The 107,975-nt window shown below is 62.0% G+C and carries 118 protein-coding genes, 6 tRNA genes and 1 pseudogene (2 of these 125 only partly in view); 64 read left to right on the top strand and 61 right to left on the bottom strand.

Features of this window, described 5'->3' with window-relative positions:
* Together serS and cysG are read left to right on the top strand one after the other, a co-directional pair.
* A protein-coding gene (gene serS, locus ACLEJP_RS10570) for a serine--tRNA ligase (RefSeq protein WP_440806227.1) crosses the window boundary here: on the top strand, positions 1-121 show its 3' portion. The gene continues 1,160 nt to the left of window position 1, outside the view; only the last 121 of its 1,281 coding nucleotides appear in the window; its start codon lies off the left edge, out of view; its stop codon occupies positions 119-121.
* Positions 122-1,513, top strand: coding sequence for a siroheme synthase CysG (gene cysG / locus ACLEJP_RS10565; protein WP_440806224.1), 1,392 nt, complete (start codon positions 122-124; stop codon positions 1,511-1,513).
* A 33-nt stretch (positions 1,514-1,546) separates the two neighbouring features.
* Here cysG and ACLEJP_RS10560 read toward each other — a convergent pair whose 3' ends face one another.
* From ACLEJP_RS10560 to ACLEJP_RS10525, 8 genes are all read right to left on the bottom strand, one after another.
* Positions 1,547-2,506 carry a glutathione S-transferase family protein gene (locus ACLEJP_RS10560; RefSeq protein WP_440806221.1) on the bottom strand — a complete coding sequence of 320 codons (960 nt, stop codon included), beginning with the start codon at positions 2,504-2,506 and terminating at the stop codon, positions 1,547-1,549.
* Between the two features lie 94 nt (positions 2,507-2,600).
* Positions 2,601-3,602 (bottom strand): glycosyl transferase family protein, encoded by a 1,002-nt coding sequence (locus ACLEJP_RS10555; protein WP_440806219.1) that lies wholly within the window; start codon positions 3,600-3,602, stop codon positions 2,601-2,603.
* The gene (locus tag ACLEJP_RS10550; RefSeq protein ID WP_186687011.1) at positions 3,599-3,934 is read right to left on the bottom strand and encodes a TusE/DsrC/DsvC family sulfur relay protein; all 336 of its coding nucleotides are present in this window, start codon (positions 3,932-3,934) and stop codon (positions 3,599-3,601) included. Before ACLEJP_RS10550 ends, ACLEJP_RS10555 begins: the two co-directional genes overlap by 4 nt.
* Positions 3,931-4,227, bottom strand: coding sequence for a sulfurtransferase complex subunit TusB (gene tusB / locus ACLEJP_RS10545; RefSeq protein ID WP_440806216.1), 297 nt, complete (start codon positions 4,225-4,227; stop codon positions 3,931-3,933). The genes ACLEJP_RS10550 and tusB overlap by 4 nt, the downstream gene beginning before the upstream one ends.
* A complete protein-coding gene (gene tusC / locus ACLEJP_RS10540; RefSeq protein WP_440806214.1) occupies positions 4,227-4,586 on the bottom strand; it encodes a sulfurtransferase complex subunit TusC in 360 nt (119 codons plus the stop codon). The genes tusB and tusC overlap by 1 nt, the downstream gene beginning before the upstream one ends.
* A 1-nt stretch (position 4,587) precedes the next feature.
* Positions 4,588-4,980: a sulfurtransferase complex subunit TusD gene (gene tusD / locus ACLEJP_RS10535; protein ID WP_440806212.1), complete on the bottom strand. Its 393-nt coding sequence runs from the start codon at positions 4,978-4,980 to the stop codon at positions 4,588-4,590.
* 145 nt (positions 4,981-5,125) lie between these two features.
* Positions 5,126-6,505, bottom strand: coding sequence for a nucleobase:cation symporter-2 family protein (locus ACLEJP_RS10530; RefSeq protein ID WP_440806209.1), 1,380 nt, complete (start codon positions 6,503-6,505; stop codon positions 5,126-5,128).
* Positions 6,506-6,661: 156 nt separating this feature from the next.
* Positions 6,662-7,333, bottom strand: a complete 672-nt coding sequence (locus ACLEJP_RS10525) for a Bax inhibitor-1/YccA family protein (protein ID WP_003251184.1) — start codon at positions 7,331-7,333, stop codon at positions 6,662-6,664.
* 133 nt (positions 7,334-7,466) lie between these two features.
* Here ACLEJP_RS10525 and ACLEJP_RS10520 point away from each other — a divergent pair.
* Positions 7,467-7,554: transfer RNA gene (locus tag ACLEJP_RS10520), tRNA-Ser, on the top strand.
* 89 nt (positions 7,555-7,643) lie between these two features.
* On the opposite strand, the gene ACLEJP_RS10515 is transcribed toward ACLEJP_RS10520, so the two are convergent.
* The 4 genes from ACLEJP_RS10515 to ACLEJP_RS10500 all read right to left on the bottom strand — a co-directional run bounded on the left by ACLEJP_RS10515 (position 7,644) and on the right by ACLEJP_RS10500 (position 11,337).
* A complete protein-coding gene (locus tag ACLEJP_RS10515; protein ID WP_440806206.1) occupies positions 7,644-7,829 on the bottom strand; it encodes a hypothetical protein in 186 nt (61 codons plus the stop codon).
* Between the two features lie 293 nt (positions 7,830-8,122).
* The gene (locus tag ACLEJP_RS10510) at positions 8,123-9,166 is read right to left on the bottom strand and encodes an alpha/beta fold hydrolase (RefSeq protein ID WP_440806204.1); all 1,044 of its coding nucleotides are present in this window, start codon (positions 9,164-9,166) and stop codon (positions 8,123-8,125) included.
* 146 nt (positions 9,167-9,312) lie between these two features.
* The gene (locus tag ACLEJP_RS10505) at positions 9,313-9,891 is read right to left on the bottom strand and encodes a cysteine hydrolase family protein (RefSeq protein ID WP_440806201.1); all 579 of its coding nucleotides are present in this window, start codon (positions 9,889-9,891) and stop codon (positions 9,313-9,315) included.
* A gap of 540 nt (positions 9,892-10,431) precedes the next feature.
* Positions 10,432-11,337, bottom strand: a complete 906-nt coding sequence (locus ACLEJP_RS10500; protein ID WP_440806199.1) for a LysR substrate-binding domain-containing protein — start codon at positions 11,335-11,337, stop codon at positions 10,432-10,434.
* Between the two features lie 98 nt (positions 11,338-11,435).
* Between ACLEJP_RS10500 and ACLEJP_RS10495 the strand changes: the two genes are divergently transcribed.
* On the top strand, positions 11,436-12,197 hold the full coding sequence (locus tag ACLEJP_RS10495; protein WP_440806197.1) for a sulfite exporter TauE/SafE family protein: 762 nt from the start codon (positions 11,436-11,438) through the stop codon (positions 12,195-12,197).
* Between the two features lies 1 nt (position 12,198).
* Here ACLEJP_RS10495 and ACLEJP_RS10490 read toward each other — a convergent pair whose 3' ends face one another.
* The 5 genes from ACLEJP_RS10490 to ACLEJP_RS10470 form a co-directional block, all read right to left on the bottom strand.
* On the bottom strand, positions 12,199-13,623 hold the full coding sequence (locus ACLEJP_RS10490) for a diguanylate cyclase (protein ID WP_440806257.1): 1,425 nt from the start codon (positions 13,621-13,623) through the stop codon (positions 12,199-12,201).
* A gap of 139 nt (positions 13,624-13,762) precedes the next feature.
* On the bottom strand, positions 13,763-15,592 hold the full coding sequence (locus ACLEJP_RS10485) for an SLC13 family permease (protein WP_440806195.1): 1,830 nt from the start codon (positions 15,590-15,592) through the stop codon (positions 13,763-13,765).
* Positions 15,593-15,729: 137 nt separating this feature from the next.
* The gene (locus ACLEJP_RS10480; RefSeq protein WP_440806194.1) at positions 15,730-16,116 is read right to left on the bottom strand and encodes a glycine zipper domain-containing protein; all 387 of its coding nucleotides are present in this window, start codon (positions 16,114-16,116) and stop codon (positions 15,730-15,732) included.
* A 72-nt stretch (positions 16,117-16,188) separates the two neighbouring features.
* A complete protein-coding gene (locus ACLEJP_RS10475) occupies positions 16,189-16,380 on the bottom strand; it encodes a hypothetical protein (RefSeq protein ID WP_186687162.1) in 192 nt (63 codons plus the stop codon).
* 133 nt (positions 16,381-16,513) lie between these two features.
* The gene (locus ACLEJP_RS10470; protein ID WP_440806191.1) at positions 16,514-16,804 is read right to left on the bottom strand and encodes an RcnB family protein; all 291 of its coding nucleotides are present in this window, start codon (positions 16,802-16,804) and stop codon (positions 16,514-16,516) included.
* Positions 16,805-16,918: 114 nt separating this feature from the next.
* Between ACLEJP_RS10470 and ACLEJP_RS10465 the strand changes: the two genes are divergently transcribed.
* Together ACLEJP_RS10465 and ACLEJP_RS10460 are read left to right on the top strand one after the other, a co-directional pair.
* A complete protein-coding gene (locus ACLEJP_RS10465) occupies positions 16,919-17,269 on the top strand; it encodes a hypothetical protein (protein ID WP_225778372.1) in 351 nt (116 codons plus the stop codon).
* Positions 17,270-17,426: 157 nt separating this feature from the next.
* Positions 17,427-18,248, top strand: a complete 822-nt coding sequence (locus tag ACLEJP_RS10460; RefSeq protein ID WP_440806188.1) for a class I SAM-dependent methyltransferase — start codon at positions 17,427-17,429, stop codon at positions 18,246-18,248.
* On the opposite strand, the gene ACLEJP_RS10455 is transcribed toward ACLEJP_RS10460, so the two are convergent.
* From ACLEJP_RS10455 to ACLEJP_RS10440, 4 genes are all read right to left on the bottom strand, one after another.
* The gene (locus ACLEJP_RS10455; protein ID WP_440806187.1) at positions 18,249-19,016 is read right to left on the bottom strand and encodes an SDR family oxidoreductase; all 768 of its coding nucleotides are present in this window, start codon (positions 19,014-19,016) and stop codon (positions 18,249-18,251) included. It lies immediately after the preceding gene.
* A 35-nt stretch (positions 19,017-19,051) separates the two neighbouring features.
* Positions 19,052-20,119, bottom strand: coding sequence for a phosphotransferase family protein (locus ACLEJP_RS10450; protein WP_440806185.1), 1,068 nt, complete (start codon positions 20,117-20,119; stop codon positions 19,052-19,054).
* Between the two features lie 245 nt (positions 20,120-20,364).
* On the bottom strand, positions 20,365-20,682 hold the full coding sequence (locus ACLEJP_RS10445; RefSeq protein WP_225778368.1) for an SCP2 sterol-binding domain-containing protein: 318 nt from the start codon (positions 20,680-20,682) through the stop codon (positions 20,365-20,367).
* Between the two features lie 56 nt (positions 20,683-20,738).
* Positions 20,739-21,449: a histidine phosphatase family protein gene (locus tag ACLEJP_RS10440; RefSeq protein ID WP_440806182.1), complete on the bottom strand. Its 711-nt coding sequence runs from the start codon at positions 21,447-21,449 to the stop codon at positions 20,739-20,741.
* A gap of 197 nt (positions 21,450-21,646) precedes the next feature.
* Here ACLEJP_RS10440 and sohB point away from each other — a divergent pair, with 197 nt between their 5' ends.
* The 3 genes from sohB to ACLEJP_RS10425 all read left to right on the top strand — a co-directional run bounded on the left by sohB (position 21,647) and on the right by ACLEJP_RS10425 (position 23,454).
* Positions 21,647-22,672, top strand: a complete 1,026-nt coding sequence (sohB, locus tag ACLEJP_RS10435) for a protease SohB (protein WP_170030454.1) — start codon at positions 21,647-21,649, stop codon at positions 22,670-22,672.
* Between the two features lie 154 nt (positions 22,673-22,826).
* Positions 22,827-22,900, top strand: a tRNA-Cys gene (locus ACLEJP_RS10430).
* A 383-nt stretch (positions 22,901-23,283) separates the two neighbouring features.
* On the top strand, positions 23,284-23,454 hold the full coding sequence (locus tag ACLEJP_RS10425; RefSeq protein ID WP_440806179.1) for a hypothetical protein: 171 nt from the start codon (positions 23,284-23,286) through the stop codon (positions 23,452-23,454).
* A gap of 608 nt (positions 23,455-24,062) precedes the next feature.
* Here ACLEJP_RS10425 and trbK read toward each other — a convergent pair.
* Together trbK and ACLEJP_RS10415 are read right to left on the bottom strand one after the other, a co-directional pair.
* Complete coding sequence (trbK, locus tag ACLEJP_RS10420) at positions 24,063-24,308, bottom strand: entry exclusion lipoprotein TrbK (protein WP_440806177.1); 246 nt, start codon at positions 24,306-24,308, stop codon at positions 24,063-24,065.
* Positions 24,309-24,690: 382 nt separating this feature from the next.
* Positions 24,691-24,927, bottom strand: coding sequence for a hypothetical protein (locus tag ACLEJP_RS10415; protein WP_440806175.1), 237 nt, complete (start codon positions 24,925-24,927; stop codon positions 24,691-24,693).
* Between the two features lie 1,009 nt (positions 24,928-25,936).
* Here ACLEJP_RS10415 and ACLEJP_RS10410 point away from each other — a divergent pair.
* Positions 25,937-29,935 carry a response regulator gene (locus ACLEJP_RS10410; protein WP_440806173.1) on the top strand — a complete coding sequence of 1,333 codons (3,999 nt, stop codon included), beginning with the start codon at positions 25,937-25,939 and terminating at the stop codon, positions 29,933-29,935.
* Positions 29,932-31,047, top strand: a complete 1,116-nt coding sequence (locus ACLEJP_RS10405) for an HD-GYP domain-containing protein (protein ID WP_440806171.1) — start codon at positions 29,932-29,934, stop codon at positions 31,045-31,047. Before ACLEJP_RS10410 ends, ACLEJP_RS10405 begins: the two co-directional genes overlap by 4 nt.
* Before the next feature lie 147 nt (positions 31,048-31,194).
* Here the strand turns inward: ACLEJP_RS10405 and ACLEJP_RS10400 are convergent, their stop codons facing one another.
* Positions 31,195-32,103 (bottom strand): LysR substrate-binding domain-containing protein, encoded by a 909-nt coding sequence (locus tag ACLEJP_RS10400; RefSeq protein ID WP_440806168.1) that lies wholly within the window; start codon positions 32,101-32,103, stop codon positions 31,195-31,197.
* Between the two features lie 124 nt (positions 32,104-32,227).
* Here ACLEJP_RS10400 and ACLEJP_RS10395 point away from each other — a divergent pair, with 124 nt between their 5' ends.
* The 4 genes from ACLEJP_RS10395 to ACLEJP_RS10380 all read left to right on the top strand — a co-directional run bounded on the left by ACLEJP_RS10395 (position 32,228) and on the right by ACLEJP_RS10380 (position 34,404).
* Complete coding sequence (locus tag ACLEJP_RS10395; RefSeq protein ID WP_440806165.1) at positions 32,228-32,689, top strand: DUF6196 family protein; 462 nt, start codon at positions 32,228-32,230, stop codon at positions 32,687-32,689.
* Positions 32,690-32,929: 240 nt separating this feature from the next.
* Positions 32,930-33,172 (top strand): hypothetical protein, encoded by a 243-nt coding sequence (locus tag ACLEJP_RS10390; RefSeq protein WP_440806162.1) that lies wholly within the window; start codon positions 32,930-32,932, stop codon positions 33,170-33,172.
* A gap of 126 nt (positions 33,173-33,298) precedes the next feature.
* Positions 33,299-33,598 carry a hypothetical protein gene (locus ACLEJP_RS10385; protein WP_440806255.1) on the top strand — a complete coding sequence of 100 codons (300 nt, stop codon included), beginning with the start codon at positions 33,299-33,301 and terminating at the stop codon, positions 33,596-33,598.
* A 341-nt stretch (positions 33,599-33,939) separates the two neighbouring features.
* Positions 33,940-34,404 carry a GNAT family N-acetyltransferase gene (locus ACLEJP_RS10380; RefSeq protein WP_440806159.1) on the top strand — a complete coding sequence of 155 codons (465 nt, stop codon included), beginning with the start codon at positions 33,940-33,942 and terminating at the stop codon, positions 34,402-34,404.
* Positions 34,405-34,454: 50 nt separating this feature from the next.
* Here ACLEJP_RS10380 and ACLEJP_RS10375 read toward each other — a convergent pair whose 3' ends face one another.
* The 4 genes from ACLEJP_RS10375 to ACLEJP_RS10360 form a co-directional block, all read right to left on the bottom strand.
* On the bottom strand, positions 34,455-34,691 hold the full coding sequence (locus ACLEJP_RS10375) for a hypothetical protein (protein WP_440806157.1): 237 nt from the start codon (positions 34,689-34,691) through the stop codon (positions 34,455-34,457).
* 51 nt (positions 34,692-34,742) lie between these two features.
* Positions 34,743-34,961: a hypothetical protein gene (locus ACLEJP_RS10370; RefSeq protein ID WP_440806155.1), complete on the bottom strand. Its 219-nt coding sequence runs from the start codon at positions 34,959-34,961 to the stop codon at positions 34,743-34,745.
* 156 nt (positions 34,962-35,117) lie between these two features.
* Positions 35,118-36,128, bottom strand: coding sequence for an alcohol dehydrogenase AdhP (gene adhP / locus ACLEJP_RS10365; RefSeq protein ID WP_440806153.1), 1,011 nt, complete (start codon positions 36,126-36,128; stop codon positions 35,118-35,120).
* Positions 36,129-36,350: 222 nt separating this feature from the next.
* Positions 36,351-37,025 (bottom strand): polysaccharide lyase family 7 protein, encoded by a 675-nt coding sequence (locus ACLEJP_RS10360; RefSeq protein WP_440806150.1) that lies wholly within the window; start codon positions 37,023-37,025, stop codon positions 36,351-36,353.
* Between the two features lie 257 nt (positions 37,026-37,282).
* Here ACLEJP_RS10360 and ACLEJP_RS10355 point away from each other — a divergent pair, with 257 nt between their 5' ends.
* Positions 37,283-37,480, top strand: coding sequence for a hypothetical protein (locus tag ACLEJP_RS10355; protein WP_440806148.1), 198 nt, complete (start codon positions 37,283-37,285; stop codon positions 37,478-37,480).
* 1 nt (position 37,481) lies between these two features.
* On the opposite strand, the gene ACLEJP_RS10350 is transcribed toward ACLEJP_RS10355, so the two are convergent.
* The gene (locus tag ACLEJP_RS10350) at positions 37,482-37,895 is read right to left on the bottom strand and encodes a DoxX family protein (protein WP_440806145.1); all 414 of its coding nucleotides are present in this window, start codon (positions 37,893-37,895) and stop codon (positions 37,482-37,484) included.
* Between the two features lie 103 nt (positions 37,896-37,998).
* Positions 37,999-38,083: transfer RNA gene (locus ACLEJP_RS10345), tRNA-Leu, on the bottom strand.
* Between the two features lie 200 nt (positions 38,084-38,283).
* On the opposite strand from ACLEJP_RS10345, the gene ACLEJP_RS10340 reads away from it, so the two are divergent.
* From ACLEJP_RS10340 to ACLEJP_RS10325, 4 genes are all read left to right on the top strand, one after another.
* A complete protein-coding gene (locus ACLEJP_RS10340) occupies positions 38,284-38,559 on the top strand; it encodes a hypothetical protein (protein ID WP_440806143.1) in 276 nt (91 codons plus the stop codon).
* 97 nt (positions 38,560-38,656) lie between these two features.
* Positions 38,657-39,814 carry a two-component system sensor histidine kinase NtrB gene (locus ACLEJP_RS10335; RefSeq protein WP_440806141.1) on the top strand — a complete coding sequence of 386 codons (1,158 nt, stop codon included), beginning with the start codon at positions 38,657-38,659 and terminating at the stop codon, positions 39,812-39,814.
* Positions 39,815-39,819: 5 nt separating this feature from the next.
* Positions 39,820-41,265: an ATPase domain-containing protein gene (locus tag ACLEJP_RS10330; protein ID WP_440806139.1), complete on the top strand. Its 1,446-nt coding sequence runs from the start codon at positions 39,820-39,822 to the stop codon at positions 41,263-41,265.
* Positions 41,266-41,277: 12 nt separating this feature from the next.
* Entirely contained in the window at positions 41,278-41,631 is a 354-nt protein-coding gene (locus ACLEJP_RS10325) for a response regulator (RefSeq protein WP_225778354.1), read from the top strand.
* Between the two features lie 45 nt (positions 41,632-41,676).
* Here ACLEJP_RS10325 and csrA read toward each other — a convergent pair whose 3' ends face one another.
* The 8 genes from csrA to ACLEJP_RS10285 all read right to left on the bottom strand — a co-directional run bounded on the left by csrA (position 41,677) and on the right by ACLEJP_RS10285 (position 47,442).
* Entirely contained in the window at positions 41,677-41,874 is a 198-nt protein-coding gene (csrA, locus tag ACLEJP_RS10320; protein ID WP_004375914.1) for a carbon storage regulator CsrA, read from the bottom strand.
* A 252-nt stretch (positions 41,875-42,126) separates the two neighbouring features.
* Positions 42,127-43,149, bottom strand: a complete 1,023-nt coding sequence (locus ACLEJP_RS10315) for a DNA topoisomerase IB (RefSeq protein ID WP_440806135.1) — start codon at positions 43,147-43,149, stop codon at positions 42,127-42,129.
* Between the two features lie 57 nt (positions 43,150-43,206).
* On the bottom strand, positions 43,207-44,298 hold the full coding sequence (gene modC / locus ACLEJP_RS10310) for a molybdenum ABC transporter ATP-binding protein (RefSeq protein ID WP_440806133.1): 1,092 nt from the start codon (positions 44,296-44,298) through the stop codon (positions 43,207-43,209).
* 1 nt (position 44,299) lies between these two features.
* On the bottom strand, positions 44,300-44,980 hold the full coding sequence (modB, locus tag ACLEJP_RS10305) for a molybdate ABC transporter permease subunit (protein ID WP_440806130.1): 681 nt from the start codon (positions 44,978-44,980) through the stop codon (positions 44,300-44,302).
* Entirely contained in the window at positions 44,980-45,738 is a 759-nt protein-coding gene (gene modA / locus ACLEJP_RS10300) for a molybdate ABC transporter substrate-binding protein (protein WP_440806128.1), read from the bottom strand. The genes modB and modA overlap by 1 nt, the downstream gene beginning before the upstream one ends.
* Positions 45,739-45,829: 91 nt before the next feature.
* The gene (locus ACLEJP_RS10295; protein ID WP_440806125.1) at positions 45,830-46,918 is read right to left on the bottom strand and encodes an NAD(P)H-dependent flavin oxidoreductase; all 1,089 of its coding nucleotides are present in this window, start codon (positions 46,916-46,918) and stop codon (positions 45,830-45,832) included.
* Between the two features lie 43 nt (positions 46,919-46,961).
* Positions 46,962-47,132 (bottom strand): hypothetical protein, encoded by a 171-nt coding sequence (locus ACLEJP_RS10290; protein ID WP_170030435.1) that lies wholly within the window; start codon positions 47,130-47,132, stop codon positions 46,962-46,964.
* Between the two features lie 7 nt (positions 47,133-47,139).
* The gene (locus ACLEJP_RS10285) at positions 47,140-47,442 is read right to left on the bottom strand and encodes a DUF1883 domain-containing protein (RefSeq protein ID WP_004375922.1); all 303 of its coding nucleotides are present in this window, start codon (positions 47,440-47,442) and stop codon (positions 47,140-47,142) included.
* Between the two features lie 160 nt (positions 47,443-47,602).
* Between ACLEJP_RS10285 and ACLEJP_RS10280 the strand changes: the two genes are divergently transcribed.
* The 11 genes from ACLEJP_RS10280 (at position 47,603) to ACLEJP_RS10230 (ending at position 58,917) form a co-directional block, all read left to right on the top strand.
* Positions 47,603-47,962, top strand: coding sequence for a hypothetical protein (locus ACLEJP_RS10280; RefSeq protein WP_225778349.1), 360 nt, complete (start codon positions 47,603-47,605; stop codon positions 47,960-47,962).
* A gap of 77 nt (positions 47,963-48,039) precedes the next feature.
* Entirely contained in the window at positions 48,040-48,690 is a 651-nt protein-coding gene (locus ACLEJP_RS10275) for a c-type cytochrome (protein ID WP_440806122.1), read from the top strand.
* Complete coding sequence (locus ACLEJP_RS10270) at positions 48,687-49,601, top strand: c-type cytochrome (RefSeq protein WP_440806119.1); 915 nt, start codon at positions 48,687-48,689, stop codon at positions 49,599-49,601. Before ACLEJP_RS10275 ends, ACLEJP_RS10270 begins: the two co-directional genes overlap by 4 nt.
* A gap of 254 nt (positions 49,602-49,855) precedes the next feature.
* On the top strand, positions 49,856-50,695 hold the full coding sequence (galU, locus tag ACLEJP_RS10265; RefSeq protein ID WP_225778346.1) for a UTP--glucose-1-phosphate uridylyltransferase GalU: 840 nt from the start codon (positions 49,856-49,858) through the stop codon (positions 50,693-50,695).
* Positions 50,696-50,791: 96 nt separating this feature from the next.
* Positions 50,792-52,147 (top strand): glutathione-disulfide reductase, encoded by a 1,356-nt coding sequence (gorA, locus tag ACLEJP_RS10260; RefSeq protein ID WP_440806115.1) that lies wholly within the window; start codon positions 50,792-50,794, stop codon positions 52,145-52,147.
* A 197-nt stretch (positions 52,148-52,344) separates the two neighbouring features.
* The gene (locus tag ACLEJP_RS10255) at positions 52,345-52,869 is read left to right on the top strand and encodes a fimbrial protein (protein ID WP_440806113.1); all 525 of its coding nucleotides are present in this window, start codon (positions 52,345-52,347) and stop codon (positions 52,867-52,869) included.
* A gap of 61 nt (positions 52,870-52,930) precedes the next feature.
* Complete coding sequence (locus tag ACLEJP_RS10250; RefSeq protein ID WP_440806111.1) at positions 52,931-53,668, top strand: fimbrial biogenesis chaperone; 738 nt, start codon at positions 52,931-52,933, stop codon at positions 53,666-53,668.
* A 67-nt stretch (positions 53,669-53,735) separates the two neighbouring features.
* The gene (locus tag ACLEJP_RS10245) at positions 53,736-56,165 is read left to right on the top strand and encodes a fimbria/pilus outer membrane usher protein (protein ID WP_440806109.1); all 2,430 of its coding nucleotides are present in this window, start codon (positions 53,736-53,738) and stop codon (positions 56,163-56,165) included.
* 140 nt (positions 56,166-56,305) lie between these two features.
* The gene (ahpC, locus tag ACLEJP_RS10240; RefSeq protein ID WP_054884952.1) at positions 56,306-56,869 is read left to right on the top strand and encodes an alkyl hydroperoxide reductase subunit C; all 564 of its coding nucleotides are present in this window, start codon (positions 56,306-56,308) and stop codon (positions 56,867-56,869) included.
* Positions 56,870-56,995: 126 nt separating this feature from the next.
* The gene (gene ahpF / locus ACLEJP_RS10235; RefSeq protein WP_440806106.1) at positions 56,996-58,558 is read left to right on the top strand and encodes an alkyl hydroperoxide reductase subunit F; all 1,563 of its coding nucleotides are present in this window, start codon (positions 56,996-56,998) and stop codon (positions 58,556-58,558) included.
* 170 nt (positions 58,559-58,728) lie between these two features.
* Complete coding sequence (locus tag ACLEJP_RS10230; protein WP_225778340.1) at positions 58,729-58,917, top strand: hypothetical protein; 189 nt, start codon at positions 58,729-58,731, stop codon at positions 58,915-58,917.
* A gap of 4 nt (positions 58,918-58,921) precedes the next feature.
* Here the strand turns inward: ACLEJP_RS10230 and ACLEJP_RS10225 are convergent, their stop codons facing one another.
* From ACLEJP_RS10225 to nhaR, 3 genes are all read right to left on the bottom strand, one after another.
* Positions 58,922-59,569 carry a YceH family protein gene (locus ACLEJP_RS10225; RefSeq protein ID WP_440806103.1) on the bottom strand — a complete coding sequence of 216 codons (648 nt, stop codon included), beginning with the start codon at positions 59,567-59,569 and terminating at the stop codon, positions 58,922-58,924.
* Between the two features lie 88 nt (positions 59,570-59,657).
* On the bottom strand, positions 59,658-60,869 hold the full coding sequence (sstT, locus tag ACLEJP_RS10220) for a serine/threonine transporter SstT (protein ID WP_440806101.1): 1,212 nt from the start codon (positions 60,867-60,869) through the stop codon (positions 59,658-59,660).
* A gap of 105 nt (positions 60,870-60,974) precedes the next feature.
* A complete protein-coding gene (nhaR, locus tag ACLEJP_RS10215) occupies positions 60,975-61,868 on the bottom strand; it encodes a transcriptional activator NhaR (RefSeq protein WP_440806099.1) in 894 nt (297 codons plus the stop codon).
* A 131-nt stretch (positions 61,869-61,999) separates the two neighbouring features.
* On the opposite strand from nhaR, the gene ACLEJP_RS10210 reads away from it, so the two are divergent.
* Complete coding sequence (locus ACLEJP_RS10210; RefSeq protein WP_440806096.1) at positions 62,000-62,239, top strand: hypothetical protein; 240 nt, start codon at positions 62,000-62,002, stop codon at positions 62,237-62,239.
* 27 nt (positions 62,240-62,266) lie between these two features.
* Positions 62,267-63,019 carry a TerC family protein gene (locus ACLEJP_RS10205; protein WP_440806093.1) on the top strand — a complete coding sequence of 251 codons (753 nt, stop codon included), beginning with the start codon at positions 62,267-62,269 and terminating at the stop codon, positions 63,017-63,019.
* A 130-nt stretch (positions 63,020-63,149) separates the two neighbouring features.
* Here ACLEJP_RS10205 and ACLEJP_RS10200 read toward each other — a convergent pair whose 3' ends face one another.
* Positions 63,150-63,326, bottom strand: a complete 177-nt coding sequence (locus tag ACLEJP_RS10200; RefSeq protein WP_170030420.1) for a hypothetical protein — start codon at positions 63,324-63,326, stop codon at positions 63,150-63,152.
* Between the two features lie 221 nt (positions 63,327-63,547).
* Between ACLEJP_RS10200 and ACLEJP_RS10195 the strand changes: the two genes are divergently transcribed.
* Entirely contained in the window at positions 63,548-64,234 is a 687-nt protein-coding gene (locus tag ACLEJP_RS10195) for a peptidase C39 family protein (protein WP_440806090.1), read from the top strand.
* A 121-nt stretch (positions 64,235-64,355) separates the two neighbouring features.
* Here the strand turns inward: ACLEJP_RS10195 and ACLEJP_RS10190 are convergent, their stop codons facing one another.
* Positions 64,356-65,639 (bottom strand): NAD(P)/FAD-dependent oxidoreductase, encoded by a 1,284-nt coding sequence (locus tag ACLEJP_RS10190; RefSeq protein ID WP_186674499.1) that lies wholly within the window; start codon positions 65,637-65,639, stop codon positions 64,356-64,358.
* 203 nt (positions 65,640-65,842) lie between these two features.
* On the opposite strand from ACLEJP_RS10190, the gene ACLEJP_RS10185 reads away from it, so the two are divergent.
* The 4 genes from ACLEJP_RS10185 to ACLEJP_RS10170 all read left to right on the top strand — a co-directional run bounded on the left by ACLEJP_RS10185 (position 65,843) and on the right by ACLEJP_RS10170 (position 67,507).
* Positions 65,843-65,919 (top strand) — tRNA-Val (locus ACLEJP_RS10185).
* Positions 65,920-66,109: 190 nt separating this feature from the next.
* Positions 66,110-66,186 (top strand) — tRNA-Val (locus ACLEJP_RS10180).
* A 131-nt stretch (positions 66,187-66,317) separates the two neighbouring features.
* The gene (locus tag ACLEJP_RS10175) at positions 66,318-66,887 is read left to right on the top strand and encodes an SPOR domain-containing protein (protein WP_440806087.1); all 570 of its coding nucleotides are present in this window, start codon (positions 66,318-66,320) and stop codon (positions 66,885-66,887) included.
* Between the two features lie 194 nt (positions 66,888-67,081).
* Positions 67,082-67,507 (top strand): GTP pyrophosphokinase, encoded by a 426-nt coding sequence (locus ACLEJP_RS10170; protein ID WP_440806084.1) that lies wholly within the window; start codon positions 67,082-67,084, stop codon positions 67,505-67,507.
* Positions 67,508-67,528: 21 nt separating this feature from the next.
* Here ACLEJP_RS10170 and ACLEJP_RS10165 read toward each other — a convergent pair whose 3' ends face one another.
* Complete coding sequence (locus ACLEJP_RS10165; protein ID WP_440806081.1) at positions 67,529-67,771, bottom strand: DUF1654 domain-containing protein; 243 nt, start codon at positions 67,769-67,771, stop codon at positions 67,529-67,531.
* Between the two features lie 131 nt (positions 67,772-67,902).
* Entirely contained in the window at positions 67,903-68,991 is a 1,089-nt protein-coding gene (locus ACLEJP_RS10160; RefSeq protein ID WP_440806078.1) for an asparaginase, read from the bottom strand.
* A 252-nt stretch (positions 68,992-69,243) separates the two neighbouring features.
* On the opposite strand from ACLEJP_RS10160, the gene ACLEJP_RS10155 reads away from it, so the two are divergent.
* The 7 genes from ACLEJP_RS10155 (at position 69,244) to ACLEJP_RS10125 (ending at position 76,278) form a co-directional block, all read left to right on the top strand.
* Positions 69,244-70,200 carry a sugar ABC transporter substrate-binding protein gene (locus ACLEJP_RS10155; RefSeq protein ID WP_440806076.1) on the top strand — a complete coding sequence of 319 codons (957 nt, stop codon included), beginning with the start codon at positions 69,244-69,246 and terminating at the stop codon, positions 70,198-70,200.
* 21 nt (positions 70,201-70,221) lie between these two features.
* Entirely contained in the window at positions 70,222-71,775 is a 1,554-nt protein-coding gene (locus ACLEJP_RS10150) for a sugar ABC transporter ATP-binding protein (protein WP_440806074.1), read from the top strand.
* Positions 71,772-72,767, top strand: coding sequence for an ABC transporter permease (locus tag ACLEJP_RS10145; protein ID WP_170030412.1), 996 nt, complete (start codon positions 71,772-71,774; stop codon positions 72,765-72,767). Before ACLEJP_RS10150 ends, ACLEJP_RS10145 begins: the two co-directional genes overlap by 4 nt.
* Positions 72,768-72,771: 4 nt before the next feature.
* The gene (locus ACLEJP_RS10140) at positions 72,772-73,794 is read left to right on the top strand and encodes a LacI family DNA-binding transcriptional regulator (RefSeq protein ID WP_440806073.1); all 1,023 of its coding nucleotides are present in this window, start codon (positions 72,772-72,774) and stop codon (positions 73,792-73,794) included.
* 15 nt (positions 73,795-73,809) lie between these two features.
* The gene (rbsK, locus tag ACLEJP_RS10135; RefSeq protein ID WP_440806070.1) at positions 73,810-74,718 is read left to right on the top strand and encodes a ribokinase; all 909 of its coding nucleotides are present in this window, start codon (positions 73,810-73,812) and stop codon (positions 74,716-74,718) included.
* Positions 74,715-75,113 carry a D-ribose pyranase gene (gene rbsD / locus ACLEJP_RS10130; RefSeq protein ID WP_440806067.1) on the top strand — a complete coding sequence of 133 codons (399 nt, stop codon included), beginning with the start codon at positions 74,715-74,717 and terminating at the stop codon, positions 75,111-75,113. Before rbsK ends, rbsD begins: the two co-directional genes overlap by 4 nt.
* Before the next feature lie 163 nt (positions 75,114-75,276).
* Positions 75,277-76,278: a nucleoside hydrolase gene (locus ACLEJP_RS10125; protein WP_440806065.1), complete on the top strand. Its 1,002-nt coding sequence runs from the start codon at positions 75,277-75,279 to the stop codon at positions 76,276-76,278.
* Here the strand turns inward: ACLEJP_RS10125 and ACLEJP_RS10120 are convergent.
* Positions 76,250-76,462: a hypothetical protein gene (locus ACLEJP_RS10120; protein ID WP_406819165.1), complete on the bottom strand. Its 213-nt coding sequence runs from the start codon at positions 76,460-76,462 to the stop codon at positions 76,250-76,252. The two genes, ACLEJP_RS10125 and ACLEJP_RS10120, sit on opposite strands and share 29 nt — an antisense overlap.
* A 272-nt stretch (positions 76,463-76,734) precedes the next feature.
* Between ACLEJP_RS10120 and ACLEJP_RS10115 the strand changes: the two genes are divergently transcribed.
* Positions 76,735-77,046: an I78 family peptidase inhibitor gene (locus tag ACLEJP_RS10115; protein ID WP_440806063.1), complete on the top strand. Its 312-nt coding sequence runs from the start codon at positions 76,735-76,737 to the stop codon at positions 77,044-77,046.
* 201 nt (positions 77,047-77,247) lie between these two features.
* Here the strand turns inward: ACLEJP_RS10115 and ACLEJP_RS10110 are convergent, their stop codons facing one another.
* Both ACLEJP_RS10110 and ACLEJP_RS10105 read right to left on the bottom strand, forming a co-directional pair.
* Complete coding sequence (locus ACLEJP_RS10110; RefSeq protein WP_003250656.1) at positions 77,248-77,460, bottom strand: cold-shock protein; 213 nt, start codon at positions 77,458-77,460, stop codon at positions 77,248-77,250.
* Between the two features lie 162 nt (positions 77,461-77,622).
* Positions 77,623-77,928, bottom strand: coding sequence for a hypothetical protein (locus ACLEJP_RS10105; protein ID WP_186690584.1), 306 nt, complete (start codon positions 77,926-77,928; stop codon positions 77,623-77,625).
* A gap of 338 nt (positions 77,929-78,266) precedes the next feature.
* On the opposite strand from ACLEJP_RS10105, the gene thrS reads away from it, so the two are divergent.
* From thrS to ACLEJP_RS10060, 9 genes are all read left to right on the top strand, one after another.
* Positions 78,267-80,189 (top strand): threonine--tRNA ligase, encoded by a 1,923-nt coding sequence (gene thrS, locus ACLEJP_RS10100; protein WP_440806061.1) that lies wholly within the window; start codon positions 78,267-78,269, stop codon positions 80,187-80,189.
* Positions 80,189-80,740, top strand: coding sequence for a translation initiation factor IF-3 (gene infC, locus ACLEJP_RS10095; protein WP_440806058.1), 552 nt, complete (start codon positions 80,189-80,191; stop codon positions 80,738-80,740). Before thrS ends, infC begins: the two co-directional genes overlap by 1 nt.
* Positions 80,741-80,801: 61 nt before the next feature.
* Positions 80,802-80,996, top strand: coding sequence for a 50S ribosomal protein L35 (gene rpmI / locus ACLEJP_RS10090; protein ID WP_003250667.1), 195 nt, complete (start codon positions 80,802-80,804; stop codon positions 80,994-80,996).
* 27 nt (positions 80,997-81,023) lie between these two features.
* Complete coding sequence (rplT, locus tag ACLEJP_RS10085) at positions 81,024-81,380, top strand: 50S ribosomal protein L20 (protein WP_003250671.1); 357 nt, start codon at positions 81,024-81,026, stop codon at positions 81,378-81,380.
* A 109-nt stretch (positions 81,381-81,489) separates the two neighbouring features.
* Entirely contained in the window at positions 81,490-82,506 is a 1,017-nt protein-coding gene (gene pheS, locus ACLEJP_RS10080) for a phenylalanine--tRNA ligase subunit alpha (protein WP_110743936.1), read from the top strand.
* A gap of 33 nt (positions 82,507-82,539) precedes the next feature.
* Positions 82,540-84,921 (top strand): phenylalanine--tRNA ligase subunit beta, encoded by a 2,382-nt coding sequence (gene pheT / locus ACLEJP_RS10075; protein WP_440806055.1) that lies wholly within the window; start codon positions 82,540-82,542, stop codon positions 84,919-84,921.
* Positions 84,922-84,925: 4 nt separating this feature from the next.
* Positions 84,926-85,228 (top strand): integration host factor subunit alpha, encoded by a 303-nt coding sequence (gene ihfA / locus ACLEJP_RS10070; protein ID WP_003250679.1) that lies wholly within the window; start codon positions 84,926-84,928, stop codon positions 85,226-85,228.
* Positions 85,209-85,565 carry a MerR family transcriptional regulator gene (locus ACLEJP_RS10065; protein WP_170030400.1) on the top strand — a complete coding sequence of 119 codons (357 nt, stop codon included), beginning with the start codon at positions 85,209-85,211 and terminating at the stop codon, positions 85,563-85,565. Before ihfA ends, ACLEJP_RS10065 begins: the two co-directional genes overlap by 20 nt.
* Positions 85,566-85,677: 112 nt before the next feature.
* A tRNA-Pro gene (locus tag ACLEJP_RS10060) sits at positions 85,678-85,754 on the top strand.
* A 402-nt stretch (positions 85,755-86,156) separates the two neighbouring features.
* Here ACLEJP_RS10060 and ACLEJP_RS10055 read toward each other — a convergent pair.
* Positions 86,157-87,050 carry a NotI family restriction endonuclease gene (locus ACLEJP_RS10055; RefSeq protein WP_440806054.1) on the bottom strand — a complete coding sequence of 298 codons (894 nt, stop codon included), beginning with the start codon at positions 87,048-87,050 and terminating at the stop codon, positions 86,157-86,159.
* A complete protein-coding gene (locus tag ACLEJP_RS10050; RefSeq protein ID WP_440806052.1) occupies positions 87,043-88,380 on the bottom strand; it encodes a DNA cytosine methyltransferase in 1,338 nt (445 codons plus the stop codon). Before ACLEJP_RS10050 ends, ACLEJP_RS10055 begins: the two co-directional genes overlap by 8 nt.
* A gap of 1,044 nt (positions 88,381-89,424) precedes the next feature.
* On the opposite strand from ACLEJP_RS10050, the gene glsB reads away from it, so the two are divergent.
* On the top strand, positions 89,425-90,333 hold the full coding sequence (gene glsB, locus ACLEJP_RS10045; protein ID WP_186677418.1) for a glutaminase B: 909 nt from the start codon (positions 89,425-89,427) through the stop codon (positions 90,331-90,333).
* A gap of 97 nt (positions 90,334-90,430) precedes the next feature.
* Here the strand turns inward: glsB and ACLEJP_RS10040 are convergent, their stop codons facing one another.
* Positions 90,431-90,694 (bottom strand): DUF3077 domain-containing protein, encoded by a 264-nt coding sequence (locus tag ACLEJP_RS10040; RefSeq protein WP_440806050.1) that lies wholly within the window; start codon positions 90,692-90,694, stop codon positions 90,431-90,433.
* A gap of 85 nt (positions 90,695-90,779) precedes the next feature.
* A complete protein-coding gene (locus ACLEJP_RS10035) occupies positions 90,780-91,022 on the bottom strand; it encodes a hypothetical protein (protein WP_440806048.1) in 243 nt (80 codons plus the stop codon).
* Positions 91,023-91,383: 361 nt separating this feature from the next.
* On the opposite strand from ACLEJP_RS10035, the gene ACLEJP_RS10030 reads away from it, so the two are divergent.
* The gene (locus ACLEJP_RS10030) at positions 91,384-92,046 is read left to right on the top strand and encodes an HD domain-containing protein (RefSeq protein WP_440806046.1); all 663 of its coding nucleotides are present in this window, start codon (positions 91,384-91,386) and stop codon (positions 92,044-92,046) included.
* 48 nt (positions 92,047-92,094) lie between these two features.
* On the opposite strand, the gene ACLEJP_RS10025 is transcribed toward ACLEJP_RS10030, so the two are convergent.
* Both ACLEJP_RS10025 and ACLEJP_RS10020 read right to left on the bottom strand, forming a co-directional pair.
* Positions 92,095-92,817 carry a FadR/GntR family transcriptional regulator gene (locus tag ACLEJP_RS10025; protein ID WP_170030392.1) on the bottom strand — a complete coding sequence of 241 codons (723 nt, stop codon included), beginning with the start codon at positions 92,815-92,817 and terminating at the stop codon, positions 92,095-92,097.
* A gap of 461 nt (positions 92,818-93,278) precedes the next feature.
* Positions 93,279-95,012 carry an IlvD/Edd family dehydratase gene (locus ACLEJP_RS10020; RefSeq protein ID WP_440806043.1) on the bottom strand — a complete coding sequence of 578 codons (1,734 nt, stop codon included), beginning with the start codon at positions 95,010-95,012 and terminating at the stop codon, positions 93,279-93,281.
* A gap of 181 nt (positions 95,013-95,193) precedes the next feature.
* Here ACLEJP_RS10020 and ACLEJP_RS10015 point away from each other — a divergent pair, with 181 nt between their 5' ends.
* The 7 genes from ACLEJP_RS10015 (at position 95,194) to ACLEJP_RS09985 (ending at position 102,601) form a co-directional block, all read left to right on the top strand.
* Positions 95,194-96,501: an MFS transporter gene (locus tag ACLEJP_RS10015; RefSeq protein ID WP_440806041.1), complete on the top strand. Its 1,308-nt coding sequence runs from the start codon at positions 95,194-95,196 to the stop codon at positions 96,499-96,501.
* A gap of 28 nt (positions 96,502-96,529) precedes the next feature.
* Positions 96,530-97,519 carry an AraD1 family protein gene (gene araD1, locus ACLEJP_RS10010; protein ID WP_440806038.1) on the top strand — a complete coding sequence of 330 codons (990 nt, stop codon included), beginning with the start codon at positions 96,530-96,532 and terminating at the stop codon, positions 97,517-97,519.
* A gap of 203 nt (positions 97,520-97,722) precedes the next feature.
* Positions 97,723-99,297: an aldehyde dehydrogenase (NADP(+)) gene (locus tag ACLEJP_RS10005; protein WP_440806035.1), complete on the top strand. Its 1,575-nt coding sequence runs from the start codon at positions 97,723-97,725 to the stop codon at positions 99,295-99,297.
* A gap of 98 nt (positions 99,298-99,395) precedes the next feature.
* Positions 99,396-100,727 (top strand): MFS transporter, encoded by a 1,332-nt coding sequence (locus ACLEJP_RS10000; protein WP_440806032.1) that lies wholly within the window; start codon positions 99,396-99,398, stop codon positions 100,725-100,727.
* Positions 100,728-100,736: 9 nt separating this feature from the next.
* Positions 100,737-101,693, top strand: coding sequence for a 2-hydroxyacid dehydrogenase (locus ACLEJP_RS09995; RefSeq protein ID WP_440806029.1), 957 nt, complete (start codon positions 100,737-100,739; stop codon positions 101,691-101,693).
* A gap of 336 nt (positions 101,694-102,029) precedes the next feature.
* Positions 102,030-102,332 (top strand): hypothetical protein, encoded by a 303-nt coding sequence (locus ACLEJP_RS09990; protein ID WP_440806028.1) that lies wholly within the window; start codon positions 102,030-102,032, stop codon positions 102,330-102,332.
* Between the two features lie 47 nt (positions 102,333-102,379).
* Positions 102,380-102,601, top strand: a complete 222-nt coding sequence (locus ACLEJP_RS09985; RefSeq protein WP_440806026.1) for a hypothetical protein — start codon at positions 102,380-102,382, stop codon at positions 102,599-102,601.
* 44 nt (positions 102,602-102,645) lie between these two features.
* Here ACLEJP_RS09985 and ACLEJP_RS09980 read toward each other — a convergent pair whose 3' ends face one another.
* The 7 genes and pseudogenes from ACLEJP_RS09980 to ACLEJP_RS09950 all read right to left on the bottom strand — a co-directional run.
* Entirely contained in the window at positions 102,646-103,230 is a 585-nt protein-coding gene (locus ACLEJP_RS09980; protein ID WP_440806254.1) for a DUF6708 domain-containing protein, read from the bottom strand.
* A 227-nt stretch (positions 103,231-103,457) separates the two neighbouring features.
* Entirely contained in the window at positions 103,458-104,261 is an 804-nt protein-coding gene (locus ACLEJP_RS09975; RefSeq protein ID WP_440806025.1) for a hypothetical protein, read from the bottom strand.
* Complete coding sequence (locus ACLEJP_RS09970; protein WP_440806022.1) at positions 104,258-105,073, bottom strand: DUF6708 domain-containing protein; 816 nt, start codon at positions 105,071-105,073, stop codon at positions 104,258-104,260. The genes ACLEJP_RS09975 and ACLEJP_RS09970 overlap by 4 nt, the downstream gene beginning before the upstream one ends.
* Before the next feature lie 130 nt (positions 105,074-105,203).
* Complete coding sequence (locus ACLEJP_RS09965; protein WP_440806020.1) at positions 105,204-106,040, bottom strand: DUF6708 domain-containing protein; 837 nt, start codon at positions 106,038-106,040, stop codon at positions 105,204-105,206.
* A 234-nt stretch (positions 106,041-106,274) separates the two neighbouring features.
* Positions 106,275-106,424: pseudogene (locus ACLEJP_RS09960) on the bottom strand (PAAR domain-containing protein); the annotation flags it as partial.
* Positions 106,421-107,233: a DUF6708 domain-containing protein gene (locus ACLEJP_RS09955; RefSeq protein ID WP_440806018.1), complete on the bottom strand. Its 813-nt coding sequence runs from the start codon at positions 107,231-107,233 to the stop codon at positions 106,421-106,423. The pseudogene ACLEJP_RS09960 and the gene ACLEJP_RS09955, both read right to left, overlap by 4 nt.
* Positions 107,230-107,975: the end of a T6SS effector BTH_I2691 family protein gene (locus ACLEJP_RS09950; RefSeq protein ID WP_440806015.1), read on the bottom strand. Its footprint extends 2,473 nt past the window's final position; 746 of the gene's 3,219 nt are visible here — the last part of the coding sequence; the start codon falls outside the window, past its right edge; it ends in the stop codon at positions 107,230-107,232. Before ACLEJP_RS09950 ends, ACLEJP_RS09955 begins: the two co-directional genes overlap by 4 nt.

Below are 107,975 nucleotides of genomic sequence, written 5' to 3'. Positions count from 1 at the left end.
CGGCCTGGCGGTGGGGCGTACCCTGGTCGCGGTGCTGGAAAACTACCAGCAGGCGGACGGTTCGATCCGCGTACCGGAAGTGCTCAAGCCGTACATGGGCGGCGTCGAGGTTATCCGCTAAATGGATTACCTGCCGCTGTTCCACAAGCTGCAGGGCGGCCGCGTGCTGGTCGTCGGCGGCGGTGAGATCGCCTTGCGCAAGGCGCGCCTGCTGGCCGATGCCGGGGCCGCGCTGCGCGTGGTGGCACCAGAGGTCGACGGCCAACTGGCCGCGCTGGCCCGGGAAGGTGGCGGTGAGGTGCTGGTGCGTGGTTATCAGGCAGCCGACCTGGTCGGTTGCCGGCTGGTGATCGCGGCCACCGACGACACCGGGCTCAATGCCCAGGTGTCGGCTGATGCGCAGGCCCTCAGCCTGCCGGTCAATGTGGTTGATGCGCCGGCCCTGTGCACGGTGATCTTCCCGGCCATCGTCGATCGCTCGCCGTTGGTGATTGCCGTTTCCAGCGGCGGTGACGCGCCGGTGCTGGCGCGCTTGATTCGCGCCAAGCTCGAGGCCTGGATTCCATCGGCCTATGGCGAGCTGGCCGGCCTGGCAGCGCGCTTCCGGCACAAGGTCAAATCCTTGTACCCGGACGTCAATCAGCGCCGTGGCTTCTGGGAAACCGTGTTCCAGGGCCCGATTGCCGAACGCCAGCTGGCCGGGCAGGGCGCCGAGGCCGAGCGCCTGCTGCAGGCGATGGTAGACGGTGCGCCGGTGCAGCAGGGCGGTGAGGTGTATCTGGTGGGGGCGGGCCCGGGCGATCCGGACTTGCTGACCTTCCGTGCCTTGCGCCTGATGCAACAGGCCGACGTGGTGCTGTACGACCGCCTGGTGGCACCGGCGATCATCGAGATGTGCCGGCGCGACGCCGAGCGTATCTATGTGGGCAAGCGCCGTGCCGACCATGCCGTGCCGCAGGACCAGATCAACCGCCTGCTGGTCGACCTGGCCCAACAGGGCAAGCGGGTATTGCGCCTGAAGGGCGGCGACCCGTTCATTTTCGGGCGCGGTGGCGAAGAGATCGAAGAGCTGGCCGGGCAGGGTATACCGTTCCAGGTGGTGCCGGGCATTACCGCGGCCAGTGGCTGTTCCGCCTATGGCGGGATTCCGCTGACCCACCGCGACTATGCCCAGTCGGTGCGTTTCGTGACCGGGCACCTGAAGGATGGTACCAGTAACCTGCCTTGGGATGACCTGGTGGCACCGGCGCAGACCCTGGTGTTCTACATGGGCCTGGTCGGCTTGCCGACCATCTGTGCCGAGCTGATTCGTCATGGCCGCGCGGCCAGTACCCCGGCAGCGCTGGTACAGCAGGGGACCACGCGTAACCAGCGGGTGTTCACCGGCACCCTGGCAGACCTACCGGACTTGGTGGCGCGGCATGAAGTGCATGCGCCGACCCTGGTGATTGTCGGGGAAGTGGTGCAGTTGCGTGACAAGCTGGCCTGGTTCGAAGGTTCGCAGAACAGCTGAAATCGCCGGGGCCGCGTTGCGGCCCCGGATGCCTTAAGCCTGCCAGATCCCTTCGCCCGGCAACCGCTCGCGATCATGCGGCAAGTTGAAGTCCTGCAGCGGCCCCTTGGGCACGATCCCGTTCGGGTTGATGGTCTTGTGGCTCAGGTAATAGTGCTTCTGGATATGCTCCATGTTCACCGTCCCCGCCACGCCTGGCCATTGGTACAGCTCGCGCAACCAGTTTGACAGGTTGTGGTAATCGCTCAGGCGCCGCAGGTTGCACTTGAAGTGGCCGTGGTACACCGCATCGAAGCGCACCAGGGTGGTGAACAGGCGCACATCGGCCTCGGTCAGGTATTCGCCTGCCAGGTAGCGGTTGCGGCTGAGCAGGTCTTCCAGATAGTCCAGTTCGTTGAACACATCGTCGAACGCCGCTTCGTAGGCCTCCTGCGTGGTGGCGAAGCCTGCGCGGTATACGCCATTGTTCACCGCCGGGTAGATGCGCTCGTTCAGTGCCTCGATGGCCGGGCGCAGCGGCGCGGGGTAGAGGTCCAGCGTATTGCCGTTCAGCTCGTTGAACGCGCTGTTGAAGATGCGGATGATCTCTGACGACTCGTTGTTGACGATGCGCTTGGCTTGCTTGTCCCACAGCACCGGTACTGTCACGCGGCCGGTGTAGTGCGGGTCATCCTGGGTATAGCGCTGGTGCAGGTACTGCAGGGCGTCGAGGTGGTCACCAGAAGAGCCTTGCTGCTGGTCGAAGGTCCAGCCATGGTCCTGCATCAGCCAGCTGACCACCGACACATCGATCAACGGTTCCAGGCCCTTGAGGGCACGTACGATCAGGGTGCGGTGTGCCCATGGGCAGGCCAGCGAGACGTACAGGTGGTAACGGCCGGCTTCGGGGGCAGGCAGCGGGTTGCGGCGTTGGGCATTCTCGCGCTTGAACGTACCGTCCTTGCCGTTTTCATACCACTGGTCATGCCAGCGGCCATCGATCAAAAGGCCCATGATGAGCTCCTGGAACAAAGTGGTTTGTCGTTGGAGCCCAGTCTAGGCCAAATCGTTCGAACAAATAGCGCAAAGATCCGGGGCTTATAATCGATTAGATCGATTGGTTTCGCGCTTGCCAATAGCCTTGGGCTGTTGCAAACGCCTCTTCGCGGCCTTTGCCCAAGCCGCGCAGGGCCAGGGCCATGGTGGCGAGGACGGCTTTCTCGCCATAGCTGTCTGCAACCTCGCCACGCCAGAAGGCCAGCAGATGCTCGGCTTGCAGGCTGGGCGGCTTGACGTGACGGCGCTCGCTCAGCGCTGGCCATTCTTCATCCCAGGCCTCACCTGCCGTGGTGCCGTAAAGGTGGCTGATGACATCGGGGTTGACCTCGATCTCGCCACCATCGCCCTTGATCACCAGCGTATGGTCACCCAGCAGGCGGCTTGCCTCGCGGTGGACCGCCTGGTAACCGGGGTGGAAGATGCTCTGCAGGCCACAGCGCGCGCCCAGCGGGTTGAGGACCCGGGCCAGCGAGTGGATCGGTGAGCGCAGGCCCAGGGTATTGCGCAGGTCGATCATGCGCTGCAACTGCGGCGCCCAATCCTGCAGCGGGAAGAACGCCAGCTGATGCTGGTCGAGTGCCTCGGCAACGGCTGCCCAGTTGCGGCACAGGGGGATCTGCAACAGGTCGAGCAGTTGCTCGGTATACATGCGCCCGGCGGTATGTGCGCCGCCGCCATGCATCAGGATGCGCACACCCTTGCTGGCCAGGCACTTGGCGGCCAGCAGGTACCACGGCAGATGGCGCTTCTTGCCGGCATACGTGGGCCAGTCCAGGTCCACGGCGATGCGCGGGGCCTGCAGGTGCGCGCGCAGTGCCTCGGTGAAGCCGGCCAGTTCCTCTGCGCTTTCTTCCTTGTGCCGCAGCAGCATGAGGAAGGCACCGAGCTGGGCATCTTCGACCTTGTCTTCCAACAGCAGGGTCATGGCCGCGCGAGCCTCTTCGCGGGTCAGGCCACGCGCCCCGCGCTTGCCTTTGCCAAGAATACGCACGAATTCGGCGAACGGGTGTTCAGCCGGTGTTTCCAGGGTGAGTGGGCGTGGCTGGGTCATATGCAGTTGGTCGGTTTGGGCAGGCCCGCCAGCTTGGCGGCGAGTTTGGCGGGAGTGCCATTGAACAGGCGGTTCAGGTGCGGGCTGTTGCCCTTGTCCGGGCCCAGCTTGAGCGCCGTGTACTTGATCAGCGGGCGGGTCGCCGGGGACAGCTGGTATTCCTGGTAGAACTGGCGCAGCAGTTCGAGGATCTCCCAGTGGTCTGCAGTCAATGGGATGCCCTCGCGCGCGGCCAACGCCTCGGCAGCCGCAGGTGACCAGTCCTGCAGGTCGACCAGGAAGCCGTCCTTGTCCAGGGCGATCGCCTGATCGCCAACGGTGAGCGTATTCATAGCCAGCTGTTGACCTTGTGGTAATGCAGCGACAGTTCGACGAAGCCGGTGTAGTCCACGGCCTTGGCCAGTTGGTTGCCGACTGCGCGGGCCTGCACATCTTCCTCAAGCGCGAACAGACGCTCGGCCAGGCCGGCGGCTTGCAATTGGCGGTACGGCTCGCTGCCGCTGCGCAGGGCGTATACCGCGTCACCGCACAGCAGCAGGGCATCGTCGGCGCCGAGCAGGCGCAGGCAGCTGGCCAGGCGCTCGTCGCCAAACGGGGAGTGGGCAATTACATGCAGGGTTGTCATCACAGTGTTACCACCTGGTCAAAACGGGCGATCAGCGCGGCCAGCGCCGCATCGTCGAGCACTCGCACCGGCAGTGCGAGGCTTTCGGCAGCCAGGCCACGGCGGGCGAGGCTGTGGCTGCAGGCGAACAGCTCCTCCACGCCGAACATGGGCAGCGCTTGCAGGTTGGCAGCCAGGTTCTTCTGCTGCACGGCAGCGGGCTGCTGGTCCGGCGCAAGCTGGAAGACGCCATCATCGAGAAACAGCATGCCCAGCGGCAGGTCGAACGCACCGCCGGCCAGGGCGATGTCCAGCGCCTCACGGGCCGAGGGGCCGTTCCAGGGTGCCTGGCGGCTGATGATCAACAAGGATTTGGCCATTTCAGTCGCCTCCGAAGCAGACAAGGCGGTCGGCAACCTGGGCGGCCTCGTGCAGTTGGCCGAGCCCTGACAGCTCCCACGGCTTGGGCAGGTTCACGGCCGGGCGCTGGTAGCGGTTGGCCTCGGCCTCGTCCAGTACGCCACGGCGCAGGGCGGCTGCGATGCACACCACGGAGTCCAACTGCTTGGTCTCGATAAAGGCCCGCCACTGGCCGGCCACATCCAGCTCGTCCTGGGGCGCGACCACGTTGGCCGAGGCGCTGTGCACCCCGTCCTGGTAGAAGAACAGCCGGGCAATCTCATGTCCGCCAGCCAGCACCGCCTCGGCGAAGCGCAGGGCGCGTCGCGAGGAGGGCGCATGGGCCGGGGAGAACACCGCGATAGCGAATTTCATGGGTCACTCATGCAAAAGGAATGGGGCCATGATAAAGCAAAAAAGCCCGCGCCCGCTTGTGCATGCGGGGCGGGCTTTCTGTTGCGCATCAAGCTAGAGGCCCCTGCGGGCCGCTCCTACAAAAAACCGCATGGCCTGGGTTGACTCAAGCCTGCTCCTTGCCCTCCGGCAAGAACCAGTTCAACACCAGCGCGCAAATCCCCCCGGTCGCGACACCCGACTCCAGCACATTGCGAATCGCCGCCGGCATGTGTGCCAGGAACTCCGGCACCTGCGCCACACCCAGGCCCAGTGCCAGCGACACCGCGATGATCAGCAAGGCGCGACGATCCAGCCGGGTACTGGCCAGGATATTGATGCCCGAAGCGGCAACTGCGCCGAACATGACCATGGCCGCGCCACCCAGCACCGGCTCCGGTACCGCCTGGATCACCCCGGCAACGCTCGGGAACAGGCCCAGCAGCACCAGCATTGCAGCGATCCAGATGCCGATATGGCGGCTGGCGATACCGGTCAACTGGATCACCCCATTGTTCTGCGCAAAGATCGAGCTCGGGAAGGTATTGAAGAACCCGGCCAGCAGCGAGTTGGCGCCATTGACCAGCACGCCGCCCTTGATCCGTTGCATCCATACCGGCCCTTCGACCGGCTGGCGCGACACCTTGCTGGTGGCAGTGACGTCGCCGATGGCTTCCAGCGAAGTCACCAGGTAGATCACCAGCATTGGAATGAACAGCGCCCAGGAGAAGCCCAGGCCAAAGTGCAGCGGCGTTGGTACCTGGAACAGCGCGGCCTGATGCATGCCGGTGAAGTCGAGGCGGCCCAGGTAGCCGGCCAGCGCATAACCGACCGCAAGGGCGATAACGATCGCGCAACTGCGCATCCATACTACCGGGATGCGGTTGAGGACGACGATGATCGCCAGCACCACGCCCGACAGCAGCAGGTTCTCACCATTGGCGAAGGTACCGTTGGCCATGGCGCCGAAGCCGCCCCCCATGCTGATCAGGCCGACCTTGATCAGGGTCAGGCCGATCATCAGCACGACGATGCCGGTCACCAGCGGCGTGATCAGGCGTTTGACGAAGGGCAGGATGCGCGACACGCCCATCTCGACGAACGAGCCGGCGATGACCACACCAAAGATCGCCGCCATCACACTTTCCACCGGCGTGCCTTGCTTGACCATCAGCGCGCCACCGGCAATCAGCGGCCCGACGAAGTTGAAGCTGGTGCCCTGGACGATCAGCAGCCCGGCACCGAACGGCCCGAAGCGCTTGCACTGGACGAAGGTGGCGATGCCGGAGATCACCAGCGACATCGATACGATCAGGTTGGTATCCCGCGCAGAAACGCCCAGCGCCTGGCAAATCAGCAGGCCAGGGGTGACGATCGGCACGATGATCGCCAGCAGGTGCTGCAGCGCTGCCAGCAGACCGATCAACGGTCGTGGCCTGTCTTCCAGGCCAAGCACCAGTTCATTGGCACGCGCCGCTGCGCCTGGGCTGTGTTCATGTGAGCTCATGGCTGAAAGCTGCCCCGGAGAAAAAAGGAGCGCATTCTACGGGTGATGATGGATTTGGGGTAGTGGCATGCACGATGGCGGCATGATCGAAGCGCATCCCGCAACCCACTCCCACAAAAAAGCCCGCCGAAGCGGGCTTTTTCAGGCGGCACTCAATCAGTCATCGCGACCCATGATGCCAAACAGTTGCAGCAGGCTGACGAACAGGTTGTAGATCGATACATACAGGCTGATGGTCGCCATGATGTAGTTACGTTCGCCGCCGTGAATGATCGCGCTGGTCTGGAACAGGATGCAGACCGACGAGAACAGTACGAAGCCGGCGCTGATCGCCAGTTGCAGGCCGCTGATCTGGAAGAAGAAGCTGGCCACGACAGCACCCAGCAGAACGAAGAAGCCTGCAGTGATGAAGCCACTGAGGAAGCTCATGTCCTTGCGGGTGATCAGCACATAGGCCGACAGGCCACCGAACACCAGCGCAGTCATGGCAAATGCCGAGCTGACCACCTCGGCGCCACCGGCCATGCCCAGGTAACGGTTGAGGATAGGGCCGAGGATGAAGCCCATGAAGCCGGTGAGGGCGAAGGTGGATACCAGGCCCCAGGCCGAATCACGCAGTTTGTTGGTAAGGAAGAACAGCCCGTAGAAGCCGATCAGCACCACGAACACGTTCGGGTAGCCGACGCGCATCTGCTGGGCCACGAAGGCCATGACACCGCTGAAGGCGAGGGTAAGCGCCAGCAGGCTGTACGTGTTGCGCAGGACCTTGCTGATCTCCTGCTGCTCGACCTGCTGGCCGTGGTGTACGGCATAATCCTGTTCGCGCATGGCGACACTCCTTGATGAACCTGTGGTTTCGAACGTTCAGATGTCTGGAGTCTATCAGAGCCGCCGCAACCCGCGACACAGAGAGTTTGACAGCTTGTTTCATTACGGTATGATGGCGGCCGCAAAACGAGCTGGAAGCGTGGCCGAGTGGTTTAAGGCAACGGTCTTGAAAACCGTCGATGGGCAACTATCCTAGAGTTCGAATCTCTACGCTTCCGCCATATCCCTAAAACAAAAGCCCCGATCATTCGGGGCTTTTGTTTTTCTGCAGCTGGGAAACCAGCCCCCCGCACGGATGCCTTCCGCCGCCCTATTGCAAGGTCGTCGGTTTCATGCCGTCGGGTAGTTTGCGCATCGTCTCTTCTATACGGGCAATCGTTTCGGCGAGTTCGTCCGCTTTCTTGTCCTTGCCCTCCCTCCTCAGGCGATCACGCTCCAGGCGTAGGTTGAGTAGATTTTTCTGCAATTTCAGGGCCGAGGCATTGAATGGGTCCATGCTGTTCTCATGCTGTAGGCCTCCTTGCCGTTGTAGGAAAACTGGACCGTAGCAGCTCGAATTTGCTGGAGAAACTGATGTTTCATACAGGCGATGCTTATTGATGGGAAACGTCCTACATTGGCTGGGAAAGTATCCTACAACCCTCGTTTCAACTTGTGTCTAACCAACCTGTCTCCACCCCCCGTACTAGCTGGCCGCCATCGGTTGCAAACAGGGCAGGCCATCCACCGACTTAATCCTCGGCCTGCCGTGCGTTCTGAAACGTTCTGTAGCAATTGCTGGCCGTGACGTTAAAGGTGATCCGCATCCACAACCGCCTGGGTGAACGCCTGGGGTGCTTCCTGGGGCAGGTTGTGGCCAATGCCGCCGCTGATCAGTCGGTACTGGTACTTGCCGGTAAAGCGCTGTGCATACGCTTCGGCTGGTGGATGCGGGGCGCCGTTGGCGTCGCCCTCCAGGGTAATGGTCGGCACGCCGATGCTGGGGAAGCGGGCCAGCCTGGCTTCAAGCGGGTCGTAGCGTGTTTCGCCCTGTGCCAGCCCCAGCCGCCAACGGTAGTTGTGCACGGTGATCGCCACCTGGTCGGGGTTGTCCAGGGCCTTGGCGCTGCGCTCGAAGGTGGCGTCGTCGAAGGCCCACTTGGGGGAAGCGGTTTGCCAGATCAGTTTGGCGAAGGCATGGCGGTTCTGCTCGTAGCCGGCCTGGCCGCGTGCGGTGGCGAAGTAATACTGGTACCACCATTGCAGTTCGGCGCTGGGGGGCAGGGGAGCCTTGGCGGCTTCCTGGCTGCTGATCAGGTAGCCGCTGACCGACACCAGCGCCTTGACCCGCTCGGGCCACAGTGCCGAGACGATGTCGGCGGTGCGGGCGCCCCAATCGAAGCCGGCGAGCACGGCACGTTGGATATGCAGCGCATCCATGAACGCGATGACGTCGCTGGCCAGCGCCGCGGGCTGGGCATTGCGTGGGGTGGCGGCAGACAGGAAACGGGTCTGGCCATAGCCGCGAACGTAGGGCACCAATACCCGGTAGCCTTTGGCGGCGAGGGCAGGTGCGACATGTTCGAAGCTGTGGATGTCGTAGGGCCAGCCATGCAACAAAATTACTACCGGACCGTCGGCCGGGCCTTGCTCGACATAGGCCACGTCGAGCACACCAGCGTTGATATGTTTCAGCGGGCCGAAGTCATCCGTCACGCTGGCGGCTGGCTGGACCTTCTGTGGCGCAGCCGTAGCGATATCCGCCGCCATCAGGCCAAGCGGTAACAGGGCACAGGCAAGCAGCGTACGGCTGAAACGGCGTGGCAGGGCGGTGTTCGGGTGGCGGGCAGGCATTGGGCATCTCCTTGACGAAACCATCGGTGCGGGCTGATGGGCCCAGTAAAGAGGATGGCTGTATCGGTGATGTGTCCGCTCGGCGTGCAGCCGCGTGGTTGTGTATCAGCGCTCAGTCTGTACACATGAAGATACAAACCGCAGCGTTAGCCGCCGCCTGCAAGCGCGCTGCCAGCCACTACCTGTTCCGCGCGCAAGATGCGTGCATAATCCAAGGCTAGGTTAGCCAGCGAAAGGGCGTGCACGTCCTCTGCAGGCCACAGCCGGCCATGCAGGTCGTGCTGGTCGAAGGTGAAGCAGGCGTCTTCGACCACTACCACGTCGAAACCGAGATTGCCCGCCGAGCGGGCAGTGGATTCCACGGAATTGTTGGTAATGACCCCGGCGATGACCAGTTGGCTGATTCCGCGAGCGTGTAGCCAGCGCTCCAGGCCGGAGTTGGCGAAGGCATCGGGCACATGCTTGTCGAACACCGTTTCGCTCGCCAGTGGCGTGAACGCAGGCTGGAATTCGCAACCGGACTGCCCGGGCCAGAACACCGAATCCGCCGAGCGGGACAGGTGGCGTACATGCACCACCGGGCGCGCCGAACGACGCCACGCAGCCAGCAACTCGCCGATGCGCAGTTCGGCTTCCGGGTTGTTACGCCGGCCCAGACGTGGGTGGTGAATGCCAACCTGAAGGTCGATCAGCAACAAGGCTGTGTTGTCGGCGAATGCGGTCATGGCGGGGTGGCACTCCTTGGCAGGTTCGAGCGGTTGACCCTAGCACAGCGTCGATGACTGGGCAGCCTGCGTGAACATCAGTGCCCTGCGAGCCGTTGCGCGGCCCAGCGAGACCAACAGGGATTGTCATCTGATCCGCTTTTTTTCCACAAACCTGAATCTGTAACCGTATCAGTCCAGGTCGGACAATAAGCCCATTCCTGCATCCACACTGTTGAGGTTCCGATGGGCAAGCTCGCGCTGTTCCTGGGTGGTTTCCTGCTGTTGACCCTGCTGATAGGTATTCTTGGCACCATCCCGCCAAGCTGAACTCGACTACTGCACTTTCCACCACTGCGCGGCCTGCCCGGTTCCCCGGCGGGCCGGCTGCCGTTCCTTTTGGCCGATTCACCCTGTCGATTTGTACGATAAGTCGTTCTTTACGCTGGGAAATCTGTCCACAAAAAACGTGGGTAGGTCTGTGGATAAAGTGCTGCAAGCCAAGCCTGCGGCGGCCTCTGTTAAATTGAGCAGAATTTGAACAGCCGTCCCGGGACGGTTTCAGCAGGCCATGCCGGCGCGGCGCAGGGCGCCGAGCAGGTCACGTACCCGCGCCGGCAGCTCGCCGGCAGGGTAAACCGCATGCATCTGCGGGTCCTGGCCGCTGCTGGAAGTCAGGCGATAATGTGGGCACACCCGCACCAGCCGACCCGCCTTCACCTGTGCTTCGCCGACCCAGGTCGCCAGGCGAGCGATGCCCGCACCGGCCAGGGTGCTGTGGTACACCGCGTGGCCTGAGTCCAGGCGCAGCCTCGGCCGGGGGCGCAAGCTGGTGATCTGGCCGTCGCGACAGAAGTGCCAGGCTTTGAGGATGCGCGGCGCGGTGTGCAGGATCAAGGCGTGCCTTTCAAGCTCGTCGGGGTGCTGTGGCATGCCGGCCAATGCCAGGTATGCCGGGCTTGCATAAAGGTGGCGCTGGTAATCCCACAGTGGGTAGCCAATCAACTCGCTCGATTGCGGAAAGGCGCCGCGCACCACGAAGTCGAACTTGCCTTGCAATGGGTCGAGGGCGCCGTCGCTGTACTGCACGTCCAGGGTGACCTGCGGGTGGCAGCGGGAAAACTCGGCCAGCACCGGGGGCAACATATGTTCACCCAGCAGTTGCGGTACGGCGAAGCGAATCCAGCCTTGCGCACTGCCGCTGAGCGCGGCCAGTTCGTCAGCCGCATCACGTTGCACATCCAGCAAGCGTTCGGCGTGGGGCAACAGGCGCTCACCGGCTTCGGTCAGGGTCACGGCGCTGGCGTTGCGGTTCAGCAATTTGCTGCCGGCGTTGTCTTCGAGGGCTTGTACCGCGCGGGTTACTGCGCTGGGTGAACGCCCCAGGGCGCGGGCGGCGGCGACGAAGCTGCGCTTGTGCGCCACGCTGACGAACGCTTGTATCTCGCGCAGCATGTCCAATGCCATTGGCTGTTCCTTGTTGCAGTTTTCGCAATGCGGCATTTCACCACAAGCGCAGCACTTTGATTAGCCTTGCGGGCGTCTTCACTGCCTGGAACCGCATCATGTTGGATATCGCTGTGCTTTGCGTGTTCGCCTTCGCCGCCGGGCTGATCGACGCCGCCGTCGGTGGCGGCGGGCTGATCCAGATTCCGGCCTTGTTCAACGTGCTGCCCACGGCGCAACCGGCGGCCCTGCTCGGCAGCAACAAGCTGGCGTCGGTCTGTGGCACGGCCTTCGCGGCGCGTTCGTTCATCCGCAAGGTGACCCTGGACTGGGGGCTGATCGTGCCGGCGGCGCTCAGCGCCTTTGTCATGTCGTTCGCCGGGGCTGCCACGGTGTCGCTGGTACCGCCCAGCGTGATGCGCCCGGCGGTACTGGTACTGATCGTGCTGATGGCGGTCTACACCTTCTGCAAGAAGGATTTCGGCACCTTGCACAAACCCGCGAAGATCGGCCGCAAGGAACAATGCCTGGCAGTGCTGATCGGCGGCGCGATCGGCTTCTACGACGGCCTGTTCGGGCCGGGTACCGGCAGCTTCCTGATCTTTCTGTTCATCCGCTTCTTCGCCTTGGACTTCCTGCACGCCTCGGCGTCGGCAAAGGTTGTGAACATCGCGACCAACCTGGCGGCGCTGGTGTTTTTCGTACCCTCGGGAAACGTGCTGTATGCGATTGCCTTGCCCATGGCGGCGTGCAACATCCTTGGCGCGCTTAGCGGAACCTGGCTGGCGGTGCGCAAGGGCGCAGGTTTTGTCCGTGGGCTGTTCCTGGTGCTGCTGTGCGTGCTGATCGCCAAGTTGTCGTGGGACTTGCTGGCCGGCTAGTTCAGCTCATCTGGCGCTGTGCCTCGGCCTGTTCCACGCGGTTGCGGCCATGGGCCTTGGCCCGGTACAGCGCCTGATCGGCGTGCGCCAGCAGCTGGTCCAGGCTGGGAGCTGGCGTGTCGGCGGCGCAACCGGCCACACCGATGCTCACGGTAATCTGCAGGTGCTGCTCGGCTTGCGCCACCTTCAGCTCCTGCACGGCGCGGCGCAGGCGTTCGGCAGTGAACTTGGCCCGCTCGGGCGCCAGCCCCGGCAGGATCACGACGAACTCTTCGCCACCCAGGCGGGCGAGCAATTCACCTTCGTGCAACTGATCTTGCAGGGTGCCGGCGAACTGGCGCAGCACCTGGTCGCCTATGGCGTGGCCGTGGGCATCGTTGATCGCCTTGAAATGGTCGATGTCCAGCATCATCAGGGCCAGCGGCAGCGCCTGGGCGTGTTGCTGGCGGCTGTCCAGCAGGGCATTGGCGCGGCGGGTGAAGGCGCTGCGGGTGAGCACGCCGGTCAGGTGGTCGATGCTGGCCTGGTGCGCCAGGCGGGCCATGAGGCTGCGGTTGGCCTGGCTGACGCAGGCCACCACCAGCGGCCCGAGCACCAGCATGGCGATGCCCAGGCGCGCCGACACCAGGGTGGTCACGCCCGGCTCGCTCTGCGGCACGATGAAATGCATGAGGTTTTGCGCCACGGCCACGATCAGCGTGCTGCCGGCAGTCAATGTCAACAGCGCAACCAGAAAGGGCGAGTATGTCCAGGCACACCACAACAGCGCGGCAATCGGGAACGCAATGGCCCCGGGGCCGCCGAAGGCAATGCTGAACGCCAGCGAGGCCAGCAGCACCAGCAACGGCGCCAGGCGGATGGCCTGGGCGCCACCGCCCAGCAAGGCGCGCGCCGAGGGCGCCGTAAGCAGCACGGGCAGCACCAGTACACTGGTCGAGAATTGTTCGCTGAACCAGGCCAGCCAGGTCGCGCGCAAGGATTGGTCGAACCAGGGGGCGGCCATCAGCGTGGCCATGCTGGCCGCTACCACGGCGCCAGCGGCACTGGCGGCAAACACGCTGATGACACCGTGCGGGGTACGCATGCGCCGGTGCAGGCGCGGTAGGCGCGCGAGCAATAGCCACAGCGTGGCCACCATGCCCAGGTTGCACAGGTTGAACCACAAGGCCGCTACCCAGGCGCTGCCGCACAGCAGGTCGGCGCCCACCATGGCCAGCCAGACCAGGGCGAAACCGGCCAGGGTGGCCTGCCGGGGGAAACGCAGCAGCACCCCGGCCAGCACCGCATTGACCGGCCAGAACAGCGACAGGGATTCGATCGGCCGGGCCAGAATACCGCCCACCGTCAGGACGAAGGTCAGGGCCAGCAGAATGACGAGGTGCAACAAGCGCGATTGGGTTGGAAAAACCATGGGCTCGGCCGGCAAAGCGGAAACGAAATCCAGGACAACGGCTTGAAGCACCTGGGGCAATGACGCATCAGTGTGTTTCGTCAGGGGACTTGATGTCAATCTGCCGCGATCGGTCGGGATAATGCCAAATTGCCTTCATTGATTGCCAGGCGCCTCACAGCCTGAAGAACCATGGCACCATCAACACCGTTACCAGCATCACCAGCAGCGTGAACGGCACGCCGACCTTGACGAAGTCGGCGAAGCGGTATTGCCCAGGGCCGAGCACCAGCGTATTGACTGGCGAGGACACCGGCGTCATGAACGCGGCCGAGGCGGCCAGCGCCACGGTCATGGCGAACGGGTAGGGTGACATGCCCAGTTGCGCGGCGGTGCTGACGGCTACCGGGGCCATCAGTACCGCAGTGGCGGTGTTGGAGATGAACAGGCCAATCAGCGCAGTGACCGCAAACAGGCAGGCCAGGATGGCGCCAGGGCCGGCACCGCCGAGTAGGCTGACCAGCCCGCCCACGGCCAGGTCGATGCCGCCGGTGTTCTGCAGTGCCTGGGCAAAGGGCAGCATGCCGACAATCAGTACCAGGCTCTGCCAGTGGATGGCCCGGTAGGCGCTGTTCATGTCGATGCAGCGGCCTGCGCCCATCAGCAGGCAGCCGATCAGCGCGGCGAGGACGTTGGGTACCGCGCCGCTGACCATCAGGCCGACCATCACTGCCAGGCTCAGCAGCGCCTGCGGTGCGCGCCTGCGGGCGGGCGCGACCAGGTCGATTTCCGCAGGCAGGCTCAGGACCAGGAAGTCCTTGGGCCGGCTTTGCAGCTGGCGCACCGCCTTCCACGGGCCGACCACCAGCAGGGTGTCGCCCAGGCGCAGCTTTTCTTCCACCAGTTGCGCCTCGATCGCCGCCTGCTCGCGGCGCAGGCCGACTACGTTGAGGTCGAAGCGGGTGCGGAAGGCCAGCTCGAGAATGCTCTTGCCGATCAGTTGCGAGCCTGGCGGTAGCGAGACCTCGGCCATGCCCAGCTCCTGGGACTGGTCGATGAAGTAGGCGGCCTTGAAGCGCAATGGCTCCAGTTGCATGGCCTGGCACAGGCTGCGCAGGTCGTCCTGGCCGGCAAACAGGTCCAGCAGCAGCACGTCGCCCTGCTGCAGCACCGTGCCGGAGTCGGCGGCGATCACCCGCGTGGTGAACTTGTGCTGGCGCTCGATCCCGATCACGTTGGCGCCATGCCGGGTACGCAGTTCCAGCTCGCCCAGGGTATGGCCGATCAGTGGCGAGTGCGGGCGGATGCGCAGGCGCCGTTCACGGCCGCTGAGCTTGTAGTCCAGCACCAGGTCGAGCAAGGTGCGACGGCTTTCCACCCGGCCGTCCTTGCGCACCTCGCCATTCAGCCAGCGCCGGGTCAGCAGCATGTAGCCGATGCCCAGCACCAGCACCACCAGGCCGAACGGGGTGAAGCTGAAGAAGCTGAAGCCCGTTTCGCCATGGCGCACCAGCTCGCTGTGCACCACCACGTTGGGCGGCGTGGCCACCAGGCTGAGCATGCCGCTGATCAGGCCGGCGAAGGCCAGCGGCATCATCAGGCGGCTGGGCGAAAGCTGCAGGCGCGCGGCGATGCTCAGCACCACCGGAATGAAGATGGCCACCACGCCAGTGGAACTCATGACCGACCCCAGCCCCGCCACGGCCACCATCAGCAGCACCAGCAAACGGGCTTCGCTGTTGCCGGCCCGCTCGCTCATCCACTCGCCGATGCGGTAGGCAATACCGGTGCGCACCAGGCCTTCACCGATGACGAACAAGGCGGCGATCAGCACTACGTTGGGGTCACTGAAGCCGGCCAGGGCCTGCTCCACGGTAAGGATGCCCGACAGTGGCAGGGCGAGTATCACCAATAGCGCGACCACGTCCATGCGCGGGCGGTTGATGACGAACAGGACGATGACGATGGCCAGCAGGCCGAGGACCCAGAGCAGCTCTTGGTTCATGGGGAAAGGTGTTCCTTCACACGGGGGCACGTTAGACAGTAGCAGGCAGTGTGCCGGGTTGTGCTGAAGGGGGCATTGATGTACTGCAGGGTTGGCAAAACAGAAGGGGCCGCATTGCGGCCCCTTGGTCATCGTGATCAGTGGCGGTGACGGCGGTGGTGCCTGCCGCCATTGTCGCCCAGGTGGTTGCCGATGGCACCACCGGCCGCGCCGCCCAGGCCGGCACCCACGGTGGAGCCGGTCTTGCCGCCCACCGCGCCGCCCAGCAGCGAACCGCCAGCCGAGCCCAGGCCACCGCCGATGGCTGCTTCGGTACGGTTGCCTTTGCTTGCGCCTACCGCACTGCCGGCTGCGCCGCCGAGGCCGGCACCAATGGCCGCCCCGGTGCGGCCACCGATCTGTTGGCCGACAACGTTACCCAGGACACCACCCAGGCCACCGCCAATGGCGGCAGTACCGTCACCGGCGAAAGCGCCCTGGCACAGCAGCAGGCCAAGGGCAAGGGAAGGCAGAGTCAGACGCATGATACGAACCTCGAAGGAATCATCAGGTAAAGGTGCCGCGCAACGGGCGGCGGGTCAGGGGGAAAAGACGCTTCAGCGGTAGTAGCGGTCACCGCGGTAATCACGGTCGTCATCATCGTCGTCATGGCGATCATGCCGATGATGGTGACGGTGCTCATGGTCGCGGTCCCGCCAGCCATCGTCGTCGTCATGGTAGCGATGGCTATGGCAGCCTGCAGTAAGCAGGACAACGGCGATCAGCGAAAGGCTTGCAAGACGGGGCATCACGATATAGGTCCTTGATCCGCAACGGTTTGCGGCACACCCCCTGAGACTGGAAACGCTCCATTTGGTTTCGCTGGCAGGCAAAAATAATTGCCGTGCCAGCGATGAGCTGCCTGGCCTGATGCGGGTAGGTTCAGCGTGCTGGCTGGATCGCCAGCACGACACCGTTGGTGATCTGCACCAGCACATAGTGGTCGCCCATGCGTACCCAGTGGCTTTCCTTTTCCGGCGCCGGCAGGCCTTCGGCTTTCCAGCTCCTGAGCGCCTGGTCGTCGCGCTTGTACTGGTCAGGCGCCTTGTCGCCGACCTTGAGCTCGCGGTTGTGGGTTTCCGGGGCGGTGATGCTTTCTTCGCTGGACGGGGCGGCGGTAGCGGCCAGGGGCAGGCAAGGCAGGGCGGCAAGAAGCAGGTAGTGCAATTTCATGACGAGTCCTCGTAACGATAGGTCTTAGCTGCGACAGCGGTTTGCGCCTGGCAATTCACTCGCGATGCCTGCCAATGCTAGAGTCGCCTTCTTTTTTAACCCTGAGGAAGGAACATGCGTGCGATTCTGCCGATGGCCGCGGCGCTGATGCTGGTGGGTTGTGCTTCTGCAACCATGGAAACGGCCCGCGGCGGCAAGCCGACCGCGCAGCTCGACTCGCACAAGGCGCCGGAACTGGTGGCCCAGTGCATCCAGTTCAGCTGGCAGGAGGAGAAGGTGTTCGGCGACGACGCCAGCGGCTACCTGGAACCGCGCAAACAGGGCGGGTTCACGGTTTATACCCGTGAAGCCGAAGCGTTCGTGGATGTGTACCCGCAAGCGGGTGGGGCACGGGTGGATTTCTACGCGCAGAACAACGACGGCGTGGCCCTGCAGCGCCGCGCGGCGGCGGCGACCTGCCTGTAACGAGCCGATAGCAGACCGAAGGGATAGCGCCAGTCCCTGTGCGGGTTTATCCGTGCCCACAGGGACCGCGTCAGCTTTACAATTTTTCGCAAGGCAGTTGTGTCGCCGTGGGCCTGGTGGAGGCTAGCATGAGCCCACACCGCTCAAGGAAGACACCATGCACCCCTCACTGCTACTGAACCGCGCTAGCTGGGACGAACGCGCCCCGCTGCACGCCGCCTCGAAGGACTACGAGATCGAGCGGTTTGTCCGGCATTCTGGGCACTTGTCCGAAACCGTACGCTTTGATCTGCCACTGCTCGGCAACATCAAGGGGCTCAATACCGTCCACCTGCAGTGTCACATCGGCACCGACACCCTCTCGCTGGCGCGCCTCGGCGCCAAGGTCTGTGGCCTGGACTATTCCGCAGCATCGCTGGCCGAGGCGCGGGCTTTGGCCCAGCGCTGTGCTGCCTCGATTGCGTATGTCGAGGCCGACGTCTACAGCGCCGACGAGGTGTTGCCGGCCGGCACCTTCGATCTGGTCTACACCGGCATTGGTGCGCTCTGCTGGTTGCCGCGTATCGAGCCGTGGGCGCGTACAGTCTCAGCATTGTTGAAGCCAGGCGGGCGCCTGTTCCTGCGTGACGGCCACCCGATGCTGATGGCAGTCAATGAAGACCGTCAGGATTGCCTGCAGCTGGAATACCCCTACTTCGAGCAGGAAGCACCGACGGTATGGCATAGCGACCAGACCTACGTCGAGACCGAGCAACGCCTCACCCACTATGAAACCCACGAATGGAACCACGGCCTGGGCGAAGTCATCAGCGCTTTGCTGGGCCAGGGCTTGCAATTGACTGCCCTGGTCGAGCACCAGAGCATTCCGTGGGAGGCGTTGCCGGGGCAGATGGTCAAGGGTAACGATGGCGAGTGGCGCTTGCGTGACCAGCCTGCACGCCTGCCGCTGAGTTATACCCTGATGGCATGCAAAGCCTGATCAGGACAGATATCCCCCGTCGACATTGAGCGCCGTGCCGGTGGTGTAGCTGGAGGCATCGCTGGCCAGGTACAACACGGCACCGGCCATCTCTTCAGGGTCGGCCACGCGCTTGAGCGGGATCTGCTGCAACGCGGCGTTGCGGATGGCGTCGTTCTTCACCAGTGCCGAGGCGAACTTGGTGTCGGTAAGGCCCGGCAACAGGGCGTTGCAGCGGATGCCGAACGGCGCGCACTCCTTGGCGAAGACCTTGGTCATGTTGATGACCGCCGCCTTGGTCACCGAATAGATGCCCTGGAACAGGCCCGGCGAAACCCCGTTGATCGAGGCGACGTTGATGATGCTGCCGCCGCCCTGCTCGCGCATCAGCTTGCCGGCCTCCACCGACATGAAGAAGTAGCCACGGATGTTGACGTCCACGGTCTTCTGGAAGGCGCCCGGGTCGGTGTCCAGCACATTGCAGAACTGCGGGTTGGTCGCCGCATTGTTGACCAGGATATCCAGCCGGCCGAACTGTTCGCGGATGCCGGCGAACACCTGCTGGATCTGCTCCAGTTCGCCAATGTGGCACGCCACCGCCGTGGCCTTGCCCCCGGCGGCGATGATGGCGTCGGCGACCTGCTGGCAGCCGTCGAGCTTGCGGCTGGACACGATCACATGGGCGCCCTGCTGCGCCAGCAGGTGGGCAATCGCTTCGCCGATGCCACGGCTGGCGCCGGAAACGAAGGCGATCTTGCCATCGAGGTCGAACAGGTGGGTCTTGGACATGCTGTTTTCCTTGTTATCCGTCGTCGAGATCGGGCTCAGAGGCTGGACTTGGCAATGACCTGCTGGGTCATGTGCTCCAGCAGGCGGTTCATGTGGATGAACTGGGCGAAACGCTTGTCCTGGGTCTGGCCGTGGTAATAGCGGTAGTAGATCTGCTGGACGATGCCGGCCAGGCGGAACAGGCCATAGCAATAGTAGAAGTCGAAGTTGTCCAGGCGGATGCCGGCGCGCTCGGCGTAGTAGTCGACGAACTGGCGGCGGGTGAGCATGCCCGGCGCGTTGCTGGGCTGGCGGCGCATCAGTTGCACCGGCGCCGGGTCATCGGCCTCGATCCAGTAGGCCAGGCTGTTGCCCAGGTCCATCAGCGGGTCGCCGAGGGTGGCCATTTCCCAGTCCAGTACACCGATGATGCGCATGGGGTTGGCGGCATCGAGGATCACGTTGTCGAAACGGTAGTCGTTGTGGACGATGGCCGGGCGTGGGTGGTCGGCAGGCATCTTGTCGTGCAGCCAGGCGGTCACCTGTTCCCAGCGCGGGGCGTCCGGGGTCAGGGCCTTTTCATAGCGGCTGGTCCAGCCTTCTATCTGGCGCTGCACGTAGCCTTGTGGCTTGCCGAGGTCGGCAAGGCCGCAGGCGTTGTAGTCAACCTGGTGCAGCTCCACCAGGCGATCGATGAAGCTTTTGCACAGGGCCTCGGTGCGTGGAGCATCGAGGTCCAGTTCGGCCGGGATGTCTGAGCGCAGGATGATGCCGTTGACCCGCTCCATGACGTAGAACTCGCCGCCAATTAGGCTGGTGTCGGTGCAGTGCACGTAGGCCTTGGGGCAATACGGGAAGCCGCTGTTCAGCTGGTTTAGGATACGGAATTCGCGGCCCATGTCGTGGGCCGATTTGGCTTTCTGGCCGAACGGCGGGCGGCGCAGCACGAAGTCGCGGCCCGGGTAGCTGACCAGGTAGGTGAGGTTGGAGGCGCCGCCGGGGAACTGGGTGATGCGCGGCAGGCCGTCCAGGCCGGGAATATTGGCCTTGAGATAAGGGTCGATGACGGCCGCGTCGAGTTCTTCGCCGGGGCGTACCTGGGTGGACTGGTCGGTGAGCGTCATGCGTTTTCCTTATTCTCGATCGCAAGGACTATTGGCTAATCTAATGCGCTGGTGAGGTTGGAACAAGCGTGCCATATGCCAAATAGGTGCGGGTGTTGCTGCTTGATCAACTGCCTTGATGAACGCTGCACTGTTCGCCTGGCGCGTGGCCGCTCCTACAAAAAAGCCAGCGCAACCTGCCGAGGGCAAAAAAAAAACCGAAGCCATTCAGGCTTCGGTTTTCGATCAGGCGGTATCCCCAGCCCTCAGGACGGGAACAGCTCGCTGAGCTTCATCGACAGCATCATGTCGCCTTCAACGCGCAGCTTGCCGCTCATGAATGCCTGCATGCCGTCGGTTTCGCCGCTGACGATACCCTTCAGGGTTTCGCTGTCCATTACCAGCGTGCAGTTGGCATCCGGGTTTTCACCTTCCTGCAGGTCGCAGGTGCCATCCTTGACGATCAGCGCGTAGTGCTTGCCTTCGTCGGTGATGTTGAAGCCGAACACCAGGTCCAGGCCGGCGGCAGCGGATGGGTTGAACTTCTCTTGCATCTTTTTGACGGCATCAGCTACGGAGGTCATGGCGCATTCCTTATAGAGTGATTTACACGTCCCCGCAGGGACACAACAAGCCGGGCTCATCGATAGGTGACAAGCTCCGGCGCCTTCAACAGCTGCACATGGGCCTGGCTGTTGAAGGAAGCCAGTGCCACGTCGCGGCCGCGGAACTTCAGCTGGCTGAGCGACGTGTTGATGATCTGCCAGTTCAGCGCGAACGCCTGGCCGGGGGTAATACGGGTAACCAGGTGGAGCAGGGCGGCAATGGTGCCGCCCGAGGTGAAGATGGCGATATTGTCGCCGCCGCTGGCGGCATCGAGCACCCGCTGCAGGCCGCCTTGCACCCGGGCGGTGAAGGCCTGCCAGGTCTCCAGGCCATCGTCGGCATGCTCGCCCTCGTACCAGCGCTGTACCATCAGTGCGAACAGGCGCTGGAATTCGCTGCGATGCTGCTTGCCGTTACGCAGGATGTGTACAGCGTCGGGTTCGTCCGGCAGCAGCCCGGGCAACAGGGCGCGGATCACGCCGTCGGCGTCGAACTCATTGAACGCTGCATCGGTCTCAACAGCCGGCACCGTGTAACCGCTGGCATGCAAGGCTGCCAATGCCAGGCGCGCGGTATCCTGCTGGCGGCGCAGGTCGCCTGCCACGCAGCGGTCCAGGCGCACGCCGAGCTGGGCCAGGTGTTCGCCCAGGGCCTGGCTTTGCCGCACACCCACGGGGGAGAGGACGTCGTAGTCCTCGGCGCCGAAGGAGGCTTGGCCATGTCGGATCAGGTAGAGGTTGCCCACGGAAGGTTCCGGCCTGTTGAAGGTTGCTGCGAGGTTAGGATGCGGCACACGGGCTGTCAACGAAAAAACATACAAGCGTTTGAAAAGGTTGTTTGAAAGATGTTGCCAGCGTTTGCACCGGCTGGCAGCACCTCAGGCGCAACGGTATGCTTGCTACAGTTACGCGCCGTTGTGGCGCAGGCATTTAAGGAGTCAATGTGGAGTTTCTTGCCGAATACGCAAGCTTTCTCGCCAAAACCGCCACCCTGGTCATCGCCATCCTGGTGGTGCTGTCGGCCATTGCCGGGCTGCGTGGCAAAGGGCGGCGTAAACCGGGTGGGCAATTGCAGGTCACCCGCCTGAACGAATTCTACAAGGACCTGCGTGAGCGCCTGGAGTCCGGCCTGCTCGACAAGGCCGAGCTCAAGGCGTTGCGCAAGCAGCAGGCCAAGGCGGAAAAACAGCAGCAGAAGAAGAAAGGCAAGGCCGAGGAAAAGGGCCGGGTTTTCGTCCTCGACTTCGATGGCGACATCAAAGCCTCTGCCACCGAAAGCCTGCGCAACGAAATCACTGCGCTGCTGACCCTGGCCACCCCGCATGACGAAGTGGTACTGCGCCTGGAAAGCGGGGGCGGCCTGGTACACAGCTACGGCCTGGCTGCATCGCAACTGGCGCGCATTCGCCAGGCCGGCATCCCGCTGACCGTGTGTATCGACAAGGTGGCCGCCAGCGGCGGCTACATGATGGCCTGCATCGGCGAGAAGATTGTCAGCGCACCGTTCGCCGTGCTGGGCTCCATCGGCGTGGTGGCGCAATTGCCCAACGTCAACCGCCTGCTGAAAAAGCACGACATCGATTTTGAAGTGCTCACTGCCGGTGAGTACAAGCGCACCCTGACCGTGTTCGGCGAGAACACCGAGAAGGGGCGGGAGAAGTTCCAGGAAGACCTGGACATCACCCATCAGCTGTTCAAGGATTTCGTCGCCCGTTATCGCCCGCAGTTGCATATCGACGAAGTGGCCACCGGCGAAGTCTGGCTGGGCGTCGCGGCACTCAACCGCAAGCTGGTGGACGAGTTGCAGACCAGTGACGAGTACCTCAGCGAGCGCGCCCGCACGGCCAACCTGTTCCACTTGCACTATGCCGAACGCAAGAGCCTGCAGGAGCGCATCGGCATGGCTGCCAGCGGCACGGTGGAGAACACCGTGGTGGGGTTGTGGAGTAAACTCGGCCGCCTGCGCTAAGACCTTGAACCCGTTGAAATTTTTTTTCGTTCAGGGGGTTGCAAGGTGAAACGAATGCAGACATAATGGCGCCCATCGAAACGCAGCAAACCTTGAAAAAGGTTCAGTGTTTCAAGGAGATAGCGAAGCGCAAGCCGCTAGATCCGAACTTTGAGGCCGAGTAGCAAAGTGGTTATGCTCCGGATTGCAAATCCGTCTACGCCGGTTCGATTCCGACCTCGGCCTCCACCATTCGAAAGCCCCGCAGATTAACGTCTGCGGGGTTTTTCTTTGAGCGCTGAAAAATACCGAAGTCCCAAAACTATTGATTGCCCGTCCCAAAACTTCCTCATTTTGAAGGCTTGGCAATGGCCTCGACGCGTCGGTAAACGCGTTCGGTGGTTCCCTCTCTTGAGTGCCACCAGGTAGATCCCCTCCATATCGTCCTTCCGCATGGACAGCAGGCGTATGGACCTTGGTGTTAGGTGCTGGGATCTACTGGTTCTTCGCAGCCTTGCCACCCATCCCCGGCAGTAAGTGTTAAGGCGCTGACGGGCAGCGCGTGATGTCAGTTTTTGCGGAAGGATTCGATCTTTGGTATAACGCCCGACCATTTCACAGGAAGGATCCTTATGAAACGCACTATCATCGGCGCCATACTCGTTGCCGTTACTGCGCTATCGCTGAGCGGCTGCTTCGAATCTGAGGTCGAAAAGAAGGCGAAGGAGCAGCAAGAGGCCAGCGAAAAACTCTGGGAAATCACGCCGCCAGACCGTAGCAAGGACCAAGGGTTCAAGCCATGATCCGCGCCTTCGCACTAGCTATCATTGCTTTAGTCAGCGCTGGACTACTCAGTGGGTGTCTGGAGTCAGAGGCAGAGAAGCAGGCCAAAATCGACGAGCAGAAGTCGAAGGACTTTTGGGACATGGGCGGTCCTACTGATCGCAGCAAGAGCAAGGGTTACACGCCCTGATGCACCGCTACCCTTAACGCCGCCGACATAGGCGGCGTTTTCATATGCGCGGTTGCGTTGGCGTAGCGGAGGCTCGCCTTCAAAGCGTGCGAGCACTGAACCTTTGTAAACCACCCAAAATTAGCTATAACGGCCGGCCATTTCAAGGAATGAAATCATGAAGCTATCAGCGTTTCTGCTTATCTCTACTGCGATGTTGTCGACTCCCATCATGGCTGCCGAAGATCTGGACTATTCCGTATCGGAAGAACATTGCACGCCTGAGTATTGGGAGAAGCTCCCGGATAACGATAAGACCGATGACTTAATCGATAGGTGTGAAGATCTGAAGCCATCCGAGTAGGACTCGCCTGTGAGTTGCGCTAGCTAATAGCCGATGCTAGAAATGGAGCCATCAGGCTCCATTTCGAATGTGGTGCGGCTCGATATTATAAAAATTTAGTATTTGTCTTCGGGGCTTTTTTCAAACTTCCATGTAGTCATTTTTTTCGCGGCGAGAAAACTTTTGCAGTTCGCAACGAACGCGTTCCGGTTCGATTCTTTTGACAGGCTGGCGAGGTTTTTCTCGTACATTTCCGGGCCGCAGTTGTCTGCCGTTGGCTCTGGCACTTTTTCTTCCATGCAACCTGCCAAGATCGCAGCCAGTCCTAAAACTGCAATTGGCTTAGCCAATCTGATGTCCATTATTCGATCCTTGTAAATTATATTCGGCGTAAGAATGGGTCCTTTCAGCCGGGTGAAATCATACTGATGGACACCTCCAAAGGCCACTCTGGATGTAATCTTTTCAACCGCCTACGCCTGGCCGATGCACACGGGGCCGTTGGATCAACAATTGAATCAAGGTGATCAAGCGGACGGCTTACGGCTACCGGGACAGCCGCGATTTGCCAGGCATACGATGAAGCGACCGAGCAGCGCGACCAGCGTCTGGATGAACTGACCCGGAGGGCAGAGAGCGCCGCAAATAAAGCGTCCAATGCTGCTACTACTGCCACCCAAGCTGCCGACAAGGCTGATGGGGCCCTGAATCGGGTCGTCCCTTAAATGCGTCCGAATGCTGCGGCTACCTGATGAGTCCCTTCGTTGCGGTGCTGGGCACGAAGCCCCCGGTGCCTTGGTTCGGGCACTTCTCTCGCAACTGACGCATCAACTCTGGATACTTAGCCTCTTGCTTTGTAAGCGTTTCGACATCGTTGCGCTTCAGATCTGAGCAGTTAGGCTCTTTCACCTCGTCAGCGCACACCGACAGAAAGCTTGTCGCTGCAATCATTGCAGTAACGTAAATAATCTTTTTGAGCATGGAATCCATCCTTGTCGATTCGAACTTGCGCCTGTTCATGTAGGCGCCCCTAGCGTGCCAAGGCGCGCAGCGGGCCGGCATGATAGCGCAACCACCAGAGCGCTGGGGACTGACGTCAGTGAACTGTTTAAACCGCAGGGGGAGCCTTCATGAGCAACGTGACACGCTTGCGCCAGTCTTGCTGCTACCAGTGCACTCGACTCGGCTGGCCAAGGTGATTGTTGCCGCCAAGGAAGCCGGGCTGCCGCAGGGGCTGTTGGTTGGCCTGCTGCACGGCCACTGGCCTGTCCAAGACCGACAGACTGGAGGTAAAGATACGGGCGCTTTTGGCCGCACTCCGGCAGCGGGCAGGTTACGAAAAGCAGCTGCAAGCGACGGCATCAGCACTTTTGCCAAAAAGCTAAGCAATCGCCTGTGGGAAACCACTGGCTGGTAGTGGAGGCACTGGGAGGCGTTTACTCAAATACTGTATCGATATGGCCATACACTGCGCCGCATTGCCAAGAGCGAAACCTGCTTCTACGTTAAGGATAGATGGATTACCCCAACTCCCTGATCGCCTGGTCGGTTCTGAGCGTCGTTCGGCCGCGGTAAAAGACTAAAATACGAGGAAGCTACCGTGAATGCGCGTTACCGGGTCGTCAACGCCGTCCCATGGGAAGGGTATCGTGTCGATAGTCGGCGTCCAATCGCTAGAACGCGGGGCTTTCAGGTATTGGACATCTTGCTGGACAAGCTCGCGCTGAGATTTATCGCAATCGGCTCGATGCCCAAGTGGCTTGCGAGGAACTGAATCGTCAGGACACGGAATGCCAAGCGTTGTGATGATATTGAAGAGGCTGCAACACAGGATGGAAATCCTTGGCTAGCACCTGTTCAGTAGGCGTGCCATAAAGGTTTCACTGACAGAAGGCGACGGTGTGTCAACTGTTGCTGTTCGCAGCTGCGAAGCGCTCTTGCTGACGCTTCGATCCCAACTTCCGTATCGGTTAATCCTCGGGGTATGCGAATGGAATCGAATCCAGGTGACCGTGCCTATCTTCCTCTTGCCCAGTCGCAAGGAGCAAGCGTCGACAATAGCTGCTGCGGTAATAGCGTCAACAAATCGAAGCCGAGCTGGGGTGGATGGCGTGCGCTGGTGCTGGTGCTCTTGATGGCATTGTGCATTGCGCCTGTAGAGGCTCGCACGCTGGCGCAAATACGCGAAAGCGGGGTCCTGCGCATATGCGTGGCGGGTTCAAGCGCCCCCTTCTATAGCACCAATGCCGAAGCTTTTGCGCGCTACCTCGGCGTGCGCGCAAAGATGATCGAGCTTGCAAGTTTCGATGCGCAGTTCCACAACGATCACGGAGAGACCGTTCGCGAGGCAAGTTATGTGCCGAAGCTACTCGCTGACGGCAGTTGTGATCTATATCCAAATGACCTGCAGATCGTACCTTGGCGCGCAACCAAGATGCTGCTGGTGCCGTACTACAAAGTTCGCAATCTGGTCATCGTCCATCGCTCCAACCAGTCGCCGGGCAACGAGGTGGCTGATTTGCGCGGGATGACGGCGGCAGTGCAGAAGGGCACGGGCTACGAGCAATGGATCGACGAGGCCAACCGCGGCCCTCTCTCCGATCAGCCGGTCAGGCTGGTTTACGCGACCACCGAGCAGGCGGTGAAACTGGTCGCCGACGCGAAGGTCGATTTCACGGTGCTGGGTAGCGAAAGCGCGCTGCGTTGGGCCCGTGAAGACCCGGAGCGTCTCTCCATCGCGTTTCCGGTCAGCGAACCGACCAGCGTTGGCTGGGGGGTCGCACACAACGCCTCGGACCTCGCGCGGGCGTTGGCGCAGTTTTTCCAGTCCAGCAATCGCATCGATTCGCCGCTCGATGCCAGCTGGCGACGCTACTATCACGTATCGCTGATGGAATACCGGCTTTTCGAGGAGTCCTTCAATGAAGACAGCCTCGATATCAAAGCCGTGATGAGCTGGGCGATTCCAAGCGTGGTCGCGGTGCTGCTGCTGCTCAGTGCCATGTTGGTCTGGAACCGACGCCTCAACAGGGAAGTGGACGAGCGCAAGCGCGTTGCCGCGGAGCTGGCCGAGCGTGATGCATTCACCCGCGCCCTCATGGATACCAGCCCCGCCAGTTTGGTACTGGCAGACCGGAACGGGGCTGTCAGGGAGGTAAGCCAAAGCTTTTCACAGGCGACCGGCTATGTGACCGAGGACCTGTTCGGGAGCAACGCCACCCAACTGTATGTCGACCCTGACGAACGCGAACGCTTCCTTGAGCAGCTGGCACTCAACGGCAAGGTCGAACACTTCGAAACCCGTCTGTTGCACAAGGATGGTTCGATTCTCTGGGTCCTGGTAGGGGCATCGTTCGTGACCATCCACGGCGAGACCCTGATCGCCAGCTGGGTGCGCGATGTCACGGAACAGCATGCGGCAGCAGTGGCGCTCAGTGAAGAACGCGCGCGGCTGCAGGCGATACTTGATACGAGCCCGATCAACATTGCCTTTTCAACCCAGGGCGTGATCCGCTTCGCCAACCCCCGCTTCCGCGAAACGTTCGGCTTGGGTGTCGGTGATGCTGCGCTGAAAATCTACGCGAACGGGCACGATCGCCAAGCCATCGTCGAGCGCCTGACCCACGAAGGTATCGCGAAGGGCCAGGAAATGCTGATGCTCGACCGGCACGGGCACGAACGCACCATGCTTGTTACGTACTTGCCAATCCAGATCCAGGGGGAGCAAGGACTGCTCGCCTGGCTGCACGACATCACCGAGCGCAAGGCAGCAGAACAGGCCCTGCAACGGGCGAAGGAAATTGCCGAAGAGGCGACGCGGGCAAAAAGCGATTTCCTGGCCAACATGAGTCACGAAATCCGCACGCCCATGAACGCGATCATCGGTATGTCCTACCTTGCGCTGAAGACCTCGCTGGACCACCGGCAACGCGATTATGTGTCGAAGATTCACAACGCAGGCACTTCGCTGCTCGGCATCATCAACGACATACTCGACTTTTCCAAGATCGAGGCAGGCAAGCTCAGTGTCGAGACCGTTCCCTTTCAATTCGATGCGGTGCTCGACAACGTCTCCTCGCTGGTCGCGCAGAAGGCTTACGACAAGGGCCTCGAGCTGTTGTTCGACATGGCAGCGGACGTCCCCAACGTGCTGCTGGGCGATCCGCTGCGCATGGGGCAGATCGTCCTCAATCTGGTGAACAATGCGGTGAAGTTCACCGAGCACGGCCAAGTGACCGTGGTGGTCCGCAACCTGGGCCGCACCGGGGACAAGGTGCAACTCCAGGTCCGCGTGCAAGACACTGGCATTGGCATGACAACTGAACAGGCAGGGCGGTTGTTCCAGGCCTTTGCCCAGGCGGATAGCTCAACCACCCGCCAGTACGGCGGCACCGGTCTTGGCCTTGCCATCTCAAAACGTCTCGTCGAGCTGATGGGCGGTACCATTTCGGTAGATTCCGAACCGGGCCAAGGGAGCGTGTTTTCCTTCAGTGCCTGGCTTGGTCTTGGCGAGAATGCGCAGCAGCAACGCAGGGTCATCCCCCCGGACCTTGACGGTGCGCGCGTTCTGGTTGTGGATGATAACGCGGCGGCTCGTCAGATCCTGTCCGACATGCTGAGCGTGGCGGGGCTCTCGCCCGTTGCAGTGGCTTCCGGCCAGGCCGCGCTCGAGGCCCTTCGCGAGGCTGCGGCCGACCGCCCGTTCAAAGTCATGTTCGTTGATTGGCAGATGCCAGAGCTGGATGGCATCGAGACAACGCGGCGCGCGCTCGGCCAGCAGCCTGCGCTGCAGGTTGTCATGGTCAGTGCGTTTGGGCACGACGAAATGCGCAGCGTCGCAGAGGTAGCAGGTATTCACGCGTTTTTGGTGAAACCGGTCAATCAATCGTCGCTGGTAGAGGTGCTGGTCAACCTTTTTGCACCGGAAACAGGTGTGGTGGCGGCAAGCATACCCGCCGCGCAGGCGCAGTTGCTTGCCGGGGTGCGGTTGCTGGTCGCAGAGGACAATGAAATCAATCAGCAGATCGCCAAGGAGCTTCTCGAGGCAGCAGGCGCCCGCGTCGAAGTTGTCGGGAACGGCTGCGAGGCATTGGAAATCCTCGCTATCCAGCAGTTCGACGCTGTACTGATGGATGTGCAGATGCCTCGGATGGATGGTGTCGAGACAACACGGCGTATTCGCGCTGAACCTGGCTACGCGCACATCCCGGTGATTGCGATGACAGCGCATGCCATGGTCGAGGATCGTGAGCGCTGTACCTTGGCGGGCATGGTTGATCATGTGACAAAGCCCGTGGACCCACAGGCCCTCATCGATACAGTGCAGCGTTGGGTCGTGCCTCGTTCGCCCAACCCAGTGCGAGACATCGCCGCACTGCCTGAAGCGCCATTACCGGTGATTACAGGGCTGGATATAGCTGATGGCTTGAGACGGGTAGCGGGCAACAGCCAGCTCTACATCAAACTGCTGTCCCAGTTTGCCGATCGCAAGGCTGTCGCAGGACAAACACTCTCGGCCGCGCTTTGCGCCGGTGACCGCGCTACAGCCGAACGCATAGCCCATACCGTGAAAAGCGTTGCAGGCAATCTTGGTTTCAGCGCTTTGCAGTCGACAGCCAGTGCACTGGAGACAGCGATCAGGACGCAATCCGAGTCGAGTGCCCAGGTAGGCAGATTGATCGAAGAACTTTCGCAGGCAGTGAGTGCTGTTCGCCAGGCTTTGCACGGCAGCCAGGTCGCGGCGCCGACGGTTTTCACCAGTGACTCGGCTGAGCGTGGCAGGGAACTGATGCGCCTGCTCGAGGCGAACGATGGCGCCGCGCCGGACTACTTGCAACAGTATTCGGCTTCGTTACGCGGTGCACTCGGCGGGGACGGTTTCGCGCAGTTGGAAGGTGAAGTGAACAACTTTGACTTTGAGGCCGCACGGCAAACGCTCGAGCGTGCCTTGGTAGTCCAGGACACCCTATCTCGGAAGGGAACACCATGACTGAATCGTTGAGCTACCCCAGCAGACCACTCATCCTCATAGTCGACGATACGCCGGAGAACATCACGCTGATCAATTCCTTGTTGAAAGATGCCTACCGCACGCGTGTGGCGACCAATGGTGAACGCGCGTTGAAGGCTGCACTGCAGGCGCCTCGGCCGGACCTGATCCTGCTCGATATCATGATGCCCGACCTTTCCGGTTATCAGGTGGCGGAACAGCTCAAACTTGAACGATGCACGGCTGACATACCGATTATCTTTCTTACAGCCATGACGGCCATGGAAGATGAAATACGAGGTTTGCAGATGGGCGCTGTGGACTACATAACCAAGCCGATCAGTCCGCCTGTCATGCTGGCACGGGTTGAGACACAGTTGAAGATAAAGGCCGCTGCCGATTTCTTGCGTGATCAGAACGAGTACCTGGAGCGGGAGGTCCAGCGACGCACTGCCGAGGTAGTGGCCATCCAGGATGTGACCATTCAAGCCATGACCTCGTTGGCTGAAACCCGTGACAATGAGACGGGCAACCATATCCGACGAACCCAACACTACGTCAGGTTGCTGGCTGAACTGCTGCGTGAGCATCCAAGGTTCCGCCATTTCCTCAATGACGAGAGCATCCGCCTACTGTTCAAGTCGGCCCCGCTGCACGACATCGGCAAGATCGGGATTCCCGATGACATACTGCTCAAGCCCGGCCGCCTCACGCCGGAAGAGTTCGAGATCATGAAGACCCATACGGTGCTGGGACGCGATGCCATCCGCCATGCCGAAGAACAGTTGGGCACCTCGGTAGGATTTCTGCGCTTAGCCAAGGAAATCGCGTATAGCCACCACGAGAAGTGGGATGGTACCGGTTATCCCGACGGGCTGGGTGCCGATGAGATCCCCATCAGCGCCAGGCTCATGGCGGTTGCGGATGTCTATGACGCACTGATCAGCCGACGCGTCTACAAGAAGGGCATGTCGCACGATCAGGCGCTGGACATCATCCGCCAGGGCCGCGCCCAGCATTTTGATCCAGATGTCTGCGACGCTTTCCTGGCCAGTCATGAGCAATTTCAGGCCATCGCGGAGCGTTTTGCAGATAGCGATCAGGACGGCTGATCCGCGTGTCGTTTTGAAATCAATCCCTGGGCCTCAAGCCATCATCGGCATCAGGCCAGGCGACCATGGCTCGGCTGCGATCAATTGATCTTGCCTTCACTGCCAAGCAGTCTGGCATACAAGCTCCCCGCAACCAGCCCAGTTCTGTCAAGCCTGCGACGGACCCAATGCAGCAACAACTTCGTCTATGAAGCATCTGAGCTTTGCGGACGGGCGGCGGTCGGAGGGGTAGATCAGATTGACGGGGTACATGGGCCCTTCGAATGCCTCGAAGAGCACGACCAGTTCACCCCGTTGCACGTAGGGCACCAGTACATCCTCGACGCACAGCGTGATGCCGAAATCCGCCAATGCGGCGTTCACCTTGGCCAGGGTGTTATTGACGTTCAGTCGACTTGTAATGGGGATCGTGAACGTCTGCCCGTTTTTGGTGAATCGCCAGACGTTGTCCGTCATGCGATCGGAGAACAGATAGCCCAGGCAATCATGGTCCACGAGTTGTTCGGGATGGAGCGGGGTGCCTTTGCGTGACAGGTAAGCGGGAGATGCGCAAGCAAACATCCTGAAAGGCCTCAAGCCGCGTTGAACCAACGCCGCACTGTCGCCCAGTCGGGGGTTGCCCAACCGAAACACGACTTCGAATCCTTCTTCTACGACATTTACGAACCTGTCCGTCAGCTCCAGCTCGATTTCCGTTTCTGGATAACGCGTCAGGTATTGGGTCAGGAATGGGATGAGTCGATGAGAGCCGTAGTTATAGGGCGCGCTGATACGGATTTTTCCGCGCGGCGTCGAGTTTGCTGACAGCACCAGCTCATCGGCGTCTTCAACGTCGCTCAGGATAGCCTTGCAGCGCAAGTAATACTCCCTGCCCACCGCAGTCAGGCTTTGTCGGCGAGTGGTGCGGGTAATCAGTTTCAGGCCTAGCTGAGCTTCCAGGTTGCTGACCTGTTTGGCAATCAGCTGTGGCGTCACGCCTAACAGGGCAGCTGCTGCCGAGAAGGAGTCTGACTCCGCTGCTGCCACGAACGCCGCCATGCTTTTCAGCTTATCCATATCTACAAGTGTTGCTTGTTAATGTTATTTGAATTCGAGCATTTATCTTGAAGATCTTCCTGCTTAGCATCTCTGCGGTCAATGAAAAGAAGCGCAGCGCGCGCTACTGAACGGAGAGTACTGAATGGTGAACATTTCCCACGAAACGGCCCAAGAGACTGAGCGCCGCTTGTTGTGCGTCATGACCCAAGCCCATGTGCATTACTTCCCTGGCACTTACACCTTCATGGAGTTTCCGTTGCCATCGTTTCCTGATGCCGCCTGCTCCGATGCGCTGGCGCTCGTCCGGGATGACCAGGTATGGAGTCAACTGGTCCCCTGTGCTGATGGCGAGCAAGAGCTGTTCGGGGTTTTCCGATTCCATTTTCCGCCAGGCGTCGACAACAGCGGTTTCGTTGGCTGGTTGGCAATGCGCCTGAAGCAGAAGTTCGGGACCGGCGTTTTTGTGACCTGTGGCCAGAATCGCGACGAGGGTGGGATCTTTGATTATTGGGGCGTCCCGGCCAGCCTGGCTTCAGATGTCTTCGCAGAGATCCAGGCCTTGGTAGATGGCCAAGCGGACGGGGAGCTGGGAGTTTCCCTCTAGCGGATACGTTCGCCTACCCGTATCTCAGGCGCCACCCTGAGAGATTTCAGGCAGAGCCTGATCGGCATGTCGTTTTGGAATCACTGCCTGTTGTAAGATCCCTGTCGAGCAGGAGCTCGCCAGTTTCAGGCGCCTGGCTGACCCTTCAGCCGACGGCTGACAAGGAGAAAAAACAGAACAGCGCTGTCCCAAACTCAGCGATTTTGCGAGTTTGAGTTCTACCGCCTTGCGAGATGACACATGCCATTAGATAAAAGGTTTGCTGCATACCAGCTCCTGAGAGAGCTGGATGCCATAACCTCGTCGATCATGAACCAGGTAGCCTACGGGCGTATTGGCGACCCTTCATGGAAAGATGCGCAAGCCCACCATCGAGAAGTCTTCGAAAAGTGGATGAGCTTTGCTGCGACACTCGATCCTCCCGAGCTGGGTGGCCTCGGCAATGAGCGAGATGGGGATTCGGCCGAATTGCGATCCGGCTGATCGGTATCTTGAGGCATAGCCTGTCCCGGTCGTCAGGAAGCCATTTATCTGGCGTCAAGAATATTGAGTCGGCTTGCTCATTGCTGTAAGAAGGCATCTTTCTCAATAACTCAGGACATGAGCACGATGGCGAGGGAGCGTGGCGAGTGCTTCTGGCAATGGGGTGACCCGGTTTTACACACCAGAACTCATAACGAAACGTTGAGTGACGGAACACAAATTGATGTGCAAGTTCGGCTCTCCAGAACCGGCGCAACCCAGATGTTCATTGGGGTCTACGGCCCCGGTGGCGCGATGATCCACGAAGAAAGCTTTGATTCTCGTCCAGGCGAGACCATGACGCGGGCAATGGCTTGGGGGGTGGGGCGGGCTCGCTGTCTGGCTGGTGAAGCGCGAGCGCCCGGCCGAAAGGTTGCCACGCGGTAAGCTTGCGCGGCATCCAGATCATGTTCGAGACTTGCCGAAAGAACGAGACGCTCAAGCTCCAGGCGGCGCTGTTCGAGCGTTCCGCTCTTCGGACCCTGTTCAATAAACCCTGCGATGGGATGCAAGGCATCGGCCAGTATCGCACTGCAGCGCCTGGTTGGTTCGCTTGAATAACGCCCGCGCACGCACTTAGAATCACGCCCGGTCGGCCGGAGCTGCCGACTGTCTTTCCCATCCGCGAACAAGGAGGTGCCCCATGACCCAGTTTCCAATGATGTGTCCATCCATGAACCGTCAACGAAATCCTGGAGGGGCCATCGTTGCCCCGCGGAGAACCAAACATGTCCACTTCTTATCCATCAGTGCTTCTGGTGGGCCTCAGCTCGGCTGAGGAGCAAGCCCAATGCCGTGCCCTGCGGGTACGTGACGAGCAATCCGAGTTCATTGCAAGCAATACCGAATCGCTGCAACAGGCCGCCGATAGTCCTTGGTGTGAGCCCTTGGCCGTGCGTGCCCAGCACAGCGGTGAAATGGTCGGTTTCCTGATGCATGCCCTAGATCCGGACGAGAACAGCCGCTGGATCTATCGCCTGATGATCGACCACCAGCACCAGGGGCGTGGTTATGGGCGCGCGGCCTTGCGGGCGCTGCTGGCGTACCTGCAACAGCTGCCGGGCGGCCCCGGCGTGGCCCTTGGCGTAGCCCCGGAAAACATCGGGGCACGACGCCTCTACGCTGGCGAAGGCTTCGTCGAGACTGGCGAAGTGATCGATGGCGAGCTGATCATGCGACGAATATTGGTATGAACAAAGGCGGGGCGCCCAGGCGTCCCCGCCACCTCGCCTGGTTGCAAGTGCTAGCCTTCAGGCGGGGTTACCCCACAGACGAATTCATCCGACCCCAAGCGGTGCGAGCCGAACTCCACGACGTAGCCATGACCACGGCGCTGCGCCTCGGCCCTGGCAGTCTTCTGGTCGGCATACACATCGACGAAATGCCAGGGGTAGCGGTCTCTCAGTACACCCCAGCCAAGCACCCAGCCCTCATTGCCTGGATCGGGTGGCAGGTTCTTCGCCAAGCTGCGGATGCCCATAGCTTCCCCCCCGGCGTAGCCTTCAGGTTTCTGTTTGCACAACCGCACCGCTCACGGTTTGCACAAGACCGTGTAGGAAGCATCACACTTCGGCTCCAGCAACACGGGCCTGTCGAACAGCATAGCGCCATTGATGATGCCGCCAGCTTTCTCCAGACGAGCCCATAACCCCAGGTCGTGAATGATTATGCGCGTTGTGGTGTGCGGCTGATGAAGGCTGAGCTCGTACTCGATTCGCTCAAGCACATCGTTTGCTTCTTCTTCCGTCATGCTGTCCACCCCCTTCGAACCAGGTGTCACCCATGCCAGGCGGGTTGCTGGGCAGGGATTCCTGCACTTATACAAACTAGAGCCCGGCGAGCGCCCGTTGGTTCGCTTTCATCAAGGGGTAGCGTGCGCTGCAATCACAGCCAGCGCACGTGAACCTCAACCTTCGAACTGAATCACCATGCGCCCTTTGATCTTGCCCTCCAGCATTTCTTCGAAGATGTGGTTGATATCTTCGATAGGGCGCAGTGTGACCTTCGGCACCACTTTCCCTTCTGCGGCAAACTGGAAGGCTTCCTGCAGGTCCTGCCGGGTACCGACCAGCGAACCGACCACTTCGATACCGTCCAGCACCAGGCGGGGGATATTCAGGTCCATGGCTTCCGATGGCAGCCCGACTGCCACCAGGCGTCCCCCGGCGCGCAGGGCGTCGACCGCCGAGTTGAAGGCAGCCTTGGCCACTGCAGTCACTACGGCAGCATGGGCGCCCCCGGTCTTGGCCTGGATGACCTTGGCGGCATCTTCGGTGCGCGGGTTGACCACCAGCTCGGCGCCCATTTCGCTGGCGAAGCGCAGCTGCTCGTCATTGACATCAATGGCGATCACCTTCGCATTGAACACGTTCCTGGCATATTGCAGCGCCAGGTTGCCAAGGCCCCCGAGGCCGTAGATGGCGATCCACTGGCCGGGGCGGATGTTGGACACCTTCACCGCCTTGTAGGTGGTCACACCGGCGCAGGTGATGCTGCTGGCAGCCGCGGAGTCGAGCCCGTCGGGCACCTTGACCGAATAATCGGCCTTGACGATGCAGGCTTCGGCCATGCCGCCGTCCACGGTGTAACCGGCGTTCTTCACTTCGCGGCACAGGGTTTCATTGCCGCTGTTGCAGTATTCGCAATGGCCGCAGCCCTGGTAGAACCAGGCCACGCTGGCCCGGTCGCCTGGCTTGAGCGAGGTGACGCCCGGCCCGACCTCCTGAACCACGCCAATCCCTTCGTGGCCCAGTACCACCCCGGTCTTGTCACCGAAATCGCCATTTTTCACATGCAGGTCGGTGTGGCATACGCCACAGCACTGCATCTTCAACAGCGCCTCGCCGTGCTCGAGCGGGCGCAGGGCTTTCTCCACCACTTCCACGCGACGGCCTGGTGCAACAACGGCAGCTTTCATACGAGCCTCCATGTCCTATGCGGATGAACGTGCTTATCGCCGGCTAAGCATAGCCCTGGGCTGGTACGGTAAAACTGCTTCAGGTCATGGTCTGCGGCCCCGATGCATGCCACAAAAAGAAAAGCCCGCGGCAACAATGCGGCGGGCTGCAAGAACATAAGGAGCAGGGTCAGTGTGCCCCGCCGCATGTCAGCATTTTGTGAAGCTCAGGTGATGAGGGTGTCACGCATGGCTCAGCTCGAGCTGGCTGATGACGCACACCGACCCGTCCTCGGCTGGCGTGGCGTCGGTATAGTCCACCTGGTTGTACACCCCGCCATGGAAGTTCAGCGAGCGCGTGGCCCAGCTACCGCTGAGCTGAAGCCCCGAAGTCGTACCGGTGCGGCCATTGCAGCTGGCGCTGACCGTGCAGGCGCCGGCCCCGGTTACCTCGATGGTGACGTCGAACCGCGCACCCAGCGGGACGTCGGCCAGTAACGTGCTGCTGGTTGTCGTGAGCTGGTTGAATTCGGTGCGAAAGCCGACGGTTATCCTGGCCTTGTTCCAGAACACTTTGACAGGCGGGCTGTCATCGTCTTTGACATGCAGCTGGGCGATCACCACCTTCTGCGCCAGGTTGACCTTCTGAAGCACCATGGTCTGCTGGTTGCGGTGCCGGGCGGCGCTGGTCAGCAGCCAGTAAACGGGCTCCTTCCACTCACAGCGGGTGCGGTGGGTGCTTTTACTGGAGGCGCCCTTGGTCGGGGCCGTCAGGCGCACCGAGCCATCACTGAGGCGGGTAACCACCTCGGGCAGCGTCGCCAGCGCCTTGGCGCCGGTCAGTTCCAGCGCTATTGGGTCGGTTGCGGATTTCGGAACAGGGGTGGTAATGATCAGGGTGTCAATGTTTACAGTCATGGATGTTCTCCTTGAAAACAAAGGTCCTGCATCATTTGCGAGCGTGGCCAGCATTGGCAGGGTTCCCTGTGATTTCTCTGCACTGGACGGAGGGAGAACAGCAGCCATAAAAAAGCCCGCCGGGAAAGGCGGGCAAGCAACGTTTGAAGGGAGAGCCTGCAGCGTGGGTGGCGCCGGTTAACCCAGCATTAACCGCCATGCATTGACCTGCGCAGCTGTTCAGCCTATACAGGCCTGCCACCCGCCCAGGAGCCAGCATGCACGACGAAGACGACCTGCACGAACCCGAGCATGATCACCTGCTTGATCACGAATTCCTCTATGACGACAGTGAGCCTGAAGCCGACGCCCGGGGCGTCGAGGATGATGTCGAGGAGGATGAAGAAACGCTGGATGACCTCGACGACGAGGAGCGCGATCACCCAGCCTGGTTCGACGACTGCGAAGAGGAATGACTCAACGCCGGTCCAGCGAGAAACGCCCGGGACCGCTCACGGCCAGCAACAACAGGCCGCCCATGATGCCGAGGTTTTTCAGGAACTGGGTCATGTTGGCACTGCGCTCCGGGTCGACCATGTTCCAGAACGGGTGGCCCAGCAACGCGGTGCCGAGCACGAACAGGGCGAACAGGAAGGCCAGCGGCCGGGTGTAGAAACCGAGGATCAGCAGAATGCCGACCACGAACTCCATGAGCACGGCGACGGCTGCGGCCAGCATCGGGGCAGGGGCGCCCAGTGACGTCATGTAGCCGACCGTGCCTTCGAAACCGGTCAGTTTGGCCCAGCCAGACACGATGAACAGCACCATCAGCAGTACGCGGGCGAGCAATAGCAGGGCGTCGCGTTGACCATCGAACAGTGAGTAGCGCATGGCAGCGTTCCAGTGGGCCTGTTTAAGCTCACTCTAGCAGTTGCGGCGCGGATTGCTGGCGGGCAATAAAAAGGCGCCCTGAAGGCGCCTTTTCAAAGAAGTTTGGTGCGAGTGGCGGGACTCGAACCCGCAAGGCTCACGCCGACAGATTTTAAGTCTGCTGTGTATACCAATTCCACCACACTCGCACGCTTGAAGGGGTCGTGCCGACCGGCTCGCTTCTAAGCAGAAGGGCTTCGCAATCAAGCGCGCTTTATAACCCATCGTTATAGTTGCGTCAACCGCAGCGCCTATCATCAACAGAGAAGGGGTCGATCGAAGGGGTAATTGACCCCTTGATGTCATTGCGCCACTTTCCCCTCTGGTTGCAACCAATGAGTGTGCAGCAATGACTCAGTCCACTGTTTCGCAGCCTAACGTATGCCCACGGCTTTTTTGGCGCCTGGTGTTCGCGCAGATGCTTGTCCTGGGCGCATTCCTGTATATTTCGCTGATCAGCCTTGGTGTTTACCTGCTGATGCTGGGGTTCGATGCCGAACAGGCCCAGCCGCAGCAATGGCTGGCCTTGGCCGGTGGTAGCTTCATATTGCTGGTCAGCCTGTGGCTACTCAAAGTGACGATGCCGTGGTGCATTGGCCCGGCATCGATTGATTCCGAGCGCTGAGCGTCACCCTTCACCTGGGCCAGCCACCTGGCTGCTGGCTGGTGGCCCCGCTCGGCCAAGCCGGTTTTCCATTTCCTGCCGTACCGGTGGAGTTTGCATGGTTTCAGCCGACTGCTTCGACCCCGTGATGCCTGACCACCGCTATGAGCAGTTGGTCCAGTCGGTGGTGGATTACGCCATCTATATGATCGACCTGTCCGGCCATGTGGTGTCATGGAATGCCGGTGCGCAACGCATCAAGGGCTACCGTGCCGATGAGGTGATCGGCCAGCATTTTTCGGTGTTCTTTACCCCCCAGGATTGTGCCGAAGGCCGCCCGGAACGCTTGCTGCGCCAGGCGCTGGAGCAGGGCGGGGCGCAGGACGAAGGCTGGCGCGTACGCAAGGATGGCACGCAATTCTGGGCCTTGGCCGTGCTGCATGTGATCCACGATGACCAAGGCCAGGTGGTCGGCGTGGCCAAGGTGATCCGGGATATCACCGACCGCCGCGAGGCGGCGCTGCAACTGGATGCGGTGCGTGCCCAGCTGTTCCAGGCACAGAAGCTGGAAGCGCTTGGCCAATTGACGGGTGGCCTGGCCCATGACTTCAACAACCTGCTGACCATCATCCTCAGCTCGGCGCACCTGGCCTTGTCCACCAAGGACCCGGCGCGCGCCCAACGCATGCTGCAGCACATTGTCGATGCCGGGCAGCGGGGCACTGAGCTGACCCAGCAATTGCTCAGCTTTGCCCGCCATCGCAAGCTCGATGTGACCCGTGTCGCCCCGGCCAACCTGATCGACTCCACCCGCGGTCTGCTGGAGCATGCGCTGCCAGGCTCGATCGAACTGACGGTGCTGGTGCAACCAGACCTGCCGCTGATCGAGGTCGATGCCGGGCAGTTGCAGATGGTGCTGCTCAACCTGCTGTTCAATGCCCGCGATGCCATTGCCGGGGCGGGCCGGATCGGCTTGACGGTCGATGTGGTCGAACTGGCCGGCGAGGTCGAAGGGCTGCGCGGTGGTTTCGTGCGTTTCGAGGTGGAAGACAGCGGCGAGGGTATTGCGCCAGCGGTACTGCCGCGCATCTTCGAGCCGTTTTTCACCACCAAGCCCTTTGGCAAGGGCACCGGCCTGGGCCTTTGCCAGGTGTACGGTTTTGCCAGGCAGAGCGGCGGTGCAATCTGCGTGAGAAGTGAACCCGGCCAGGGAACTTGCATGCAGCTTTACTTGCCAATCTATCAGGCTCCGGCAGACAGCCAACTCGACAGGTAGACACCATGGCGCAGGCACTCAGGCGGCTGATGACCAGCATCGAAGGGCTCGATGCGTTGCTCAAGGGTGGCCTGGTGGCCGGTGCGTCCTACATCATTCAGGGCCCGCCGGGGGCCGGCAAGACCATTCTCGCCAACCAGCTGGCCTGCGGGCATGTGCGCGGCGGCGGCCGGGTGCTGGTGGCGACCCTGCTGAGCGAGTCGCACGAGCGGCTGTTCCAGTACCTGGCAACCCTGGACTTCTTCGACCCGGCGCTGGTCGGCGACCCGATCCAGTTCGTCAGTGCCTTTGACACCCTGGAACAGGAAGGCCTCGACGCGGTGGTACGGCTACTGCGCCAGGAAATCGCCCGCCAGCAGGCCAGCCTGCTGATCGTCGATGGCGTGCTCAATGCCCGGGTCCGCGCGGAAACCACCCTGGACACCAAGAAGTTCGTCTCCGAACTGCAGGGCCATGCGGCCTTTGCCGGTTGTACCGTGCTGCTGCTGACCAGCGCCCGGCTGGAAGAGGGCAGCCCGGAGCACACCATGGTCGACGGCGTGATCGAACTGGGTGAGCAACTGTTCGGCAGCCGTGCCGTGCGCCATATCCAGCTGCGCAAGACGCGCGGCAGTGCGGCGCTGTCGGGGCGCCACGAGTGCCTTATCGATGAAGCCGGCATGCATGTCTACCCGCGCCTGGAGTCGCTGTTCAGTCACCCCAGCAAAGCGGGCAGCGCAACCCGGGAGCGTGTCAGCAGCGGGGTGGAAACCCTCGATGAAATGCTCGGTGGTGGCCTGGCCACAGGCTCGGTGAGCTTGCTGATCGGGCCCTCCGGCATTGGCAAGACCTCATTGGGCCTGGCCTTCCTCGGCGCCAGCAGCCCACAGGCACCGGGGCTGCATTTCGGCTTCTACGAAACGCCCGAGCGGCTGCGCATCAAGGCTGCGTCGCTCGGGCACGACTTTGTCGCGATGGAACAGTCCGGCAGCCTGCAATTGTGCTGGCAGCCTACTACCGAGGGCTTGCTCGACCAGGTCGGGGCACGCCTGCTGGAGCGTGTCGAGGCACAAGGCAGCAAACGCGTGCTGATCGACAGCCTGGGGGCGTTCAGCCGCCTGGCCACCGACCCGGCGCGGCTCAATGCATTTTTCCGCGCGCTGACGGGCGAGCTGCGCGCGCGCGACGTCAGCGTGATGCTGACCTGGGAAATGCGCGATATCTTCGGCGCGGAAATCAGTGCCCCGGCGCCGGACCTGTCGAGCATCGTCGACAACCTGATGCTGATGCGTTTCGTCGAACTGGAGTCGCAGCTGCGGCGGATGCTGTCGATCCTCAAGGTGCGCGACAGCCATCACGACCCTGCCTTGCACGAGCTGCAGATCGGCCCACAAGGCATCACCCTGCGCAAGGCGTTCGAAGGCGCCTGTGGTGTGCTTTCGGGAACGCCGGTGCCACAGGGGAGTGGCTGACGGGGCGGAGCCATGAACACCATCCTGATCGTCGATGACGAGTACCTGATTGCCGACATCCTTGGTTTCGCCCTGGAGGATGAAGGTTTTCTGGTGGAGAAGGCGAGCAACGGCTGCAAGGCGCTGGAAGCGCTTAAGGAAAAGCGTGTTCAGCTGGTGATCACCGACTACATGATGCCGCTGCTCAATGGCGAGGAGCTGGTGCGCTCGATGCGTGAAGACCCGGCCCTGAGCGACCTGCCGGTCATTCTCATGAGTGGCGCACAAGCCAACCAGGGCTGCCCGGACCTGTTCGCCGCAGTGTTCGACAAACCGTTCGACATGGACTGTATGATCGCCAAGGTGCGCGAGCTGCTGGGCAGCTGAAGCGCGCGGCGATCAAGCGCATCCGTGCGGCTTGAGGCAGGTCGTTCAGTGCGAGTCGTCGTGCTTCTCCGGGGCCGGGCTGCCGGCCTGGATACGCTTGAAGATCTCTTCGCGATGGACCTGGACATCTTTCGGTGCATCGATACCGATCCTCACCTGCATCCCCTTGACGCCCAGAATGGTGACTTTGATGTCATCATTGATGACGATGCTTTCGCCAACCTTACGGGTGAGTATCAGCATGTAGTTCTCCTTGGTGATTAAAAGTCCGTCGGGCTAGTTGCCACGGCGGCGGGAGCTGGTCCCTCTTCCTTCTCATTAAAGACGCTTTCGGCGGATAGTAATTCCCCGACAGACAAATTCTGTTGCGTGCTTTCACTCGCAGGTGCCGAAGCAAACCGCCAGGGGTTTGTCGGCCAAGGTGCTCGCTGGCAAGAATAGGGGGCTTGGTGGCCAATGGGAAATTTCTTCGCATCATTGACTGAATAGACCGAGTCAATGGTCCTGCTGTTCCGCAAGTGCCTGAAGAAATAACAATAATGCCACTTCTTCACGGTCCAGGCCTTTGCGCAGGCGGCTTTTTGGCAAGTTGGCCAGGCGTCCCGCAGCAAAGTGTTCAAGTACCGCCGGATGGATGTAGCAGCGCCTGCACACGGCCGGTGTGTTGCCCAGGCGCGTGGCGACCTGGCGGACGATGGCGCTGACCTGGCGCCTGGCTTCGCTTTCGGGTTCCCAGGCCAGGGGGCGCAGCAGCTCCAGGGCCAGGCGGCTGCCGGCCCAGGTGCGGTAGTCCTTGGCGGTGAAATCGGCGCCGGTCAACTGTTGCAGGAACTGGTTGACCTCGCTGGAGCCGACGCTGTGCCGTTGGCCGTTTTCATCCAGGTACTGGAACAGCGCCTGGCCAGGCAGCTCCATGCAGCGCTTGAGCAGGTTGGCCAGGCGCCGGTCGTTGAGGGTGACGTTGTGTTCGACGCCACGCTTGCCACGGAACTGGAAACGAATGGTACTGCCCCTGACCTGCACGTGGCGGTTGCGCAGGGTGGTCAGCCCGTAAGACTTGTTGTCACGCAGGTAGCGTTGGTTGCCGATGCGGATCAGGGTGTGGTCCAGCAGGCTGACCACCAGGGCCATGACCTTTTCCCGATCCAGGCCTGGGCGGGCAAGGTGCGCCTCCAGCTGTTTGCGCAGCTTGGGCAAGGCCTGGGCGAAGGCCAGCATGCGCCCGTACTTGTGCTGGTCGCGGGTTTCCCGCCACTGCGCATGGTAGCGGTACTGCTTGCGGCCACGGGCATCGCGCCCCGTCGCTTGCAGGTGGCCCTGCGGGTCGGCACAGATCCACACGTCGGTGTAGGCCGGAGGTATCACCAGGGCGGCGATGCGTGCCAAGGTGTCCGGGTCACGTACCCGGCGGCCTTCGGCGTCCAGGTAGATGAAGCGGTCGCGCCAGCGTCGGCGGGTCAGGCCGGGCTGGCTGTCATCGACGTAGTGCAGTGTGGCGGGAAGCGGGCAGTCGAGCATCGGCAGCAGGCCTCGATCAGGTGACTGATCAATGGACAGCGGCCATGCGGCGGATGCTCAGCCCAGCAAGGCCACCGACTTGATCTGGGCAAACAGCAGCTGGCCCGGGTGCAGGCCGAGCTGGTCTGCCGAGAAGCGGGTGATCCGCGCCAGCAGGGCATTGCCGTCGGCATCCAGGCTGACCAGCACATGGGCCGGGTTGGCTGCCGCCCGGCTTGCGCACACGCGCACCGGCAGGCGGTTGAGGATGCTCGATGTGCCATCAGCCGCCAGCGCCAGGCTGATGTCACGCGCCTGCACCTTGACCCGCAAGGTGCTGCCGATCACCTGGGCCGGGTGGGCGATGCGCAGCAGCGGCCCGTTGTTGCCAGGCAGGCGCAGGGTGAGCAGGTCGTAGTGTGGATCGTGGCCCACCACCAGGCCGTCGAACACCACGCCGGCGTCCTCGCCCTGGGCCAGCGACAGGTCGAGGCGGGCCAGGGTCTCGCCGACCGGGCCGCAGGCCACCGCCTGACCTTGCTCCAGCAATACCAGGTGGTCGGCCAACCGCGCCACTTCGTCCTGGGCATGGCTGACATACACCAGGGGGATGTCCAGCTCGCCGTGCAGGCGTTCCAGGTAGGGCAGGATCTCGCGCTTGCGGGGCCCATCCAGCGCCGCCAGCGGCTCGTCCATCAACAGCAGGCGCGGGCTGCTCAGCAGGGCGCGGGCGATGCCCACCCGCTGCGCCTCGCCACCGGACAAAGTCGCAGGCCGGCGTGCCAGCAAATGGCCTATGCCCAGCAATTGGCACGCCTGCTCGAGGTTGACCGTGCGTTCGGCACGGGCCACCCGGCGCCAGCCGAATTCCAGGTTGCCGCGCACCGACAGGTGCGGGAACAGGCTGGCCTCCTGAAACACATAGCCTACCGGGCGCAGGTGTGGCGGCCGAAAGTAGCCGCGCGCGCTGTCTTCCCAGACTTCGCCATTGACCTCGATATAGGCACTGGCGGCCCGTTCCAGCCCGGCCAGGCAACGCAGGCAGCTGGTCTTGCCGGAGCCCGAGTGGCCGAACAGTGCGCTGATGCCGCGCCCCGGCAGGTGCAGGCCGACATCCAGGGTGAAGTCGTCGCGAGCCAGTTTCAGGCGTGCCACAATTGAACCGCTCATTTCAGCTCCAGCCAGCCTTGCCGCGGCGTCCAGCGTACAGCAGGAGCAGCACCAGGAAAGAGAACAGCAGCATGGCGCCAGCCAGCCAGTGCGCTTGCGCATAGGCCATGGCCTCGACATGGTCGAAGATCTGCACCGAGACCACGCGGGTCTTGTCCGGGATATTGCCACCAATCATCAACACCACGCCGAACTCGCCCACGGTATGGGCGAAGCCGAGGATGCTGGCGGTGATGAAGCCCGGGCGGGCCAGCGGCAGCACCACGTGGACAAAGCTGTCCCAGGGGCTGGCGCGCAGCGTGGCGGCCACTTCCAGCGGGCGCTGGCCGATCGCGGCAAAGGCGTTCTGCAGCGGCTGGACCACGAACGGCATGGAGTAGATCACCGAGCCGATCACCAGCCCGCTGAAGCTGAACACCACGCTGCCCAGGCCCAGTGCCTGGGTGGCCTGGCCCAGCCAGCCCTGCGGGCCGAGGGCGATCAGCAGGTAGAAGCCGATTACCGTGGGTGGCAACACCAGCGGCAAGGCCACCACGGCACCCACCGGGGCGCGCAGCCATGAACGCGTACGCGCCAGCCACCAGGCGACCGGCGTGCCGACGATCAGCAGGATCAAGGTGGTCAGGCTGGCCAGTTTCACGGTCAGCCAGATAGCCCCCAGGTCACTGGCGTCCAGCGGCATCAGATTTCATAACCGTAGGCTTTGATCACGGCCGCGGCTTTCGGGCCCTTCAGGTACTCGACGAACGCCTTGGCGGCGGGGTTGTCCTTGCCTTTTGCAAGGATCACCGCATCCTGGCGAATGGGGGCATGCAGGGACGATGGCACGATCCACGCCGAACCGCTGGCGACCTTGCCATCCTTGTAGATTTGCGACAGGGCAACGAAGCCTAGCTCGGCGTTGCCGGTGGAGACGAACTGGAACGCCTGGGTGATGTTCTGCCCCTCCACCAGCTTCGCCCGGGTGGCCTCGGTCAGCTTCAGTTTGTCCAGCACCTGCAGGGCAGCCAGGCCGTACGGTGCGGTTTTCGGGTTGGCGATCGACAGGTGCTGGTACTGGTTCTGCTGCAGCACCTGGCCTTGGCTGTCGACATAGCCTGGCTTGGCCGACCACAGGGCCAGGGTGCCGATGGCGTAGGTGAAGCGCGTGCCTGGAACGATGGCCTTTTCCGCCTCGAGCCTGGCCGGCGTGCTGTCGTCGGCGGCGAGGAATACGTCGAATGGTGCGCCATTGCTGATCTGCGCGTAGAACTGCCCGGTAGCGCCATAGGCAGCGACCAGCGTATGGCCGGTGTCCTTCTCGAAGTCCCGGGCGATGGCCTGGATGGGGGCTGTGAAGTTCGCTGCGACCGCGACCTGGACCTCATCGGCCCAGGCAGTGTTCAAGGCAAGCAGGCTGGCCAGGGTGGTGGCGGCCAGATGGGGAAGGCGGTTACGCATGAACGTAGCTCCTCGGGTTATCGTTATAGCCTTAACTATATAGCGATAGGCCGCGGATCTGAAAGAGGCAAATGGCGCAGGCCAGGCCTGCTTATGAAAATGCCGCTCGCCCGACCAGGGCCAGCGCTTTCTCGGCAATGTCGCGGGTCAACTCGCCCGCCGGCCGGTGCCGGCCCAGGCGCAATGCCTGCCCCGACCACAGGTTGCTGAAATCGCTGTTGCCCTGCGGGTCGGTGATCGCGCGCAACGGCATCAGCGCGCCACCGGCCAGCGGGAAGCGTGGTGCCAGCTCGCTCATCGGCCCCAGCTCGCGCATGATGCGGTTGTTGATACCGCGCGCGGGGCGGCCGGTGAACAGGTTGGTCAGCGCTGTATCGCTGGCGGATGCGTTGTCCAGGGCCTGGCGATGCGCCGGCGAAACCTTGGCCTCGGGGCAGAACAGGTACGCCGTTCCGATCTGCACCGCCGCGGCACCCAGGGCCAGTGCGGCGGCCAGGCCGCGGTGGTCGCCAATGCCGCCGGCGGCAATCACCGGCACGCGGACCGCGTCGGCCACCTGCGGCACCAGGGCGAAGGTGCCGATCTGGCTGGTGATGTCGTCGCTGAGGAACATGCCGCGATGGCCGCCCGCTTCATAGCCCATGGCGATGATCGCGTCACAGCCATGCTGCTCCAGCCACACGGCTTCTTCCACGGTGGTGGCACTGGACAGCACCTTGGCACCGCTGGCCTTGATCCGTTGCAGCAGGTCGGGCCGGGGCAGGCCGAAGTGGAAACTCACCACCTCCGGGCGCAGTTGTTCGACCAGCTGGCAACTCTGTTCGTCGAAAGGTGCGCGGTTGGACACCGGCGTGGGGGCCGCGAAATCCGCCCCGACTTCCCGGTAATACGGCTCGAGTGCCTGCTTCCAGCGGGCATCGCGTTCGGCATCGGGCGCCGGCGGCTGGTGGCAGAAGAAGTTCAGGTTCAGCGGGCGGCCCGGGCAGGCGGCCCGGAAGGCGGTGATTTCGTCGCGCACCTGGTCAGCCGTGAGCATGGCGCAGGGCAGGGCGCCCAGCCCGCCCGCCAGGCCCACCGCAATGGCCATGGGTGCACCGCTTGCCCCCGCCATCGGCGCCTGGAGGATGGGCAGTTCAACGCCCAGCAGGTCGAGGATGCGGCGGTCGGGCCAGTGGCTCATGCGGTTCTCCTTGCGTGGGCGGGCGATGCAATGGGGGCGGGGTTTACAAGGCTTTGCTGACCTGGATGTCGCTGATCTTCTCGGCGTCTTCCCCGTGGATCTTGCGCAGGGCTTCCAGGGCTTGTTCGAGGGAAGCGTCGGGCATCTGCGCGAAGTCCCAGCGGCGCTGGCCGTCGAGTTTGTATTTGATGACGTACTTGATGGTCTGGGTCATGGGGGCCTTACCTGAGTTTCGACGACGAACGACGGACAATCTTGATCTTGTGGGTCAAGGTCGGCTTGCGGGTGACCGAGATCGGACGGGTGGTCACGGTATCGATGGTGATGTTCCAGAAGCCGGTGCTGGGCACGGTGATCTTCGCCGGGAACTTGTCGAAATGGCCGCCGTGGTAGGTGTGACGGCCGCCGTTCTTGAAGCTGCGGAAGTTGGCGTCGTTCATCAGGCGGATGTTGCAGCGCTGGGAGCACTCGATGACGACGATGTCGTCCTCGTTCAGGTGCTCGCGCTGGTGTACGAATTTCATGTGATGCTCCGCAAGGATTGGTTCTGCAAAGGCAAACGATACCACGATGTCGGGTTACACTGCCGCGCTGTTCGGCCAGGCGCAGATAAATCTGCCAAAGCAGGGAGCAAAACCGCCTGGTCGTGGTCGAAGCGGATTCTTGATGGCAGAGGTGCTGCAAATGAAGTGGATGGTGGCGGCGTTGGCGCTGACGCTGGGTGGCTGCGTGAGTGTCGCGGAGCTGGAACAATCGCATGAAACGCTGGACGTTATTTCCGGCAAGTCGCCTCGCGCCTATGCCGATTGCGTCAAGCACAAGCTGGCCGAGACGCGCGACCCGCTGGTGGAAGAGCAGCGCGGCGATGGCCTGCGCCTGATCGTGCCGCAGAAGATCAGCTCCGGCGTGGGCCCGGCGGCGCTGGTTGACATCGACAAGCGTGGCAGCGGCAGCAGCATCAAGCTGCACGAGCGCTTGAACAACTTCCCGCTGCGCCTGGGCGACGTGCGCACCGCAGCCACCCAATGCATCTCCGGAAGTTGACCTAGGGCAACTGATCGCGCTCCTTTTGCTTATATGTTTTGGGCCTAAGCATATAACAATAGAAAAGGAGATTCGTGATGACACCCTTGAGACGTGTCGTGGTCGGCAGCCTGCTGATCCTGGCCTGGCCTGCGGCGCATGCCTCCGATGGCCAGAAGGTCTTCACCCAGGGCGGGGCCAACCCCGCCGCCATGGCTTGCCTGGGTTGCCATGGCGCGGACGGCAAGGGCATTGCCGCTGCCGGCTTTCCGCGCCTGGCCGGCTTGCCGGCCGGCTACCTGCGCAAGCAGTTGCATGACTGGCGCAGCGGCAGCCGCAAGCAGCCGGTGATGGAGCCATTGGCCAAGGCCTTGAGCGACGACGAGATCGACGCGGTCAGCAGCTACCTGGCCAGCCTGCCGGCCAGCCCCGCCGGCGAACTGCGCCGCCAGCAGATTGCCCATGACCCCACCACCCGCATGGCCCTGTACGGCGACTGGAGCCGGCAGATACCCGGCTGCGTGCAGTGCCATGGCCCGGGCGGCAGCGGCGTTGGCGAACACTTCCCGCCTTTGGCTGGGCAGCCCGCCAGTTACCTGGTGGCGCAGCTCAACGCCTGGCGTGACGGCAGCCGCAGCAATGACCCCAACCAGCTGATGGTCGGTGTGGCCAAGGCCATGACCGATGCCGAGATCAAGGCCATCGCCGAATTCTTCGCCCGCCCCGCCAGCCAGGAGGTCATGCCATGAAACCGCTGTTTCCAACCCTGTTGCTGCTGGCCATGGGCAGCGCCGAGGCCGCGCAGATCGCCATGGAAGACCAGTCCCAGCTGAAAGTGCCTGGCGTGCAGGCGGCGCCGCAGTTCGTGCCGCCAGCCGAAAGCGACTTGCCCGACAATGCCTTCGGCAAGATGGTACGGGAAGGGCATGCATTGTTCGTCGACACCCGTCGGCTGATGCCTGAGGCGGTGGGCAACGGCATGAACTGCAGCAACTGCCACCTGGACCAGGGCCGGCTGGCGCATTCCGCGCCGTTATGGGGGGCTTACCCGATGTACCCCGCGTACCGCAAGAAAAACGACAAGGTCAACACCTACGCCGAGCGTATCCAGGGATGTTTCCAGTTCAGCATGAACGGCAAGCCGCCGGCTGCCGACAGCCCGCAGATGACGGCGTTGGCAGTGTACTCGTACTGGTTGGCGACCCAGGCGCCGACCGGCGTGGAGATGGCCGGGCGCGGTTACCCGGAGGTGGCGCAGCCCAAGGGCGGCTACGACTTCAAGCGTGGCCAGCAGGTGTACCGCGAGCAATGCGCGATCTGCCATGGCGACAACGGCGAAGGGCAGCAGGTGGCCGGTGAGTACGTGATGCCGCCGCTGTGGGGCAAGGACTCGTACAACTGGGGGGCCGGGATGCACCGCATCAACACGGCGGCGTCGTTCATCAAGTACAACATGCCGCTGGGCAAGCCGGGCAGCCTCAGCGACCAGCAGGCGTGGGACGTGGCCGCCTGGATCAACCGCCATGAACGGCCGCAGGACCCGCGGCTGGTCGAAGGCTCCATCGAGAAGACACGGCTGAAGTTCCACGCCAATGACGGGGTGAACCTGTATGGGCAGAAGGTCGATGGCGTGCTGATCGGGCAGGGCACCGGTAGCTGATCGCCTGTACCGCACTCTTCGCCGGGAGATGCTGTTGCAGTCCCCTGTGGGAGCGGGTTTCCCGCGAAGAGGCCGGTACAGGCAAACGCCACCGCGGCCACCCTGAAAGCAATATTTACCTTCCATTGGAACTATCTACACTGGGGTTATCTCTATGTTCCCAACGGTCGGCCAGCGGCAGGGCATTGTAAGGTGACTGCCGCCTGATTAGACTGCGCCGAATTCCACAGGCCTAGCCTTTTGTAAGGACGTATATGATCAAAAAATGCTTGTTCCCGGCAGCCGGTTACGGCACTCGCTTCCTGCCCGCTACCAAAGCCATGCCCAAGGAAATGCTGCCGGTGGTCAACAAGCCACTGATCCAGTATGGCGTTGAAGAGGCACTGGATGCCGGTCTGAACGAGATTTCCATCGTCACCGGGCGCGGCAAGCGTGCCCTGGAAGACCACTTCGACATCAGCTACGAGCTGGAAAACCAGATCAAGGGCACCGACAAGGAAAAATACCTGGTCGGTATCCGTCGCCTGCTCGACGAGTGCTCGTTCTCCTACACCCGCCAGACCGAAATGAAAGGCCTGGGCCACGCCATCCTGACCGGCCGCCCGCTGATCGGCGACGAGCCGTTCGCCGTGGTGCTGGCGGACGACCTGTGCGTCAACCCGGAAGGTGACGGCGTGCTGACCCAGATGGTCAAGCTGTACAACCAGTTCCGCTGCTCGATCGTTGCCATCCAGGAAGTCGACCCGCAGGAAACCAACAAGTACGGCGTGATCGCCGGCGACATGATCCGCGACGACATCTTCCGTGTTACCAACATGGTCGAGAAGCCAAAGCCGGAAGACGCCCCGTCCAACCTGGCAATCATCGGCCGTTACATCCTGACCCCGGATATCTTCGATATCATTGCCAACACCGAGCCGGGCAAAGGTGGTGAGATCCAGATCACCGACGCGCTGATGCATCAGGCGCAGAACGGCTGCGTGATTGCCTACAAGTTCAAGGGCAAGCGTTTCGACTGCGGGGGTGCCGAAGGCTACATCGACGCGACCAACTTCTGCTTCGAGAACTACTACAAGACTGGCAAGGCTTACTGATCAGCCTGCTGGCCGCAAAGCCACCCTTCGGGGTGGCTTTTTTGTTTGCGGCAGCCAACGGCGTTATGCTGGGCGTCTGCCTAGGAGACTGAATGCATGGCCTACGATTTTGATCTGTTCGTGATAGGCGCCGGGTCCGGCGGTGTGCGTGCGGCGCGCTTTGCCGCTGGCTTCGGCGCGAAGGTGGCGGTGGCCGAAAGCCGCTACCTGGGCGGTACCTGCGTCAACGTCGGCTGCGTGCCGAAAAAGCTGCTGGTGTACGGCGCGCACGTTGCCGACGAGCTGGAGCAGGCGGCAGGTTTCGGCTGGACCCTCGAAGAAGGGCACTTCGACTGGGGTACGCTGATTGCCAACAAGAACCGCGAAATCGAGCGCCTCAATGGCATCTACCGCAACCTGCTGCTCAACAGTGGGGTGACCCTGCTGCGGGGCCATGCGCGGCTGACCGGTGCCAATGAAGTGGAAGTGGAAGGCCAGCGCTACACTGCCGAGCACATTCTCATTGCCACCGGTGGCTGGCCACAGGTGCCGGACATTCCCGGCAAGGAACTGGCCATCACCTCCAACGAAGCCTTCTACCTCAAGGACCTGCCGCGCCGGGTGCTGGTGGTCGGTGGCGGTTATATCGCGGTGGAGTTCGCCGGCATCTTCCATGGGTTGGGCGCCAACACCACCTTGCTGTATCGCGGTGACCTGTTCCTGCGCGGCTTTGACGGCTCGGTGCGCACCCACCTCAAGGAAGAGCTGGAAAAGCGCGGCCTGGACCTGCAGTTCAACGCCGACATCCAGCGCATCGACAAGCTCGACGACGGCAGCCTCAAAGCCACCCTCAACGACGGCCGCGAGCTGCTCACCGATTGCGTGTTCTACGCCACCGGCCGCCGCCCGATGCTCGACAACCTGGGCCTGGAAAACACCGGCGTGGAACTGGACGCACGCGGCTTCATCCATGTCGACGATCAATACCAGACAACCGCGCCGTCGATCCTGGCCATCGGTGACGTGATTGGTCGTGTGCAACTCACCCCGGTCGCGCTGGCCGAAGGCATGGCCGTGGCGCGGCGCCTGTTCAAGCCCGAGCAGTACCGCCCGGTGGACTACCGCAACATCCCGACTGCGGTGTTCAGCCAGCCGCCGATCGGCACCGTGGGCCTGAGCGAAGAGCAGGCTCTGGAAGCCGGGCACAAGGTGCAGATCTTCGAAAGCCGCTTCCGTGCCATGAAGCTGACCCTCACCGATATCCAGGAGAAGACCTTGATGAAGCTGGTGGTGGATGCCGAGACCGACAAGGTGCTGGGCTGCCATATGGTCGGCCCGGACGCCGGAGAGATCATCCAGGGGCTGGGGATTGCCCTCAAGGCCGGCGCCACCAAACAGCAGTTCGACGAGACCATCGGCGTTCACCCGACTGCCGCCGAAGAGTTCGTTACCCTGCGCAGCATCACCCGCTGATGGCACCCGGCGGGAAGCATGATCTCGTCTACACCAGGTCATGCTTCCTACCTCGAGGGGGTTATTTTCAACTGCTCGGCTGCTGAGTCAGCCTACATTTTTCCCGCGTCACCTTACTGATACTGCACCGCGCCGCATCCAGCGGCAGGGGGCCGGCAACCAATGCCTGGCTATTTCCACGAGTAAAGAAGGTGACTATGAACGCGAAGTCGTTGCTTGCAGGCTGCTGCATGCTGTTCTTCTGTGTGCAGGCGGCCCAGGCCGATTATGGCCAGATCAGCCTGGACGGCCTTGTAGAGGCGCCAACCTGTCAGATCAATGGTGGTAACGGCAACCTGCCGGTGTCGTTGCCCCCGGTGAACGCAGCACTGCTTGCCAACCCCGGCCAAACCGCCGGAAACACGCCCTTTCAGCTGATTCTCAGCAATTGCTCCCCAGGTGTTACCCAGGTGTCGACCTATTTCGAACCTGGCCCGACCATCAGCCCGGAAGGGCGCCTCATCGTCGATGCCGGCGGTAGCGAGAACGTCCAGGTGGAACTGCTCAACGACAAGCAGGCAGCGATGAACCTGGCGGCGCCAAAGGGCTCGCAGAATTCGCAGGTAGTACCGATCGTCGGCGGCAATGCGACATTGCGTTACACCGCACGCTACTACTCGACCGGTGGCACCACGCCAGGCCTGGTGGCAACCCGCGTGCAGTACTCGCTGGACTACCCATGACATCTCTTTGAGGGCGGCCCGTTCCAGGGCTGCCTTTTCAACGTTCCTGAGCATCTTCATCATGCGTTTCTTCTCCAACGCCGTGCGGCGCGGCTTGTTGCTGGCTGTCTGCCTGGCATCGCCGCCGCTTGCCGCCAATGTGATCATCGCCAGCACGCGGGTTGTGTTTCCTGCCGATCAGGCCGAAGTCACGGTCAAACTGAGCAACGTCGGCAGCGCGCCCTCGCTGGTTCAGGCCTGGGTCGACGATGGCCGGCCCCAGGCCCAGGTGCAGGAGCTGCAGGTGCCGTTCGACGTGATGCCCGCCATGTTTCGCCTCGATGCAGGCCAAGGCCAGAGCCTGAGGCTGTTTCATGGCGGCGATGCACTGCCCGCCGACCGCGAAAGCCTGTATTGGCTGAATGTGCTTGAAGTGCCCCCCAAGGGTTCGGGGAACGCCCTGCAGGTGGCGCTGCGTTCGCGCATCAAATTGCTCTATCGGCCGGCAGGGCTGCCGGGGAAAGCCGTGGATGCCCACCGCCGGATCACCTGGCAGTTGCTGCGTGAAGGCCCGCACTGGGTGCTGACGGCCAGCAATGCCAGCCCTTATGTGGTCAACCTGGCCAGGGTGACCGTGGAGCAGGCCAGCCAGGCCCCACTGCAACTGGGCCCCAACCACGTGCTGCCGTTCGCCAGTACCCGCTTCAGCGTCAAGCGCCTGGCTGGCCAGTCAACCGCTCGGCTGCACTATGCCTTCATCGATGACTACGGGGCGGTGCGTGACGCGCCGCAAGCGGTGACCGTGCACCTGGCAAACTGAGGCACGGTGTACGATGCGTCAGCCAGTGCGATTCAACCTTCGCTGTCATTCAACCGCGGGTGTGTTGATGGGGTTGCTCGCAGCCCCGGCAAGCGCCGTCGAGTTCGATGCCGGGCTGCTCCGCCAGGGTACCTCGACCGACCTGCGCCGCTACCAGCAAGACACGACAGTGCCCGAGGGCAGCTACTCTCTTGACGTGATGCTGAATCAGCAGTGGCTCGGGCGTCATCGGGTGCTGCTGCGGGCACAGGGGCAAAGTGACCAGGCGACACCTTGCTACAGCGAGACCTTGCTGCAGGCGCTGGGTGTGGACCTGCGCCGCCTTGGCCGCGAGAGCGCCCAGCTGCTTGCCCAGGAGGGCGCCTGCGCAGGGCTCGGTAGCCTCGTTGCGCAAAGCCGCGAAACGCTGGATTTCGCCAACCTGAGGCTCGACCTGAGCATCCCGCAGCAAGCCTTGCAGCGCTTGCCCGGCGGGTACCTGCCAGCGGAAAACTGGGACAGTGGCATCACTGCTGGCTTCTTCGATTATCGCCTGAACCTGTATGAGCAGCAGGACCTGGAGCAGGGCACTGCCACCCGCCAGGCCTATCTGGGCGTGCGCTCCGGCTTCAATATTGGTGACTGGTACTGGCGGCACGAAGGCAGTTGGCAGGCGTCCTCCGGCATCCCTTCGCGTTATCAAGCCACTGCGACCTCGTTGCAGCGGGATATTCCCGCCTGGGCTGCGCAGTTGACCATCGGCGATAGCTATAGCCGCTCGGACGTATTCGAGAGCAGCGCCCTGCGCGGCGTACTGCTGGGCAGCGACCAGCGCATGTTGCCGGAGCAGCAACGCGGCTTTGCCCCCGTGGTGAGAGGTGTCGCCAACAGCGTCGCGTTGCTCAGCATTCGCCAGCGCGGTGTGCTGATCCATGAGTCCACCGTCGCGCCGGGCCCGTTCGAGATCGACGACCTGCATGCCAACGACTTGCAGGATGACCTCGAGGTGACGCTGCGCGAGGCCGATGGCAGCGTACGCACCTTCATCCAGCCCTACGCTGCCGCGCCGCTGGCACTGCGCCCTGGCGCAAGGCGTTTCGAACTGGCCAGTGGCGTTTGGCGTGAAGCGTACGGGCGCTCGGGGCCGGGCTTTGTGCAAGGCACATGGCAGCAAGGCCTGGATAATTACTTGAGCGTACACGGCGGTACCTGGTTGGCCGAGGACTACCTGGCGGGTGCCATGGGGGTGGCCATGAATACCGGGCTGGGGGCCCTGGGCCTGACCGGGTACCACGCCAGCGCCGAGCCTGCCCGCAGCCGGCAAGTACGTGGCCAGGCTTGGCGCTTGAGCTGGCGCCAGCGCTTGAGCACGACTGGTACCGACCTGAGCGCGACGTTGACCCGCAGCGAGGGGCCAGGCTACTACAGCTTCAACGACTATGCCCGCGCCGTGGCTGGTGTGCGCATCGACCCGCTGCGTTGGCGCGCGGGCCTGGGTGTGGATCAGCCCGTGGGTGAGCGGGGCGGTCGTTTCACCTTGCGCGCCAGCCTGCGACAGCATTGGGCCGGCGGTGGCCGTAGCGAGAGCTACAGCGTCGGCTACAACAACCACATCGGGACGCTCAGCTATGGCATCAGCCTGAGCCGCGAGCAGGCTGTGACCGGCCATGCCGTCGACGCCATCATGTTCAATGCCAGCATGCCGCTTGGCGAGCGCCGTCGCTCCTCGCTCAGTACGGCGCTGAACAGCGACGCTCGCGGCCAGGGTAGCGCCAGCGTTCGTTGGCAAGGCGTGAGCGGTGAGTATGGCCAATGGGGCCATGGGCTGGCGCTGGTGCGCCAGCAAGGCGAGCGGGCCGACAGTGGCTTCGACGCCAACCTGCAGCACCGCGGGGCGAGTGGCGATATCCAGGGGTCGTTGTCGAGTCGGCGTGGCTATCGCCAGGCGACACTGGGCGCGCAAGGCGCCGTGGTGGCCCATGCGGGCGGCGTGCTCAGCGCACCGCCGCTGGGCGAGAGCTTTGCCATCGTGCATGCGCCCGGCGCCGATGCTGCGCGCCTGCGCCAGCACCCACAGATCAGTCTCGATCGGCGCGGTTTTGCGGTCATGCCATCGCTGCTGCCTTACCAGGTCAATACGGTCGAACTCGACCCCAAAGGCATGTCCCGCGATACCGAGTTGCAACTGACCGCCCAAGCGGTGGTGCCACGCGCCGGGGCTGCCTCGTTGCTGCGTTACCCGACGCGCAGCGGTCGCCAGTTCACCCTGCGGGCGCGTTTCGAGGATGGCCGCGCGCTGCCGTTCGGCGCGCTGGTGTTTGCCGGGCAGGCCAGTGAGCAGGCCGGTGAGTTGGGCATGGTCGGGCAGGGAAGCCGGCTGCATGTGCGTACCGCCAGGGATGCCGGCACGCTGCTGGTCAAGTGGGGTGACGCGCCGGATGAGCAATGTTCATTGGCGTATCAGCTGGACGACAGCTCGCTGCAGCGGGTGCACACCTGCAGGCGCGGCGGGGCTTAGAAAGCAAAGTAGCTATCAAGACAGAGGCTTTATAGCCAAAACCAATGATGCGCATGAGGTTTGCCAATGAGCCTAATCGGCGACCAGCGGTTAGGATTCTCTCCGTCAACTGATTCCAACCCCATGAAGGAGCGTCTCTCATGCCTATCATCAACAGCCAGGTCAAACCGTTCAACGCCACCGCCTACCACAAGGGCGAGTTCGTCCAGGTCAGCGAAGCCGACCTGAAAGGCAAGTGGTCTGTCGTGTTCTTCTACCCGGCCGACTTCACCTTCGTCTGCCCGACCGAACTGGGTGACCTCGCTGACAACTACGCCGAGTTCCAGAAGCTGGGCGTGGAAATCTACGGTGTGTCCACCGACACCCACTTCACCCACAAAGCCTGGCACGACACTTCGGAAACCATCGGCAAGATCCAGTACCCGCTGATCGGTGACCCGACCCACGTCATCTCGCGCAACTTCGACGTGCTGATCGAAGAAGCCGGCCTGGCCGATCGCGGTACCTTCGTGATCAACCCGGAAGGCCAGATCAAGATCGTCGAACTGAACGACGGTGGTGTAGGCCGCGATGCTGCCGAACTGCTGCGCAAGGTGAAAGCTGCCCAGTACGTTGCCGCCCACCCGGGCGAAGTGTGCCCGGCCAAGTGGAAAGAAGGCGAAGCCACCCTGGCGCCGTCGCTGGACCTGGTCGGCAAGATCTAAGTCCGTGAGCAAGCCGTGGGCGGCGAGCAGCCGCCAAAGCTGAATGCTCTACCGCCCCGTATAAACGCCCGGGCGCTATCGCCTGGGCGTTTTTGTATCCGAGTTTTGAAAAAGGAATCGCCCCGTATGTTGGACGCCACGCTTAAATCGCAACTGAAAACCTACCTGGAGCGGGTCACCCAGCCGATCGAGATCGTTGCTTCCCTCGACGACGGCGCGAAGTCCCGCGAATTGCACGACCTGCTGGTGGAGATCGCCGGCCTGTCGAACCTGATTACCCTGCGCGTGGATGGTGATGACGCCCGTCGTCCATCGTTCTCGCTCAACCGCCCGAATGGCCAGATCAGCCTGCGCTTCGCCGGCATCCCGATGGGCCACGAATTTACCTCGCTGGTGCTGGCCCTGCTGCAAGTCGGCGGCCACCCGTCCAAGGCCAGTGCCGAAGTGATCGAGCAGATCCAGGCGCTGGAGGGCGAATTCACCTTCGAAACCTACTTCTCGCTGTCGTGCCAGAACTGCCCGGACGTGGTCCAGGCGCTGAACCTGATGGCCGTGCTCAACCCCAACGTGCGCCACGTTGCGATCGACGGGGCGCTGTTCCAGGCCGAAGTGGAATCGCGCAAGATCATGGCGGTGCCGAGCATCTACCTGAACGGCGAAGTGTTCGGCCAGGGCCGCATGGGCCTGGAAGAAATCCTCGGCAAGATCGACACCAACGCCGGCGCTCGTCAGGCCGAGAAGATCAACGCCAAGGACGCCTTCGACGTGCTGGTAGTTGGCGGTGGCCCCGCCGGCGCCTCGGCGGCCATCTATGCCGCACGCAAGGGCATCCGCACCGGTATCGCCGCCGAGCGGTTCGGCGGCCAGGTGCTCGATACCCTGGCCATCGAGAACTTCATCTCGGTGCAGGAAACCGAAGGGCCGAAACTGGCCACCGCCCTGGAAGAACACGTCAAGCAGTACGACGTCGACATCATGAACCTGCAGCGCGGTGAAGCGCTGATCCCGGCCACCGATGGCGGCTTGCATGAAGTCCGCCTGGCCGGCGGCGCCTCGCTCAAGGCCAAGACCGTGATCCTGGCCACCGGTGCGCGCTGGCGCGAAATGAACGTGCCCGGCGAGCAGGAATACCGCGCCCGTGGCGTGGCCTACTGCCCGCATTGCGATGGCCCGCTGTTCAAGGGCAAGCGTGTGGCGGTGATCGGTGGTGGCAACTCGGGCGTGGAAGCGGCCATCGACCTGGCCGGCATCGTCGCCCAGGTGACCCTGATCGAATTCGACAGCCAGCTGCGCGCCGATGCGGTGCTGCAACGCAAGCTGCACAGCCTGCCGAACGTCAAGGTGATCACCCGCGCGCTGACCACCGAAGTGTTGGGCGATGGTGAGAAAGTGACCGGCCTGCGCTACAAGGACCGTACCACGGAGCAGCAGCACGAGGTGGCGCTGGAAGGCATCTTCGTGCAGATCGGCCTGCTGCCGAACACCGACTGGCTGAAGGGCACAGTCGAGCTGTCGCCGCGTGGCGAGATCATCGTCGACGCCAAGGGCCAGACCAGCATCCCGGGGGTGTTCGCTGCCGGTGACGTGACCACGGTGCCGTACAAGCAGATCGTGATTGCCGTGGGCGAGGGCGCCAAGGCTTCGCTGGCCGCGTTCGATCACCTGATCCGCACTTCGGCACCGGCGTAAGCCTGGGCCGGCCTCTTCGCGGGCAAGCCCGCTCCCACAGGTACTCCACACTTGTTCAATGCCAGTGGAGAACCTGGTGGGAGCGGGCTTGCCCGCGAATGCGTCAGAACTGGCAAAGCTCCTCTTGAGGGTGTCTATGCTTACTGCAGACACCTTCAGGAACCCGACCCATGAGCCTGATCAGCCGCGAACCCTGGTGGCTAGTCCCGCCCAAGCCCGGACAGCAAGAGCAGGACCTGCACTGGGGCTACCTGGAAATCTATACCGACGGCCGCACCGTGTTCGTCGACCAGCGCCCCAGTGACCGGGAGCTGGCCGAGCGCAAGAGCTGCCGTAACTTCCCCGACCCGGAGCCGTGACGGTTCAGCCTTCCAGCTCGGCCAGGCGCGCCTCCAGCGCGGCAATGCGGGCTTCGAGGGCTTCGATACGTTCTTCCGACACGCTCCCGGCACTGCTGCGCGGGCTGCCTTCCTGCTGCCGTGCGGCGAGGATCGCCTCGATTTCCGCCGGGTCGCCCAGCGCGTGGGTATAACGGTCTTCACGCTGCCCGGCCTGGCGTGGCAGGTGCAAGGCCAGGCCGCGGGCGATCAGGCGCTCCAGCTGGTGCTGGACCTGTTCGATGTCGTCGAAGTCATGCAGGCGGTTGCTGCGGGTCAGCAGTTCGTTGAGTGTTTGCGGCCCGCGCAGGAACATCAGGCCCATCAGCACCAGTTGTGCCGGCACCAGCTCCAGCGCCTTGTCCACCCGATGTTCCCAGCGGTCGGCGCGGCTGCCCATTTGCAGCCGCGCCATGTCTTGCCCTTCGAGGGCGCGCAGGGCCTGGCCGACCTGGCCTTGGCTGAGGTTCATCACCGGTTCGCGGCTGGTCTTCTGGTTGCAGGCCAGCACCAGGGCATTGAGGGTCAGCGGGTAGCTTTCCGGGCTGGTGGCCTGCTTTTCGATCAGCGCGCCGAGAATGCGGATCTCGATGCTGTTGAAGCGGCCTTCGCCTGCGGTTTGGTGTTCTGACATGGCCCTGCCTCGTTGCTGGGGAAAGGCCACTAGGGTAGGTAATGCCACCGTACAAGGCAATTGGGGCCGCAACGCGGCCCCGGCCATCTCAAGCGTTGCGCCGCGCTTCGGCCTGGCACGCCGCCGCGGTGAACAGCACATCGGTCGAGGAATTCAGCGCCGTCTCGGCCGAGTCCTGCAGCACGCCGATGATGAAGCCCACCGCCACCACCTGCATGGCAATCTCGCTGGGAATGCCGAACAGGCTGGCCGCCAGCGGAATCAGCAGCAGCGAGCCGCCGGCCACGCCCGATGCACCGCAGGCACAGATCGCCGCCACCACGCTGAGCAGCACGGCGGTCGGCAGGTCCACCGCGATACCCAGGGTATGCACCGCCGCCAGGGTCAGCACGGTAATGGTGATGGCTGCACCGGCCATGTTGATGGTCGCACCCAGCGGGATCGACACCGAATAGGTGTCTTCATGCAGGCCAAGGCGTTCGGACAGGGCCAGGTTGACCGGAATGTTGGCTGCCGAGCTGCGGGTGAAGAACGCAGTGATGCCGCTTTCGCGCAGGCACAACAGGGTCAGCGGGAAGGGGTTGCGGCGAATTTTCCAGAACACGATCAACGGGTTCATCACCAGCGCCACGAACAGCATGCAGCCGATCAGCACGGCCAGCAGGTGCAGGTAGCCGAGCAGGGCGTCCAGGCCGGACTGGGCGAGGGTAGCGCTGACCAGGCCAAAGATGCCCAGCGGGGCGAAGCGGATCACCACGCGGACGATCAAGGTGACGCCAGTGGACAGGTCCTCGACCACTGTGCGGGTGGTTTCGCCGGCATGGCGCAAAGCCACGCCCAGGCCGATGGCCCAGGTCAGCACGCCGATGAAGTTGGCGTTGAGCAGGGCGTTGATCGGGTTGTCGACTGCGCTCAGCAGCAGGTTCTGCAGCACTTCGCCGATACCGCCCGGGGCACTCAGCGTGGCCCCGCCGGTGCTCAGTGCCAGGGTCGAGGGGAACAGCATGCTGGCCACCACGGCCACGACCGCGGCACCGAAGGTACCCAGTAGGTACAGCCAGAGGATCGGCCGAATGTGGGTTTCCTGGCCGTGGCGGTGGTTGGCGATCGAGGCCATGACCAGGATGAACACCAGCACTGGTGCCACCGCCTTGAGGGCGCTGACGAACACCTTGCCGAGGAAGGCCAGGTCACGGGCGATGGCAGGCGCAAGCAGGGCCAGGACGATACCGGCGATCAGGCCGATGACGATCTGGGTCACCAGGCTGGTGCGGTTGAGGAAGCGGAGGACTGGGGTCATGTGCAGCGGTATCCGGGCATGTTCGAAAAGGGCGCGACTTTACCATAGACCTTCGTCGCGCAGTGTCGGCCCTTTCGCGGGTTTGGCCGCGAGAGAGCCTCATGGCTACCAGTGAAACAACTCCCGCCGCGCCCCCTCGGTAATGGCCACGATGCCCGGGTGCTTGACCTTGCGCTCCACGGAAATGGCATAGAACGATTCGTGTACGGCCTCGGTCTGCCCGACCAGTTCCACTCCGTACTGGCGGCACACCTCCTCGGCGATCACGCTGGGGGCGACGAAGATGCCGCTGCCCGATTGCCCGAATGCCTGCATCAGCGCGCTGTCATCGAACTCACCGACGATGCGCGGCTGCACCTGCTGCTCGCCCAGCCAGCGCAGCAAACGGCTGCGTACCACGGTCTCCGGGCCGGGGATCAGCAAGGGCGCATCCTGCAGGCAGCCGGGGAAGGGCCCGGCATGCCGGCGGGCCAAGGCTGGGGTAGCGAAAAAGCTCAGCCCGCACTCACCCAGTTTCTGGCTGTAGCCCTTGATGTCCAGGTGGCTGGGCATGGGGCTGTCGGAGATGACCAGGTCCAGGCGCTGGATCGCCAGGTCGGCCAGCAACCGTTCCAGTTTGTCTTCACGGCAATTGATGCGCAGCACATCGTCCAGCTCCATGGTCGGCGCCAGCAAGCGGTAGACGATCGACTTGGGCACCACGTCCGCCACGCCGACGCGGAACAAGATCTGCTCCTGCGGGCCGGCGCGCAGCATGGCCTCCAGTTCGCCACCCAGCTGGAACATCTGCTCGGCATAGACCAGCGTCTGGCGCCCGGTTTCGGTCAGCTCCAGCTGGCGCCCGACGCGCTGGAACAGCTCCAGGCCATAGGTCTGCTCGAACAGGCTGATCTGCCCGCTGATGGTTTGCGGGGTCAGGTTCAGCTGTTCGCTGGCGCGGGCGATGCTGCCGGTCTTGGCCACGGCCCAGAAGTAATGCAATTGCCGGTAGTTGAGCATCGGTGCGTTCCGGATTCGTAAAAACCGAAGTATAACCGCTGAAAAAACGAATTTTCCTGATGTATTGCACTCTTTAGAATGCGCTCCATCAGGCGCCCTGTGCGCCACCGGAACACACAAGCGAGGAACCCATGCTGCACTTCAAATCCATCGGCACGCCGCTGGTGCTAGCCTTGGCCCTGTTCGCCCTGGCGGGTTGCGAGCAGGCCGAGAAGTCCGCCCAGCAGATGCTCGACCAGGCCGCGCAGTCGGCCAAGCAGGCGATCGACGACACCAACAAGGCTGCCCAGCAGGCGTTGAGCGAGGCCATCGGCAGTGAAGGGCGTGCAGCCGAGGACGCCGACAAGCACAAAGACACCCAGGAAATTTGACCCTTAACCTGCTGCAGGATGTGAACAATGGAATACTTGCTGGAACTCGTCGCTAGCCCTACCGCCTGGGTTGCCTTGGCTACGCTGGTGGCCATGGAAGTCGTACTGGGCATCGACAACCTGATCTTCATCTCCATCCTGACCAACAAGCTGCCGCTGGAGTACCGCTCCAAGGCGCGCCGTATCGGTATCAGCATGGCCCTGGTGATGCGCCTGGCCTTGCTCAGCACGGTGGCCTGGATCGTCCAGTTGACCGACCCGGTGTTCGAAGTGTTCGGCAACGCCTTCTCCTGGAAGGACGTGATCCTGATCGCTGGTGGCCTGTTCCTGTTGTGGAAGGCGACCAAGGAAATCCACGAGAACGTCGACCCGCATGGTGCCAAGGAAGAAGCCAAGGTTTCCTCGACGGTCACCCTGGGCTTTGCCGCGGCGATCTTCCAGATCCTGTTGCTGGACATCGTCTTCTCGGTCGACAGCATCATCACCGCCGTGGGCATGACCGAGCACTTGCCGATCATGATCATTGCCGTGATCAGCGCAGTAATCGTCATGATGGTGGCCGCCGACCCGCTGGCCAACTTCATCAACGACAACCCGACCGTGGTGATGCTGGCGCTGGGCTTCCTGATCATGATCGGCATGACGCTGATTGCCGAAGGCTTCGGCGCCCATGTACCGAAGGGTTATGTGTACGCGGCCATGGCGTTCTCGACGGCGATCGAGATCCTCAACATCCTGGCCCGCCGGGCGCGGATGAAGCGCGAAGCGGCGCAGGGCTGATGTAGCAGAGGCGCTTGGCGCCACCCATTCGCGGGCAAGCCCGCTCCCACAAAGACAGCACAGGCCTTGAAAGCGGTGCTGTCCGTGTGGGAGCGGGCTTGCCCGCGAATGGCTATGAGAAAATTGTTGCTCAGTGCACCCCGGCATGCCGCCGGGCACGGTGTGCAGGCTGCGCTCTGGCAGGGGCCTGCGGCGGCAGGTGGTGGTGGGAATGGCGCCGCACGATACGCATTACACCCCACAGCATGGCGGCTGCGACGCTCAGCCACATGCCCACCAGCATGAGAATTGCCACGGTCAGGCTCATTTGTGCCTCCCTCTCCAGGGCCGCGCTCGGCCAGCCAGCGCTTGCCTTCCAGACACTGCTTTAGTCTAGCCTTTCGCCTGTGACGTTCCATTGACCGAAGGTCTATTGCTTGGTCCGTTTTGCTCCTAGCCGGTGCCGGGCTATACCCGCGCCGCCGTCCGCCCTATGATCGCTGGCAGAGCCGGGCGCTGCCTGCCTGGCGTTGGAACAAGCGAGTGTCCATGGAGCAAGATTCCTTCAAGTCGGCGACCATCCGCCCGCGCCGGTTGCTGCTGGCCTGCCTGGTGGCAGCCAGCCTGGCCGGCTGTGCCGGCACGCCGTCCGCCAGCCTCAATGGCCTGCCGCAGCGGGTCGAAATCAGCAGCGTGCCGTTCTACCGTGGCAACGCCAACCACAGCGGGGCCATGGCCCTGGCGGCAGTACTGTCGCAACAGGGGGCGCCGATCACCCCGGGGCTGCTGGACAAGCCGTTGAACCTGCCCCAGGGCGCCGACGCACTGGACAGCAGCATCCCGCGGGTGGCGCGTGACTACGGCATGGTGGTGTATCCGCTGGACAAGCAGCTGGACGCATTGCTGACCCAGGTGGCGGCGGGCAACCCGGTATTGTTGCGATATGAGGACGGCGCGGCCTGGTGGGGTGAGCCACGTTACGCCGTGCTGATCGGTTATGACCGCTACAAGCAGCGCGTGCTGTTGCGCTCGGGCATGCACCGGCGGCAGCTGATGGCGTTCGATGACTTTGCCTCGGCGTGGGCCAGCCAGGGGAGCTGGGCGGTGCTGGTGCAGCCACCGCGGCAGTTGCCGGCCCAGGTCGACCGCCAGCGCTGGTTGCAGGCTGCCGATGAACTGGCCCGGGCAGGGCAGGAAATTGCGGCGAAACAGGCTGTGAGCAGCCTGAACAAATAGTGTTTATCTGTACCGGCCCTTTCGCGGGTGAACCCGCTCCCACAGGAAACCCGCTGCCCTCAGGTCCAGTGCTGTCCCTGTGGGAGCGGGTTTACCCGCGAAGAGGCCAGGCCTGGCTACATCAGAAGCCCAGGCGATCGCGCAGGCTATAGTACCAGGCACCCAGGGCGCTGAACGGCACACGCAGCATCTGGCCACCCGGGAACGGGTAGTGCGGCAAGCCGGCGAAGGCATCGAAGCGCTCGGCCTGGCCACGCATGGCCTCGGCCAGGACCTTGCCGGCCAGGTGGGTGTAGGTCACGCCGTGGCCCGAGCAGCCCTGCGAGTAGTAGATATTGTCGCCGATACGGCCAACCTGTGGCAGGCGCGACAGGGTCAGCAGGAAGTTGCCGGTCCAGGCGTAGTCGATCTTGACGTTCTTCAGCTGCGGGAAGGCCTTGAGCATCTTCGGACGGATGATCGCCTCGATGTTGGCCGGGTCACGCGCGCCGTATACCACGCCGCCGCCGAAGATCAGGCGCTTGTCACTGGTCAGGCGGTAGTAGTCGAGCAGGTAGTTGCAGTCCTCGACGCAGTAGTCCTGCGGCAGCAGGGTACGCGCCAGTTCCTCGCCCAGCGGCTCGGTGGTGATCACCTGGGTACCGCATGGCATCGACTTGCTGGCCAGCTCCGGTACCAGGTTGCCCAGGTAGGCGTTGCCGGCGACGATGATGAATTTGGCGCGGACCTTGCCCTGCGGGGTGTGCACCACCGGGTTGGCGCCACGCTCGATGCGTACGGCCGGGGTTTGCTCATAGATGATGCCGCCCAGCGACTCGACCGCCGCCGCCTCGCCCAGGGCCAGGTTCAGCGGGTGAATGTGGCCACCGCTCATGTCCAGCATGCCGCCCACGTAGTTGTCGCAGGCAACCACTTCGCGGATACGCTTCTGGTCCATCAGCTCCAGCTGGTTGTGGCCAAAGCGCTCCCACAGGCGTTTTTGCGACTCCAGGTGGCCCATCTGCTTGCTGGTGAGGGCCGCGAACACGCCGCCGTCCTTCAGGTCGCACTGGATGTTGTACTTGGCCACGCGCTCGCGAATGATGCGCCCGCCTTCGAAGGCCATCTGGCCCAGCAGTTGTGCCTGCTTGGGGCCGACCGTGCGTTCGATCACGTCGATGTCACGGCTGTAGCTGTTGACGATCTGGCCGCCGTTACGGCCCGACGCGCCGAAGCCGACCTTGGCCGCTTCGACGATGCTGACCTTGAAGCCGTTCTCCAGCAGGAACAGGGCGCTGGACAGGCCGGTATAGCCGGCGCCGATGATGCACACATCGGTTTCCACCTCACCCTGCAGCGCCGGACGTGGCGGCACCGGGTTGGCCGAGGCGGCGTAGTAGGACTGGGGGTAGGGGGTGTTAGCCATGTTGCAGGAACCTCGTGTTTTATATTTTTAACGAATGTACCGATGCTATCAATAATAATAAACACCCGCTAGTCGTCCGTTGAAAATCCTTTACTCGGCCCTTGCGCGTGCACCTTTCTATAAAGAGGTTATGATTCAGTAGCTTAGCGCGAAAAAAACTGTTGACAGGGTTTTTGGAATGAGTAGAATGCGCACCACACGACAGGCACATAGCTCAGTTGGTTAGAGCACCACCTTGACATGGTGGGGGTCGTTGGTTCGAGTCCAATTGTGCCTACCAAATCGAAGAAGGGGTGATCCGCAAGGGTCACCCCTTTTTTCATTGGGATTCTCCGTGGCGCCGGGCTGTCGTGCTGGCGGTTGCGGCGCGAGGCCGCCTTGGCTTGGGCGGTTCTCGAAAGTTTTTGATTTTTCTCAAAAAAAACGCTTTACAGTCGTGCGTTCGCTGTCTAATATGCGCACCACACGACAGGCACATAGCTCAGTTGGTTAGAGCACCACCTTGACATGGTGGGGGTCGTTGGTTCGAGTCCAATTGTGCCTACCAAATCCGAAAAGGGCGATCAGCAATGATCGCCCTTTTTGCTATGCGCGCGAAGCAGGCTGTAACGTTTGGTCGCGCTTCGGGGCAGTGCCCGGCGTGCTAGAATCCGCCTCTTCGAATCTGGAGGTAAACGCGTGCGCAAACTGGCTGTGGTAATGGCAGTGCTCGCCCTGGCGGGCTGTGAGAACGAAGTCGAAGGCGTGCACAAGCAAGTGGCCGAACACCTGCATAACCCCAAGACGGCCAAGTTCGGTAACGTGCGGATCGACACCCAGGGCACCATCTGTGGCCAGGTGCGTGGCAAGGACGATGCCGGGCAGTACGAGCCCTACCGCAGCTATGTGGCGATCAAGCGTGATGGCCAGTACGAAATCATTGTCGATGACGGCGGCAACAACCTGCGCATCCGCGAGATGTGCGGCGGCGCCGACCTGCAGCGCCGCGCCGAGGCCCTGGCTGGCCAGCCGGCCCCGCAAGGCTGGGATGTGGAAGTGATCCAGGGTGCCAACATGGGCGCGCTCAGCGACATGACCGCGCGCCTGATCGAAAAGGGCATTCCGTCCTCGGTGGAGTACCGCGACGGCAAGCCGGTGGTGCTGATGGGGCCTTTCCCGACCCGTGAGGAAGCCGAAGCCCGCCAGGCCGAGGTCATGGCCAAGCTGGGCACCGATTCGGTTGTCATCCAGCACGGCGCAGCTCGCTGACTGCACAGCGTTGCCCTCTGTGGGAGCGGCCTTGTGTCGCGATGGGCTGCAAAGCAGCCCTACAGAATCTGCCGTGACGCCGAACCCCTGGGGCTGCTACGCAGCCCATCGCGACACAAGGCCGCTCCCACGCAGACCGCGGCGGCTCAAGTTTGGCTATGCTTGGCAGGAAGAAGCCGAACAGGGAGGGCCTCATGTCTACACTGGAGCGGGCCATTGCCGTGGCCGCCAGCGCGCATGAAGGGCAATATGACAAGGGTGGGGCAGCGTATATCCTCCACCCGCTACGCGTGATGATGCGGGTTTCCACCCCTGAACAACGGATTGTCGCGGTGCTTCATGACGTGATCGAAGATACCCCGCTGACGCTCTCCGACCTGGCACGTGAGGGTTTCGCACTGAAAATCCTTGCCGCCTTGCTGGCACTCAGTCGTCGCGAAGGCGAGGCCTACCAGGACTTCGTGGTGCGCCTGGGCGGTGACCCGCTGGCGCGCACGGTCAAACTGGCCGACCTGGCCGACAATAGCGACCTTTCGCGCATTCCTTGCCCCGGCCCTGCCGACCTGGCGCGGTTGGCCCGTTACCGCGAGGCCAGCGCCTATCTGCAGGCACTGGCCTGAAGGCGGCGGGCGCCTGTGCGGTCAGTCTTCCTTGGGCACGGTCCAGAAAATCTGCACGCCGCCATCGTCGCGATGGGCGAGGGTGACGTTGTCGTTTTCGGCGATTTCCTCAAGCAAGGTTTCCCAGTCTTCGGGGGTTTCCTGTTCCAGGCGGAAGATCAACGCCGCCCGGCTGCGCTGGGCGGTTGGGCTGTTGATGATCTTCTGGATACGCATACCCAGTTGTGCGTAGCTGTTGCTGGTGGCGGAGGCAGTGTTGGACACAAGTGTTTCCTTGTTTTTGCTGTATGCGCATACAGTATTTCACTGTAGGTTATTTCGCAACAGCTTGGCCGGAAACCTCTGTGGCATGGGGGCTGGTGCGGTTTTGCACTCCAGCCTCCTTTGGGTGGCAATCAGTACTCCCAGAAGATCCGCTGCAGTTCTTTGCTGTCCTGGGTCCTGGTCAGCGCCACCATTGTCAGGATCCGCGCTTTTTGCGGGTTCAGGTCATGGGCCACTACCCAGTCGTTCTGGTCATCCGGCTGCTCGGCGTTGCGCAGCACGAAGCCGCCCTGGTTGACATGCGACGAGCGGATGATCTGCACGCCAGTCTTGCGCAGCTGCTGCAGCGTCGGGACTACCCGCGATGACACCGAGCCATTGCCGGTACCGGCATGAATCAGCGCCTTGGCGCCGTTCTGTGCCAGCGCCTTGTAGGCAGTGTCGGTGACATTGCCATAGCCATAGGCAATATCCACCTGCGGCAGGCTGCTGATCTGCTTGATGTCGAATTCGGAATCGATTGTGTGACGCTTGGCAGGCAGGCGGAACCAGTAGGATTTGCCTTCCACCACCATGCCCATCGGGCCCCAGGCGCTCTTGAAGGCTTCGGTCTTGAAGTTGATCGTCTTGCTCACATCGCGGCCAGACTGGATCTCGTCATTCAGCGTCACCAGCACGCCTTTGCCGCGCGACTGCTTGTCGCTGGCCACGGCCACGGCGTTGTACAGGTTGAGCATGCCGTCGGCGGACATGGCGGTGCCCGGGCGCATCGAGCCGACCACCACGATCGGCTTGTCGGTCCTTTCCACCAGGTTGAGGAAGTAGGCGGTTTCTTCCAGGGTGTCGGTGCCGTGGGTGATGACGATACCGTCGACGTCCTTGCTGTCGGCAAGCTCGGCAACGCGTTTGCCGAGCTTGAGCAGGTCGTTGTTGGTGATGCTTTCAGAGGCAATCTGCAGCACCTGCTCGCCCCGTATATTGGCCAGCTCGGCCAGTTCCGGCACGCCGGCGATCAACTTGTCCACACCCAGCTTGGCGGCCTGGTAGGTGGCGCTGTTGGCAGCACTGGCACCCGCGCCGGCGATGGTACCGCCAGTGGCCAGGATGACCACATTGGCGCGTTGCTGCCGGGGCTCGGCTGCGGTGGCCGAGGCCATGCTTGGCAGCATCAGCAGCAAGGCGAGTGCACAGGGGGCGAAGGTCTTGAATGCGACGTTCATCGTTATTGTTCTCTCTGCCTGATGAGATAAGTGGGGTGTATCGCGCAGTGAGGGGCAAGTATCCAGTTCGCAACTTGGCGCAAAAAAGAGGAAAACGCGTTCGATTTTGTGAGAGTTTTCTGGATAATCTGGCCGGCAGCCCTATGACCTCCGACAGCCAAACGGATTTGACAAACCTCGGTAGTATTTCCATAGTGAGGTATCGCAAACGTTTGCATCCGACAAAAACCACAAGATTCGGAGTCATCGTCCATGAAACTGCCGTTCCCCGGTCGTCTGTTGGCCCTCGCTGTCGTTACCTCGCTGTCCTTCGCCACTCCGTTCTCCGCTGCCCACGCCGAAGACAAGCCCAAGGTTGCCCTGGTGATGAAATCCCTGGCGAACGAGTTCTTCCGCACCATGGAAGACGGCGCCAAGGACTACCAGAAAGCCCACCCCGACGACTTCGAGCTGATCGCCAACGGCATCAAGAACGAAACCGATACCGGCGAACAGATCCGCATCGTCGAACAGATGGTCAACGCCGGCGCCAAGGCGCTGGTGATCGCCCCGGCCGATTCCAAGGCGCTGGTGTCTGCGGTGAAAAAAGCCATGGACAAGGGGGTGGTGGTGATCAACATCGACAACCGTCTGGACCCCGAACTGCTCAGGAGCAAAGGCATCAGCGTGCCGTTCGTTGGCCCCGACAACCGCAAGGGCGCGCGCCTGGTCGGCGACTACCTGGCCAAGGAGAAGCTCAAGGCCGGCGACCAGGTCGGCATCATCGAAGGCGTGCCGACCACCACCAACGCGCAGCAGCGCACCGCCGGCTTCAAGGACGCGATGGACGCCGCGCAGATCAAGATCGTTTCGGTGCAGAGCGGCAATTGGGAAATCGACAAGGGCAACGCCGTCGCCGCCTCCATGCTCAACGAATACCCGGACCTGAAAGCCCTGCTGGCCGGCAACGACAGCATGGCCCTGGGCGCCGTGTCGGCCGTGCGCGCCGCTGGCAAGACCGGCCAGGTGCAGGTGGTGGGCTACGACAACATCAATGCCATCAAGCCCATGCTCAAGGATGGCCGGGTGCTCGCCACCCTCGACCAGGCGGCCAGCCAGCAGGCGGTGTACGGCATCCAGGCGGCGCTGAAGATGGTCAACGGCGAGCAACCCGAGGTGGATGCCGACAACGTCATCCAGACCCCGGTCCAACTTATCACCCAACCCTGATTGCTGGCAGGAGAAACGGCCATGCCTGCATCGGCCAACGAAGTGGTGCTCGCCGCCAGCGGCTTGGGCAAGACCTACGCCCAGCCGGTGCTGGCCGAGGTCAGCCTGAGCCTGCGCGCCGGCGAAGTACTGGCCCTGACCGGCGAGAACGGCGCGGGCAAGAGCACGCTGTCCAAGCTCATCAGCGGCCTGGAAACCCCCACCACCGGGCACATGAACTACCGTGGCCAGGCCTATGCGCCCGGCAGCCGTAGCGAAGCCGAGCGCCTCGGCGTGCGCATGGTCATGCAGGAGCTGAACCTGCTGCCCACGTTGACCGTGGCGGAGAACCTGTTCCTCGACAACCTGCCCAGCCGCTTCGGCTGGATCAGCCACAAGCGCCTGCGCCAGCTGGCCATGGCCGCCATGGCCCAGGTCGGCCTCGACGCCATCGACCCGGATACCCCGGTCGGCGAGCTGGGCATCGGCCACCAGCAGATGGTCGAGATCGCTCGCAACCTGATCGGTGACTGCCATGTGCTGATCTTCGACGAGCCCACCGCCATGCTCACCGCGCGTGAGGTGGAGCTGCTGTTCACCCAGATCGAACGCCTGCGCCGACGTGGCGTGGCCATCGTCTACATTTCCCACCGCCTGGAAGAGCTGCAGCGCGTGGCCCAGCGCATCGTCGTGCTGCGCGACGGCAGGCTGGTGTGTGACGAGCCGATCCAGCGCTACAGCAGTGCCGAACTGGTCAACCTGATGGTCGGCCGCGAACTGGGCGAGCACATCGACCTGGGCCGTCGGCAGATCGGTGCACCGCTGCTCAGGGTCGACAAGCTCAGCCGCGCTGACAAGGTGCGTGAGGTGTCGTTTGACGTCCGGGCAGGGGAGATCTTTGGCATCTCCGGCCTGATCGGCGCCGGCCGGACCGAGTTGTTGCGCCTGATCTACGGCGCCGACCGGGCCGACAGCGGCAGCATCGCGCTCGGCCAGCCATTGCAGGCGGTCACCATCGACTCGCCCAAGGCCGCCGTGCAGGCCGGCATCGCCCTGATCACCGAAGACCGTAAAGGCGAGGGCTTGCTGCTGACCCAGTCGATCAGCGCCAATATCGCCCTGGGCAACCTGGGTGCGGTGTCCCACGCTGGGGTGCTCGATGCCCAGGCCGAACAGGCCCTGGCCGCCCGGCAGATCCAGGCCATGCGCATCCGCAGTGCCGGCCCGCAGCAGGTGGTCGGCGAGTTGTCGGGTGGCAACCAGCAGAAGGTGGTGATCGGCCGCTGGCTGGAGCGTGACTGCCAGGTGCTGCTGTTCGATGAGCCTACCCGTGGCATCGATGTCGGTGCCAAGTTCGATATCTATGGCCTGCTGGCCGAACTGGCGCGCCAGGGCAAGGCCCTGGTGGTGGTGTCCAGCGACCTGCGCGAGCTGATGCTGATCTGCGACCGCATTGCCGTGCTCTCGGCCGGCCGCCTGATCGACACCTTCGAGCGTGACCATTGGAGCCAGGACCAGCTGCTGGCCGCCGCCTTTGCCGGTTATCAGAAACGTGACGCACTGCTGCACGATGCAGCCCCCAGGATGGACGCATGAAAACCACCCCGCTCGACAGCCAGGGCGCCGCACCGCTGCGCCGCAGTGGCACCTACTTTGGCCTGGGTACCTACCTGGGCCTGGCCGGCGCGTTGCTGGCCATGATCGTGCTGTTCTCGTTCCTCAGCAGCCACTTCTGGTCCTACAACACCTTCAGCACCCTGGCCAACCAGATCCCCGACCTGATGGTACTGGCAGTGGGCATGACCTTCGTGCTGATCATCGGTGGCATCGACCTGTCGGTGGGCTCGGTGCTGGCGCTGGCCGCCTCGACCGTCAGTGTGGCGATCCTCGGCTGGGGCTGGGGCATGCTGCCTGCGGCCTTGCTGGGCATGGCCGTGGCGGCGTTGGCCGGCAGCATCACCGGCGGCGTTACCGTGGCCTGGCGTATCCCGTCGTTCATCGTCTCGCTTGGCGTGCTGGAAATGGCCCGTGGCCTCGCCTACCAGTTCACCGACTCGCGTACTGCCTATATCGGCGATGCCTATGCCTGGTTCTCCAACCCCATCGCCTTTGGCATCTCGCCGGCGTTCATCATCGCCTTGCTGGTGATCGTGCTGGCCCAGCTGGTGCTGACGCGGACGGTGTTCGGCCGCTACCTGATCGGCATCGGCACCAACGAAGAGGCAGTGCGCCTGGCCGGCATCGATCCGCGCCCGTACAAGGTGCTGGTGTTCGCCCTGATGGGCCTGCTCGCCGGGCTGGCTGCGCTGTTCCAGATCTCCCGCCTGGAGGCAGCCGACCCCAACGCCGGCGCCGGCCTCGAGCTGCAGGTGATCGCCGCCGTGGTGATTGGTGGCACCAGCCTGATGGGTGGGCGTGGCTCGGTGATCAGCACCTTTTTCGGCGTGCTGATCATCTCGGTGCTGGCCGCCGGCCTGGCGCAGATCGGCGCCAGCGAACCGACCAAGCGCATCATCACCGGGGCGGTGATCGTCATCGCCGTGGTGCTCGACACTTACCGTAGCCGGCGCGCGGCCCGGCGGAACTGACAACATGGCAACCATCAAAGACGTCGCGGCACTGGCGGGCATTTCCTACACCACCGTGTCCCATGTGCTGAACAAGACCCGCCCGGTCAGCGAGCAGGTGCGGCTGAAGGTCGAAGCCGCCATCGTTGAACTCGACTACGTGCCCAGCGCCGTGGCGCGTTCGTTGAAGGCGCGCAGCACCGCCACCATCGGCCTGCTGGTGCCCAACAGCGTCAACCCGTACTTCGCCGAGCTGGCGCGGGGTATCGAGGATGCCTGTGAGCGCAACGGCTACTGCGTGATCCTGTGCAACTCCGATGACAACCCGCAAAAGCAGCGCAGCTACCTGCGCGTGCTGCTGGAGAAACGCATCGACGGCCTGGTGGTGGCCTCGGTGGGCCAGGACAGCGACCTGCTGCAAAGCCTGGCCGGGGTGCGCACGCCGATGGTCATCGTCGACCGCGAACTGGAAGGCGTGGACGCCGACCTGGTGCGCATCGACCACGAACTGGGCGCCTACCTGGCCACCCGCCACCTGCTGGAGCTTGGCCATCGCGATATCGCCTACATCGGCGGCCCCGCCGAAACCGGGGTATCCCAGCTGCGCCTGGGCGGCTTCCGGCGCGCCATGGCCGAGGCCGGCGCTGCTGCCGATGACAACCGCGTGCTGCACTGCGACTTCACCAGCCTGGGCGGTTACGCTGCGGCGGCGCAGGTGCTGCAGGGCCAGCGGCCGACGGCGATTTTCGCCGGCAACGACATGATCGGTGTCGGTGTGCTGCGCGCCGCCGCCGAACGCCAGATCAACGTACCCGCCGAGCTGTCGGTGATCGGCTTCGACGACATCGAGCTCAGCCGTTATGTGTACCCGCCATTGACCACCGTCGGCCAGTCGATTCGCGAGCTGGGCGAAAGCGCCGCCTCGTTGTTGCTGGCGCGCATCGGCAAGCCCCGGCAGGGGGCGCCCGAGCAACGTATCGTCGCCCCGCGCCTGGTGCTGCGCGAGTCCACCGGGCCGCGCCCGGACCTGTTCAACGATTACCGCTAACGCTAAGGAAATGTCATGAGTGCCAAGGTCGTGGTGGTCGGGAGCCTCAACATGGACCTGGTGGCCCGCGCCCAGCGCCTGCCCCGGGCCGGCGAAACGCTCCCCGGCGACAGCTTTTTCACCGTGCCCGGCGGCAAGGGTGCCAACCAGGCGGTGGCCGTGGCGCGCCTGGGCGGCAGCGTGGCGATGATCGGCAACGTCGGTGACGATGCCTACGGCCAGCAACTGCGCCAGGCCTTGCATGTCGAGGGCGTCGACTGCCGGGCCATCGAAACCTGCCCGGGCGTGTCCAGCGGTGTGGCGCTGATCACCGTGGATGCGGCCAGCCAGAACTGCATCGTCATCATTCCGGGCGGCAATGGCCTGCTGACAGCGCAGTCGGTACAGCGCTTCGATGCGCTGCTGCAGGCGGCCGAGATTATCATCTGTCAGCTGGAAGTGCCGCCCGAGACCGTCGCCTGGACCTTGGCCAGGGGGCATGAGCTGGGCAAGCAGGTGATCCTCAACCCGGCGCCCGCCACCGGCCCGCTGCCCGCGGAGTGGTTCGCGCATATCGACTACCTCACCCCCAACGAAAGCGAGGCCGAAGCCCTGAGTGGCGTGGCGGTGAGCGACCTGGACAGTGCCCGACGCGCCGGCGAGCGCTTGCTGCAACTGGGCGCGGGCAAGGTGATCATTACCCTGGGTGCGCAAGGCGCGCTGCTGGTCACCGCCCAGGGCCACCGGCACTTCCCCGCGCCGCAGGTGCAGCCGCTGGATACCACCGCTGCTGGCGACACCTTCATTGGTGGCTTCGCCGCCGGCCTGGTGCGCGGCCTGGAGGAGGGCGAAGCCATCGCCTTTGGCCAGCGCGCCGCAGCGTTGTCGGTTACCCGCGCCGGGGCCCAGCCGTCGATTCCCTACCTGGCGGAGCTTGCACCATGAAGAAAACCCCGCTGCTGAACGTCGCCTTGTCACGCACCATTGCCGGCATGGGGCATGGCGACATCCTGGTGATTGGCGATGCCGGCTTGCCGGTACCGCCGGGTGTCGAACTGATCGACCTGGCCGTGACGCCCGGCCTGCCGGATTTCGCCAGTGTGCTGCGCGTGGTGCTCAGCGAGCTGCAGGTAGAGCGCCACGTGCTGGCCGAAGAGATGCAGAACGTGGTGCCGCCGGCGCTGGTCGAGATCGAGCGGCTGAAAGGCAAGCTGGGCAAGCGGGAATGGCTGAGCCATGAGGAGTTCAAGGTGCTGTCGCGCAATGCCCGTGCGCTGGTGCGCACCGGCGAGTGCCAGCCCTACAGCAACATCGCGCTGATTTCCGGCGTCACTTTCTAGCTCGTCGTCTTGCCAACGCAGATCCCCTGTGGGAGCGGGCGTGCCCGCGAACACCGGCAACGCCGGTGCCATTCACCGTGTTGGATTCTTCACGGGCATGCCCGCTCCCAAGGGGTTTGCGGTTTGCCTGAATAATTTTGTTTTGGCAACAGGAGTGCCACCCATGCTCAAGCCCCTGCTACAAGGAATCGCCTTCATGGTCACCGCCAGCACCGCCCAGGCCGCCCCGATCGACCTGATCATCGACACCGACCCCGGCGCCGACGACGTGGTCGCGCTGTTCCTGGCCATGGCCTCGCCCGATGAACTGAACATCCGCGCCATCACCACCGTGGCAGGCAACGTGCGCCTGGAAAAAACCTCGCGCAACGCCCGCCTGGCCCGGGAATGGGCTGGCCGCGAGGATATTCCGGTGTACGCCGGTGCCGGGCGCCCGTTGGTGCGCAAGCCGATCTACGCCGCCGAGGTGCATGGCGAGGAAGGCCTTACCGGCGTCGAGGTCAAGGAACCGAAAGCGCCCCTGGCCCAGGGCAATGCCGTGCAATACCTGGTCGACACCCTCAGCGCCGCCAAGCCGCACAGCATCACCATCGCCATGCTTGGCCCGCAGACCAACCTGGCCCTGGCGCTGATCCAGCGCCCGGACATCGCCAAGGGCATCAAGCAGGTGGTGGTCATGGGCGGTGCCCACTTCAACGGTGGCAACATTACCCCGGCGGCGGAATTCAACCTGTATGCCGACCCGCATGCTGCCGAAGTGGTGCTGGCCAGCGGCGTGCAACTGACCTACCTGCCGCTGGACGTCACCCACAAACTGCTGACCAGTGACGCCCGCCTCAAGCAGCTGGCGGCAGTGAACAACCAGGCCAGCAAGCGCGTGGTGGACATCCTCAACGCCTACATCACCCACGACATGGACCTGTACGGCATGCCCGGCGGCCCGGTGCACGACGCCAGCGTCATCGCCTACCTGCTCAAGCCCGAGCTGTTCAGCGGCCGGCGCATCCACATGAGCATCGACAGCCGCGAAGGGCCTACCTTCGGCCAGACCATTGCCGACTGGTACGGCGTGCTCAAGCAGCCTGCCAATGTGCTATGGGTGGAGCAGGGCGATGCCCAGGGCCTGTTCGACCTGCTCAGCGCGCGTTTGGCTCGATTGGAATAGCCGCATGCGGCGCGTAGCGTTCGAACACCTGGTCGATGAAGCTGCGCGCCGCCTCGCCGCCGCGGTCGCGCACCAGCAGGTCGATGGCAATCAGTAACAACTCTTCCGGTGTGCCGGGGCTGTACGCGCTCTGGCCTTCGGCCCATTTGACCTTGATATCGGCAACAATGCTGTGGCTGCTCATTAACGCTCTCGTTGGGGGCCCGGACGAAGGACGAACACTGACCCTGGTGTTCGATGGAGGCGGGGTGCGCTCCACTTCCTGCACTAAATCATGACTTTGCGTCATTGACCTTGCGACTTAAGCATATGGCATGCGTGGCGGGTTGTGCAAAATCCGGTCACGATTGCGTTTTCGCCTGTGCCGCTTGGTTGAGGCAAACTTGACCGGTTTTGCAACAAAAGAACAGTGGGACTGTCCGATCAGACAGTTCCCGGACCGATTTAGGAGGCTTCATGTTCCGTACCCGTGCTTACCTGGCAACCTTGGCGGTGGCTGTTGTCCTGGCTGGTTGCAGCACTGGTGGCAATGCCGAGGGTGGCGCTACGCCGGCTGGCAACGATGGCCGCTGCGAAGCCAGCGGCGCCGATTTCACCATTGGCAAACCGGCCAGCGCCGAACTGCTGGAGCAGGCGCGCAAGGCCAGTGGCTCGCAGATGGCGCGCATTCTCAAGCCGCACGATGTGGTCACCCTGGAGTACCGCTCCGAGCGCTTGAACCTGAATGTGGACGAGCAGGGCAAGGTGACCCGGGTCAACTGCGGCTGACCCAGCCCTGAAGACCGGCGCGACCCCTGTGGGAGCGGCCTTGTGTCGCGAAAGGGCCGCAGAGCGGCCCCGCCATTCAAGCGGCTGAGCTGAACCCTGGGGCCGCTTCGCGCCCCTCTCGCGACACAAGGCCGCTCCCACAAAAAAACGCACCCATAAAAAAACCCGCCACAAGAGCGGGTTTTTTTACAGCTATCCGAATTACTCCGGACGAACCTGTGCAGCCTGCATGCCCTTCTGGCCGCGCTCGGCGACGAAGGAAACAGTCTGGCCTTCTTTCAGGCTCTTGAAGCCGTCGGATTCGATGGCCTTGAAGTGAACGAACAGGTCGTCGCCGCCGCCTGCTGGGGTGATGAAGCCGTAGCCTTTCTCATCATTGAACCATTTGACGGTGCCTTGTTGGCGATTGGACATGGGTGAATCTCCAGAACATTTAGTTTTTTCAGTGGTGCAATGCGGCCGAGGCTACGGAGCACGGAACACATCATAGTCTAATTCTGCGCATCTAGCGCCTTTTACCTTCGCAGGATATTGATCCAGCGCAAAGAATGGCTGGCCTGCTCTGGCTGCAAGGTTTCAGCGCTTCGGTGCGCAGGCTTGTTTCACCACGGTCTGCGCCTTCTGCATCAGCTTGGCATCGACACCATCCTTGCTGTCCAGGTCGGCGATTTCCGCGTCGGTGAAATTCTTTTTGATGGCCTGGGCACCGCAATCGCAGTGCTTTTTCGCGGTTGCGGCGTCAACGCCCTGGCCGCTGGCCACCTGGGTACACTGGGTCATGTAGGCGGCCTCCTTCCCGGCTGGGAAGTTGCCGGCGTTCGCAGCCACGGGCAGCAGCAAAGCGCCAGCGGCCGCCAGGGCCAGAAGAGACGGAACTCGCATAACCAGTTACTCCTTGGGTTAAGGTCTCATCAAGAGTAGGTTGCTTCCCAAAGTCTGATAGGAAATTTTCCGTGTTAGTTCACCCAAACGGCGTAATTTCCAAATATTTCTGCGTGGCCCATAAGCCGCGTGCTAGCATGCCCGGCTTGTGGTCGCGCCGTTGCGCACCGCAGCTATGTTTTTTTCTTTCCAGTCACTCTGGTTCGTCCCCCGCAAGCCGAAAGGCTTCTGCCACTGTGAGGCAGGCTTCCTGTGCAGGAAGGCAGGTCGGATCTTGTACTGGCTCATCCCAACCCACGTGACCTTTGGTAGGGGTCACCACTAGGAGAGGAGGCGCCATGCCCGTTATTACTCTTCCCGATGGCAGTCAACGTTCGTTCGATCATGCCGTATCCGTAGCCGAAGTCGCCGCTTCCATCGGCGCCGGCCTGGCCAAGGCCACCGTGGCCGGCAAGGTCGACGGCAAGCTGGTCGATGCCTGCGACCTGATCCACAACGACGCCACCCTGCAGATCATCACCCCTAAAGATGAAGAGGGACTGGAGATCATTCGCCACTCGTGCGCCCACCTGGTCGGCCACGCGGTGAAGCAGTTGTACCCGAGCGCCAAGATGGTCATCGGCCCGGTCATCGACGAAGGCTTCTACTACGACATCGCTTACGAGCGCCCCTTCACCCCTGAAGACATGGCCGCCATCGAAAAGCGCATGATGGAGCTGATCGACAAGGACTACGACGTGGTCAAGAAGATGACCCCGCGTGCCGAGGTCATCGACGTGTTCAAGGCCCGTGGCGAAGACTACAAGCTGCGCCTGGTCGAAGACATGCCGGACGAGCAGGCCATGGGCCTGTACTACCACGAAGAATACGTCGACATGTGCCGCGGCCCGCACGTGCCGAACACCCGCTTCCTCAAGGCGTTCAAGCTGACCAAGCTGTCCGGCGCCTACTGGCGCGGCGATGCCAAGAACGAGCAGCTGCAACGCGTGTACGGCACCGCCTGGGCCGACAAGAAGCAGCTGGCCGCGTACATCCAGCGCATCGAAGAGGCCGAGAAACGCGACCACCGCAAGATCGGCAAGCAGCTCGACCTGTTCCACCTGCAGGAAGAAGCCCCGGGCATGGTGTTCTGGCATGCCAACGGCTGGACCGTGTACCAGGTGCTCGAGCAGTACATGCGCCAGGTGCAGCGCGCCAACGGCTACCAGGAAATCAAGACCCCGCAGGTGGTCGACCGCATTCTCTGGGAGCGTTCCGGCCACTGGTCCAACTACGCCGAGAACATGTTCACTACTTCGTCGGAAAGCCGTGACTACGCGGTAAAACCGATGAACTGCCCGTGCCACGTGCAGGTGTTCAACCAGGGCCTGAAGAGCTACCGCGACCTGCCGCTGCGCCTGGCCGAGTTTGGTGCCTGCCACCGTAACGAGCCGTCCGGCGCCCTGCACGGCATCATGCGCGTGCGTGGCTTCGTGCAGGACGACGCGCACATCTTCTGCACCGAAGAACAGGTGAAGAAAGAAGCCGCCGACTTCATCAAGCTGACCCTGGACGTGTACAAGGACTTCGGCTTCACCGACATCGCCATGAAGCTGTCGACCCGCCCCGCCAAGCGCGTCGGTTCCGAAGAGCTGTGGGACCGTGCCGAAGGTGCACTGGCCGACGCCCTGAACGAATCGGGCCTGGAGTGGGAATACCAGCCGGGCGAGGGCGCCTTCTACGGGCCGAAGATCGAGTTCACCCTGCGCGACTGCCTCGGCCGTAGCTGGCAGTGCGGTACCCTGCAGTACGACCCGAACCTGCCCGAGCGCCTGGATGCCAGCTACATCGCCGAAGACAACAGCCGGGTGCGCCCGGTCATGCTGCACCGCGCCATCCTCGGTTCGTTCGAGCGCTTCATCGGCATGCTGATCGAGCACTACGCCGGTGTGTTCCCGGCCTGGCTGGCGCCAACCCAGGCGGTGATCATGAACATCACCGACAAACAGGCCGATTTCGCCCTCGAGGTGGAAAATACCCTGAACGGTAGCGGTTTCCGTGCCAAGTCGGACTTGAGAAATGAGAAGATCGGCTTTAAAATCCGCGAGCATACTTTGCTCAAGGTCCCGTACCTTTTGGTTATAGGGGATCGCGAAGTCGAAACGCAGACCGTCGCCGTACGCACCCGTGAAGGCAAAGACCTCGGCTCCATGCCGGTGGCTGAATTCACGCAGCTGCTCAACAGCGCTGTTGCCCAGCGCGGTCGCCTAGAATCGGAGTAATGACTATTAAGCGTGAAATGAGAAACGATAAACGAACTGCACCGAAAGCCCCGATCAACGAGAATATCTCGGCACGCGAGGTTCGGTTAATTGGCGCTGACGGCGAGCAGATTGGCATCGTCTCGATTGATGAAGCGCTTCGTATCGCTGATGAAGCGAAGCTGGATCTGGTGGAAATTTCTGCCGACGCGCAGCCGCCCGTCTGCAAGGTGATGGACTACGGCAAGCACCTCTTCGAGAAGAAGAAGCAGGCCAACGAAGCCAAGAAGAACCAGAAGCAGATCCAGATTAAAGAAATCAAGTTTCGTCCAGGGACGGAAGAAGGGGATTACCAGGTAAAACTACGCAACCTGGTACGTTTCCTTACCGATGGGGACAAGGCCAAGATCTCTCTGAGATTCCGCGGCCGTGAGATGGCCCACCAGGAGCTGGGCATGGAGCTGTTGAAGCGGGTCGAAGCCGACCTCGCCGAATACGGCTCCGTTGAGCAGCATGCGAAGATGGAAGGACGCCAGCTTATGATGGTCATCGCCCCCAAAAAGAAGAAGTAATCTCCCGGGCACGGCAGGCCTGATGATTATTGTGTAATTTTATCGAATGCGGAGTTCCAACATGCCAAAAATGAAAACCAAGAGCGGTGCTGCGAAGCGCTTCCTGAAGACCGCTTCCGGCTTCAAGCACAAGCACGCTTTCAAGAGCCACATCCTGACCAAAATGTCGACCAAGCGTAAGCGTCAACTGCGCGGTGCCAGCCTGCTGCACCCGTCTGACGTGGCAAAAGTCGAGCGCATGCTGCGCGTACGTTAATTCTGGTTTAGATAGAGGAAGTTACTCATGGCTCGTGTTAAGCGTGGCGTCATCGCTCGTAAGCGTCACAAGAAAATTCTGAAACTGGCTAAAGGCTACTACGGTGCACGCTCGCGCGTATTCCGCGTTGCCAAGCAGGCGGTCATCAAGGCTGGTCAATATGCCTACCGTGACCGTCGTCAGAAGAAGCGTCAGTTCCGCGCACTGTGGATCGCTCGTATCAACGCCGGTGCCCGCACCAACGGTCTGTCCTACAGCCGTCTGATTGCTGGCCTGAAAAAGGCTTCGATCGAAATCGACCGTAAGGTTCTGGCCGATCTGGCAGTGAACGAAAAAGCGGCGTTTGCTGCGATTGTCGAGAAAGCTAAAGCCGTTCTGGCTTAAGTACCCGCGACAATCACCCGGCGGCGCCAGCGCCGTCGGGCATTGAACGTCATCGATAGGGGAAGAGCCTTCAAAGCTCTTCCCCTATTTTCGTATCTGGAGTCTGTACATGGAAAACCTGGATGCGCTGGTCTCCCAAGCCCTGGAAGCTGTGGAGCGCGCTGAAGACATCAATGCCCTGGAACAGATCCGGGTTAATTATCTCGGCAAGAAGGGCGAACTGACCCAGGTGATGAAGACCCTGGGCAACCTGCCAGCCGAAGAGCGGCCGAAAGTCGGCGCGCTGATCAACGACGCCAAAGAGCGCGTTACCGTGGTGCTCAATGCCCGCAAGGCGGCCTTCGAAGAAGCCGAGCTCAGCGCTCGCCTGGCGGCCGAATGCATTGACGTCACCCTGCCAGGCCGCGGCCAGGCCACCGGTGGCCTGCACCCGATCACCCGTACACTCGAGCGCATCGAGCAGTTCTTCACCCACATCGGCTACGGCATCGCCGAAGGCCCCGAGGTGGAAGACGACTACCACAACTTCGAAGCGCTCAACATCCCCGGCCACCACCCGGCGCGGGCGATGCACGACACCTTCTACTTCAACGCCAACATGCTGCTGCGCACCCACACCTCGCCGGTGCAGGTGCGCACCATGGAGTCCACCCAGCCGCCGATCCGCATTGTCTGCCCGGGCCGCGTGTACCGTTGCGACTCGGATATCACCCACTCGCCGATGTTCCACCAGGTCGAAGGCCTGCTGATCGATCGCGACATCAACTTCGCCGACCTCAAGGGCACCATCGAGGAATTCCTGCGGGTGTTCTTCGAGAAAGAACTGGCGGTGCGTTTCCGCCCATCGTTCTTCCCGTTCACCGAGCCGTCCGCCGAAGTCGACATCCAGTGCGTGATGTGTTCCGGCAAAGGCTGCCGCGTGTGCAAACAAACCGGCTGGCTGGAAGTAATGGGTTGCGGCATGGTGCACCCGAACGTACTGCGCATGTCCGGCATCGACCCGGAAGAGTTCCAGGGCTTCGCCTTCGGCATGGGCGCCGAGCGCCTGGCCATGCTGCGCTATGGCGTCAACGATTTGCGTCTGTTCTTCGACAACGACCTGCGCTTCCTCGCGCAATTCCGCTAGGTCAATGCCCGACGCAACTTTCAGGAGAACAGCATGAAATTCAGTGAACAGTGGCTGCGCGGTTGGGTAAACCCGCAAGTCTCCCGTGACGAACTGGTCGCCCGCCTGTCCATGGCCGGCCTCGAAGTCGACAGCGTCACCCCCGCTGCCGGCCAGTTCAGCGGCATCGTCGTGGGCGAGATTCTCGCCACCGAACAACACCCGGACGCCGACAAGCTGCGCGTGTGCCAGGTCAGCAACGGCCAGGAAACCTTCCAGGTGGTATGCGGCGCCCCTAACGCCCGCCCAGGCATCAAGATCCCGTTCGCCATGATCGGCGCCGAACTGCCCGGCGACTTCAAGATCAAGAAGGCCAAGCTGCGCGGCGTCGAGTCGTTCGGCATGCTGTGCTCGGCTGCCGAGCTGCAGATCAGCGAAGAGAACGACGGCCTGCTGGAACTGGCCGCCGACGCTCCGGTGGGTGAAGACATTCGCCAATACCTGAGCCTGGACGACGCCAGCATCGAGATCGGCCTGACCCCGAACCGCGGCGACTGCCTGTCCATCGCCGGCCTGGCCCGCGACGTCAGCGCCCTGTACGACACCCCGGTTACCCGCCCGGTAGTGCCAGCCGTAGCGGCTGCCCACGACGAAGTGCGCCCGGTCGAAGTCAGCGCCCCGGCGGCCTGCCCACGCTACCTGGGCCGCGTCATCCGCAACGTCGACCTGAGCAAGCCGACCCCGCTGTGGATGGTCGAGCGCCTGCGCCGTAGCGACGTGCGCAGCATCGACGCTGCCGTCGACATCACCAACTACGTGATGCTCGAACTCGGCCAGCCGATGCACGCCTTCGACCTGGCGGAAATCAACGGCGGCATCCGCGTACGCATGGCCGAAGAAGGCGAGAAACTCGTCCTGCTCGACGGCCAGGAAGTGGCCCTGCGCGCCGACACCCTGGTCATCGCCGACCACACCCGCGCCCTGGCCATCGCCGGCGTCATGGGTGGCGAGCACAGCGGTGTGAACACCGAAAAAACCCGCGACCTGTTCCTGGAAAGCGCCTTCTTCGAGCCGATTTCCGTCGCCGGTAAAGCCCGTTCCTACGGCCTGCACACCGATGCCTCGCACCGCTACGAGCGCGGCGTCGACTCGCAGCTGGCCCGCGAAGCCATGGAGCGCGCCACCCAGCTGCTGCTCGACATCGTCGGCGGCGAAGCCGGCCCGGTGGTCGAAGCCGTCAGCGAACAGCACCTGCCGCACGTCGCCCCGGTGACCCTGCGCGCCGAACGCATCACCCAGATGCTCGGCATGGAAATGGACCCCGCCCAGGTCGAGCAACTGCTCAATGCCCTGGAACTGACCACGACTCCTAACGGGGAAGGGCAGTGGACCGTCAACGTCCCAAGCCACCGCTTCGACATCAGCCTGGAAGTAGACCTGATCGAAGAGCTGGCCCGCCTGTACGGCTACAACAACCTGCCGGTGCGCTACCCGCAAGCCCGCCTGGCGCCGCAAGGCAAGCCAGAAACCCGCGGTGACCTGCCGACCCTGCGCCGCCTGCTGGTTGCCCGCGGCTACCAGGAAGCCATCACCTACAGCTTCATCGACCCGAAACTGTTCGAACTGTTCAGCCCGGGCGTAGAGCCGCTGCTGCTGGCCAACCCGATCTCCAGCGACATGGCCGCCATGCGCGCCTCGCTGTGGCCGGGCCTGGTCAAGGCCCTGCAGCACAACCTGAACCGCCAGCAAGACCGCGTGCGCCTGTTCGAAAGCGGCCTGCGCTTCGTCGGCCAGCTCGGCGACCTGCAGCAGCAACCGATGATCGCCGGCGTGGTCACCGGCAGCCGCCTGCCGGAAGGCTGGGCCAACGGCCGCGACGGCGTCGACTTCTTCGACGTGAAGGCCGACGTGGAAGCCCTGCTAGGCTACTCCGGCGCGCTGGGCGACTTCACCTTCAGCGCCGGCAAGCACCCCGCCCTGCACCCGGGCCAAACCGCCGCCATCGAGCGTGACGGCAAGCTGGTCGGCTACCTCGGCGCCATCCACCCAGAGCTGGCCAAGGCCCTGGACCTGGACCGCCCGGTGTTCCTCTTCGAGCTGGTGCTGGGTGACGTGGTCGAAGGCCGCCTGCCGAAGTTCAGCGAGCTGTCCAAGTTCCCGGAAACCCGTCGTGACCTGGCTTTGATCGCAGGACGTGATGTCGCTTCTAGCGCGGTGCTTGAAGTAATTCGTGACAATGCAGGCGAATGGCTCACAGACCTCAGGCTGTTTGATGTCTACCAGGGTAAAGGCATTGATCCTGATAGAAAAAGCCTGGCCGTCGGCTTGACCTGGCAGCATCCATCGCGCACTCTTAACGACGATGAGGTGAACGCCGCACTGCAAAACATCCTCACCTCGCTCGAACAAAGGTTGAACACCACGTTAAGGAAATAACGGCATGGGTGCTCTGACGAAAGCTGAGATGGCCGAAAGGCTGTACGAGGAGCTAGGGCTTAACAAGCGTGAGGCCAAGGAGCTGGTCGAGCTGTTTTTCGAAGAAATTCGGCACGCACTTGAAGAGAACGAGCAGGTCAAGCTGTCCGGTTTCGGCAACTTCGACCTTCGCGACAAACGCCAGCGGCCGGGCCGCAACCCCAAGACTGGGGAAGAAATCCCGATCACTGCACGGCGCGTCGTCACCTTTCGTCCAGGGCAGAAGTTGAAGGCCCGGGTTGAGGCCTATGCTGGAACCAAGCCATAACGACGAACTGCCCCCTATACCGGGCAAAAGGTACTTCACCATCGGTGAGGTGAGTGAGCTTTGTGCGGTAAAACCGCACGTGCTGCGGTATTGGGAGCAGGAGTTCGACCAGCTCAATCCCGTGAAGCGGCGGGGGAACCGGCGGTATTATCAGCGCCAGGACGTGCTGATGATTCGCCAGATTCGTGCGCTGCTTTATGATCAGGGCTTCACCATTGGTGGGGCGCGGTTGAGGCTTTCCAGTGAGGAGGCCAAGGATGAGTCTAGCCAGTACAAGCAGCTGATTCGGCAGATGATTGTTGAATTGGAGGATGTGTTGGTGGTGTTGAAGAAGTGACCTGGTTGGTGATGAGTGAAAATTTTTTGAGAAAAAGCTTTCATTTATCAGGAGGTTAGGGTACATTCTTCAACGTTCTCGGTAGCATTGAGAACATGCTTCAAAGCCCAGTCGGGGCGTAGCGCAGCCCGGTAGCGCACTTGCATGGGGTGCAAGGGGTCGAGTGTTCGAATCACTCCGTCCCGACCATTATTTAAACAATTAAGCCACCTTTGGGTGGCTTTTTTGTTTGCACAGTCCGTCCTGAATAAGCTTTACATCTCCCATCACTAATTCTCGAAGATCCATTTAGACGCAATCAAAGTTGGCGCTGTGCGAACCTTCGCTGCTTTTGGCATTGGTTGATCAAATCTTTATTCTGCTTGCTTCAAATGGTGTTGCAAAAAAAGCCCGATGTCGTTCATCGGGCGTTCTGAAGTCTTCCGGCATACATCATTGGATTAAGCTATTTTAGTGCCAGACGGACGTATGGTGCCGGCGGAGGAGCAAAATGATTGAAACGGGGAGTAGCCACGATTCCAGGTCAATCTGCGTGCAGCGAGGCGAGAGGTTGCCACAGACTTTCCCCATTTGAAGCATCTCGTCGAGTCGTCACAACTGGGCAAGAATTGCGTCCCGGTAGACATTTTCATTCGGCAGGTTGCTAGGAGAGGTAAATGCATTCGCGACTTGGTCAACGGTGGTGGTGAACACCCCCTCTGCCTTCAGCTCTCGAATCTGCCCCTCAGGCACTTCCTCGCCAATGTCGTACCACATTAATGAAAGTGACCCAGGCTGGAGTTGATACTCATACAAAGTGCCGCCGAGCCTCTCGCGAATTTTGTCGTTGACTGGTTTAGGACAGACAAAGAATAAGCCGCTGCGACAAAGCCGCTCCCTTCTGAGGACATGGCCTTTATAAATTAGCTGAGGAAGGATGCGCTTATTGACATTTTCCCAGTTGAATCCCGCAGTGCTAGCCTTCGTTGGTTCCTCGTTGTTCAGATACGCACGCCGCTCTTCTTGGTAGTTACCAGTGGTGTCAATAGACTGGACTTCGATGGCCACGAAGTCTTTCAAATCGCCCTTGTCGTCGAGTCGCGCCAAAACCCAATCGACAAAGTAACCGCCGGACTTACCGCGATTTGGAAGCCTGAGCTCCTTTCCCCATCTTTTGCCAAAAACAGCAACTTTTATCTTGCCAGGCGACACTGTAGCTGCTCGGGCCTCATTGCCGCGGAAAAGCTCCACATCGCCCTCAAATGCTACCTTCGCAACATCCAATAAAATGCGATAGTCATCAGCATAAAGGCGGTACGGGCAGCAAATCACAGGGCCTGTAGTCATAGGCTTGAGGGTGCAAACGCCACTAATATCACCGTTGCTCAGCGTTTTTACGCACTTCGAGGCTACAAATGGGCACTCTGAGTTGGCCCGCGCTTGGCGGGCCTTCTGTGATTGATCAGTAGGTGCATATCCGAAAAGCTCAATGATTCGGCTAGCCAAACGCAAGTTCCTTTTGATGTTGTCTAGGAACAACCCTAGTTTTGTTGGATGCCCAGTGGGCTAAAAGCTTCTCTGCTATCGCTTTTGCCATCAATACCGGAACCGCATTCCCGACTTGTTCATATTGGCTGACACGCGAACCTAAAAACTTATACGTATCAGGGAACGACTGGAAGCGTGCAGCTTCACGCACTGTGAGGGTGCGGTTTTGGTACGGAAGGAAAACTGTTCCCCAGTGTGGATCACATTTCGTCAAAACTGTGCCTGGTAGTCGATCAGGATGCAATCTCCCATAACGCTTAGTGTGGTCTGATCGTCGAGCGCGTTGCATCCCTTTCGGTAGTAATTCGAACGGAATATCTCTCCAGGATCCTCCTGGTTGTACGTGCATCATCCGCTCTGCATTTTGCTTCGACAATTTAGCCGCGAAATGATTATAGGTTTCACCACTTGGGTTGCGAATACTTTTTGCAAAACTGCTTTCAGCGGGGCTGAGATATTCAATTGTCTCCGCGCCTTCGCCCATTTCAAGTGGAGGTAGGTCTGAAATTGCTTCACTTACCGTCACGGCGGGTTTGAGGCTCTCACGATCTAGCTCACCGAGCTGGAACGTCATGGTGTTGCCACCTCGGAAGTTAGCTCGGCCTACAGCGTAATGCGAGGGGGCAGGATGCTCAATAGGGCCCGTCAGAGACCCCAGAAGGATCAATCGCCAGCGCTCTTGGGGTACGCCATAGTGTGCAGCAAAAAGAATCTTGGCGGTGACGTGGTAGCCGAGGTTCGTGAAGATTTCGATAATGTGCCGGTAAACCTTACCATCACCAATCGACAAAAGGCCTGGCACGTTTTCAAACACAAAGGCTTGAGGCATGAATTCCTCAAGAAATCGCTCATAGTGCCTGAAAAGCTTGTTACGAGGGTCCTCAAGGAAGCGTTCGGGCGCGTTAATTGAAAAGCCTTGGCAAGGAGGCCCGCCGACTAGCACATCGAGTTCACCCCTATCCAGGCCGAGTTGGGCGCGGATTGCGGCGGGATCAACTTCCTCGATGGGGCGACAATCCGCAATGGCTTCAGGGTGGTTGAGGCGGAAGGTCTCTATCGCTTCGGGCATGATGTCATTACCATACAAGCTGGTGTAACCAGCCTGGCGAAAGCCCTCGGTGATACCTCCTGCGCCACAAAAAAGATCGATAGTTCGGCGCGGAGCCATGCCCGTTCCTCCGTGGGTAAGTGGACCAGACATCGTTTTAGGGTTGCCAAGGCGGGGCAATGCTCCCTCCGGAACATTTTTACCGCTAACGTCAATCGTCATATCATGCTCAATAGCCATTTCTCTACTTCTGTCAGTAGGGGTGGTTAGATAGGGGTAGCGGTTGCCGCCGCTGCCCCTATCGTTTTCCGACTCTCTCGAGAGGGATCAGTCAGTTCAGTCTTGGCTCGCTTGGCTCAGGGAACAACGCCCCTTGACCGCGTTCGTGTCTTTCGACGTAGCACTGCATAAATTCGCGAAGCACCTCGGATGCTTTCCGTTCCTCTGCTGTACATGCTGACTGAAATGCCTCGCGCAGATCTTTTTCAATGCGTATGCGCAAGCCAACGTCTTTGCTGCTCATAACTATGGGAATCCTGGATACACATATGTGTATCCATATCATGGCCGACTAGCGCAGCGTAGGCAAGCGAACAGCGATCGAAGGCTTTAGGAGCTGTCTGGCGGCGGTGACGGGCCAAGGTGTCCTTAGGTCTCCGCTCCGAAAGCATCCACTCAGCTCAGCTTGCATAATCAGATCGACATTCACTGAGGCGAGGTCAGGCACTCGATGCTACTGGCCCGCTGCGTCAGCAGCCTCGCTAGCACAGAAAGCATTTGAATAGTGCTTATACATGCGCGTTGACTGGACAAGATCATGCCAGCATTCGCATTTTTTCTCTGCGTAGCGAATCGGCACACAACTAGCCGCGAGCGTCTGAGCCTGAAATTCCGAGAGCTGAAAGCCGATAGCGGTAGCTGAATCTGGTTTTTGGCTGGTTGTTGCCGATGGGCACAGCCCATCGTCGACACAGAGCGTTAAGGCGCATACACATGCGTTCGAGCTATAGGCACGGCAGCTTGCAGATGTAAAAGTGCGATTTACCTTCACCACGAAACCGCCCGTTAGGTTTGACCAGCTTTCAGCCTGTTCTCATTGTATCCGACGATGGTTTGCTCAGCACCGCCTGCAGGTACAAGCCCGCCTGATCCTGCTGGCCCCGTGGCCGCAGCCCACCATGGTAGTCTCGGCCATTTCTTGTCGAATGTGTGATTTCTCCCGCTTGACCTTCGTCAAGAATACTACCCCTAAGCCGTCGTCTGGGGATTGATACAGGGCCCTCCATGCAAACGCTGTTGAACGAGATTCTCGAAGAAGTACGTCCCTTGATCGGCAAGGGCAAAGTGGCTGACTACATCCCTGCGCTGGCCGACGTGCCGGCGAACCAGTTGGGCATCGCCGTCTACGGCAACGATGGCAGTTATCACTGCGCAGGCGACGCCCTGGTGCCGTTTTCGGTGCAGAGTATTTCCAAGGTGTTCAGCCTGGTCCAGGCGATTGGCCACTCGGGCGAGGCCATCTGGGAGCGGCTTGGCCATGAGCCCTCCGGCCAGCCGTTCAACTCGCTGGTACAGCTGGAGTTCGAACGCGGGCGCCCGCGCAATCCGTTCATCAACGCGGGTGCGTTGGTGATTTGCGATATCAACCAGTCACGCTTTGCAGCACCTACCTTGTCGATGCGCGATTTCGTGCGGCGGCTGTCGGGTAACCCGCATATCTCGATCGATGCGCGCGTTGCTGATTCGGAGTACCAGTTCCGCGCGCGTAACGCCGCCATGGCGTACCTGATGCAGTCGTTCGGCAACTTCCATAACGAAGTCGAAACGGTACTGCGTAGCTATTTCAGCTACTGTGCGCTGCAAATGAACTGCCTGGACCTGGCCCGGGCGTTCTGCTTCCTTGCTAACGATGGTTTCTGCAAGCACAGCGGCTCGCAAATTCTCACCCCGCGCCAGACCCAGCAGGTGAACTCGATCATGGCCACCAGCGGGCTGTATGACGAGGCGGGCAATTTCGCCTACCGTGTGGGGTTGCCGGGCAAGAGTGGGGTGGGCGGTGGCATCGTGGCGATCGTGCCAGGTCAATTCACTGTGTGCGTGTGGTCACCAGAGCTGAACGCTGCGGGCAACTCTCTGGCCGGGATGGCAGCGCTTGAGCTGTTGAGTTCGCGGATCGGATGGTCGGTGTTCTGATCAGCAGCAATGCTGGCTAGCCATGTGGCAGGGCGTACGAATTGCCTTCAAGTCTGTGCTGCGCTCCAGATCTTGAAGGCAATTCATTGGGGGACGTTCAGCGCATCATGCCCAGCTCGGCATCATCCATCAGCGCCTTGGCTAACGCGCACAGGTAGTGCGAAGCCCATATCAGCTGTGGCTTGTCTTCCATCAAGCCGTCCAGGGTGAGGTCCCGTGCGTAGCCCATCAATTCCGAGGCCTGTTCGCGGGCGCTCTGGCAAGGGATGCCGGCTTCGATGCGGAAGAGGGGATGGGTCTGGTTTTCACCTTGGTAGAAAGTGGTCTTGCCAACGGTGCATTTGGTTTCTTCAGTGGGCATTGTTCAATCTCCCCGAAAATCTCTAGTGCCTGCGCTGGCCCTATCGCCGGCAATAAGGCAGCCCAGGCGACACAACGTTAAGGCCTTAGTGCAAGGGCCGTGGCTCAAAGGGCATTTGCACCTGGATCAGCACTTGCTCAAGCAGGGCTCGCAGCGTCTCCAACTCATGCATCGAGGCCATCATTAGAATGGATGCCGATGACTTGGGATGCAGGAGCATTGCCTGATGGACGACAGTCGACGCGCACAATGCGTAATCCGTCGCCTGGATCAGAGTGTTTTCAAGGGATGGGAGGTTATGAGGCGGATCTGGAACAATTTTTAGCATTTCACTGTGTTCTCGGTGGGCCCACCGCCAGCCCGCTGTCAAACGGAAAGGTGGCAGCTGTACATGGGTTGACAGACCGGCGAACACAGAAACCGGCGCACGCGAGCGTGCCCCATGCACAACCGCCATGAACGGGTATGCACTGTGTATCGTCGCGGCCTGTCAAAGCCGGTCGTTGATATGCAACGACGGACCGAGACTAGAACGCTGTAAAAATGACCGCAACGAAAAACAGGGAAGGGGAGTATCTTTGGGAAATGGCCTACAAGGAAGGGGTTAATTCTGATTTTTTCGCGAATCAGCTTCTCGCCATGCAGGACTCTGAAACCGACGGCTACACCCGAAATGGAACGCACCAGCAATGACCAGCGAAGCTTTCGCCCCTTTCCAACACCTCGCCGCTCAACTGCTGAAACATCTCCCACCAGACCACCACGATGGTTCCCACGACCTGGCCCACATCCACCGCGTATGGGTAAACGCGCAGCGAATCCAGCGGGCAGAGGGCGGCGACCTTGAAGTCCTGCTGGCCGCGACGGTACTGCACGACTGTGTGCCAGTCGAAAAGAACTCACCTTTGCGCAAGCAGGCGTCGAGCTTAGCGGCCGACAAGGCCAGCGCCATCCTCACCGCGCTTGGCTGGCCGTTGCCGCGTGTCGAGCAGGTGGCCCATGCGATCAAAACGCACAGCTATTCCGCAGGTTTCGAGCCAGCGAGCCTCGAAGCCCGAATTCTGCAGGACAGTGATCGCCTGGACGCCATCGGTGCGGTGGGTATTGCCCGCTGTTTCTACGTTTCCGGGCGGATGGGCTCGGCGCTGTACGATTTCGAGAATCCCGCTGCTCATGGGCGGGCGTATCAGGATTCGGCCTACGCCATCGAGCACTTTCATACCAAGCTGCTCAAGCTGGCATCGGGCTTCAAGACGGCCGAAGGGGCGCGCCTGGCTGCCGAACGCCATGCGCGGCTGGAAGCCTATCTAGCGGATTTCATGGAGGAGGTCGGGGCTAACGGCGTTGGCTGACCCAAGTGGAACCTGGCTAAACGTCTACGCCCCCGTTCAAGCGCCGCCTCAGCTGGCCGGGTCCTGGCCCAGCACCTTGGCCAGGGCCACGCGGGCATCCTCCAGTTGCACCAGTGAAGCATGCCGCGCGCCCAGCGCGTCGCCGTTCTGGATGGCGGTGAGGATTGCCTTGTGCCGGGGCAGGGCGAGTTCGTCGAAATTCGCCCGCTGGTTGGAATAGCGCACCGACTCGCGCAGCGCCATCGACAGCATGTTGCACAGGTAGGCCAGCAGGTCGTTGTGGGTGGCGTCGGCGATGCGGGCGTGGAAGTCCAGGTCGGGTTGCAGGCGCTCTTCATGGTTGCGTGCGGCTTCCATGCGCTGGTAGGCCTCGGCGATCGACGCGACGTCCTCGGCGCTGGCGTTGGTGGCGGCCAGCGCGGCGGCGGCGGGCTCGATGACCCAGCGCACGCTGGACAGCATGTTGAAGAACTCCTGCTGCGGCGTGGCCTGCATCAGCCAGTGCAGCACATCCGGGTCGAGCATGTGCCAGTCGTGCCGGGGCCGCACCAGGGTGCCGGTACGCGGGCGGGCTTCGATCAGGCCCTTGGCGGTGAGGGCGCGCATGGCCTCGCGGAATACCGGCCGGCTGATCGCGTAGGTTTCGCACAGGCTGGCCTCGGAGGGCAGCTTCTGCCCAGGTGCGAGTTGGCCGGATACGATCTGTACGCCAAGGTCCTGGACCAGGGTGGCGTGCATGCTCTTGCGCGTGGTGGGCTGGCGGTAGTTCATGTGCGGCGGAGGCGATCCTTCGGGCGGGGGCAGCATCATAGCATTAGCGCGTCAACGCGGTGCATGGCACCGGCTGCGCCGGTGTTCGCGGCCGCGGCCGCTCCCACAGGTGTGGCGTCAACGCGAAGCCAGCGCAGTACCTGTGGGAGCGGGCATGCCCGCGAAGCAGGCGGCGCGGAGGATGGCACCGGCTGCGCCGGTGTTCGCGGCCACGGCCGCTCCCACAGGTGTAGCGTCGACGCGAAGCCAGCGCAGTACCTGTGGGAGCGGGCATGCCCGCGAAGCAGGCGGCGCGGAGGATGGCACCGGCTTTGCCGGTGTTCGCGGCCACGGCCGCTCCCACAGCTGTAGCGTGAACGTGAAGCCAGCGCAGTACCTGTGGGAGCGGGTTTACCCGCGAAGAATCCGGCGCGATGGGCTGCGCAGCAGCTCCAATGACGCTAACCGACAGGCTTCAGGCATCAGTGCGAGTGCTTGGGCACCGCCGCGCCGCGGCAACCGACCAAAAAGTCGAAATCGCAACCTTCGTCGGCCTGCATCACGTGGTCCAGGTACAGCCTGGCGTAGCCACCGCTGATCAGCTGCGGCGGGGCTTGCAGGTCGGCCAGGCGGCCGGCCAGTTCCTGGTCGGAAATGTCCAGGTGCAGGCGGCCTGCCTTGCAATCCAGTTCGATCCAGTCGCCTTCACGCACGGCCGCCAGTGGCCCACCCGCCGCAGCCTCCGGCGCCACGTGCAGCACCACGGTGCCATACGCTGTGCCGCTCATGCGCGCGTCGGAAATGCGCACCATGTCGGTCACGCCCTGGGCCAGCAGCTTGGCCGGCAGGCCCATGTTGCCGACCTCGGCCATGCCCGGGTAGCCCTTCGGCCCGCAGTGCTTCATCACCAGCACCGAATTGGCGTCCACCTCCAGCGCGGGGTCGTTGATGCGCGCCTTGTAGTCCTCGAAGTTCTCGAACACCACTGCCCGGCCGCGGTGCTGCATCAGCGCCGGGGTGGCCGCCGACGGCTTGAGCACGGCCCCCTTGGGCGCCAGGTTGCCGCGCAGGATGCAGATGCCGCCGTCGGCCACCAGTGGCTTGTCGATCGGGCGGATGACTTCTTCGTCATACAGCGGCGCAGCCTGGCAGTTGTCCCACAGGCTCTTGCCGTTGGCGGTCAGCGCGCCCGGGTTGGGCAGCAGGCCATGTTCGCCCAGGCGGCGGATGACCGCGGGCAGGCCACCGGCGTAGTAGAACTCTTCCATCAAAAAGCGCCCCGAAGGTTGCAGGTCGACCAGGGTCGGCGTGCCGCGGCCGATGCGGGTCCAGTCTTCCAGTTGCAGGTCCACGCCGATGCGCCCGGCGATGGCCTTGAGGTGGATCACTGCGTTGGTCGAGCCACCAATGGCGGCGTTGACGCGGATGGCGTTTTCAAACGCTTCGCGGGTGAGCAGCTTCGACAGGCGCAGGTCTTCGCGCACCATGTCGACAATGCGCATCCCCGACAGGTGGGCGAGCACGTAGCGGCGTGCATCCACCGCCGGGATAGCGGCGTTGTGCGGCAGCGAGGTGCCCAGCGCCTCGGCCATGCAGGCCATGGTCGAGGCGGTGCCCATGGTGTTGCAGGTACCCGCCGAGCGCGACATGCCGGCCTCGGCCGAGAGGAATTCGTTGAGGTCGATCTGCCCGGCCTTGTAGGCCTCGTGCATCTGCCAGACGATGGTGCCGGCGCCAATGTCCTTGCCTTTGTGCTTGCCGTTGAGCATCGGCCCGCCGGTGACCACGATCGCCGGCACGTCGCAGCTCGCCGCCCCCATCAGCAGCGCCGGGGTGGTCTTGTCACAGCCGGTCAGCAGCACCACGGCATCCACCGGGTTGCCGCGGATCGCCTCTTCCACATCCATGCTGGCCAGGTTGCGGGTGAGCATGGCGGTGGGGCGCAGGTTGGATTCGCCACTGGAAAACACCGGGAACTCCACCGGGAAGCCGCCCGCTTCCAGCACGCCTTTCTTGACGTGCTCGGCAATCTTGCGGAAGTGCGCGTTGCACGGGGTCAGCTCCGACCAGGTGTTGCAGATGCCGATGATCGGCTTGCCCTGGAACTCGTGGTCCGGGATGCCCTGGTTCTTCATCCAGCTGCGGTACATGAAACCGTTCTTGTCAGCGGTACCGAACCATTGGGCGGAGCGCAGCGGGCGTTTGTGATCAGACATGGGGACACCTAATTAGTATTACTATTTGTCGTTGTGCGACTGACTGTATCGACAAAAATGCGCTATGTGAAGGCTTGTTGTTTTAAATAGTAATACTATAAGATCGATTTTCCGGTCGATGGCCTGCCAAAAAGCCCGACCAGGTGCTGTGCCCATTACAAGAACAATCGGAGACATCGCCATGATTCAGGAGCAGCGGCTCGTCCGCCTGATCACACTGAAACTCATCCCTTTTCTGGTCCTGCTGTACCTGGTGGCCTATGTCGACCGTTCTGCGGTGGGCTTTGCCAAGCTGCACATGGGCGCCGACATCGGCCTGGGTGACGCGGCCTATGGCCTGGGCGCCGGGCTGTTCTTCATCGGTTACTTCCTGTTCGAGGTGCCCAGCAACCTGTTGCTCGACCGCTTCGGCGCGCGCCGCTGGTTCGCCCGCATCCTGGTCACCTGGGGCGCGATCACCGTCGGCATGGCGTTCGTCAGCGGGCCCAACGGCTTCTACCTGATGCGCTTTCTGTTGGGGGCGGCCGAGGCGGGCTTCTTCCCGGGGGTGCTGTACTACATCACCCAGTGGTACCCGGTGCGCCATCGCGGCAAGATCCTCGGCTTCTTCATCCTTTCCCAGCCGCTGGCGATGCTGGTTACCGGGCCGCTTTCCGGCGCGCTGCTGGGGCTTGATGGCAACTTCGGCCTGCATGGCTGGCAATGGCTGTTCATCTGCATCGGCACCCCGGCGGTGCTGCTGGCCTGGCCAACCCTGCGCCTGCTGCCGGACGGCCCGGCCAAGGTGCGCTGGCTCAGCGACGAGCAACGCAGCTGGCTGCAGGAACAGCTGGCCAACGACCTGCGCGAGTTCGGCCAGACCCGCCACGGCAACCCCCTGCATGCGTTGAAGGACGGGCGGGTGCTGTTGCTGGCGCTGTTCTACTTGCCGGTCACCCTGAGCATCTACGGCCTGGGCCTGTGGCTGCCGACGCTGATCCACCAGTTTGGCGGCAGCGACCTGGTCACTGGCTTCGTTTCGGCGGTGCCGTACCTGTTCGGCATCATCGGCCTGCTGATCGTGCCGCGCAGTTCCGACCGCCTGAATGACCGCTATGGCCACCTCGGCCTGCTGTACGCCCTGGGGGCGCTCGGCCTGTTCCTCAGTGCCTGGCTGAGCGTGCCCGGCCTGCAGCTGGCGGCGCTGTGCCTGGTGGCCTTCGCGCTGTTCTCCTGCACGGCCATTTTCTGGACCTTGCCGGGGCGGTTCTTCTCCGGTGCCAGTGCCGCTGCCGGCATCGCGCTGATCAACTCCATCGGCAACCTCGGCGGCTACCTCGGCCCGTTCGGCATCGGCGCGCTCAAGGAGCACACCGGGCAGCTGTCGTCGGGCCTGTATTTCCTGGCCGTGGTGATGCTGTTCGGCTTGCTGCTGACCGGGGTGGTCTACAACCGCCTCGAGCGCCGCCAGCGCCTGGCTTCCACGCGGGTAGCCCCGGCCTCCCGCTAACTTTCGCAACCGAAGAGCGAGCACAAGCATGCGATTGATTCAATTCGAAACCGCCACCGGCGCGCGCCGGGTGGGCGTGGTGGAAGGCGAGTACGCCCTGGAAGTACGTGGCGCCGGCAGCACCCGTGAGTTGGCCCTGCAAGCCATTGCTGCCGGCCGTGACCTGGCCGCCGAAGTGCAGGCCGCCGGCCTCGGCGAGCGCCACGACTACCTGGCCCTGCTGGCCGAAGGCCGGGTATTGCCGCCGCTGGACCATCCCGACCCGGCGCACTGCCTGGTCACCGGCACCGGCCTGACCCACCTGGGCAGCGCCGCCACCCGCGACAAGATGCACCAGCAGCAGGCCGAAGGCAGCGTGACCGACAGCATGCGCATGTTCCAGTGGGGCCTGGACGGCGGTCGACCGCCGGCAGGCGAGGAGGGGGCGCAGCCGGAATGGTTCTACAAGGGCGACGGCGGCATCGTCGTGCGCCCGGGCGCCGACCTGCCGCTGCCGGCGTTTGCCGAGGATGCCGGCGAGGAGCCGGAGCTGGTCGGGCTGTACCTGATCGCTGCCGACGGCACGCCGTATCGTCTCGGTTATGCGCTGGGCAACGAGTTTTCCGACCATGTGATGGAGCGGCGCAACTACCTGTACCTGGCCCACTCCAAGCTGCGCGCCTGCAGCTTCGGCCCCGAGCTGCGCCTGGGCGCGCTGCCGGCCCACCTGGAAGGTACCAGCCGCATCCTGCGCGACGGCCAGGAGCTGTGGCGCAAGCCGTTCCTGTCGGGCGAGCAGAACATGTGCCACAGCTTCGAGAACCTGGAATACCACCATTTCAAGTACCCGCAGTTTTTGCGCGCTGGCGATATCCACGTGCATTACTTCGGCACCGCCACGCTGTCGTTCGCCGACGGCATCCAGGCGCGCCCGGGCGATACCTTCGAGGTCAGCCTCGATGCCTTTGGCCAGCCGCTGCGCAACGGCATTGCAGCAGCGCCCGCGCAGGTCCGCCCCGGGGTGGTGAAAAGCCTTTGAGCTCGCTGCCAGCCGATTGATGAATCGGGGCCGCTTTGCGGCCCTTCGCGGGCTCGCCCGCTCCCACAAATACGGCGCAAGCGGCCAGAACTGCGCGGTCCCTGTGGGAGCGGGCGAGCCCGCGAAGGGCTGCGCAGCACCCCCTTTCCGCTAACTGCCTGACACGCGCATCTGAACCTTCTTTCTCATTACAGGAGTCAACCATGACCGGAAGCAACTTCATTGGCGGCCAGCGCAGCGCCGCCGGCAGCGTGCGCCTGCACAGCCTCGATGCGCGTACCGGCGAAGCCTTGCCGCTGGCCTTTGCCCAGGCCACACCTGAAGAAGTGGACGCCGCCGCGCAGGCTGCCGAAGCGGCGTTTGCCGAATACAACGGCATGGCGCCGCAGCGCCGTGCGCAGTTCCTCGATGCCATTGCCGACCAGCTGGATGCGCTGGACGACAGCTTCATCGCCACCGTGTGCCGCGAAACCGCGCTGCCGGCCGGGCGCATCCAGGGCGAACGGGCGCGCACCAGCAACCAGATGCGCCTGTTCGCCAACGTGCTGCGCCGCGGCGATTTCCTCGGCGCGCGCATCGACCGCGCCCAGCCACAGCGCCAACCGCTGCCACGCCCGGACCTGCGCCAGTACCGCACCGGCGTCGGCCCGGTGGCGGTGTTCGGCGCCAGTAACTTCCCGCTGGCCTTCTCTACCGCTGGCGGTGACACCGCCGCAGCGCTGGCCGCCGGCTGCCCGGTGGTGGTCAAGGCGCACAGCGGCCACATGGCCACCGCCGAGCAGGTGGCCGAGGCGATCGAGCGCGCCGTGCTCGCCACCGGCATGCCCGCCGGCGTGTTCAACATGATCTACGGTGCCGGTGTCGGCGAAGCGCTGGTGCGCCACCCGGCGATCCAGGCGGTGGGCTTTACCGGTTCGCTCAAAGGCGGCCGTGCCCTGTGCGAGCTGGCGGCAGCACGCCCGCAGCCGATCCCGGTGTTCGCCGAAATGAGCAGCATCAACCCGGTGCTGGTCTTGCCGGCGGCCTTGCAGGCCCGGGGCGAGCAGGTGGCCAGGGAGCTGGCCGGCTCGGTGGTGCTGGGCTGCGGGCAGTTCTGCACCAACCCTGGGCTGGTGCTGGGTATCGCTGGCGAAGCGTTCAGCCGCTTCCTCACCGCGCTTGGCGCGCAACTGGCCGACCAGCCCGGGCAGACCATGCTCAATGCCGGCACCCTGCGCAGCTATATCCAAGGTGTACAACGCCTGCACCAGCACCCGGGCGTGCGCCATCTGGCCGGCGCCGAACAGGCGGGTGACCAGGCCCAGGCACAGCTGTTCCAGGCCGACGTGAGCCTGCTGCTGAACGGTGACGCCTTGCTCCAGGAAGAGGTCTTCGGCCCGGCCACGGTGGCCGTCGCCGTTGCCGACGAAGCCGAACTGCGCCGCGCCGTGCAAGCCCTGCATGGGCAACTGACCGCCACCCTGATTGCCGAGCCGCAAGACTTGCAGCGCTTCGCCGCGCTGGTGCCGGTGCTGCAGCGCAAGGCCGGGCGCCTGCTGGTCAACGGCTACCCGACCGGCGTGGAAGTGTGCGATGCGATGGTGCATGGCGGGCCGTACCCGGCCACGTCCGACGCGCGTGGCACCTCGGTCGGCACCTTGGCCATCGACCGTTTCCTGCGCCCGGTGTGCTACCAGGACTACCCCGATGCGCTGCTGCCCGACGCCCTGAAAAACGCCAACCCGCTGGGCCTGCAACGCCTGGTCGATGGTCAGCACAGCCGCGAGGCGCTGGCCTGATTCCTTGAGCTTCGACGTTGTCTCGCTGCCCCCGCCCGGCCAAGGCCCGGGCGGGCATTCGACCCATACCCCAAGAACAACAACAAGAGGTTGCAGCCATGCCCAGTCGCTCCTTACCCGCCGACCTGGTCGCGCGGGAATCGCTGGATAACCATCTGTTCCGCAAGATCAACTGGCGCATCGTGCCGCTGTTCATCGTGTGTTTCCTGTTCGCCTACCTGGACCGCGTCAACATCAGTTTTGCCAAGCTGCAGATGCAGAGCGCGCTGGGCTTCAGCGACGCGGTCTACGGGCTGGGCGCGAGCCTGTTCTTCGTCGGCTACTTCCTGTTCGAGGTGCCGAGCAACGTGTTGCTGCACCGCATCGGCGCGCGCATCTGGATCGCCCGCATCATGATCAGCTGGGGCCTGACCTCGGCGGCGATGATGTTCGTCACCAGCGAAACCTGGTTCTACGTGCTGCGTTTCCTCATCGGTGTGATGGAAGCCGGTTTCGTACCCGGGGTGCTGTACTTCTTCACCCAGTGGTACCCCAGCGACCGCCGTGCGCGCATCAATGCCTATTTCAAGAGCTCGATCTGCCTGTGCGGCATCGTCGGTGGCCCGTTGGCGGGGTTCATTCTCAGCCACTTCGACGGGGTCAACGGGCTGGCCGGCTGGCAGTGGCTGTTCCTGCTCGAGGGGCTGCCGTCGGTACTGCTGGGCCTGCTGGTGCTGTGGCTGGTCAGTGACCGCATCGAGGATGCCCGCTGGCTCGACGCGGAAGAAAAGCGCTACCTGCGCGAGCGCCTCGATGCCGAGCCCAGGCCCGAAGGAGGCAGCTCGGTTCGCGCCATCCTGCGCGAGCCGGCCTCGCTGGCGTTGTCGGCGATCTACCTGTGCCTGGTGATGGCACTGACCGGGCTGCTGTTCTGGATGCCGCAGTTGATTCGCAATGCTGGCGTGGCCGATGCCATGGACATCGGTTTGCTGACGATGATCCCGTACCTGCTGGCGGTAGTGGGCAACCTGCTGATCGGCCGCAGCTCCGACCTGCGCGGCGAGCGTCGCTGGCACATGGCGAGCTGTGCCGCCATGACCACCGCAGGCTATGCGCTATGCGCGGGTTTCAGCGGCCAGCTGTGGCTGCTGATGCTCGGCATGAGCCTGGTCATGACCGGGATCATCGCCTGGATGCCGATCTTCTGGACCCTGCCGCCGAAGTACCTGGCCGGCCTGGCGGCGGCGGCGGGTATTGCGCTGATCAACTCCATCGGCCAGCTCGGCGGCATTGTCGGCCCGTATCTGGTCGGCAGGGTACGCGACGTCAGCGGGTCGCCGACCCCGGCACTGTGGCTGCTGACGGCCGTCAGCCTGCTGGCGGTGGTATTGATCATCTGGGGCGTGCCGCGGCGGCTGTACGCGGCTCAACCTGAAACGCGCATCGACTGAGGAGGTTCCATGCAACATGTCGTTTCCTTCGGCCCGATTTCCAGTGCCGAGGTGCTGGCCGAGCTGGGCCGGCGTTACCACTTCCAGCGTTTCGACCAGCCGCTGGCCGACCGCGAACGCTTTCTTGCGGCGCTGGCCACTGCCGACGGGCTGATCGGCAGTACCTTGCCGCTGGGGGCGGAGCTGCTTGACCAGGCCCCGGCATTGAAGGCCATTGCCAGCGTGTCTGCGGGTTTCGACAACTATGACCTGGCGTACTTGCGCAAGCGCGGTATCCGCTTGACCAACACCCCGGATGCGGTGACCGAAGCCACCGCCGATACCGGGTTCATGTTGCTGATGATGGCTGCCCGACGCGCTGGCGAGCTGGCGCGGATGGTGCGTGATGGCGAGTGGACGCAGGCTATCGACGCCACGCGCTTCGGCCGCGATGTGCATGGCAAGACCTTGGGTATCGTCGGGCTTGGCCGCATCGGTGCGGCGGTGGCCAGGCGCGGGCATTTCGGTTTTGGCATGCAGGTGCTGTACAGCGGCAATAGTGCCAAGCCCGAGTATGAGGCGCAGTTCGCCGCAAGGCGGGTGACGCTGCAACAATTGTTGAGCGAGGCGCACTTCGTCTGCGTCTGCGTGCCGCTGAGTCCGGCCACGCATCACTTGTTCGGCCGCGAGCAGTTCGCAGCCATGCGGGCCGATGCAGTGTTCGTCAATATCGCCCGTGGTGCTGTGGTCGATGAGGCCGCGCTGGTGCAGGCGCTGGTCGAGGGGCAACTCGGCGCGGCCGGGTTGGACGTGTTCGAGCAAGAGCCGCTGCCGGCCGCCTCGCCGTTGCTGGCGTTGCCCCAGGTGGTGGCGCTGCCGCACATCGGTTCGGCCACCGTCGAGGCGCGGGCATTGATGGCGCGTACTGCGGCGGCCGAGTTGGCAGCGGTGCTCGAGGGCAGGGTACCGAACCATCCTGTTTTGTAGGGCTGCGCACAGCCAGCAAGCGGCAGCGTCCAGCAGGCGCCGGTATCGGCCTGGCTTACAAGGTGGTCGAGCGCCCCAACCGGTCAGCCTCGAACACCTTCGTTTGCCTTGCTTTATGTCGCGATACAGGAACCGGCGCTCGGTGACTTGGCCGATCCTCGTGTTGAACAGGGCCTTGACGGCCTCCGAACCCTAAAGGGGAACGGCTGTCCAGAGCGGCAAGCCATGATCGGTACCCCGGCCTTTTGCGCCACCTGTCGAACCCAAGGCACTGCTGCTGGCCGTTTCCCGTCCGATCTGTATGCGCGATCAATGCGCAAACCGAGGAGAACTTCCATGGCAAACGATCAGAAAGGCCCCGGGCTCGAGAAAACCGAGTCCGAGCCAAGGCAAGGCGTCGGCGAGGCGTGGTCCGAAAAGCGTCCCGTCGATTGGGACCCACCGCCTGGCAACCCCGGCTCGGACCAGGACGGGCAGCTGGATCGGGACAATGGCAGCGCAAGGACCAACGACGAGCAAGCCGGCAGCGGTGCTGGGGAAGTCCCGTTACCTACGGATGACGAGGGGCCTGTCGAGGAAGAGATGCAGGATGTGGAAGCCAACAATTCGGTTTCTGCCGAGCATCCGCAACCGCGCTGATAGGTGCCCCGAGATTCGTTTAACAGTTTTGTGAGAGGTATGCAGCGATGAGCCCCGATCCGAGTGCACAAGGCGGTACGAACCCTGACTTGCCCACTTCACCCGACCCGGCAGTTGACCCCGATCGGCCGACCATCCCCGACCCTGATGACGACCCGCTGATGAACGAAGAAGAGGGCGGCGATGGCCAGGCGGATGATGGCCTGGCTGATGATGGCAGGCAGAGCGTCGAGCGGCCTGCCGTAGGGCTGGACCAACGCAGGGAATGATTGGCTGGGCAGACGTACAGTAAGGCTGCCCAACCGCGGCACGATCATCGATCCTCCACCTCAGACGGGGCAGTACGGGATTCACGGTCTATGTCTTCCGGCCAGTGAACTTTTGGTGCCAGGCAATGCATGTGGCTCAGGCCATCGTCGTCGTTCCAGTCACGGGGTGGGTGGACGAACTTCGGCAGCGCTTCAGGGCCTTGCTGCATGAACAGCCTGGCGATGGCCCAGTAGGCTTCGCCGCGGCGGAGGTCGTGGGTGAAGAACACGCGGTCGATGACTTCGTTGGTTTCCGAATTGCGGATTGACAGCATGACGTTTTCGATCAGGCCACCGTGGCCGGGGGCGTAGACTCGGTAGACTTCGGCGGTTATGTCGTCCCAGTTGTAGGCGACCGGTTTTAAGCCCCAGTGTTTGCGGCTGAACAGATAGATGTAGTGGAATCTGAATTGATAGAGATAGATTTTGCGTCGTAGGCGATTGAAGCGGATAGGTTCGTCCCGTGGTAGCACCAAATCTATCTTTATGTATGTCGCGGTAGCCCATATGCCTATTAAAATCGTTAGCGAGGCTAGTAGGTCAATATGCCAGTCACCCGACCAATTAATATCAAAAAAAATGCCAGGCATGTAGATAAGGGCACCAATAGTAAAAGCCAGTATCGGCACTCCTGTTAATGTGATGATGCCACGCAAACTGACAGTAGAACGAGGAAGCTACAGGCATACCCCATCAAAAAAGTTTGGCGAGGGATGTACGTCTTCGAAGCTTATGCGTGGAACTGCACTCGAACTGACATCGGGCAGATCATGACTCCAGCATAAAGCCCGCTCCGAAAGTATTTTTGGTTTGGCTTTCATTCATTGGCTTCCTTTACGCAGATCTCGACATAGGCATCTGGGAGTCTCTTATCTGACCAGTAACATATCAGTAGTGTCGCCGCTCTTATGGAGTGCGACCCAATACTCGGAATTAGCTCCACCGTTCCAGTGAACTCTAGCCAAGACAGGTGCGGCTCATCTAGGTCATATGACCGTCGCTTTTTTTTCACTGAAATTTTATCTTTATAGTCAGGCCACTTTGGCTGCGAAAAGCCGTGAAATGTCTCCCTCTCGGCAAGGGCTTCAACTTGAATTGGTCGGCATTCATCAAGTGCGAGAGTTTCTCCGTCAATAAAATCGGGGAAGGTTCCATCACCATAACGATGTACTGACAGGGGGCAGCGAGAGGCCGAGCATTCATCATCGTATTTGGGCAATATGATGTGAAATTTTAGTTTGTGCTCTAGCTCCAGGCTGACCGGTCCACCAATTTTGGGAGCGGTCGGGTCGCTTAAGCGCTTGGATTCGAAATGAACCGCTGCATGCACGCCAATCGTGGCGGCATTCAGTTCTGCGAACGCTATGTCTGCATCATCAGGTATATCCCAAGAGATGACCGGGCTTCCGATCCGGCAGTTGACCCTGATCGATCGACCATCCCCGACCCTGATGACGACCCGCTGATGAACGAAGAGGAGGGCGACGATGGTCAGGCGGATGATGGCCTGGCTGATGATGGCAGGCAGAGCGTCGAGCAGCCTGCCGTAGGGCTGGACCAACGCAGGGAATGATTGGCTGGGCAGGCGTACAGTAAGGCTGCCCAACCGCGGCACGATCATCGAACCTCTACCTCAGACGGGGCAGTACGGGATTCACGGTCTATGTCTTCCGGCCAGTGAACTTTTGGTGCCAGGCAATGCATGCGGCTCAGGCCATCGTCGTCGTTCCAGTCACGGGGTGGGTGGACGAATGCCGGCAAGGCTTCGGGTCCTTGCTGCATGAACAATCGCGCAATGGCCCAGTAGGCTTCGCCTCGGTGAAGGTCGTCGGTGAAGAGCACGCGGTCGGTGACTTCGTCGGTTTCCGGGTTACGGACCGAAAGCATGACGTTTTCAATAAGCCCACCGTGACCGGGGGCGTAGACTCTGTAGACTTCTGCGGTTATGTCGTCCCAGTCGTAGGCGACCGGTTTAACGCCCCAGTGTTTACGGCTGAGCAGATACAGGTAGTGGTATCTGAACTGATATACATAGATTTTTCGGCGTAAGCGATTGAAACGTATTGGCTCGTCCCGCGGAAGTGTTAAATCTAGCCTGACAAATGCGCTGACGACCCATATGCAAATTAGAGGGCCGAATATTGAAATTATCACCATCATCCAATCGAAAGTATGGCCGTAATCAATGAGGCTCCAGTACACTCGTGCCGCTATACCAAACAAGAAAAACAGCATTGGAACACCAAGCAAAGCCAATACGCCGCGTAGAAGTACAGTGGAACGAGGTAACTCCATGTACACGCCATTGACATGATTGGGAGGCGGGTTGACGCTGTCCAGAATAAGGTCGGATACGGGGGCTTCGTTAATGCTCGGTAGATCGTAGCTCCAGCTTGGCGCTCGGCCCATTAACACGCTTGGCTTATGCGACATGTTTCCTCCGGATATGCACTTCAGTATACGCAGTTTCAATATTTAACCCGGCCAATACATTGTCAGCAGTGTTGCTGCGAAAAGGTATGAAACGCCCTGCCATGGTAGGCACTTCCAGAGCTACCGTTTCCTACTTGGTTGGGGCCGTACAACTCGATCCTGAAGGCCCAGACGGGGCAGTACGGGATTCACAGTCAATATCCTCTGGCCAATGAACTTTTGGCGCTAAGCAGTGCATGTGGCTCAAGCCATCGTCGTCGTTCCAGTCACGGGGTGGGTGGACGAACTTCGGCAGCGCTTCAGGGCCTTGCTGCATGAACAGCCGGGCGATGGCCCAGTAGGTTTCGCCGCGGTAGAGGTCGTGAGTGAAGAATACGCGGTCGATGACTTCTTTGGTCTCTGGGTTGCGGATCGACAGCATGACGTTTTCGATCAGGCCACCGTGGCCGGGAACGTATACTCGGTAGACTTCAGCTGTTACGTCTTCCCAGTTGTAAGCGACCGGTTTGACGCCCCAGTGTTTGCGGCTAAAGACGAAAAAGCGGTGAAATCGGTACTGATAAATATAGATCTTCCGACGCAGCCGATTGAAACGAATCGGTTCATCTCTGGGGAGCACCAGATCCAGCTTTACGTACGGTAATAGCGCCCACACTACAGCTGGGAGGCAGAGTAAAAGAAAAACCTTCGTTATCCAGTCGCCTTGCCAATCATTAAAAAACATCAGCCAAAATAGAAACAGTTTCATTACACCACCTAAAATCAGCGCGGCACCACCTAACAAAACGCCCAATCCTCGCAGGCTAATTGTGGCTCGTGATAGCTCTAGATATATTTCGTCATAATGATTTGGAGGCGGCGAAATTCTTTCTGCGCCAAACAGGGGAAGTGGCGCTTCCTCAACATGGGGTAAATCGTAGCTCCAACCCAGTGCTCTCTCGCATAATACCCTATGCTGATCTTTCACTCATTCACCTCCCGCGCAAACGTTTCAAGTCGTGCACCTGATATGCTTCTGTCCGGCCAATATGCAATCAGTAAAGTTGCCGGCCTTATCGTCTGTCTTCCCAAATAGGAAAAAGCTCTACCGCACCCGATATGCTCAATGCGATCCACTTATAGCGGTGTCGGAATAGGCTTGTTTGGTCTTGCTTAGATTAAAGTCAGGTTTGTAATCCGGAAACCTCGGCGGCGTAAAACTTGATACTAGTACAGCGCCACACGTGGTGCGGTTTCCCACTCTGGCAACCGGCTTGCCATTGAAGGTGTACGCGGAACTGCCGCTTTCTACCGGGTTGGTGCCATGCAGCGGGCAGACATGCCGATGGCCTACGAGGATTACGGGTTTCATCGCGTCTCTCCTTCAGACGGGGCAGTACGGGATTCACGGTCGATGTCTTCCGGCCAAAGAACCTTTGGCGCCAGGCAGTGCATGTGGCTCAGGCCATCGTCGTCGTTCCAGTCACGGGGTGGGTGGACGAACTTCGGCAAGGCTTCAGGGCCTTGTTGCATGAACAGCCGGGCGATGGCCCAGTAAGCTTCGCCACGGTAGAGGTCATGAGCGAAGAACACGCGGTCGATGACTTCGTTGGTTTCCGGGTTGCGGACCGACAGCATGACATTTTCGATCAGACCACCGTGGCCGGGGGCGTAGACTCGGTAGACTTCGGCGGTTACGTCGTCCCAGTTGTAGGCGACTGGTTTTACGCCCCAGCGTTTGCGACTGAAGATGAATATGCGGTCATGTTTGAACTCATAAATATATATTTTCTGGCGAAGCCTATTGAAGCGAATAGGTTCATCCCTAGGCATAACCAAATCAAGCCTGACATAGGGAGCCAAAGCCCACAAAAATGCCGGAGGAAATAACACTGATATATTTATCAGCCAATCGCGCTGCCAACCGTCATTCAGAAGATTCCAATAAAAATAAAGTGTTATTCCTAGAACAAAAAGCAAACCCGGAAGGCCAAGTAAAAATACAACACCTCGAAGAATGATGGTATTTCGTGGCAGTTCGAGGTACACATTATCGAAATAGTTGGGCGCTGGCTTGATGCTCGCCCACACTTTTCGCCACTCAGGCACTGAGTCCACCGCGGGGAGGTCATGACTCCATCCTAAGGCACGTTCCCACAAAATTTTACCCTCACGTTTCATTCGTGAATCTCCCTGGTACACACCTCAACGTATCCACTCGGCAGGCTCCGATCCGGCCAATACATTACCAAAAGCGTAGCTGCCAGAATTGTATGTTGCCCTATGGCCGGCATGAGCGATATCGAGCCTGAAATTTCTAACTGGCAAAGCCCAGAAGAATAAGGTTTTTGTGTTTCGATAATTGAATGTTTTCGGTCGTAATCAGGGATCCGTGGCGATGCAAAACTCGAAAACGAGGAGGACGGCGATAGAGACTCTTCAGAGCTTGCAAAAAAATCTCCCGAAGCAATAGTTTCTCCACCAACGTAATCGGGATGATTGCCGTCACCGTAACGATGAACAATCAATTTCCAGCGATATCCCGAATGCTGCTGATCATACCTAGGCAAAGCGATGAAAAACTTTAGATTGCTAACGCTTTCAACACTAACCAGACCACCAATTTTCGGAAGGCCCGGCTCAGTTGCTAAGCGCGACTCAAAATTCAACTTCGCTTGAACACCTAGCGTGGCGGCATTGAGTTCGGCAAAAGCGATATCTGCATATTGTGGAGCATTCCAATGAATAATCGTTTTTTCGTTTGCTTTTCCAAAGTAGCATCGCCTTATCCAACGCTCCAGATCAGTCGATTCATTTTTCTGGGCGTACTTGCTTAATTGATAAGCAGCAAGCGTAACGATTATCCCGATTCCCAGCGGGCCAAAAACCAGGGGAATGAATACTGCGACTCCGAATGCGACAG

Source organism: Pseudomonas sp. SMV7 (assembly GCF_052041995.1).
Taxonomy (GTDB): domain Bacteria; phylum Pseudomonadota; class Gammaproteobacteria; order Pseudomonadales; family Pseudomonadaceae; genus Aquipseudomonas.
Note: the sequence above shows the minus strand (reverse complement) of the source record. Positions and strands in the feature narration are given on the sequence as shown.

Bases quoted from the DNA above. Each gene is read 5' to 3' on its own strand.
- ACLEJP_RS10335 (WP_440806141.1), top strand. From the start codon at position 38,657: ATGGTTTCAGCCGACTGCTTCGACCCCGTGATGCCTGACCACCGCTAT.
- modC (WP_440806133.1), bottom strand. From the start codon at position 44,298: ATGAGCGGTTCAATTGTGGCACGCCTGAAACTGGCTCGCGACGACTTC.
- ACLEJP_RS10050 (WP_440806052.1), bottom strand. From the start codon at position 88,380: ATGGCTATTGAGCATGATATGACGATTGACGTTAGCGGTAAAAATGTT.
- ACLEJP_RS10515 (WP_440806206.1), bottom strand. From the start codon at position 7,829: ATGGACCCATTCAATGCCTCGGCCCTGAAATTGCAGAAAAATCTACTC.
- csrA (WP_004375914.1), bottom strand. From the start codon at position 41,874: ATGCTGATACTCACCCGTAAGGTTGGCGAAAGCATCGTCATCAATGAT.
- ACLEJP_RS10355 (WP_440806148.1), top strand. From the start codon at position 37,283: ATGCACGACGAAGACGACCTGCACGAACCCGAGCATGATCACCTGCTT.
- ACLEJP_RS10460 (WP_440806188.1), top strand. From the start codon at position 17,427: ATGCACCCCTCACTGCTACTGAACCGCGCTAGCTGGGACGAACGCGCC.
- ACLEJP_RS09970 (WP_440806022.1), bottom strand. From the start codon at position 105,073: ATGTCGCATAAGCCAAGCGTGTTAATGGGCCGAGCGCCAAGCTGGAGC.
- ACLEJP_RS10015 (WP_440806041.1), top strand. From the start codon at position 95,194: ATGATTCAGGAGCAGCGGCTCGTCCGCCTGATCACACTGAAACTCATC.
- ACLEJP_RS10390 (WP_440806162.1), top strand. From the start codon at position 32,930: ATGCCATTAGATAAAAGGTTTGCTGCATACCAGCTCCTGAGAGAGCTG.
- ACLEJP_RS10210 (WP_440806096.1), top strand. From the start codon at position 62,000: ATGCTGCACTTCAAATCCATCGGCACGCCGCTGGTGCTAGCCTTGGCC.
- araD1 (WP_440806038.1), top strand. From the start codon at position 96,530: ATGCGATTGATTCAATTCGAAACCGCCACCGGCGCGCGCCGGGTGGGC.
- rbsK (WP_440806070.1), top strand. From the start codon at position 73,810: ATGAGTGCCAAGGTCGTGGTGGTCGGGAGCCTCAACATGGACCTGGTG.
- ACLEJP_RS10340 (WP_440806143.1), top strand. From the start codon at position 38,284: ATGACTCAGTCCACTGTTTCGCAGCCTAACGTATGCCCACGGCTTTTT.
- ACLEJP_RS10245 (WP_440806109.1), top strand. From the start codon at position 53,736: ATGGGGTTGCTCGCAGCCCCGGCAAGCGCCGTCGAGTTCGATGCCGGG.
- ACLEJP_RS10295 (WP_440806125.1), bottom strand. From the start codon at position 46,918: ATGAGCCACTGGCCCGACCGCCGCATCCTCGACCTGCTGGGCGTTGAA.
- ACLEJP_RS10370 (WP_440806155.1), bottom strand. From the start codon at position 34,961: ATGACGGAAGAAGAAGCAAACGATGTGCTTGAGCGAATCGAGTACGAG.
- modA (WP_440806128.1), bottom strand. From the start codon at position 45,738: ATGCGTAACCGCCTTCCCCATCTGGCCGCCACCACCCTGGCCAGCCTG.
- ACLEJP_RS09995 (WP_440806029.1), top strand. From the start codon at position 100,737: ATGCAACATGTCGTTTCCTTCGGCCCGATTTCCAGTGCCGAGGTGCTG.
- rbsD (WP_440806067.1), top strand. From the start codon at position 74,715: ATGAAGAAAACCCCGCTGCTGAACGTCGCCTTGTCACGCACCATTGCC.
- thrS (WP_440806061.1), top strand. From the start codon at position 78,267: ATGCCCGTTATTACTCTTCCCGATGGCAGTCAACGTTCGTTCGATCAT.
- ACLEJP_RS10375 (WP_440806157.1), bottom strand. From the start codon at position 34,691: ATGGGCATCCGCAGCTTGGCGAAGAACCTGCCACCCGATCCAGGCAAT.
- ACLEJP_RS09990 (WP_440806028.1), top strand. From the start codon at position 102,030: ATGGCAAACGATCAGAAAGGCCCCGGGCTCGAGAAAACCGAGTCCGAG.
- ahpC (WP_054884952.1), top strand. From the start codon at position 56,306: ATGCCTATCATCAACAGCCAGGTCAAACCGTTCAACGCCACCGCCTAC.
- gorA (WP_440806115.1), top strand. From the start codon at position 50,792: ATGGCCTACGATTTTGATCTGTTCGTGATAGGCGCCGGGTCCGGCGGT.
- ACLEJP_RS10455 (WP_440806187.1), bottom strand. From the start codon at position 19,016: ATGTCCAAGACCCACCTGTTCGACCTCGATGGCAAGATCGCCTTCGTT.
- ahpF (WP_440806106.1), top strand. From the start codon at position 56,996: ATGTTGGACGCCACGCTTAAATCGCAACTGAAAACCTACCTGGAGCGG.
- glsB (WP_186677418.1), top strand. From the start codon at position 89,425: ATGCAAACGCTGTTGAACGAGATTCTCGAAGAAGTACGTCCCTTGATC.
- ACLEJP_RS10445 (WP_225778368.1), bottom strand. From the start codon at position 20,682: ATGACCTCCGTAGCTGATGCCGTCAAAAAGATGCAAGAGAAGTTCAAC.
- ACLEJP_RS10115 (WP_440806063.1), top strand. From the start codon at position 76,735: ATGTTCCGTACCCGTGCTTACCTGGCAACCTTGGCGGTGGCTGTTGTC.
- tusD (WP_440806212.1), bottom strand. From the start codon at position 4,980: ATGAAATTCGCTATCGCGGTGTTCTCCCCGGCCCATGCGCCCTCCTCG.
- modB (WP_440806130.1), bottom strand. From the start codon at position 44,980: ATGCCGCTGGACGCCAGTGACCTGGGGGCTATCTGGCTGACCGTGAAA.
- ACLEJP_RS10160 (WP_440806078.1), bottom strand. From the start codon at position 68,991: ATGAACGTCGCATTCAAGACCTTCGCCCCCTGTGCACTCGCCTTGCTG.
- ACLEJP_RS10385 (WP_440806255.1), top strand. From the start codon at position 33,299: ATGGCGAGGGAGCGTGGCGAGTGCTTCTGGCAATGGGGTGACCCGGTT.
- ACLEJP_RS10395 (WP_440806165.1), top strand. From the start codon at position 32,228: ATGGTGAACATTTCCCACGAAACGGCCCAAGAGACTGAGCGCCGCTTG.
- ACLEJP_RS10415 (WP_440806175.1), bottom strand. From the start codon at position 24,927: ATGCTCAAAAAGATTATTTACGTTACTGCAATGATTGCAGCGACAAGC.
- ACLEJP_RS10205 (WP_440806093.1), top strand. From the start codon at position 62,267: ATGGAATACTTGCTGGAACTCGTCGCTAGCCCTACCGCCTGGGTTGCC.
- ACLEJP_RS10150 (WP_440806074.1), top strand. From the start codon at position 70,222: ATGCCTGCATCGGCCAACGAAGTGGTGCTCGCCGCCAGCGGCTTGGGC.
- ACLEJP_RS10255 (WP_440806113.1), top strand. From the start codon at position 52,345: ATGAACGCGAAGTCGTTGCTTGCAGGCTGCTGCATGCTGTTCTTCTGT.
- infC (WP_440806058.1), top strand. From the start codon at position 80,189: ATGACTATTAAGCGTGAAATGAGAAACGATAAACGAACTGCACCGAAA.
- ACLEJP_RS10510 (WP_440806204.1), bottom strand. From the start codon at position 9,166: ATGCCTGCCCGCCACCCGAACACCGCCCTGCCACGCCGTTTCAGCCGT.
- ACLEJP_RS10325 (WP_225778354.1), top strand. From the start codon at position 41,278: ATGAACACCATCCTGATCGTCGATGACGAGTACCTGATTGCCGACATC.
- ACLEJP_RS10485 (WP_440806195.1), bottom strand. From the start codon at position 15,592: ATGAACCAAGAGCTGCTCTGGGTCCTCGGCCTGCTGGCCATCGTCATC.
- ihfA (WP_003250679.1), top strand. From the start codon at position 84,926: ATGGGTGCTCTGACGAAAGCTGAGATGGCCGAAAGGCTGTACGAGGAG.
- ACLEJP_RS10495 (WP_440806197.1), top strand. From the start codon at position 11,436: ATGTTGGATATCGCTGTGCTTTGCGTGTTCGCCTTCGCCGCCGGGCTG.
- rpmI (WP_003250667.1), top strand. From the start codon at position 80,802: ATGCCAAAAATGAAAACCAAGAGCGGTGCTGCGAAGCGCTTCCTGAAG.
- ACLEJP_RS10500 (WP_440806199.1), bottom strand. From the start codon at position 11,337: ATGGCATTGGACATGCTGCGCGAGATACAAGCGTTCGTCAGCGTGGCG.
- ACLEJP_RS10120 (WP_406819165.1), bottom strand. From the start codon at position 76,462: ATGAGCAGCCACAGCATTGTTGCCGATATCAAGGTCAAATGGGCCGAA.
- ACLEJP_RS10555 (WP_440806219.1), bottom strand. From the start codon at position 3,602: ATGACCCAGCCACGCCCACTCACCCTGGAAACACCGGCTGAACACCCG.
- ACLEJP_RS10290 (WP_170030435.1), bottom strand. From the start codon at position 47,132: ATGACCCAGACCATCAAGTACGTCATCAAATACAAACTCGACGGCCAG.
- nhaR (WP_440806099.1), bottom strand. From the start codon at position 61,868: ATGCTCAACTACCGGCAATTGCATTACTTCTGGGCCGTGGCCAAGACC.
- ACLEJP_RS10025 (WP_170030392.1), bottom strand. From the start codon at position 92,817: ATGAACTACCGCCAGCCCACCACGCGCAAGAGCATGCACGCCACCCTG.
- ACLEJP_RS10425 (WP_440806179.1), top strand. From the start codon at position 23,284: ATGAAACGCACTATCATCGGCGCCATACTCGTTGCCGTTACTGCGCTA.
- ACLEJP_RS10140 (WP_440806073.1), top strand. From the start codon at position 72,772: ATGGCAACCATCAAAGACGTCGCGGCACTGGCGGGCATTTCCTACACC.
- ACLEJP_RS10105 (WP_186690584.1), bottom strand. From the start codon at position 77,928: ATGCGAGTTCCGTCTCTTCTGGCCCTGGCGGCCGCTGGCGCTTTGCTG.
- ACLEJP_RS10000 (WP_440806032.1), top strand. From the start codon at position 99,396: ATGCCCAGTCGCTCCTTACCCGCCGACCTGGTCGCGCGGGAATCGCTG.
- ACLEJP_RS10200 (WP_170030420.1), bottom strand. From the start codon at position 63,326: ATGAGCCTGACCGTGGCAATTCTCATGCTGGTGGGCATGTGGCTGAGC.
- rplT (WP_003250671.1), top strand. From the start codon at position 81,024: ATGGCTCGTGTTAAGCGTGGCGTCATCGCTCGTAAGCGTCACAAGAAA.
- ACLEJP_RS10270 (WP_440806119.1), top strand. From the start codon at position 48,687: ATGAAACCGCTGTTTCCAACCCTGTTGCTGCTGGCCATGGGCAGCGCC.
- ACLEJP_RS10170 (WP_440806084.1), top strand. From the start codon at position 67,082: ATGTCTACACTGGAGCGGGCCATTGCCGTGGCCGCCAGCGCGCATGAA.
- ACLEJP_RS10475 (WP_186687162.1), bottom strand. From the start codon at position 16,380: ATGCCCCGTCTTGCAAGCCTTTCGCTGATCGCCGTTGTCCTGCTTACT.
- tusB (WP_440806216.1), bottom strand. From the start codon at position 4,227: ATGACAACCCTGCATGTAATTGCCCACTCCCCGTTTGGCGACGAGCGC.
- ACLEJP_RS10005 (WP_440806035.1), top strand. From the start codon at position 97,723: ATGACCGGAAGCAACTTCATTGGCGGCCAGCGCAGCGCCGCCGGCAGC.
- ACLEJP_RS10465 (WP_225778372.1), top strand. From the start codon at position 16,919: ATGCGTGCGATTCTGCCGATGGCCGCGGCGCTGATGCTGGTGGGTTGT.
- pheT (WP_440806055.1), top strand. From the start codon at position 82,540: ATGAAATTCAGTGAACAGTGGCTGCGCGGTTGGGTAAACCCGCAAGTC.
- ACLEJP_RS10155 (WP_440806076.1), top strand. From the start codon at position 69,244: ATGAAACTGCCGTTCCCCGGTCGTCTGTTGGCCCTCGCTGTCGTTACC.
- ACLEJP_RS10125 (WP_440806065.1), top strand. From the start codon at position 75,277: ATGCTCAAGCCCCTGCTACAAGGAATCGCCTTCATGGTCACCGCCAGC.
- ACLEJP_RS10195 (WP_440806090.1), top strand. From the start codon at position 63,548: ATGGAGCAAGATTCCTTCAAGTCGGCGACCATCCGCCCGCGCCGGTTG.
- ACLEJP_RS10275 (WP_440806122.1), top strand. From the start codon at position 48,040: ATGACACCCTTGAGACGTGTCGTGGTCGGCAGCCTGCTGATCCTGGCC.
- ACLEJP_RS10400 (WP_440806168.1), bottom strand. From the start codon at position 32,103: ATGGATAAGCTGAAAAGCATGGCGGCGTTCGTGGCAGCAGCGGAGTCA.
- ACLEJP_RS10450 (WP_440806185.1), bottom strand. From the start codon at position 20,119: ATGACGCTCACCGACCAGTCCACCCAGGTACGCCCCGGCGAAGAACTC.
- ACLEJP_RS10030 (WP_440806046.1), top strand. From the start codon at position 91,384: ATGACCAGCGAAGCTTTCGCCCCTTTCCAACACCTCGCCGCTCAACTG.
- ACLEJP_RS10350 (WP_440806145.1), bottom strand. From the start codon at position 37,895: ATGCGCTACTCACTGTTCGATGGTCAACGCGACGCCCTGCTATTGCTC.
- trbK (WP_440806177.1), bottom strand. From the start codon at position 24,308: ATGGACATCAGATTGGCTAAGCCAATTGCAGTTTTAGGACTGGCTGCG.
- ACLEJP_RS09955 (WP_440806018.1), bottom strand. From the start codon at position 107,233: ATGAAACGTGAGGGTAAAATTTTGTGGGAACGTGCCTTAGGATGGAGT.
- ACLEJP_RS10065 (WP_170030400.1), top strand. From the start codon at position 85,209: ATGCTGGAACCAAGCCATAACGACGAACTGCCCCCTATACCGGGCAAA.
- ACLEJP_RS10405 (WP_440806171.1), top strand. From the start codon at position 29,932: ATGACTGAATCGTTGAGCTACCCCAGCAGACCACTCATCCTCATAGTC.
- ACLEJP_RS10525 (WP_003251184.1), bottom strand. From the start codon at position 7,333: ATGCGCGAACAGGATTATGCCGTACACCACGGCCAGCAGGTCGAGCAG.
- ACLEJP_RS10190 (WP_186674499.1), bottom strand. From the start codon at position 65,639: ATGGCTAACACCCCCTACCCCCAGTCCTACTACGCCGCCTCGGCCAAC.
- ACLEJP_RS10380 (WP_440806159.1), top strand. From the start codon at position 33,940: ATGTCCACTTCTTATCCATCAGTGCTTCTGGTGGGCCTCAGCTCGGCT.
- ACLEJP_RS10250 (WP_440806111.1), top strand. From the start codon at position 52,931: ATGCGTTTCTTCTCCAACGCCGTGCGGCGCGGCTTGTTGCTGGCTGTC.
- tusC (WP_440806214.1), bottom strand. From the start codon at position 4,586: ATGGCCAAATCCTTGTTGATCATCAGCCGCCAGGCACCCTGGAACGGC.
- ACLEJP_RS10315 (WP_440806135.1), bottom strand. From the start codon at position 43,149: ATGCTCGACTGCCCGCTTCCCGCCACACTGCACTACGTCGATGACAGC.
- adhP (WP_440806153.1), bottom strand. From the start codon at position 36,128: ATGAAAGCTGCCGTTGTTGCACCAGGCCGTCGCGTGGAAGTGGTGGAG.
- sstT (WP_440806101.1), bottom strand. From the start codon at position 60,869: ATGACCCCAGTCCTCCGCTTCCTCAACCGCACCAGCCTGGTGACCCAG.
- ACLEJP_RS10550 (WP_186687011.1), bottom strand. From the start codon at position 3,934: ATGAATACGCTCACCGTTGGCGATCAGGCGATCGCCCTGGACAAGGAC.
- ACLEJP_RS09980 (WP_440806254.1), bottom strand. From the start codon at position 103,230: ATGCCTGGCATTTTTTTTGATATTAATTGGTCGGGTGACTGGCATATT.
- ACLEJP_RS10020 (WP_440806043.1), bottom strand. From the start codon at position 95,012: ATGTCTGATCACAAACGCCCGCTGCGCTCCGCCCAATGGTTCGGTACC.
- galU (WP_225778346.1), top strand. From the start codon at position 49,856: ATGATCAAAAAATGCTTGTTCCCGGCAGCCGGTTACGGCACTCGCTTC.
- ACLEJP_RS10230 (WP_225778340.1), top strand. From the start codon at position 58,729: ATGAGCCTGATCAGCCGCGAACCCTGGTGGCTAGTCCCGCCCAAGCCC.
- pheS (WP_110743936.1), top strand. From the start codon at position 81,490: ATGGAAAACCTGGATGCGCTGGTCTCCCAAGCCCTGGAAGCTGTGGAG.
- ACLEJP_RS10480 (WP_440806194.1), bottom strand. From the start codon at position 16,116: ATGCGTCTGACTCTGCCTTCCCTTGCCCTTGGCCTGCTGCTGTGCCAG.
- ACLEJP_RS10360 (WP_440806150.1), bottom strand. From the start codon at position 37,025: ATGACTGTAAACATTGACACCCTGATCATTACCACCCCTGTTCCGAAA.
- ACLEJP_RS10470 (WP_440806191.1), bottom strand. From the start codon at position 16,804: ATGAAATTGCACTACCTGCTTCTTGCCGCCCTGCCTTGCCTGCCCCTG.
- ACLEJP_RS10505 (WP_440806201.1), bottom strand. From the start codon at position 9,891: ATGACCGCATTCGCCGACAACACAGCCTTGTTGCTGATCGACCTTCAG.
- ACLEJP_RS10280 (WP_225778349.1), top strand. From the start codon at position 47,603: ATGAAGTGGATGGTGGCGGCGTTGGCGCTGACGCTGGGTGGCTGCGTG.
- cysG (WP_440806224.1), top strand. From the start codon at position 122: ATGGATTACCTGCCGCTGTTCCACAAGCTGCAGGGCGGCCGCGTGCTG.
- ACLEJP_RS09985 (WP_440806026.1), top strand. From the start codon at position 102,380: ATGAGCCCCGATCCGAGTGCACAAGGCGGTACGAACCCTGACTTGCCC.
- ACLEJP_RS09975 (WP_440806025.1), bottom strand. From the start codon at position 104,261: ATGATCGTGCCGCGGTTGGGCAGCCTTACTGTACGCCTGCCCAGCCAA.
- ACLEJP_RS10110 (WP_003250656.1), bottom strand. From the start codon at position 77,460: ATGTCCAATCGCCAACAAGGCACCGTCAAATGGTTCAATGATGAGAAA.
- ACLEJP_RS10035 (WP_440806048.1), bottom strand. From the start codon at position 91,022: ATGCTAAAAATTGTTCCAGATCCGCCTCATAACCTCCCATCCCTTGAA.
- ACLEJP_RS10040 (WP_440806050.1), bottom strand. From the start codon at position 90,694: ATGCCCACTGAAGAAACCAAATGCACCGTTGGCAAGACCACTTTCTAC.
- ACLEJP_RS10285 (WP_004375922.1), bottom strand. From the start codon at position 47,442: ATGAAATTCGTACACCAGCGCGAGCACCTGAACGAGGACGACATCGTC.
- ACLEJP_RS10530 (WP_440806209.1), bottom strand. From the start codon at position 6,505: ATGAGCTCACATGAACACAGCCCAGGCGCAGCGGCGCGTGCCAATGAA.
- ACLEJP_RS10225 (WP_440806103.1), bottom strand. From the start codon at position 59,569: ATGTCAGAACACCAAACCGCAGGCGAAGGCCGCTTCAACAGCATCGAG.
- ACLEJP_RS10145 (WP_170030412.1), top strand. From the start codon at position 71,772: ATGAAAACCACCCCGCTCGACAGCCAGGGCGCCGCACCGCTGCGCCGC.
- ACLEJP_RS10330 (WP_440806139.1), top strand. From the start codon at position 39,820: ATGGCGCAGGCACTCAGGCGGCTGATGACCAGCATCGAAGGGCTCGAT.
- ACLEJP_RS10560 (WP_440806221.1), bottom strand. From the start codon at position 2,506: ATGGGCCTTTTGATCGATGGCCGCTGGCATGACCAGTGGTATGAAAAC.
- ACLEJP_RS10410 (WP_440806173.1), top strand. From the start codon at position 25,937: ATGGAATCGAATCCAGGTGACCGTGCCTATCTTCCTCTTGCCCAGTCG.